Source organism: Mesorhizobium sp. M1342 (assembly GCF_040317955.1).
GTDB lineage: Bacteria > Pseudomonadota > Alphaproteobacteria > Rhizobiales > Rhizobiaceae > Mesorhizobium.
In genome coordinates this window covers 1-108,742 of sequence record NZ_JAMYLI010000025.1, presented here as the reverse complement: position 1 = coordinate 108,742, position 108,742 = coordinate 1, and the positions used below count along the sequence as shown (strand labels likewise).

Annotated in this window: 99 protein-coding genes, 1 pseudogene and 1 riboswitch; of the genes and pseudogenes, 59 read left to right on the top strand and 41 right to left on the bottom strand. The window is 63.2% G+C overall.

What is annotated here, in order from left to right; translation table 11 throughout:
* The 11 genes from NKH06_RS24195 to NKH06_RS24145 form a co-directional block, all read right to left on the bottom strand.
* A partial coding sequence (locus tag NKH06_RS24195; RefSeq protein WP_352894292.1) for a hypothetical protein occupies window positions 1–1,448 on the bottom strand: 1,448 nt, incomplete at its 3' end.
* A gap of 133 nt (window positions 1,449–1,581) precedes the next feature.
* Complete coding sequence (locus NKH06_RS24190; RefSeq protein ID WP_128302795.1) at window positions 1,582–2,979, bottom strand: NAD(P)(+) transhydrogenase (Re/Si-specific) subunit beta; 1,398 nt, start codon at window positions 2,977–2,979, stop codon at window positions 1,582–1,584.
* 6 nt (window positions 2,980–2,985) lie between these two features.
* The gene (locus NKH06_RS24185; protein WP_006339983.1) at window positions 2,986–3,411 is read right to left on the bottom strand and encodes a proton-translocating transhydrogenase family protein; all 426 of its coding nucleotides are present in this window, start codon (window positions 3,409–3,411) and stop codon (window positions 2,986–2,988) included.
* Entirely contained in the window at window positions 3,411–4,691 is a 1,281-nt protein-coding gene (locus tag NKH06_RS24180) for a Re/Si-specific NAD(P)(+) transhydrogenase subunit alpha (protein ID WP_352894289.1), read from the bottom strand. Before NKH06_RS24180 ends, NKH06_RS24185 begins: the two co-directional genes overlap by 1 nt.
* Before the next feature lie 85 nt (window positions 4,692–4,776).
* The gene (locus NKH06_RS24175) at window positions 4,777–5,001 is read right to left on the bottom strand and encodes an aa3-type cytochrome c oxidase subunit IV (RefSeq protein ID WP_013528204.1); all 225 of its coding nucleotides are present in this window, start codon (window positions 4,999–5,001) and stop codon (window positions 4,777–4,779) included.
* 204 nt (window positions 5,002–5,205) lie between these two features.
* Window positions 5,206–5,355: a DUF3096 domain-containing protein gene (locus NKH06_RS24170; RefSeq protein WP_013528205.1), complete on the bottom strand. Its 150-nt coding sequence runs from the start codon at window positions 5,353–5,355 to the stop codon at window positions 5,206–5,208.
* Between the two features lie 120 nt (window positions 5,356–5,475).
* Window positions 5,476–6,255 (bottom strand): N-acyl amino acid synthase FeeM domain-containing protein, encoded by a 780-nt coding sequence (locus NKH06_RS24165; RefSeq protein ID WP_013528206.1) that lies wholly within the window; start codon window positions 6,253–6,255, stop codon window positions 5,476–5,478.
* A gap of 301 nt (window positions 6,256–6,556) precedes the next feature.
* Window positions 6,557–8,869 carry a putative bifunctional diguanylate cyclase/phosphodiesterase gene (locus NKH06_RS24160; RefSeq protein ID WP_023813597.1) on the bottom strand — a complete coding sequence of 771 codons (2,313 nt, stop codon included), beginning with the start codon at window positions 8,867–8,869 and terminating at the stop codon, window positions 6,557–6,559.
* A 144-nt stretch (window positions 8,870–9,013) separates the two neighbouring features.
* Complete coding sequence (locus tag NKH06_RS24155) at window positions 9,014–12,508, bottom strand: indolepyruvate ferredoxin oxidoreductase family protein (RefSeq protein WP_352864298.1); 3,495 nt, start codon at window positions 12,506–12,508, stop codon at window positions 9,014–9,016.
* A gap of 218 nt (window positions 12,509–12,726) precedes the next feature.
* Window positions 12,727–13,263 carry a hypothetical protein gene (locus NKH06_RS24150; RefSeq protein ID WP_127289768.1) on the bottom strand — a complete coding sequence of 179 codons (537 nt, stop codon included), beginning with the start codon at window positions 13,261–13,263 and terminating at the stop codon, window positions 12,727–12,729.
* Window positions 13,256–13,867, bottom strand: a complete 612-nt coding sequence (locus tag NKH06_RS24145) for a CGNR zinc finger domain-containing protein (RefSeq protein WP_128302790.1) — start codon at window positions 13,865–13,867, stop codon at window positions 13,256–13,258. The genes NKH06_RS24150 and NKH06_RS24145 overlap by 8 nt, the downstream gene beginning before the upstream one ends.
* A 148-nt stretch (window positions 13,868–14,015) precedes the next feature.
* On the opposite strand from NKH06_RS24145, the gene NKH06_RS24140 reads away from it, so the two are divergent.
* The 4 genes from NKH06_RS24140 to NKH06_RS24125 all read left to right on the top strand — a co-directional run bounded on the left by NKH06_RS24140 (window position 14,016) and on the right by NKH06_RS24125 (window position 18,524).
* Window positions 14,016–14,921 (top strand): branched-chain amino acid ABC transporter permease, encoded by a 906-nt coding sequence (locus tag NKH06_RS24140; protein ID WP_128302789.1) that lies wholly within the window; start codon window positions 14,016–14,018, stop codon window positions 14,919–14,921.
* A gap of 190 nt (window positions 14,922–15,111) precedes the next feature.
* Window positions 15,112–15,696, top strand: coding sequence for a TRAP transporter small permease subunit (locus tag NKH06_RS24135; RefSeq protein WP_127412900.1), 585 nt, complete (start codon window positions 15,112–15,114; stop codon window positions 15,694–15,696).
* On the top strand, window positions 15,696–17,477 hold the full coding sequence (locus NKH06_RS24130) for a TRAP transporter large permease (protein ID WP_128302891.1): 1,782 nt from the start codon (window positions 15,696–15,698) through the stop codon (window positions 17,475–17,477). Before NKH06_RS24135 ends, NKH06_RS24130 begins: the two co-directional genes overlap by 1 nt.
* Before the next feature lie 18 nt (window positions 17,478–17,495).
* Window positions 17,496–18,524 carry a zinc-dependent alcohol dehydrogenase family protein gene (locus NKH06_RS24125; protein ID WP_352894299.1) on the top strand — a complete coding sequence of 343 codons (1,029 nt, stop codon included), beginning with the start codon at window positions 17,496–17,498 and terminating at the stop codon, window positions 18,522–18,524.
* An 85-nt stretch (window positions 18,525–18,609) separates the two neighbouring features.
* On the opposite strand, the gene NKH06_RS24120 is transcribed toward NKH06_RS24125, so the two are convergent.
* A complete protein-coding gene (locus NKH06_RS24120) occupies window positions 18,610–19,719 on the bottom strand; it encodes a TRAP transporter substrate-binding protein (protein WP_013528215.1) in 1,110 nt (369 codons plus the stop codon).
* A 263-nt stretch (window positions 19,720–19,982) separates the two neighbouring features.
* On the opposite strand from NKH06_RS24120, the gene NKH06_RS24115 reads away from it, so the two are divergent.
* Window positions 19,983–20,756: a gamma-glutamyl-gamma-aminobutyrate hydrolase family protein gene (locus NKH06_RS24115; RefSeq protein WP_023813605.1), complete on the top strand. Its 774-nt coding sequence runs from the start codon at window positions 19,983–19,985 to the stop codon at window positions 20,754–20,756.
* On the opposite strand, the gene NKH06_RS24110 is transcribed toward NKH06_RS24115, so the two are convergent.
* The 5 genes from NKH06_RS24110 to NKH06_RS24090 form a co-directional block, all read right to left on the bottom strand.
* On the bottom strand, window positions 20,757–21,161 hold the full coding sequence (locus NKH06_RS24110; RefSeq protein ID WP_032909483.1) for a hypothetical protein: 405 nt from the start codon (window positions 21,159–21,161) through the stop codon (window positions 20,757–20,759).
* A 77-nt stretch (window positions 21,162–21,238) separates the two neighbouring features.
* On the bottom strand, window positions 21,239–22,222 hold the full coding sequence (locus NKH06_RS24105) for a 2-hydroxyacid dehydrogenase (protein ID WP_352442664.1): 984 nt from the start codon (window positions 22,220–22,222) through the stop codon (window positions 21,239–21,241).
* Entirely contained in the window at window positions 22,219–23,241 is a 1,023-nt protein-coding gene (locus NKH06_RS24100; protein WP_352673202.1) for a LacI family DNA-binding transcriptional regulator, read from the bottom strand. Before NKH06_RS24100 ends, NKH06_RS24105 begins: the two co-directional genes overlap by 4 nt.
* Window positions 23,242–23,318: 77 nt before the next feature.
* Window positions 23,319–24,203 carry a DMT family transporter gene (locus NKH06_RS24095; protein WP_352894280.1) on the bottom strand — a complete coding sequence of 295 codons (885 nt, stop codon included), beginning with the start codon at window positions 24,201–24,203 and terminating at the stop codon, window positions 23,319–23,321.
* Between the two features lie 192 nt (window positions 24,204–24,395).
* Complete coding sequence (locus NKH06_RS24090; protein WP_352894277.1) at window positions 24,396–24,803, bottom strand: DUF2000 family protein; 408 nt, start codon at window positions 24,801–24,803, stop codon at window positions 24,396–24,398.
* A 48-nt stretch (window positions 24,804–24,851) separates the two neighbouring features.
* Between NKH06_RS24090 and NKH06_RS24085 the strand changes: the two genes are divergently transcribed.
* Entirely contained in the window at window positions 24,852–25,721 is an 870-nt protein-coding gene (locus NKH06_RS24085; RefSeq protein WP_352893919.1) for an AraC family transcriptional regulator, read from the top strand.
* A 24-nt stretch (window positions 25,722–25,745) separates the two neighbouring features.
* On the opposite strand, the gene NKH06_RS24080 is transcribed toward NKH06_RS24085, so the two are convergent.
* Both NKH06_RS24080 and NKH06_RS24075 read right to left on the bottom strand, forming a co-directional pair.
* Window positions 25,746–26,216 carry a MarR family winged helix-turn-helix transcriptional regulator gene (locus NKH06_RS24080; RefSeq protein ID WP_127289750.1) on the bottom strand — a complete coding sequence of 157 codons (471 nt, stop codon included), beginning with the start codon at window positions 26,214–26,216 and terminating at the stop codon, window positions 25,746–25,748.
* 215 nt (window positions 26,217–26,431) lie between these two features.
* The gene (locus tag NKH06_RS24075) at window positions 26,432–27,163 is read right to left on the bottom strand and encodes an intradiol ring-cleavage dioxygenase (RefSeq protein WP_352893917.1); all 732 of its coding nucleotides are present in this window, start codon (window positions 27,161–27,163) and stop codon (window positions 26,432–26,434) included.
* Between the two features lie 201 nt (window positions 27,164–27,364).
* Between NKH06_RS24075 and NKH06_RS24070 the strand changes: the two genes are divergently transcribed.
* The 4 genes from NKH06_RS24070 (at window position 27,365) to NKH06_RS24055 (ending at window position 30,390) form a co-directional block, all read left to right on the top strand.
* Window positions 27,365–28,417 (top strand): CobW family GTP-binding protein, encoded by a 1,053-nt coding sequence (locus NKH06_RS24070; protein WP_023813612.1) that lies wholly within the window; start codon window positions 27,365–27,367, stop codon window positions 28,415–28,417.
* 88 nt (window positions 28,418–28,505) lie between these two features.
* Window positions 28,506–28,784: a type II toxin-antitoxin system TacA family antitoxin gene (locus NKH06_RS24065; RefSeq protein ID WP_023813613.1), complete on the top strand. Its 279-nt coding sequence runs from the start codon at window positions 28,506–28,508 to the stop codon at window positions 28,782–28,784.
* Entirely contained in the window at window positions 28,781–29,308 is a 528-nt protein-coding gene (locus NKH06_RS24060) for a GNAT family N-acetyltransferase (protein WP_352442658.1), read from the top strand. The genes NKH06_RS24065 and NKH06_RS24060 overlap by 4 nt, the downstream gene beginning before the upstream one ends.
* 107 nt (window positions 29,309–29,415) lie before the next feature.
* Window positions 29,416–30,390 (top strand): WD40 repeat domain-containing protein, encoded by a 975-nt coding sequence (locus NKH06_RS24055; RefSeq protein WP_023813614.1) that lies wholly within the window; start codon window positions 29,416–29,418, stop codon window positions 30,388–30,390.
* Window positions 30,391–30,396: 6 nt separating this feature from the next.
* Here the strand turns inward: NKH06_RS24055 and NKH06_RS24050 are convergent, their stop codons facing one another.
* Window positions 30,397–30,849, bottom strand: coding sequence for a hypothetical protein (locus NKH06_RS24050; protein WP_023813615.1), 453 nt, complete (start codon window positions 30,847–30,849; stop codon window positions 30,397–30,399).
* Window positions 30,850–31,005: 156 nt separating this feature from the next.
* Between NKH06_RS24050 and NKH06_RS24045 the strand changes: the two genes are divergently transcribed.
* The 4 genes from NKH06_RS24045 (at window position 31,006) to NKH06_RS24030 (ending at window position 36,591) form a co-directional block, all read left to right on the top strand.
* The gene (locus NKH06_RS24045; RefSeq protein ID WP_352442657.1) at window positions 31,006–32,385 is read left to right on the top strand and encodes an aspartate aminotransferase family protein; all 1,380 of its coding nucleotides are present in this window, start codon (window positions 31,006–31,008) and stop codon (window positions 32,383–32,385) included.
* On the top strand, window positions 32,382–33,803 hold the full coding sequence (locus tag NKH06_RS24040; protein WP_502895369.1) for a glutamine synthetase family protein: 1,422 nt from the start codon (window positions 32,382–32,384) through the stop codon (window positions 33,801–33,803). The genes NKH06_RS24045 and NKH06_RS24040 overlap by 4 nt, the downstream gene beginning before the upstream one ends.
* Window positions 33,804–33,889: 86 nt before the next feature.
* Window positions 33,890–35,125, top strand: a complete 1,236-nt coding sequence (locus NKH06_RS24035; RefSeq protein WP_023813618.1) for a putative DNA modification/repair radical SAM protein — start codon at window positions 33,890–33,892, stop codon at window positions 35,123–35,125.
* 2 nt (window positions 35,126–35,127) lie between these two features.
* Window positions 35,128–36,591 carry a UdgX family uracil-DNA binding protein gene (locus NKH06_RS24030; protein WP_352442655.1) on the top strand — a complete coding sequence of 488 codons (1,464 nt, stop codon included), beginning with the start codon at window positions 35,128–35,130 and terminating at the stop codon, window positions 36,589–36,591.
* Window positions 36,592–36,654: 63 nt separating this feature from the next.
* On the opposite strand, the gene NKH06_RS24025 is transcribed toward NKH06_RS24030, so the two are convergent.
* The 4 genes from NKH06_RS24025 to NKH06_RS24010 all read right to left on the bottom strand — a co-directional run bounded on the left by NKH06_RS24025 (window position 36,655) and on the right by NKH06_RS24010 (window position 41,173).
* The gene (locus NKH06_RS24025; protein ID WP_352442654.1) at window positions 36,655–37,920 is read right to left on the bottom strand and encodes a glycerate kinase type-2 family protein; all 1,266 of its coding nucleotides are present in this window, start codon (window positions 37,918–37,920) and stop codon (window positions 36,655–36,657) included.
* Window positions 37,917–38,420, bottom strand: coding sequence for a heme-degrading domain-containing protein (locus NKH06_RS24020; RefSeq protein ID WP_128302778.1), 504 nt, complete (start codon window positions 38,418–38,420; stop codon window positions 37,917–37,919). Before NKH06_RS24020 ends, NKH06_RS24025 begins: the two co-directional genes overlap by 4 nt.
* A 217-nt stretch (window positions 38,421–38,637) precedes the next feature.
* On the bottom strand, window positions 38,638–39,954 hold the full coding sequence (guaD, locus tag NKH06_RS24015) for a guanine deaminase (RefSeq protein ID WP_128302777.1): 1,317 nt from the start codon (window positions 39,952–39,954) through the stop codon (window positions 38,638–38,640).
* Window position 39,955: 1 nt separating this feature from the next.
* On the bottom strand, window positions 39,956–41,173 hold the full coding sequence (locus NKH06_RS24010; RefSeq protein ID WP_352442653.1) for a urate hydroxylase PuuD: 1,218 nt from the start codon (window positions 41,171–41,173) through the stop codon (window positions 39,956–39,958).
* Window positions 41,174–41,335: 162 nt separating this feature from the next.
* Here NKH06_RS24010 and NKH06_RS24005 point away from each other — a divergent pair, with 162 nt between their 5' ends.
* The 3 genes from NKH06_RS24005 (at window position 41,336) to NKH06_RS23995 (ending at window position 44,626) form a co-directional block, all read left to right on the top strand.
* Window positions 41,336–42,256: a LysR family transcriptional regulator gene (locus NKH06_RS24005; protein WP_128302775.1), complete on the top strand. Its 921-nt coding sequence runs from the start codon at window positions 41,336–41,338 to the stop codon at window positions 42,254–42,256.
* Between the two features lie 103 nt (window positions 42,257–42,359).
* Complete coding sequence (locus NKH06_RS24000; RefSeq protein ID WP_352442652.1) at window positions 42,360–43,376, top strand: LLM class flavin-dependent oxidoreductase; 1,017 nt, start codon at window positions 42,360–42,362, stop codon at window positions 43,374–43,376.
* Window positions 43,373–44,626, top strand: a complete 1,254-nt coding sequence (locus tag NKH06_RS23995; RefSeq protein ID WP_023813626.1) for an LLM class flavin-dependent oxidoreductase — start codon at window positions 43,373–43,375, stop codon at window positions 44,624–44,626. The genes NKH06_RS24000 and NKH06_RS23995 overlap by 4 nt, the downstream gene beginning before the upstream one ends.
* A 19-nt stretch (window positions 44,627–44,645) precedes the next feature.
* Here the strand turns inward: NKH06_RS23995 and xdhC are convergent, their stop codons facing one another.
* The 4 genes from xdhC to uraH form a co-directional block, all read right to left on the bottom strand.
* Entirely contained in the window at window positions 44,646–45,584 is a 939-nt protein-coding gene (gene xdhC / locus NKH06_RS23990; RefSeq protein WP_023813627.1) for a xanthine dehydrogenase accessory protein XdhC, read from the bottom strand.
* 61 nt (window positions 45,585–45,645) lie between these two features.
* Window positions 45,646–47,997: a xanthine dehydrogenase molybdopterin binding subunit gene (xdhB, locus tag NKH06_RS23985; protein WP_023813628.1), complete on the bottom strand. Its 2,352-nt coding sequence runs from the start codon at window positions 47,995–47,997 to the stop codon at window positions 45,646–45,648.
* Entirely contained in the window at window positions 47,997–49,478 is a 1,482-nt protein-coding gene (gene xdhA, locus NKH06_RS23980; protein ID WP_023813629.1) for a xanthine dehydrogenase small subunit, read from the bottom strand. Before xdhA ends, xdhB begins: the two co-directional genes overlap by 1 nt.
* Window positions 49,479–49,481: 3 nt before the next feature.
* The gene (gene uraH / locus NKH06_RS23975) at window positions 49,482–49,856 is read right to left on the bottom strand and encodes a hydroxyisourate hydrolase (RefSeq protein ID WP_023813630.1); all 375 of its coding nucleotides are present in this window, start codon (window positions 49,854–49,856) and stop codon (window positions 49,482–49,484) included.
* A 203-nt stretch (window positions 49,857–50,059) separates the two neighbouring features.
* Between uraH and puuE the strand changes: the two genes are divergently transcribed.
* The 16 genes from puuE (at window position 50,060) to NKH06_RS23895 (ending at window position 67,196) form a co-directional block, all read left to right on the top strand.
* Window positions 50,060–51,478, top strand: coding sequence for an allantoinase PuuE (gene puuE / locus NKH06_RS23970; RefSeq protein WP_023813631.1), 1,419 nt, complete (start codon window positions 50,060–50,062; stop codon window positions 51,476–51,478).
* A 10-nt stretch (window positions 51,479–51,488) separates the two neighbouring features.
* Window positions 51,489–52,352, top strand: a complete 864-nt coding sequence (locus NKH06_RS23965; protein ID WP_128302771.1) for a bifunctional allantoicase/(S)-ureidoglycine aminohydrolase — start codon at window positions 51,489–51,491, stop codon at window positions 52,350–52,352.
* A complete protein-coding gene (locus tag NKH06_RS23960) occupies window positions 52,349–52,840 on the top strand; it encodes an ureidoglycolate lyase (protein WP_128302770.1) in 492 nt (163 codons plus the stop codon). The genes NKH06_RS23965 and NKH06_RS23960 overlap by 4 nt, the downstream gene beginning before the upstream one ends.
* A gap of 67 nt (window positions 52,841–52,907) precedes the next feature.
* Entirely contained in the window at window positions 52,908–53,501 is a 594-nt protein-coding gene (locus NKH06_RS23955; protein WP_128302769.1) for a nucleoside deaminase, read from the top strand.
* A 60-nt stretch (window positions 53,502–53,561) separates the two neighbouring features.
* Window positions 53,562–53,831 (top strand): type II toxin-antitoxin system MqsR family toxin, encoded by a 270-nt coding sequence (locus NKH06_RS23950; RefSeq protein ID WP_352442651.1) that lies wholly within the window; start codon window positions 53,562–53,564, stop codon window positions 53,829–53,831.
* A gap of 37 nt (window positions 53,832–53,868) precedes the next feature.
* A complete protein-coding gene (locus tag NKH06_RS23945; RefSeq protein ID WP_023813636.1) occupies window positions 53,869–54,282 on the top strand; it encodes a type II toxin-antitoxin system MqsA family antitoxin in 414 nt (137 codons plus the stop codon).
* Between the two features lie 79 nt (window positions 54,283–54,361).
* The gene (locus NKH06_RS23940; protein WP_352442650.1) at window positions 54,362–56,347 is read left to right on the top strand and encodes a CocE/NonD family hydrolase; all 1,986 of its coding nucleotides are present in this window, start codon (window positions 54,362–54,364) and stop codon (window positions 56,345–56,347) included.
* A gap of 154 nt (window positions 56,348–56,501) precedes the next feature.
* Window positions 56,502–58,088, top strand: coding sequence for an ABC transporter substrate-binding protein (locus tag NKH06_RS23935; RefSeq protein WP_023813638.1), 1,587 nt, complete (start codon window positions 56,502–56,504; stop codon window positions 58,086–58,088).
* 16 nt (window positions 58,089–58,104) lie between these two features.
* Entirely contained in the window at window positions 58,105–59,064 is a 960-nt protein-coding gene (locus NKH06_RS23930; protein WP_127289704.1) for an ABC transporter permease, read from the top strand.
* Between the two features lie 9 nt (window positions 59,065–59,073).
* Window positions 59,074–59,898, top strand: a complete 825-nt coding sequence (locus NKH06_RS23925; protein ID WP_023813640.1) for an ABC transporter permease — start codon at window positions 59,074–59,076, stop codon at window positions 59,896–59,898.
* Window positions 59,898–61,553, top strand: coding sequence for an ABC transporter ATP-binding protein (locus NKH06_RS23920; protein ID WP_023813641.1), 1,656 nt, complete (start codon window positions 59,898–59,900; stop codon window positions 61,551–61,553). Before NKH06_RS23925 ends, NKH06_RS23920 begins: the two co-directional genes overlap by 1 nt.
* A gap of 183 nt (window positions 61,554–61,736) precedes the next feature.
* Window positions 61,737–63,326, top strand: coding sequence for an ABC transporter substrate-binding protein (locus NKH06_RS23915; RefSeq protein ID WP_128302766.1), 1,590 nt, complete (start codon window positions 61,737–61,739; stop codon window positions 63,324–63,326).
* 98 nt (window positions 63,327–63,424) lie between these two features.
* Window positions 63,425–64,264: an alkaline phosphatase family protein gene (locus NKH06_RS23910; RefSeq protein WP_023813643.1), complete on the top strand. Its 840-nt coding sequence runs from the start codon at window positions 63,425–63,427 to the stop codon at window positions 64,262–64,264.
* Window positions 64,265–64,535: 271 nt separating this feature from the next.
* Window positions 64,536–65,102 carry a sigma-70 family RNA polymerase sigma factor gene (locus NKH06_RS23905; protein ID WP_023813644.1) on the top strand — a complete coding sequence of 189 codons (567 nt, stop codon included), beginning with the start codon at window positions 64,536–64,538 and terminating at the stop codon, window positions 65,100–65,102.
* Window positions 65,099–65,767, top strand: a complete 669-nt coding sequence (locus tag NKH06_RS23900; RefSeq protein ID WP_023813645.1) for a hypothetical protein — start codon at window positions 65,099–65,101, stop codon at window positions 65,765–65,767. The genes NKH06_RS23905 and NKH06_RS23900 overlap by 4 nt, the downstream gene beginning before the upstream one ends.
* Window positions 65,757–67,196, top strand: a complete 1,440-nt coding sequence (locus tag NKH06_RS23895; RefSeq protein ID WP_023813646.1) for a S8 family serine peptidase — start codon at window positions 65,757–65,759, stop codon at window positions 67,194–67,196. Before NKH06_RS23900 ends, NKH06_RS23895 begins: the two co-directional genes overlap by 11 nt.
* A 32-nt stretch (window positions 67,197–67,228) precedes the next feature.
* On the opposite strand, the gene NKH06_RS23890 is transcribed toward NKH06_RS23895, so the two are convergent.
* Window positions 67,229–68,251 carry a substrate-binding domain-containing protein gene (locus NKH06_RS23890; RefSeq protein WP_023813647.1) on the bottom strand — a complete coding sequence of 341 codons (1,023 nt, stop codon included), beginning with the start codon at window positions 68,249–68,251 and terminating at the stop codon, window positions 67,229–67,231.
* Between the two features lie 361 nt (window positions 68,252–68,612).
* On the opposite strand from NKH06_RS23890, the gene NKH06_RS23885 reads away from it, so the two are divergent.
* From NKH06_RS23885 to NKH06_RS23865, 5 genes are all read left to right on the top strand, one after another.
* Window positions 68,613–69,968 carry an ABC transporter substrate-binding protein gene (locus NKH06_RS23885; RefSeq protein WP_127267791.1) on the top strand — a complete coding sequence of 452 codons (1,356 nt, stop codon included), beginning with the start codon at window positions 68,613–68,615 and terminating at the stop codon, window positions 69,966–69,968.
* A gap of 227 nt (window positions 69,969–70,195) precedes the next feature.
* Complete coding sequence (locus NKH06_RS23880) at window positions 70,196–71,209, top strand: carbohydrate ABC transporter permease (protein WP_023813648.1); 1,014 nt, start codon at window positions 70,196–70,198, stop codon at window positions 71,207–71,209.
* Window position 71,210: 1 nt separating this feature from the next.
* Complete coding sequence (locus NKH06_RS23875; protein WP_352894266.1) at window positions 71,211–72,365, top strand: carbohydrate ABC transporter permease; 1,155 nt, start codon at window positions 71,211–71,213, stop codon at window positions 72,363–72,365.
* Window positions 72,366–72,369: 4 nt separating this feature from the next.
* A complete protein-coding gene (gene bglA / locus NKH06_RS23870) occupies window positions 72,370–74,034 on the top strand; it encodes a beta-galactosidase BglA (RefSeq protein WP_352894263.1) in 1,665 nt (554 codons plus the stop codon).
* A 24-nt stretch (window positions 74,035–74,058) separates the two neighbouring features.
* Window positions 74,059–75,171 carry an ABC transporter ATP-binding protein gene (locus NKH06_RS23865; protein WP_023813651.1) on the top strand — a complete coding sequence of 371 codons (1,113 nt, stop codon included), beginning with the start codon at window positions 74,059–74,061 and terminating at the stop codon, window positions 75,169–75,171.
* 76 nt (window positions 75,172–75,247) lie between these two features.
* Here NKH06_RS23865 and NKH06_RS23860 read toward each other — a convergent pair whose 3' ends face one another.
* From NKH06_RS23860 to NKH06_RS23850, 3 genes are all read right to left on the bottom strand, one after another.
* Window positions 75,248–75,484 carry a DUF680 domain-containing protein gene (locus tag NKH06_RS23860; protein WP_023813652.1) on the bottom strand — a complete coding sequence of 79 codons (237 nt, stop codon included), beginning with the start codon at window positions 75,482–75,484 and terminating at the stop codon, window positions 75,248–75,250.
* A 68-nt stretch (window positions 75,485–75,552) separates the two neighbouring features.
* Window positions 75,553–75,753, bottom strand: a complete 201-nt coding sequence (locus NKH06_RS23855) for a DUF680 domain-containing protein (RefSeq protein ID WP_352554602.1) — start codon at window positions 75,751–75,753, stop codon at window positions 75,553–75,555.
* A gap of 71 nt (window positions 75,754–75,824) precedes the next feature.
* Window positions 75,825–76,022 (bottom strand): DUF680 domain-containing protein, encoded by a 198-nt coding sequence (locus NKH06_RS23850; protein WP_013528268.1) that lies wholly within the window; start codon window positions 76,020–76,022, stop codon window positions 75,825–75,827.
* Between the two features lie 507 nt (window positions 76,023–76,529).
* Window positions 76,530–76,731: riboswitch (cobalamin riboswitch) on the top strand.
* A 115-nt stretch (window positions 76,732–76,846) separates the two neighbouring features.
* On the opposite strand from NKH06_RS23850, the gene NKH06_RS23845 reads away from it, so the two are divergent.
* The 8 genes from NKH06_RS23845 (at window position 76,847) to NKH06_RS23810 (ending at window position 84,586) form a co-directional block, all read left to right on the top strand.
* Complete coding sequence (locus NKH06_RS23845; RefSeq protein WP_023813654.1) at window positions 76,847–78,094, top strand: aromatic ring-hydroxylating oxygenase subunit alpha; 1,248 nt, start codon at window positions 76,847–76,849, stop codon at window positions 78,092–78,094.
* 25 nt (window positions 78,095–78,119) lie between these two features.
* Window positions 78,120–79,220, top strand: a complete 1,101-nt coding sequence (locus NKH06_RS23840) for an FAD-binding oxidoreductase (RefSeq protein ID WP_352761320.1) — start codon at window positions 78,120–78,122, stop codon at window positions 79,218–79,220.
* Between the two features lie 129 nt (window positions 79,221–79,349).
* On the top strand, window positions 79,350–79,781 hold the full coding sequence (locus NKH06_RS23835) for a PqqD family protein (RefSeq protein WP_352440475.1): 432 nt from the start codon (window positions 79,350–79,352) through the stop codon (window positions 79,779–79,781).
* 49 nt (window positions 79,782–79,830) lie between these two features.
* Entirely contained in the window at window positions 79,831–80,880 is a 1,050-nt protein-coding gene (locus tag NKH06_RS23830; RefSeq protein ID WP_352894256.1) for a serine kinase, read from the top strand.
* A 14-nt stretch (window positions 80,881–80,894) separates the two neighbouring features.
* Window positions 80,895–81,629: a glycosyltransferase family 2 protein gene (locus NKH06_RS23825; RefSeq protein ID WP_352761323.1), complete on the top strand. Its 735-nt coding sequence runs from the start codon at window positions 80,895–80,897 to the stop codon at window positions 81,627–81,629.
* Between the two features lie 55 nt (window positions 81,630–81,684).
* Window positions 81,685–82,437: a glycosyltransferase family 2 protein gene (locus tag NKH06_RS23820; protein WP_352894253.1), complete on the top strand. Its 753-nt coding sequence runs from the start codon at window positions 81,685–81,687 to the stop codon at window positions 82,435–82,437.
* Complete coding sequence (locus tag NKH06_RS23815; protein WP_352894251.1) at window positions 82,437–83,114, top strand: glycosyltransferase family 2 protein; 678 nt, start codon at window positions 82,437–82,439, stop codon at window positions 83,112–83,114. The genes NKH06_RS23820 and NKH06_RS23815 overlap by 1 nt, the downstream gene beginning before the upstream one ends.
* The gene (locus NKH06_RS23810; protein ID WP_352894250.1) at window positions 83,111–84,586 is read left to right on the top strand and encodes a nucleotidyltransferase family protein; all 1,476 of its coding nucleotides are present in this window, start codon (window positions 83,111–83,113) and stop codon (window positions 84,584–84,586) included. Before NKH06_RS23815 ends, NKH06_RS23810 begins: the two co-directional genes overlap by 4 nt.
* Before the next feature lie 45 nt (window positions 84,587–84,631).
* Here the strand turns inward: NKH06_RS23810 and NKH06_RS23805 are convergent, their stop codons facing one another.
* From NKH06_RS23805 to NKH06_RS23780, 6 genes and pseudogenes are all read right to left on the bottom strand, one after another.
* Window positions 84,632–85,378 (bottom strand): FAD-binding oxidoreductase, encoded by a 747-nt coding sequence (locus tag NKH06_RS23805; RefSeq protein WP_352894248.1) that lies wholly within the window; start codon window positions 85,376–85,378, stop codon window positions 84,632–84,634.
* On the bottom strand, window positions 85,375–85,986 hold the full coding sequence (locus NKH06_RS23800) for a sulfite oxidase-like oxidoreductase (RefSeq protein WP_352894245.1): 612 nt from the start codon (window positions 85,984–85,986) through the stop codon (window positions 85,375–85,377). The genes NKH06_RS23805 and NKH06_RS23800 overlap by 4 nt, the downstream gene beginning before the upstream one ends.
* Window positions 85,987–86,135: 149 nt before the next feature.
* Window positions 86,136–87,657: pseudogene (locus NKH06_RS23795) on the bottom strand (DegQ family serine endoprotease).
* 249 nt (window positions 87,658–87,906) lie between these two features.
* Window positions 87,907–88,626, bottom strand: coding sequence for an MBL fold metallo-hydrolase (locus NKH06_RS23790; RefSeq protein WP_352440660.1), 720 nt, complete (start codon window positions 88,624–88,626; stop codon window positions 87,907–87,909).
* Window positions 88,627–88,643: 17 nt separating this feature from the next.
* The gene (locus NKH06_RS23785) at window positions 88,644–89,810 is read right to left on the bottom strand and encodes a diphosphate--fructose-6-phosphate 1-phosphotransferase (RefSeq protein ID WP_352894242.1); all 1,167 of its coding nucleotides are present in this window, start codon (window positions 89,808–89,810) and stop codon (window positions 88,644–88,646) included.
* A 100-nt stretch (window positions 89,811–89,910) separates the two neighbouring features.
* On the bottom strand, window positions 89,911–90,678 hold the full coding sequence (locus NKH06_RS23780; RefSeq protein ID WP_352894240.1) for a L,D-transpeptidase: 768 nt from the start codon (window positions 90,676–90,678) through the stop codon (window positions 89,911–89,913).
* 237 nt (window positions 90,679–90,915) lie between these two features.
* On the opposite strand from NKH06_RS23780, the gene NKH06_RS23775 reads away from it, so the two are divergent.
* Window positions 90,916–91,038 (top strand): hypothetical protein, encoded by a 123-nt coding sequence (locus tag NKH06_RS23775; protein ID WP_023813668.1) that lies wholly within the window; start codon window positions 90,916–90,918, stop codon window positions 91,036–91,038.
* Window positions 91,039–91,134: 96 nt separating this feature from the next.
* On the top strand, window positions 91,135–91,758 hold the full coding sequence (locus tag NKH06_RS23770; protein WP_128302751.1) for a LysE family translocator: 624 nt from the start codon (window positions 91,135–91,137) through the stop codon (window positions 91,756–91,758).
* A 52-nt stretch (window positions 91,759–91,810) separates the two neighbouring features.
* Here the strand turns inward: NKH06_RS23770 and NKH06_RS23765 are convergent, their stop codons facing one another.
* The gene (locus tag NKH06_RS23765) at window positions 91,811–94,600 is read right to left on the bottom strand and encodes an autotransporter family protein (RefSeq protein ID WP_352894238.1); all 2,790 of its coding nucleotides are present in this window, start codon (window positions 94,598–94,600) and stop codon (window positions 91,811–91,813) included.
* A gap of 226 nt (window positions 94,601–94,826) precedes the next feature.
* Here NKH06_RS23765 and NKH06_RS23760 point away from each other — a divergent pair, with 226 nt between their 5' ends.
* Window positions 94,827–96,149 (top strand): tetratricopeptide repeat protein, encoded by a 1,323-nt coding sequence (locus NKH06_RS23760; protein ID WP_352894236.1) that lies wholly within the window; start codon window positions 94,827–94,829, stop codon window positions 96,147–96,149.
* An 82-nt stretch (window positions 96,150–96,231) separates the two neighbouring features.
* A complete protein-coding gene (gene xylB / locus NKH06_RS23755) occupies window positions 96,232–97,686 on the top strand; it encodes a xylulokinase (RefSeq protein WP_352894233.1) in 1,455 nt (484 codons plus the stop codon).
* 197 nt (window positions 97,687–97,883) lie between these two features.
* On the opposite strand, the gene NKH06_RS23750 is transcribed toward xylB, so the two are convergent.
* Window positions 97,884–98,246, bottom strand: a complete 363-nt coding sequence (locus NKH06_RS23750) for a nuclear transport factor 2 family protein (protein WP_063169801.1) — start codon at window positions 98,244–98,246, stop codon at window positions 97,884–97,886.
* A gap of 112 nt (window positions 98,247–98,358) precedes the next feature.
* Between NKH06_RS23750 and xylA the strand changes: the two genes are divergently transcribed.
* The 3 genes from xylA to NKH06_RS23735 all read left to right on the top strand — a co-directional run bounded on the left by xylA (window position 98,359) and on the right by NKH06_RS23735 (window position 100,800).
* A complete protein-coding gene (xylA, locus tag NKH06_RS23745; protein WP_352894231.1) occupies window positions 98,359–99,684 on the top strand; it encodes a xylose isomerase in 1,326 nt (441 codons plus the stop codon).
* Window positions 99,685–100,029: 345 nt separating this feature from the next.
* Window positions 100,030–100,413, top strand: a complete 384-nt coding sequence (locus NKH06_RS23740) for a GNAT family N-acetyltransferase (RefSeq protein ID WP_352894294.1) — start codon at window positions 100,030–100,032, stop codon at window positions 100,411–100,413.
* Window positions 100,414–100,590: 177 nt separating this feature from the next.
* Window positions 100,591–100,800 carry a hypothetical protein gene (locus NKH06_RS23735; RefSeq protein ID WP_352629929.1) on the top strand — a complete coding sequence of 70 codons (210 nt, stop codon included), beginning with the start codon at window positions 100,591–100,593 and terminating at the stop codon, window positions 100,798–100,800.
* Between the two features lie 46 nt (window positions 100,801–100,846).
* Here the strand turns inward: NKH06_RS23735 and NKH06_RS23730 are convergent, their stop codons facing one another.
* On the bottom strand, window positions 100,847–101,827 hold the full coding sequence (locus NKH06_RS23730) for a GlxA family transcriptional regulator (RefSeq protein WP_352629931.1): 981 nt from the start codon (window positions 101,825–101,827) through the stop codon (window positions 100,847–100,849).
* Between the two features lie 77 nt (window positions 101,828–101,904).
* On the opposite strand from NKH06_RS23730, the gene bcoG reads away from it, so the two are divergent.
* From bcoG to NKH06_RS23700, 6 genes are read left to right on the top strand one after another with little or no spacing between them, the layout of a single operon-like run.
* Window positions 101,905–102,822, top strand: coding sequence for a 3-dehydrocarnitine:acetyl-CoA trimethylamine transferase BcoG (gene bcoG / locus NKH06_RS23725; protein ID WP_127808248.1), 918 nt, complete (start codon window positions 101,905–101,907; stop codon window positions 102,820–102,822).
* A gap of 22 nt (window positions 102,823–102,844) precedes the next feature.
* Entirely contained in the window at window positions 102,845–103,474 is a 630-nt protein-coding gene (locus NKH06_RS23720; RefSeq protein WP_352894228.1) for an HD domain-containing protein, read from the top strand.
* Window positions 103,471–104,574, top strand: coding sequence for a carnitine 3-dehydrogenase (locus NKH06_RS23715; protein ID WP_127322329.1), 1,104 nt, complete (start codon window positions 103,471–103,473; stop codon window positions 104,572–104,574). The genes NKH06_RS23720 and NKH06_RS23715 overlap by 4 nt, the downstream gene beginning before the upstream one ends.
* Before the next feature lie 3 nt (window positions 104,575–104,577).
* Window positions 104,578–105,741: an acyl-CoA dehydrogenase family protein gene (locus tag NKH06_RS23710; RefSeq protein WP_352440490.1), complete on the top strand. Its 1,164-nt coding sequence runs from the start codon at window positions 104,578–104,580 to the stop codon at window positions 105,739–105,741.
* Between the two features lie 3 nt (window positions 105,742–105,744).
* A complete protein-coding gene (locus NKH06_RS23705; RefSeq protein WP_352440491.1) occupies window positions 105,745–107,823 on the top strand; it encodes an acetate--CoA ligase family protein in 2,079 nt (692 codons plus the stop codon).
* The gene (locus NKH06_RS23700) at window positions 107,816–108,598 is read left to right on the top strand and encodes a carnitinyl-CoA dehydratase (RefSeq protein ID WP_352440492.1); all 783 of its coding nucleotides are present in this window, start codon (window positions 107,816–107,818) and stop codon (window positions 108,596–108,598) included. Before NKH06_RS23705 ends, NKH06_RS23700 begins: the two co-directional genes overlap by 8 nt.
* The last annotated feature ends 144 nt before the right edge of the window (window positions 108,599–108,742 follow it).

The window sequence follows — 108,742 nt, the reverse complement described above, 5'->3', positions numbered from 1 at the left end:
CGGCCCCCCCCTTGCCCCCCCCCGCGCCCCACCGGGCCCCCCCCCCCCCCCTGTGGGCCGGGGGCCGTTGGGCGGCGCCCCCCCCCCCCCCGCCCCCCCCCAAAGGACCAGTACAGCGTGTGGGTGAAGACACGGCCGAGGCAACCGCGTAGCTCGACCTGGATGTTCTCCACGCCCGGGCCGAAATTCTCCGCCATCGGCCCGGAGATCGGATCCCCCGTCAGCCAACCGTTGCCGCGGTCGAAGATATTGGTCCAGCGCGTCGCAGCAAACACCGCGCCATGATGCACCGCGCGCTGCGGCTTGCCCGAAGAACGGTTGCGCCCTTCCTGATAAAGCAATGTGCCACCGGCCGCCGCTCCCTCGGCGACCGGCGGACATGCCGAGAACAGACGCTCGGCGATGCCGCGTCTGAATTCGGCGAGATTGTGCGTCACCAGAAATTCGCTGTGGGTCAGCGGGCTGCCAAGCGTGACGAAATCGCTGATCTTCCAAGGCCCATGGTTGTCCTCCTTGGTGCGCAGTTGGCGATAGAGTTCCCACTGATCGCGCCGGAACCCGGCAAGATCGTCAAGGCTGCCGGGCCATGCCGAGCCGTCGGCAACAAGCGTCGCCTTGTCGATGGCGTGGATCGCCTTCAGTTTCGCCTTGTCGCGGATGGCCTCCAGTCTTCGGGGCCTGAAATCGGCCCACAAGATCTGCAGCAGGTCATAGGCGATCATCGAGCCGAGGCTATGCGAGACCAGCACGATGCGATCGTAGGTATCGTCCATCATCAGACGCTCTAGCAGCTTCAGACCACGGCTGCGGATCAGAGCCCGCTTCTCGACGGTTGCAGCTTCAGCGCGCACATAGGCGGCGACATCGCCGAAATAGGGAAGGCCAAAACGGTCCACCGACCAGATGACGAACGAGGCCAGGATGGTGACGAGCGCGCCGACGGTCCACGAAATTTGCTGCTGCCAAACCGACGTCGCAAGCGCGAGAGCCGCGACCAGAACGATGATGACGGCCAGAAGCGTGACCAGATAGAGCTTTCGGGCGTCGGGTGGTATGTCGGCGGGCTTGCGCCACAGCAGATTTGTCACCCAGGCGGCAAGTCGGCCCCGCGTCGTGCCCTGCGTGATGTCGGCCCAGTAAAGCTCGTAGAAATCGGTGCGGCGCCCATCGACATCGTAGGGCGTGGTGACGCGGCGAAGTTCGTACGAATTGGTCCGGCTGTCGGGAGTGATCCAGCTCTGGTTGATCTTCGCGCCGGCGGGGTCGGCCGGATCGGCGACACGGGCATAAAACGGCGCGCGGCTGGGGTCATGGCTCCAGATACCCTGGACAAAGCCGCGCAGCGTATCCATCGGCCGCTGTTCGCCCATGCCATGCACGATCACCACCGCCTGGCCAGGCTTGCGCGGCGGTTTTCCGGTGGGCGGCGATGCGACGGGGTCGGGCACCAACGTCTCCGTTGACGACAATCCCGTCGGTGGGACAGGAATTCGTCATCGTAGCCCCGAACAGCCGACACGCCAAGAAAAAGCCCGGCACGAGGCCGGGCGCATCCTGGCTTGTCTCAGTGCCGATCGCCGATCAGTGATCCATCGCCTTGACGATCTCTTCGGTCATCTTCTTGGCGTCGCCGAGCAGCATCATGGTGCTGTCCTTGTAGAACAGCGTGTTGTCGATGCCGGCATAGCCGGAACCAAGCGAGCGCTTGACGAACAGGCAGGTGCGGGCCTTGTCGACGTCGAGGATCGGCATGCCGTAGATAGGGCTGCTCTTGTCGTCCCGCGCGGACGGATTGGTGACGTCGTTGGCACCGATGACATAGGCGACATCGGCCTGCGCGAACTCGGAGTTGATGTCCTCGAGTTCGAACACTTCGTCGTAGGGCACATTGGCTTCGGCGAGCAGCACGTTCATGTGGCCGGGCATGCGGCCGGCGACCGGGTGAATGGCGTACTTCACGTCGACGCCATTGGCCTTGAGCTTGTCGGCCATTTCGCGCAGCGCGTGCTGCGCCTGGGCAACCGCCATGCCGTAGCCCGGCACGATGATGACTTTCTGGGCGTTCATCATCAGATAGGCGGCGTCGTCGGCCGAGCCCTGCTTGACCGTGCGTTCGATGCCGTCGTCGGCCTGAGCTGCCGTCTCGCCGCCGAAGCCGCCGAGAATGACGGAGATGAAGCTTCGGTTCATGCCCTTGCACATGATGTAGGACAGGATCGCGCCGGATGAGCCGACCAGCGCACCGGTGATGATCAGCGCCAGATTGCCGAGCGTGAAGCCGAGGGCCGCAGCTGCCCAGCCCGAATAGGAGTTGAGCATCGAGACGACGACCGGCATGTCGGCGCCACCGATCGGGATGATCAGCAGGATGCCGAGCACCAGCGAGGCGGCAACGATCAGCCAGAAGACCAGCTTCGATTCCGTGGTGACCAGCAGCACGATCAGCACGACGAGCGCGATGGCAAGTGCCGCGTTGATGAAGTGGCGTCCGCCGATCATGATCGGCTTGCCCGACATGCGGCCATCGAGCTTGAGGAAGGCGATGACCGAGCCGGTGAAGGTGATGGCGCCGATGGCGACGCCAAGGCTCATCTCGATCAGCGCCTGGGCGTGGATGTCACCATCCGTGCCGATGCCAAAACTTTCCGGCGCATAGATGGCGGCGGCCGCCACCATGACGGCGGCGAGGCCGACCAGCGAGTGGAAGGCGGCGACCAGTTGCGGCATCGAGGTCATGGCGATGCGCCGCGCGGTGACGGCGCCGACGCCGCCGCCAATGGCAAGGCCGAGCACGATGAGGCCGAAGCGGCCCGCTGACGGGGTTGCCAGCGCCAGCGTGGTGGCGATGGCGATGCCCATGCCGATCATGCCATAGAGATTGCCCTGGCGACTGGTGGTCGGATGCGACAGGCCGCGCAGCGCCATGATGAACAGAACGCCGGAGACGAGATAGAGGAAGGACGCGAAGTTGGCGTTCATGGCGCTCTACTTGTCCTTCTTCTTGTACATGGCCAGCATGCGCTGGGTGACGAGGAAGCCGCCGAAGATGTTGACCGACACCAGCATCAGCGCGACGAAGCCGAAGCCCGCGGCAATGCCGGAGGCGGCGATGCCGACGGCAAGCAGCGCGCCGACGACGATGACCGAGGAGATGGCGTTGGTGACGGCCATCAGCGGCGTGTGCAGTGCGGGGGTCACCGACCAGACGACGTAGTAGCCGACGAAGATCGCCAGGACGAAGATGGCGAAGCGGAAGACGAAGGGATCGATGGCGCCCCCGGAGAGCGCATGCGCAGCATCACCCGCAGCGTCGGCACCACCAGGCGCGGTCGCCATGTTTTGCACCGCCAGCCGGACGGCGGCGGAAGCCTGGTCGAGCTGGTCCAGGGCTTTCTGCAGGGTCTGGTCCATCACGCGATCCCTTTCGGCTTCGACGAGGGCGACTTGGAGGCGGCCGCCTTCTTGGGCGCGGCTTTCTTGGGCGAAGCGTCGGCGACCATGGTCTTGGCCGGGATCGCGGCAGGCTCAACATATTGGCCCTTTGGCGGCTGCTGATCGGCTTTCACGAAAGCCGGATGAACCACCTTGCCGCCATCGGTCAGCATCGTCGCCTTGACCAGATCGTCGTCGCGGTTGATGGCAAGCGTCTTGGTCGTCTTGTCGACCAGCGTTTCCAGGAAGGCAAACAGGTTTCTGGCATAAAGCAGCGAGGCTGACGCCGCGATGCGGCCGGGCACATTGAGGTGGCCGACGATTTTTACCCCATTGGCCGTTGTCACCACCTGGCCCGGTACAGCGCCCTCGACATTGCCGCCGCGCTCGACCGCCAGATCGACGAGCACCGAGCCCGGCTTCATCGAGGCGACCATCGCCGCCGACACCAGCTTTGGCGCCGGCCGGCCGGGAATAAGCGCCGTGGTGATGACGATATCCTGCTTGGCGATGTGCTCTGATGTGAGTGCCGCCTGCTTGGCCTGATATTCCTTCGACATTTCCTTGGCGTAGCCGCCGGCCGTTTCCGCAGCCTTGAATTCCTCGTCCTCGACCGCGAGGAACTTGGCGCCGAGCGAGGCGACCTGTTCCTTGGCGGCGGGGCGAACGTCGGTGGCGGTGACGACCGCACCCAGACGCCGCGCGGTGGCGATCGCCTGCAGGCCGGCAACGCCGACGCCCATGATGAAGACCTTCGCCGCCGGCACCGTGCCGGCAGCCGTCATCATCATCGGCAGCGCGCGATCATATTCCGAAGCCCCGTCGATCACCGCCTGATAGCCGGCCAAATTGGCCTGCGAGGACAAGACGTCCATCGACTGCGCGCGGGTGATGCGCGGCATGAATTCCATCGAGAAAGCGGTGACGCCGGCCTTGGCAAAGGCTGCCACGGCGGCATCGTTGCCATAGGGATCCATGATGGCAATGACCGCTGTACCGGGTTTGTAGCTCTTCAGTTCGGCATCGCCGGGCCGACGCACCTTCAGCACGACATCGGCCTTGGCGACATCGGAAGCCTTGCCTATGGCGGCGCCGGCGCTCGCATAGTCGGCATCGACGATGCGCGAATTCAGACCGGCACCGGCCTCGACGACGACGTCGAAGCCCAACGCCGCCAGCCGTTTCACCGTATCGGGCGAGGCCGCGACGCGCGGCTCGTTGGCATCGAGTTCACGAGGGATGAAAACCGTCTGTCCCACCGCATGATCCTTTCGGCCGGAAGCTATTTCCCGCAAGACGCCGGCCGGCCTCGCGGCGGCGCCATGGACAAGGTGTCGGAAAAATCTATCGGAGGATAAAGGCGCCGACAGCCAGAATCAGCACGAACAGAATGGTCGCCGAGAAGAAGCCGCCCGCGAAGAAGCCGAAGGCCATCGCCAGAAGCAGGGCTCCGCAAAACAGCGAGCCGTACTTGGCCAGCGCGAGGAAGCCCGCATAGGTGCGGTCATGCTCGGCATAGTCCATCTTCGCGCCCAGTTCGACAGGACCGGTCGGCGAGTGATCAGCCATAGGAATACCCCTTCGAAGACATCTTTCAGGCACATAGCGAAAAGCCGGGCCGAGAGCAATGGCGCTATTGCCGCACAACAACCGACAACTGCCTCAAAGAAAGGTTGAAGCCGGCTGCCGACGCGCGACGGAGTCCAATCGCTGGATCCGGTGCTTGATGCGGAAAGGTGCTCCGAAAGCGGACGCCTGCGTGCAGCCGGCGCCTCAGCCGGCTAGATGCGGAAATAGCCCGAGCAACCCGACGACGATCAGATAAAGCGCGACGATGTAGTTCAACAGCCTTGGCATGACCAGGATCAGCACGCCGGCGATCAGCGAGATGAGCGGGGTGAGCGCAAGTGTGGAAATGGTCATGAAGGGTTCCCTCAAAAACTTCAGAATCGACCCGGAGCGCTGCTCGTGGCCGCACCCAGAACGCCGAAGTCGCCAAAAGGCTCCCTGTCGGCCCTGCAAAATCGTGTGAATCCTGCCGTATCAGGCGGCTTCGTGATAGTACTTTGCCGTGGGCAGGATGGTCAGCGGCGCGAGTTCTCCGACATGCGGCGTATCGAACAGCATGCGCTGTTCCATTGGCGTCGAGCGGAAGAACGGGAACCGTGAGAAGGACCGCTCGCGGATGGCGTTGACGTCGGCGCGGTAGAGCACGACCTTGTTGAAAACGCCCGGATAGGCGCGCGACTCGCTGATCTTCTCCGAGTAGTAGATACGCTTGTAGAAGCCGGCGTGATCCTCACGAATGGTCGACAGGCAGTAGGGCGCGTTGAAATGGAAGCACGCCATGCCGGCCAGCCGCAGGGTCAGGTAAGGAATCTGCGGGTAGACGCGCGACCATTCGGGATCGGACGCAAAACGGCTGGGGCAGATGAAGCTCAGCCCGTCACGAAGCATCGGCATGACGATGTCGCCAAAGGCCTTGGTGGAAGGCGACATCGGCGTTGCCAAGGTGACGTGATGGATACGCAGCGTGCTGACGAGTTCCTGGTCGATATAGACCCCGAAGCGGTAGACATTCGGTGCCTCGTCGAGCTCATCGTGAATGGTATGGTTTTCGTTGTCGGGAACCATATCGTTCGAGCGATATGACTTGTAGCGCAGGCGGTAGATGTCCTCGAGATCTTCGCCCTTGTCGCAGCGGCGGTACTCTGTCCGCTCAAGCATCGCCGAGACGTTGCGGGCGAAGCTGGACATGGTGTCGGCGGCGTCCTTGCCGTCCTCGCCCGTCACGGGACGAAGCGAACTCAACTGCACAATCATCAACTCAATCCCCGTACGTTGCCGCCGCGATCCGACACTACGACAGGGTCCTGGGATGTAAAAGATGAAAATGGGAAGCAGCCCGTTTACCAGTCGTTAAGGTTAACGATTGCTAAAATAAGACTAAAATAGTGCTTTTCTTGATTTTCTGCGTCGCGACGGGGAAAGAGCATATCTCGGACATGACGGGAAGCGGCGGAAATTTTGGCATGGCCCGCGACGTGCAGGGAAACCTCGAGCCTCTTGAAGGAAACAGGGATGGGCTCTCGGTGCCTGGGCACCATGCGCCATACGCCGCAAATCAGCGACGTACCGCCTTTTTGGCGGTCCTGATATCCTTGGCGAAGGGCCATACGGTGTTCGACATCGTCTCGATGCCGGAAGCGCTGAGCGCCGAACCGAACAGGAACCCCTGGACAAGATCAGGCTTGACCTGCAGCGCCAGGATCTTGAGCTGCTCGAAGGTCTCGACCCCTTCGACGGTCACCGAAAGCCCCAGCGGCCGCGACAGGTTGACGATGCCCTTGAGCAGCTCGAGCGAACGGGGATTCTGGGTAACGTCCATCAGGAACGAGCGGTCGATCTTGATCTTGTCGAGCGGCAGCTTGTGCAGGTAGCTCAGGCTCGAATAGCCGGTGCCGAAATCGTCGAGCGCGATGCGCACGCCAAGTTGCTTCAGCTCCTCGATATACTGGCGCGTCAGCGACTTGTCGTCGAGCAGCGCCGTTTCGGTGACCTCGATCTCGAGCCGGGAGGCGGCGAGGCCGGTGCCGGCCAACGCATCGCGAACCTTCTGGATGACATCGCGGCTGCGGAAATCCTTGGCGGAGAGATTGACCGAGACGCTGGTCTGGTCGGGCCATTTGGCGCATTCGGCGCAGGCTGCCTGCAGCACGAAGGTGCTGATCTCGGAAATGATGCCCATTTCCTCGGCCAGTGGAATGAAGATGCTGGGCGAGATCGGCCCGAGATCGGGATGATCCCACCGGCACAGCGCCTCGCAGCTGGCGATGCGCATGGTGCTCATCGCCACGATCGGCTGATAGACCACCCGCAGGCTCTTGCTTTCCACGGCTGTGCGCAGATCCGCCTTCATCAGCTGACGGTTACGGAAAGCGGCATCCATCGAGGCTTCGAACAGCCGCCAGCTGTTCTTGCCGAGCTCCTTGGCCTTGTAGAGCGCCAGGTCCGCCTTGACGATCATGGCGTCGACATCGGTATCCTTGACCCGCGACAGTACCGCGCCGCCGCTGGCCTGGATGCGCAGCCCGTGACCGGCAACGTCGACTTCCCCTTGCAGGCCGGCGAAAATCTCGTCGAGCTGGCTGGTCAGATGGCTCTCATCCTCGACGCGGTCGAAGAAGATCATGAACTCGTCGCCACCGAAACGGCTGACCGTGATATCTTGCCTGGCAATGGCGGCAAGCCGCTCGGCAACGGCATAGATCAAGCCGTCGCCGATAGGATGGCCAAGCGTGTCGTTGACGCTCTTGAAATCGTCGAGGTCGAGCACCGCCAGGCCGCAGAGACGATCGCGATCGCCTGATACCATGGCCTCGCCGACCAGTTCATGGAAATAGGCGCGGTTGGGCAGGCCGGTGAGGTTGTCGTAACGTGCCATGAAGCGTATCTTGTCTTCCGCCTCGACACGGGCGGTGACGTCCTCGAAGGTGATGACGCCCAGTTCCTGGCTGCCTTCGCGAGCCGAGAACTCATAATGCTGGCCGTTGGCGAGGGAAACCAGCACCTTGCGGTCGCGGCCCTCGCGCAGGGCACGCGTCAGCTGCGCCTCGATGTAGCGGCAATCCTTGGGCGCCAGCATGCCGCCGGCGACACCGCGCATCAACAGACCATGGATCGACCGGCCGAGCAGCGCATCGGGCGACTTGAGCGACATCAGATGCGCGGCCTCGGCATTGGCCACCGCGACGCGGCCGTCCGGGCCGAGCATGACAAGGCCGTGCGACATGGTGTTGAGCGCCCGGTTGAAGCGCTGGGCGATGCGGTTGGCCTTCTTTTCTTCCGAGACGGCCGCAAAAAGCACATCGCGTACGGTGTTGGCGAATTTCCGGATGGCGAACAGGAACGGCGCCGACAGGAGCCCGAGGAGGACATGGTAGATGTCGCCGCGCAGCAGGAAGCCCAGCGAGATCGGCCAGGTCAAGGCAATGGTCAGGATGGTGACCATGCGTGGCGAGCCGTAGTTGCGGCCGGCGATGGAGGTCGCCGTCGCCAGCGTCAGGCAAACGGAGGCGATTTCGGCGAAACCGTCGCGCGCGAAATAGATGCCGAGCAGGCAGAAGGCGCCAAGCGTCAAGCCATGCAGGGAGCCATAGAGAATGTAGTCATTCTCACGCTTGTGCGCTTCTTCCCAGGTCGTCGGCGAAGGCATGCTGTTGTATTTTCGAAAGTTTCTCATGCGGAACACACCGACGAGAACCATCGAGATCGCGACCAGCAAATACCGCGGATCGCCGTTCTTCCACCAGACAAGGCCGATCAGGAAAGTCTGCGCGAGAATGCCGATCGAAAGCGTCAGCCCGTCGCGAAACAAGGTTTCCACGAACGGAATGTAGACGTCGACCGGAATCTCGTTCTTTTTTCTCAGATTCAACGCCTGAATCCCAACCCTGGGGAGCCAAGCAGTGCCACATCCGCCTTAAGAAAGATTTAGAGAGACCCCCGCGCTCCTGCCGTCAAGCCGAGTGACGTAACGGAAAGCAAGGAAACTGTCGTTCAGGTAAACAAGGCGTATCGATCATTCGGCGGCCTGAAGTTCGGGCCGCGCCGGCGTACTCGACAGGCGTTCGAGCAGCCTTTGGCGTTCGCTCGAAGCCTTGTCGGCGCTGGCTCGACGGACGTGGCCGTAGCCGCGAATGAGGGCAGGCACCGAAGCCAATGCAGCCGCCGCATCGACCCTGGCCGGGGCCAGCGATCCGGCGATGAGCTCCAGATCCGCCTCGTACCGCGCCAGTAGCTGCCGCTCCATGCGCCGTTCGGCGGTGTAGCCGAACAGGTCGAAGGCGGTGCCGCGCAGGCCCTTCATCGCCGCCAGAACCCGAAAGCCCTTCATCATCCACGGACCGAAGCTTGATTTCCTCGGGCTGCCGTCATTGCCACGACGGCCCATGATCGGCGGAGCGAGGTGGAATTCGAGCTTTTCATAGCTCTGGAACTGTTTTCCAAGTTCGGCGACGAAAGAGCCGTCCGTGTAAAGACGCGCCACCTCGTATTCGTCCTTGATCGCCATCAGCTTGAACAGGTTCCTGGCGGCTGCCTGCGCCACCGCAGTCGAACCCGGCACGGCCTTCGCTTCGGCGGCGCGCAAAACGGCCAGCTTTTCGGCATAACGCTTGCCGTAGGCCGTATTCTGATAGGCGGTTAGGAAGGCGACGCGGCGGGCAATGATGTCGTCCAGCGTCTCGGCGATATCCGTGGCCTGGTCGGCCTTTCCAGCCACGGCCGGACCCGGCTGGGCAACGAGCCGGCGCACGAAATCCGGCTGATAGGCAGCACGACGTCCCCAGCGGAAAGCGGCGATGTTCATCGCCACGGCTTCGCCGTTGAGCTCGATCGCCTTTTCGACGGCCTCGGCCGACAATGGCAGGCCGCCGTGCTGGAAGGCAAAGCCGAGCATGAACATGTTGGCGCCGAGCGAATTGCCGAAAAGTGCCGTGGCGGTGCGGGTGGCGTCGAAGAAATGCGCCTTGTCGTCGCCCGCTGCCGCGCGGATCGCCTTTTTCAGCCGCTCTGTCGGCAACGAAAAATCGGCCGAGCGGGCGAATTCGCCGGGCATGATCTCGGCGGTGTTGGCGACGAAGATGGTGTGGCCCTCGCGCACAGCGGTCAGCACCTTCTTGGCGCCCGACACGACGAGATCGCAGCCAAGCACCAGATCGGCCTTGCCGGCCGAAACGCGGATGGCATGGATGTCGTCCGGGGTGCGGGCGATGCGGACATGCGTGAACACCGAGCCACCCTTCTGGGCGAGGCCGGCCATGTCGATCATGCCGCAGCCCTTGTCCTCGAGATGCGCCGCCATGCCAAGCACCGCACCGACGGTGACGACGCCGGTGCCGCCGACGCCATCGATGATCGCCGCCCAGCCCTGCTCGCCAAGCGGGAATTGCGCCGGCACGGGCACGCCTTCCAGCGGATCGGCCTTGCCGGCAAGGCCCTCGGCCTTGCGGATCTTAGCGCCGTGCACGGTGACGAAGGACGGGCAGAAGCCGTTGACGCAGGAGAAATCCTTGTTGCAGCTCGACTGGTCGATCTTGCGCTTGCGGCCAAATTCGGTCTCGACCGGCTGGATCGAGACGCAGTTCGACTGCACGCCGCAATCGCCGCAGCCTTCGCAGACCAGTTCGTTGATGAAGACCCGCTTGTCGGGATCGGGGAAGGTGCCGCGCTTGCGGCGACGGCGCTTTTCGGCGGCGCAGGTCTGGTCGTAGAGCAGCACCGAAACGCCCTTGACCTCGCGCAGCTCGCGCTGGACGAGATCGAGGTCGTCGCGGTGATGGATGGTGGCGCCGGCCGGGAATTCGGCCTTGCCGGCATATTTGCCGGGCTCATCGGTGACGATGGCGATGCGGTCGACGCCTTCGGCGCGCACCTGCCTGGCGATCATGTCGACGGTCAGGCCGCCTTCGTGCGGCTGGCCGCCGGTCATGGCGACGGCGTCGTTGTAGAGGATCTTGTAGGTGATGTTGGCGTCGCTCGACAGCGCGAAGCGGATCGCCAGCGTACCGGAATGGTTGTAGGTGCCGTCGCCAAGATTCTGAAAGATGTGCTCGCGCTTGGAGAACGGCGCCTGGCCGACCCATTGCGCGCCCTCGCCGCCCATGGCCGTGAAGCCGACGGTGTTGCGGTCCATCCACAGCGCCATGAAGTGACAACCGATGCCGGCCGCGGCGATAGAGCCGTCCGGCACCTTGGTGGACGAATTGTGCGGGCAACCGGAGCAAAAGAACGGCGTGCGCGAGCCGATGTCGGTGGCCTCGGTGAGCATTGCCTGGAACTGGCGCAGTTTTGCCACCCGCGCCGAAATCTCTTCGGACGGGCCGATGGTCCTGACGATCCTCTCGCCAAGCGCGATGGCGATCTCGTTGGGATCGAGCGCGCCCTTGGCCGGAAACAGCCAGTCGCCGCGCTCGTCCTTCTTGCCGATAATGACCGGTTGGGTGGCAGTGCCATAAAGGCTTTCGCGCAACTGCACCTCGATCAGCGAGCGCTTCTCCTCGACGACGACAATGGTGTCGAGGCCGCGGGCGAAATCGGCGATGTGATGCAGGTCGAGCGGCCAGGGGCAGCCGACCTTGAACAGCCGCACGCCGATGCGGTTGGCGGCCGCCTCGTCGATGCCGATGTCCTCCAGCGCCTGGCGGACATCGAGATAGCTCTTGCCCAGCGTGATGATGCCGATCTTCGGATTGCGGCCGCCCGAATAGACGATGCGGTTCAGCCCGTTGGCATGGATGAAGGCGGAAGCCGCGGCGCGCTTATGCTCATGCAGCCGCTCCTCCTGGCCGAGCATGTCGATCTCGTGGCGGATGTTGAGACCGCCAGGCGGCATGTCGAACTCCGGCACGACGATGTTCAGCCGCTCGAGCGCGGCATCGACCGAGGCGGTCGATTCGATGTTGTCCTTGACGCATTTGATCGCCGCCCACGTGCCGGCAAAGCGCGACATGGCGAAGCCGTAGAGCCCGTAGTCGATGATCTCCTGGACGCCGGCCGGGTTGAGGATCGGCACCATCGTGTCGACGAACAGGAATTCGGTGGCGTGCGCATTGGTCGAGGATTCGGCCATATGGTCGTCGCCCATCAGAGCGAGCACGCCGCCATGCTTCGACGAGCCGGCGAGATTGGCATGGCGGAACACGTCGCCTGAGCGGTCAACGCCCGGCCCCTTGCCGTACCAGACCGAAAAGACACCGTCATGGGTGCCCTCGCCCAGCAGTTCCGTCTGCTGCGCGCCCCAGCAAGCGGTGGCGGCAAGCTCCTCGTTGAGACCCGGCTGGAAGACGATGTCAGCCTGGGCGAGCTGTTTCTTCGCCTTCCACAGCTGCATGTCGAGGCCGCCGAGCGGCGAACCGCGATAGCCGGAGACGAAGCCGGCCGTGTTCAAGCCGGCGCGGCGATCGCGCTCGCGCTGCATCAGCAGCATGCGGATGACCGCCTGCGCGCCGGACAGGAAGATGCGCTCCTTTGCGAGATCGAACTTGTCGTCGAGCGCGACGTCGTGCAGCGTCATCAGGCATTTCCTCTGCGGAGGCCACGCGGGGCAGGCAGCCAACGTCGGGGTCGGATGACGCATCCTTTCTCCCCTTGCAAGGCAGGTCAAACAAAATCGCAGATGCCAGGCAACGCGCAACGAACAGTCCGCGGCCATCCTGAATAGGGTATGAAACGATCCGCGGACATTGCCCGGCGCACGAAAATTTCAGCTGCGGCCCGGATGGCCGCGACGCGTCAGCCGCCCTTCGAGCAATCCGGCTTCGGTTCGCCCGGCAGCTTGCCGTCGGGATGGCCGACGAGATCGGGATTGGCGGTGTAGAGCTGATCGATGACCAGCGGCCGGTCGGGCAGGATCGACTGGTCTTCCGTCGACATCAGCGTGGTATCGATCTTCTGCAGGACCGCGCCGTCGGCGCCCTTGATGCTGATGGCAATCGCATAGGGCTTGTTCTTGACGACGCAGGTCAGTGCCGGGCTCTCCAGCGTCACCTTGTCGAGCTTCGGCCAGACCTTCTGCTCGACCACCAGAGGCGCGCCGCCGGCGGGATCCTGGAAGCTGGCGACCGCGACCTGGCCCTCTCCCATCGGCTTCAGCGGCCGCAGGGTCACGACATAGGTCGCCCTGGCAAGGCGGTAATTGAAGACGAATATCTTGCCGGAAATCTCGAACAGCTTGCCTTCGTCATTGCCGGTATCGCGGCAGGCGCCGAGCGCAACGGCCGCGATGAGTGCCGCGCCGACAAGGATCGAATGGGAAAGGCCGCTACGCATTCTTGACCTCATTTTCCGCCATGCGACGGCGACGATAGTGACGGCTTGCCTTCTGCCTGTTGCCGCACACCGCCATGTCGCACCAAAGGCGGCTGGAATTGCGGCTTCTGTCGACGAACAGCCAGGTGCAGTTGGGACAGATCCTGAGCCTCGCGACGGTGTCGTCGCGCAGAAGGGACAGCGCCGAAACCGCCAGTGCCGCCTCGAAGGCGATCGGCGTCAGGGGATCACCGAAGGGCCTCCCCGGCGCACCGATCTCGGTCCGGCTGCCGGCAAGGCCATCGCCGCAGGCTCTCAGGAATCCGGGCAGATCAGTGGTGGCAACCGCGCCCTTCGACGCCGCATCACGAAACAGCCGGTCCGTCGCCTCGCGGATCGACAGCACGACGGGCGCGATCGCCACCGCCGAGGATACCGCCAGCGGCCTTTCGCCAAGTTCGGCGGCGCGAAAGCGGCTCGCCGCATCGGCGAAGCGGGCAATCTCGGCCGGGTCGTCGAAGCGATCGAACGTCCGCTCCGGATCGCCGCGCAGCACGACGGTGTTCGCCGTGTCGAGCGCAAGCAAGCCGCCGGTGAAGCGGTGCGGGGTCCAGGATACCGTCATGCCTAGAATCTAACCGATAAATCGCATTTGACAAGTTAGATTTAGCGATGCACCCTCACTCCGGGATGCGGTGATCTCCGCAGCCTTTTGAGCATGTCGTTGGCCAGAACCGCTTCGCACTTTTGGGCGGCATGCTTCGAGGTTTTGCATGCTCTATTTCTTCCAGCAGGTGCTGAACGGGCTGCATTCGGGCGCGCTTTATGCGCTGCTCGCCTTTGGTTATGTGCTGACCAACGGCATCCTGCACCGCACCAATCTCGCCTATGGCGCATTGTTCGCCTTTTGCGGCCAGACGATGATCCTGACCGCGGCCTTCGGCTATCAGATGCTGTGGCTGACGCTGCTGGCGGCGGTGGCGCTCGGCGTCGTGGCGGCTTTCCTTTATGCCGCGCTGATCAGCCACGTGCTGTCGCGCAGTGTCTTCGAACCTTTGGCCGACCGCACGCCAAATGCGATCGTGGTGACGACGCTCGGCATCCTGTTGCTGCTGTCCGAAGCGAGCCGCATCGCCGCCGACACGCATGATCTGTGGCTCCCGCCGATGCTGGCGCAGCCTATCGTTTTCGCGCAGGGCGCGACCTTCAAGGCGACGCTGACGCTCATCCAGCTCATCGACTGTGCGGTGGTGCTGACGGCAATCGTGCTGGCCAGCTGGGCGTTTGCCCGGTCGAGCTTCGGCCGGCGCTGGCGTGCCGTCTCCGACGACCCCAAGGCAGCCGCGATGTGCGGCGTCGACGTACGCGCGGTGTTCCGGCACGCGGTGCTGTTCGGCGGCTTCTGCGCCGCGCTGGCCGGTGTGATGGCCGGGCTCTATTACGGCAATGTCAGCTTCGGCTCAGGCCTCGTCTACGGGCTGAAAATCCTATTCGTGACGGCGGTCGGCGGCTATCTCTCGCCACCGCGCGCAGCACTCGGCGCGGCCGCCTTCGGCATGGCCGAATCGCTGTGGGCCGGCTATTTCCCGGTCGAATGGCGCGACGCGTGGATGTATCTGTTCCTGGTCACGACGCTGATCCTGATCGGCGCCGGCCGCGACACCGGCAAAATCGCCTGAAAAGGTCAGACTTTGGTTGCATGACGCGAGGGCAGATCGCCGGTATCGGGCACTGTCTGCCATGCGATGATATTTGCTGCCTCTATGCTTGTTGACCCGTCAGTCCACGCGCGGCATACCGTTGGACCACGCGGCGTGACGGACAAAAAAGGGGGGAGCCGGCACGCCTCCGGTACAAGGGAGGAAATGCATGGCAGGGCTTCTTGCTCTATCCAGGACTATTGATCGCGCCAACGAATTCATCGGCAAATGGATATCGTGGCTGATCCTGCTGGCGATCCTGGTGAGCGCCGCCAACGCCATTATCCGCAAGGTGTTCGACATATCCTCGAACGCCTGGCTCGAGCTGCAATGGTACCTGTTCGGCGCCGCCTTCATGTTAGCCGCCGCCTATACGCTGAAGCAGAACGAACATATCCGCATCGACATCGTCTACGGCCTGTTTTCACGCCGCGTACAGCACTGGATCGACCTGCTCGGGCATCTCTTCTTCCTGATGCCGTTCGTGACGCTGATGGTGATCTATTTCGTGCCCTATGTGTCGCTGTCGTTTCGCAGCGGCGAGATGTCCAACAATTCCGGCGGGCTGATCATCTGGCCGGCCAAGGCCATCCTGCTCATCGGTTTTTTCCTGCTCGCGCTGCAGGGCATCTCCGAAATCATCAAGAAGATCGCCATCATGCGCGGAGACATGGACGACCCCAATCCCTTCATATCGGTGCATGAGCAGGCCGAACTCGAAGCCAAGGCGCTGGCCGACGAGGTGCGCTCGTGATGGAGTTCATCGCGCAGAACATGGCGCCGATCATGTTCGCCTCGCTGATCATCTTCCTGCTGATCGGCTACCCCGTCGCTTTTTCGTTGGCCGCCAACGGCTTGATGTTCTTCTTCATCGGCGTGCTGCTGTCCCCCTATTCCGGAGGATCGATCAACCTCGCCTGGCCGCTCCTGCACGCATTGCCGGATAATTTCTACGGCAGCCGGGTGATGTCGAACGACACGCTGCTGGCCATCCCGTTCTTCACCTTCATGGGCATCGTGCTCGAGCGGTCGGGTATGGCCGAAGACCTGCTCGACACGATCGGCCAGCTGTTCGGGCCCATCCGTGGCGGCCTCGCCTATGCGGTGATCTTCGTCGGCGCGCTTCTGGCGGCGACCACCGGCGTGGTGGCGGCTTCCGTCATCGCCATGGGCTTGATCTCGCTGCCGATCATGCTGCGCTATGGCTATGACCGCCGGCTCGCATCCGGTGTCATCGCCGCCTCCGGCACGCTTGCCCAGATCATCCCGCCGTCGCTGGTGCTGATCGTGCTTGCCGACCAGCTCGGCCGCTCGGTCGGCGATATGTACGCGGGCGCGCTGATCCCAGGCCTCGTGCTCACCGGCCTCTATATGTCCTACATCCTGATCATGTCGATCATCCGGCCGAACTCGATGCCGGCGCTGCCGCTCGAGGCTCGTACACTCGGCCATGGCGTGATGTCGCTGCTGGTGGCTTTGCTGGTCACATCAGCGGTTTCCTACGCGGCGTATCGTTATCTGGCGCCGGCGCATGGCGACAATGCCGACATTCTCGGCGCGACTGCCGGAGTGCTGTTCATCTACATCGTGGCCATTGCCGACAAACGTCTTAACTTCAACATGATGTCCAGGCTCGCGCAGCAGGTGATCATCGTGCTGATCCCGCCACTGGCGCTGATCTTCCTGGTGCTGGGCACAATCTTCCTGGGCATCGCCACGCCGACCGAAGGCGGCGCCATGGGCTCCGTCGGCGCCTTGTTCATGGCGGCGGCAAAGGGGCGCTTGTCGCTTGACGTCGTCAAGCAGGCGCTGGCCTCGACGACAAGGCTGTCGTCCTTCGTGCTGTTCATCCTGATCGGCGCACGGGTGTTCTCACTGACCTTCTACGGCGTCAACGGCCACATCTGGGTCGAGCACCTTTTGACGTCGCTGCCGGGCGGCGAGGTCGGCTTCCTGATCGGCGTCAACATGCTCGTCTTCTTCCTCGCCTTCTTCCTCGACTTCTTCGAATTGGCGTTCATCATCGTACCGCTGCTGGCGCCCGCCGCCGACAAGCTCGGCATCGACCTGATCTGGTTCGGCGTGCTCCTGGGCGTCAACATGCAGACCAGCTTCATGCACCCACCCTTCGGCTTCGCGCTGTTCTACCTGCGTTCGGTGGCCGCGCGCGTGCCTTATCTCGATCGTCTCACCGGCAAACAAATCGCGCCGGTGACCACCGGACAGATCTATTGGGGCGCGGTGCCCTTTGTCTGCATCCAGGTGATCATGATCGGCTTGACCATCGCCTTCCCGCAAATGGTGATGCACTACAAGGGAACGACCGTCGATCCGGGCACCATCGACTACAAGGTACCGGAGGTGCCCGGCCTGTCGCCGCTCGGCACGCCGCCGGCGGATGGAGCGGCGCCCGCTGGTGGCGGCACGGCGCCGGCAGCTCCCGACCTTTCGCAACCGCCCAGTTTCGGCGATCCGACACCGGCAAAGCCGGCAGCGCCACAGCCTGACCTGTCGCAACCGCCAAGCTTCAACTGAACCGGCATGGTCAAAACCATGAAAGCGGTGCGGCTGGAAGCAGTGGGCGGCATCACGCTGCGCGACGTCGACATGCCTGACATCGGTGCGGATGAGCTACTGGTGCGCATCGAAGCCTGCGGCGTCTGCGGCACGGATCGGCATCTGTTTCACGGCGAGTTTCCGTGCACGCCGCCGGTGACGCCCGGCCATGAATTCTCCGGCATCGTCGAGGCGGTCGGAAGATCCGTCTCCGGCTTTGCCGTCGGCGACCGCGTCACCGGCGATCCCAACATCGCCTGCGGGCGTTGCGTGCATTGTCATGCCGGGCGGGTCAACCTCTGCAGCAATCTGCGCGCCATCGGCATTCATCGCGACGGCGGCTTTGCCGAATATCTTGCCTTGCCGCAGAAGCAGGCTTTCGTCCTGCCTGCGGGCCTCGATCCCATGCACGGTGCCTTCTGCGAGCCGCTCGGCTGTTGCCTGCATGGCGTCGACCTTGCCGGGATCAAACCGGGCAGCTCGGTGGTCGTGCTTGGCGGCGGCGTGATCGGCCTGCTCACCGTGCAGCTGGCAAGATTGGCGGGAGCCACGACCATCATTCTGTCGACCAGGCAAGCTTCGCGGCGCGCGCTCGCCAGGGATTTCGGCGCGACAGCGACGGTCGATCCGACTGCCGCCGATGTCGTCGACGCCATCGCCGGGCCAGCCGGCCTGGCGCCGGGCGGAGCCGACGTGGTGTTCGAATGCGCGGGCGTGCGAGAGACCGTCGAGCAGTCGATGCGGCTGGCCCGCGCCGGTGGCACGGTCGTCATCGTCGGCGTGACGCCGCAAGGCGTGAAAGCTGAATTCGAGCCGTTCGACCTGCTGTTCCGGGAACTGAAGGTGCTCGGTTCCTTCCTCAATCCCTACACCCATCGCCGCGCCGCCGAACTCATCGCTTCCGGTGCGATAGAGATCGACAGGCTGATCTCCAGGCAGGTGTCGCTTGAAGAAGCGCCAGCGGTGATCGCCAATCCGCCGGCCCCCGGCGAGGTCAAGGTTCTGGTGGTCCCGCGCCGAGGCTGAACCGCCGGCTTCGCCTCCCGGGATATACAGAAAAGCTCCCTGAGCAGGTTCCGCCCAGAGAGCTTTTGAGCAGAAGTCCGGCCGACTACAGCTTGCCGTTGCGCTGCTGGACCATCATGAAGGTGTCGTAATTGTATTCGGCCACCTGCGCCCAGAGATAGTGCTCCTTGCGGAAGCCCTTGATCGATTCCCAGATCTTCTTGAACGGGGCGTTGGAGGCTTCCATTTCGGTATAGACCTCGTTGGCCTTTTCGAAACAGGCAGCCATGATCTCCTGGCTGAACGGGCGCAGTTTCGCGCCGCCGGCCACCAGTCGCTTCACCGCCGCAGGGTTCAGATAATCGTATTTCTGCAGCATGTTGGCGTCGGCCGCCTGCGCGGCAGTGTGCAGCAGCGACTTGTACGTCGGCGAAAGTTCTTCGTACTTCGCCTTGTTGAACATCAGGTGGACGGTCGGGCCGCCCTCCCACCAGCCGGGATAATAATAATAGGGCGCGACCTTGTAGAAGCCGAGCTTCTCGTCATCATAGGGACCAACCCATTCGGCCGCGTCGATGGTGCCTTTCTCCAGCGCGGGATAGATATCACCGCCGGCGATCTGCTGCGGCACGACGCCGAGTTTCTGCACCACCTTGCCGGCAAAACCGCCGATTCGCATCTTGAGGCCGGAAAGGTCGGCCACCGTGTTGATTTCCTTGCGGAACCAGCCACCCATCTGGACGCCGGTGTTGCCGCCCGGCAGGCCGAAAAGGCCCTGCGTGGCGAGAAACTCGTTGAACAGGTCGATGCCGCCGCCATGGTAATGCCAGGCATTCATGCCGCGTGCGTTGAGCGAAAAGGGAACCGCCGCACCGAGCGCCCATGTCGGGTCCTTGCCCCAGTAATAATATGCCACCGTATGGCAGGCCTCGACCGTGCCGGCGGTGGTGGCGTCGGCGGCCTGCAGGCCAGGCACCAGCTCGCCGGCAGCAAAAACCTGGATCTGGAAATTGCCGTCGGTGGCTTCCGACAGCATCTTCGAGAACACCTCGGCGCCGCCATAGATGGTATCGAGCGACTTCGGGAAGGACGATGCCAGCCGCCATGTCACCTTGGGATTGGACTGGGCGATGGCAGGCGCCGCCAGCGTGGCCGCCGCCGCCGCGGCACCGACGCCGGTGACACCGGCCTTGCGAATGAATGAACGACGATCCATGAACTTCCTCCCTTTTGGATCAACAGGCCGACGTCAGGAAATCCTCGGTTTCCCTGTCGGTTCGTTCGAGACAATACACGGGCAAGAAGTCGAGTCCAGCAGGCCGACCCGATTTGACGGCGAAGCCCAGCTACCCTGCAACTATAGTCTAACAGGCCATTTCGTGGCCCATGCGACACGTTGAAACTTGGCATGGAAAAATGCCCGGCGATGGCCTATTTTGCAGGCAGGACATCCTTGCCCAGATGGAACATAGAGCCAAAATGCACCAGCCGCTCGTCGCCATATCGACCGACGTCCGTCAGTTCGACAACTACACCTGGCATGCAGCCCCACAACAATATCTGGAAGCGGCGATCACCGGCGCCGGCGTGTTTCCGGTGCTGGTGCCATCGTTCGGCGACCGGCTCGATTTCGACGAACTTCTGTCGTCGGTCGACGGCGTCATGGTCACCGGCTCGAAATCCAATGTGCACCCCTCGCTTTATGGCGGCGACGCCAGCGAAGCCAATGGCCCCTATGATCCGGCGCGCGACGCCACGACGCTGCCGCTCATCCGGCGGGCGATCGAACGCGGCGTGCCGCTGCTCGCCATCTGCCGCGGCATCCAGGAATTGAACGTGGCGCTGGGCGGCACGCTCGGCACCGAGATCCAGGAGCGCGAGGGTTCGCTCGACCACCGCGCACCGGTGAGCGACAAGCAGGACGAACGCTTCGCCATCCACCAGACCATTTCTATCAAACCCGACAGTTGCCTGGCCGGTGTGTTCGGTGCCGGCGACATCAAGGTCAATTCGTTGCACCGCCAGGCGATCGACCGGCTCGGCTCGAAGCTGCAGATAGAGGCCGTCGCCAGCGACGGCACAGTCGAGGCGGTTTCGGTGCGCGACGCCCGCGCCTTCGCCGTCGGCGTGCAATGGCATCCGGAATACTGGGTCAAGTCGGACAGCAATTCGGTGAAGATATTCCGTGCCTTCGGCGATGCGGTTCGGCTGCACGCCGCAGCGAAGGCTGGCGCACGGGCCGCAGCGGAATAATCAGTCGCCAGATTTCTTATCGCCTATGGCCGCCAGCGACAGCAGCGGCAGCGCCGGGGCATAGGATTCGTAGCCGTCGCCGTCGGCAGTCGCGAAGGTGACGATCGGATCGACGCCGTTGGCGCTGAAGGCGACCGTGCCGTCGTTTTGCTCGCGCCAGAACTTCGCCTGCTCTATGCCCGGCAAGAGCCGGCGGCATTTCGGAGCAACGGTGAGCAGCGACAAACCGTCCGAAATTTCAGCCCCGCGGCTGACTGCACAGACCGCCTCATCGCCATTGGCGACCAGCCTGTAGCTGTTGGACAGGGCGGCCTCGTTGGCCACGCTTTCCACGCTGCCGCCATGAAACAGCTGAATGCCACCAAACAGCGCTGCGGCAGCGATCAATGCGGAAAGTGCTTTCATCATTCTTCATCCACGTACACGGATAGGTTGAAGAATGATTCCAAAGGGTTAAGCTGACGTTAATAAGTGAGGCAGCCTCAAGCTCGCGCCTTGACTTCCGCCGTCTCGGGCACCGGGGTCAGCGGACGGCGCTCGGTGAACCAGGAGACCAGATTGTCGACGCAGAGATCCGCCATGGCGCGGCGGGTATGGTCCGAGGCCGAGCCGACATGCGGCAGTAGCGAGGTGTTGGGCGCATCGAGCAGCGCCTTGGGCACGTTCGGTTCGTAGGCAAAGACGTCGAGGCCGGCGGCGGCGATGGTGCCGGTGACAAGGGCTGCCGCAAGCGCCGCCTCGTCAACCGTGCTGCCGCGACCGATGTTGACGAAGACGCCGTTGGCGCCAAGCGCCGACAGGATCTCGGCATTGACCGCCTTCTCCGTCGAGTCGCCCCCCGGCACGACCGAAATCAGCGTATCGACGGCTTCGGCAAGTCCTTTCAGGGTCGCATGGTACTGGTATGGAAGACCTTCGACACGGCGCCGGTTGTGGTAGGCGACCGGCAAGCCAAAAGCTTCCAGACGCCGGGCGATGGCCTGCCCAATGCGGCCCATGCCGAAAATACCCACACTGCGCCCGCGCAAGGTCAGCCGGCTCAGCGGATAGTTGCCGTTGCGCACCCAGCTGCCGTCGCGCAGCCAGGTTTCGGCGCGCGGCAGGTCGCGGATGGTGTTGATCAACAGCCCGATCGTGGTATCGGCGACCTCCTCGGTCAACACGTCGGGCGTGTTGGTAACCATGATGTTCTTCGCTCGGGCATGGCCGACATCGACCGAATCATAGCCGACGCCAAAGGAGGCGATGAGCTCGAGGTTGGGCAATGCATCCATCATCGCCGCGTCGATGCCGGCAAACGAAGCGATGCCGCGCACATCACTGCGCATCTCGTCGGTGACGAGCGCCGGATCGGCGCGTTCGATTCTGACACGCCTGAACGTGCGGTTGATGCGGTCGACCGCATGGTCGTTGAAATCGCCCGGCACCAGGATGGCGACGGATTGCAGCTGTTCGGCCTTGGTCATACACGCTCCACCGGCTTGCCGGTCGACTGACGCACATGCAGTTCCGGCTTGATCAATTCCTGCGAGGGCCGCACCGTCTGGCCGTTGAGCTTGTCGAGCAGCGCGCTGGCGGCGCGGCGGCCAACCTCGCGCTGGCCGTTCCAGACAGTGGTCAGCGCCGGCGTCGCGATCGCCGCTTCCTCAAGGTCATCATAGCCGGTAACGGAGATGTCGACGCCGGGCACAAGGCCGGCACGGGCAATGCCGTTCATGAGGCCGATGGCGACAAGGTCGTTCCAGCAGCAGGCAGCCGTCGGCCTGTCCTTCAGCGCCAGGAACTGTCCGGCGGCCTCGAAGCCGGCCTGCTTGGTGCGCGGCCCGGCGATGCGCCATGACGACCTGACTTCCAGCCCGGCCGCCTCCATCGCATTGACATAGCCCTGGTAGCGGTCACGGCCGGTCGAGGTCTGGTCGGTGCCGCCGATCATGGCGATGCGCTTGTGGCCGAGCGAGATCAGGTGGTTGGTGGCGAGACCTGTCCCGTAAGAGTCGTCGCCGCGAAACACCGGCACGTCGGCACCCTCGACGGTGCGCGCGATCAGCACAGCGGGGAGGCCGTTCTCCTCGGCCATCAGGATGTCGGAAGCCGGAGTGCCTATCGCCGGCGACATGATGACGCCGTCGGCGCCGAGCTGCAAAAGCGTATCGATAAAGGTGCGCTGCTTTTCGAGCTGATCATAATGATTGGACAGGATGAAGGTCTGCCGGCTGCGGTCGAGCTCGCTTTCGATCGAGCGCAGGATCTCGGCGAAGAATGGGTTCATGATGTCGTGGACGACGACGCCGACAATGCCGGAACGCGAGGTGCGCAGGCTGGCGGCGCGTCGGTTGTAGATATAGCCGATGGCGCGGGCATGTTCCTTGATGCGGTCACGGGTGGTCCCGGCAACCAGAGGGCTGTCGCGCAGCGCCAGCGAGACCGTGGCCGTGGACACGCCGAGCGCATCCGCGATCGTCGAAAGCTTGATTTTTTGTGCCAGCGACGTGTGCTCCCCGGACCTGAACTTCCAGACCTAAACTGTTTAAAGGCGGCGTTATGCCACCGATCGGGGGCAAATCAAAGTTTTTTTGCCAACGCTTCGGCCTCGACATCCGAGGCCGCGCGGCTCCGCAGCCGAAGCCTATGCTCGCGATGGACGATGTAGAGACCGCTGGCGACGATGATGGCGGCGCCGACCAATGTCCAGCGGTCGGGAAACTGCTTGAAGACGATCCAGCCGGAAATGATCATCCACACCATCTGCGAATAGGGATAGGGCGCCAAAGCCGTGGTTGTCGCCAGCCGGTAGGCCTGGACCAGCAGCCAGTGACCGACGCCGCCGAACACGCCGAGCATCAGCAGCACGAACCAGTGCCAGCCATTATGCGGCAGGGAAAACGAAAACGGCAGCAGGGGCAACAGCAGCAGCGCCGGCGCCAGCGCCGAAAACAGGATGAGGCTCTCCGATGTCTCGGTCGCCGACATGCGGCGCGTCATGATGACGTAGAAGCAGTTCGACAGCATCGAGCCGAGCGCGAAGAGATGTCCGATGCCGAAAACGCCGACGCCCGGCCGGGTGATGATGAGGACGCCGGCAAAGGCCGCCAGGATGGCCAGCCAGCGCCGCCAGCCGGCCCACTCGCCAAGCAGCGGACCGGCCAGTGCCGTGATCACCATCGGCCCGAAGAAATAGATCGAGGTTGTCTCGGCCAGTTGCAGGGATTTGAGCGCCAGGACATTGAATATGGTCGATCCGAACAGGAACGCGCCACGCAAGATATGCGCCGGCAGGTTGACCGGACGAAACCGCACCGGTTGGCGCCAGCCGCGCAACAGCGCGCCGACCAGCACGACATGCACGGCAAAGCGCACCCAGGCAACGACCAGCACGGAAACGCCGGCAAGGACGAGGTATTTGCTTGATGTGTCGAGGAAGGTGAAGAAGACATAGGTGGAAAGCATGCACAGGATCGCCACCGGGGGCGTCGCGCTTTCTACATGTCTTTGGGGAGCACTCACTTGCAGGCCGGGTGGGAAGCTAGGCTGGAGCCCACCTTTGCGGGAATTGCCGGGTCCCGGCAAGCCAATTGTCGCCAGCCCCGAGGTGAAAGCCTGCTGGCACAACAAGAGCCGCCGGCAGGCGTAGTGCCTTGGCTAGGCGTGCATGCAGGCGCCCTTGGTGATTTTATCGACCAGCTTCTTGTCGGCGCGAAGCGCGATCCCGACCACCTTGGCGTCTTCAGGCGCGAATTCGGCGAAGACGGCACGGTTGGCCGCGTCAAAGCCGGTCGAAAACATCTCCTCGACATAGAGCGAGGTGGTCACGCCGCGCTCTAGTGTGCGCCGGTGGATGGCGCCCAACGTTGCCTGGTCGGCGGACAAAACGATGACCGGCTGGATCGACAGCGGGTTGTAGAGATTGCCGGCGCGGTCGCGATAGGGTTCACCGATGATATCGGGAAACTGCGCGACGATGCCGCTGGTCAGGAAAGCGGTGACGTTGAGTTTCTGCCAGACCGGCAGATCTTCCCCGAGCACGATTGCAAATTTCGTATCGAACATGAGACATTGGCCATTCGGTTGTGCCCCAATGCGAGGCTGAAGGAGACGATGTCGCACGATCTAGACAGCCAGGCTTTCAAGGGTCTTGGACGTTTGTGCGTCGATGCGGCGGAAAACCGTATCATCTCCGCCCCCGATCCCGCAGGCATGGAGCGGATCGAGGCGCGCTTCCATGGCAGCGCGTTCGACCTGCATCGCCACGACACCTATGCGATCGGGGTGACGCTGCACGGTGTGCAGACGTTTCGCTATCTCGGCGCTGCGCGCCACAGCCTTCCGGGACAGATCATCGTTCTGCATCCCGACGAGTTGCATGACGGCGGCGCCGGCACCGAGGACGGCCTGCGCTACCGAATGCTCTATCTGGAGCCGTCGCTGATGCTCGGCTGCCTTGGCGGCGCTTCGCTGCCTTTTGTCAGGGATGGCGTGGTGACGGACGCCGCCTTTTGCGCAACGCTGCTTTCGGCGCTGGGTCCGCTGGAGCAGGAACTCGACGAGTTGTTCGTCGACGACTTCCTGACGCAACTGATGCAAAGCCTGATCCGGCATGGCGGCCAGTCGGCGAAGCCGATGACCAGGACGGCGTGGCGGGCGGCTGCGCTAGCACGCGACTATCTTACGGAAAACCTGACCCGGCCGGTGCGCTCCGGTGAACTGGAAGCGGTAACCGGGCTCGACCGCTATGCCTTGTCGCGGCACTTCCGCGCCGCTTTCTCGACCAGTCCGCATCGCTTCCTGGTGATGCGCCGGCTTCAGCGCGCGCGGCGGATGATCGCCGCCGGCGAACCGTTGGCACAGATCGCAGTCGAAGCCGGCTTCAGCGACCAGAGCCATTTTATCAGGCAATTCAAGAAGGCATTCGGCATGACACCGGGACGCTGGTCGTCGCTGATCCAGGGCTCTGCCGCGGCGGCTTGATCGCCTGCCGCGACAATCTGCCGGTCAGTCGTCCGACTCGGCGTCGTCGTCGATGAGCACCAGTTCCTCGTTCGAGAGGTTGGCCTCGATGCGGGCAAGCAGTTTGAACAGCGACTTCTGGTCCTTCTTGTCGAGGCCCTTCAGCGCCTGCTTTTCGGTCTTCTTCACCGATTTCTCGATGGCGTGGATGATGTCGCGACCGGTGTCGGTGAGGAAGATATGCGCCTGACGGGCATCGGCCGACGAAGCGCGCTTCTCCAGAAAACCCTGCGCCTGCAGCCGGTTGATAGTCTTGGTGATGGTCGGCGGGCGCACGCCGAGGCGTCCGGCCAGATTGCCAGGCGTCTGGCCGTCCTCACGGTCGAGCGACAGCATGATCTGGTCCTGGCCGGCATAGAAGCCGTGCGCCAGAAGCCGCGCCGCCAGCGCCGTTCTTGCCAGCCTTGCCGCCGAATGCAGCCGGCTCATTGTCGCAGTCTTGTCCGCCTTGGCCATGGTCTTCCCTCTTCGGCCGTACCGGTGCGGGCAGCATAGAGGCAGCCGGCCGGTTGGCAATCGACGATCAAAAAGATTCCGGTGCTTCAAACAGCTTTGCCGGCAAGCATTGTGGTGTCCGCCGTGGCTAATGCCAGATGTTTATTTCAGTTAGATGACAAACGAATTCCCAGCCGGAGTTTTCGTCGCGAGCAGGGTGGTGGAGTGACCGCCGCTCAGCCGGGCTTCACCGCCACGATCATCAGCGCCTGATAGGCATCCTCCAGTTCGCGCAGCGCAGCCTGCGATTGCGGTCCGGCCCGCCTGGCGATGCCGTCCGCGGCATTCGAGGTGTCGCGCTTGCCGGGCCGGTCATTGTAGGGCGCGACTGTGGTGAATATCTGCTCGCTGAGGCTGTCGGGGAAGAACAACTGTCCGGTCATCACCGAACTGTCGTTAGGGAAGATCTTGAAATGGATATGGGTGGTGCGGCCGCGATACCAGCCGGGATAGATGGTGGCGAAGGAAACGATGCCGCTTGCATCGGTCTTCTTCCAACCACGCAGGAAGGTCTGGCCCGACGTGTCGCCGTCGCGGCCGTCACCCTGTCTGGGATAGCCGGAATGGGCGCCTTGCGCGTCGCAATGCCAGATGTCGACGCGGGCGCCGACAAGCACGCGGCAGGCCGCGTCGACGACCTGCAGCCGGACGTCAAGGGCAATACCTTTCTTGCCTTCGGTGACGTCCGCACGTTCGAGTTTCGGGTCGAAATAGAACGGCCCCTCGGTCACTTCAGGCGTAATGGTGCAGACACCGGCGCCGTTTTCGGACAAGGCCAGTCCGGCATAGGGTAAAGTCTGGTCTGCTATCGCGGCGGCGGGCAGGAAGGCACCACCGCCGGCGGTGACCGCGATCAAACCGAGCGCCTGGCGCCGGCTCATTGAGAAGGAGGATGGCTTGCCGGACATATCTTGCCTCTCGAATTGGCCTCTCGTATCCTGATCTAGGCGGTCACATCGGCTCTCGCCAACGAAAATTCAGCAATGTCGGCAAGCCGGTTTGGCCCATCGGTTTGCCCCGTGCAAAAGCCCGGCACACACCCTATATGGAGCCGACATTCCCTTTTTCTCAGGCCGAATTTTCGAGGCCCAGCACTTTCGAGGCAAGCCATGAGCGACGCACAGACGCAGATCCCCGTAACCGTTCTCACCGGCTATCTCGGCGCCGGCAAGACGACGCTGCTCAACCGCATCCTGTCGGAAAACCACGGCAAGCGCTACGCCGTTATCGTCAACGAATTCGGCGAAATCGGCATCGACAATGATCTGATCGTGGAATCCGACGAGGAAATCTACGAGATGAACAATGGCTGCATTTGCTGCACGGTGCGCGGCGACCTGATCCGTGTCGTCGAGGGCCTGATGCGCCGGCCAGGCCGCTTCGACGCCATCGTGGTCGAGACCACCGGGCTCGCCGATCCGGTGCCGGTGGCGCAGACCTTCTTCATGGACGACGACGTGCGCTCCAAGACCAGGCTTGACGCGGTGGTGGCGCTGGTCGACGCCAAGCATCTGCCGTTACGGCTCAAGGATTCCAGGGAAGCCGAGGACCAGATCGCCTTCGCCGACGTCGTCGTGCTCAACAAGACCGACCTCGTCACATCAGAAGAACTCGCCAAGGTCGAGGCGACGATCCGCGCCATCAATCCGGCGGCGAAGATCCATCGCACGACGCGAGCCGGCGTCGCGCTGACCGAGGTGCTCGACCGCGGGGCCTTCGACCTGTCGAGGGCACTGGAAAACGACCCGCATTTCCTCGAGGCGCATGACGATCACGATCATCATGACCACGATCATGACGGTCACGATCACCACCACCACGATCATGACGGGCACCACCATCACGCTCATGCGTCCGACATCCATGACGTGACAGTGCAGTCGGTGTCGCTGCGCGGTGGCGAGATGGACCCGAAGAAATTCTTCCCGTGGATCGAGAAGATCACCCAGATGGAAGGTCCCAACATCCTGCGGCTGAAAGGCATCATCGCGCTCAAGGGCGACGACGAGCGCTATGTCATCCAGGGTGTCCACATGATCATCGAGGGCGACCACCAGCGCGCCTGGAAGGACGGCGAGAAACATGAGAGCCGGCTAGTGTTCATCGGCCGTGAACTCGACGCCGAGCGGCTGAAGAAGAGCTTTGACGCCTGCCAGGCCTAGGTCCTTCGTAGCGCTGCTCGTTGCGGGTTGAATATCTCTTCATGTACACATATCATGTGTACATGATATTAGCGGCGAGGAGTGACCTATGCCTAGATCAGCCGACAACAAGACCGAGCGCTACCAAATCCGCATTCCGCCTGAGCAGAAGGCGATGATCTCCCGCGCCGCAGCGCTGTCGCACAAGGACATGGCCGACTTTATCCTCGACAAGGTCGTGCCCGAGGCGCAGGCCGTAATAGAGGCAGCGGAGGTGACGAAGGTGTCGGGTCGCGATTTCTCACGCATCCTCGATCTACTGGAACACCCGCCAAGACCCAACGCCAAGCTCAAGGCCGCGATCGCCGCCTTGCCGGACACTCTGTGACGCTTCCGTCCTGGCATGAAGAACCGATTGCGAGACGTCACGATCGGGCTTCCTTCGATTGCGGCGACGCGCAAATGAACGATTTTCTGCGGCGGTTCGCGCGACAGAGCCACGATCAGAATGCAGCCAAGACCTTCTGTGCGATTGATGACGCGGCTTCGGAGCGTATCCTTGGGTTCTATACGATCGCACCGTCTGCAGTCGCCCATGAAACCGTGCCCGAAGCCATGACGAGAGGCTTGGCGCGACACGAGGTTTCCGGTTTCAAGCTTGCACGGCTCGCGACCGACCGCACCGTCGCAGGGCAAGGGCTCGGCGGTCAGTTGCTTGCTGCCGCGGCGTTGCGCTGCCTACGGCTTGCCGGCGAGGGCGGCGGCATCCTACTCATCATCGATGCCAAGAGCGAGCGGGCGGCAAGGTGGTATGCCAGTTATGGCGCCGAGCCCCTCCAAGGATCGGATTTGACCCTGGTGATGCCCCTGGCGACGTTCGCAACCGATCTGCGGGAGAGAGGGCTGCTTTGACAACCGCCTCTCGCGACTTGCCTAACCTCATGGTTGCCGGAACCGCAAACGTCGAGTAAGCCGCCCGGGCTGTCTCTACAATCTCGTCCAGGTGAATAAGAATAGTCATGCCCACAGTCGCCCCGCTTGATCTCGAAGGCCATTGCATCGCCGCCGTCTTTCTCGGTGACGTGCCGCATTTCGCGATGGCCGACGGCGTCGTCCATCGGCTCGACCATGGCCACAAGACAGTTCAGGCCAATGACGGGCTGCTGGCCGCCTTCCATGATGCGGCCAACGACCGGCTGATCACCGGCGGCGAGGACGGCAAGGTGTTTGCCGTGAAAGCGGGCGGCGAGGCCACGGAATTGGCAAGCGCCGCCAGGAAGTGGATCACCAGCGTTGCCGCCGGGCCGCAAGGCGCCATCGCCTATGCCTCAGGCAAGACCGCCTTCGTGCGCTTCGCCGACGGCAAGACCAGGGAATTCACCCATCCGCGTTCGGTCGAGGGCCTGGCCTTCTCGCCCAAGGGCATGCGCTTCGGCGTTGCCCGCTACAATGGCGCGACGCTGCATTTCCCCGCCGCCGAGGGCAAGCCGGTGGAACTCGAATGGGCCGGTGCCCACACCGGCGTCACCTTCTCGCCGGATGGCGCCTTCCTCGTCACCACCATGCAGGAAAACGCGCTGCACGGCTGGAAGCTCGCCGACGGCAAGCACATGCGCATGACCGGCTATCCCGGCAAGGTGAAAAGCCTGTCGTGGAGCGTGAAGGGCAAGTGGCTGGCGAGTTCCGGCGCGCCGGCGGCGATCGTCTGGCCGTTTTCGGGCAAGGATGGGCCGATGGGCAAGGCGCCGCTGGAACTCGGCACGCGAGGCAACGCCATGGTGACGGCTGTCGCCTGCCATCCGAGCCAGGATGTCGTCGCCATAGGCTATGATGACGGCATGGTGATGGCGGTGCGTTTTGCCGACGCCAAGGAAGTGCTGTTGCGACGGCCGGGCAAGGGCTCCATCACCTCGATGATGTGGGACAAGGAAGAACGCCGTGTCGCCTTCGGCAGTGCCGCCGGCGATTGCGGCGTCATCGACATCACGGCCTGACCCCGCTCACTCCGCTCCACACGACACTTTGCCGCTGATTTCAACCGGTTTGCCGTCCTGGTCCGTATCCGCCGCGGCGTCGTAGATGGAGAGCGTATAGCTCCCGTCATAGACGCCTTCGTCGCTGGTCTTGGTCAGGATCGTCAGTTCGATCGAGTTGATCTTTTGCGCGGCCTCGTGCTCACGATAGATGTTCAGCCGCAATTCCTTGCCGTCGAGCCAGTACTGCGTCAGGTTGGAATCCTCGAACACGGTCTTGCGCAGGCTGTCGCCGGCAGGCCGGCTCAGAATTTCGAGGTTGCCGCGAAAGTTGAAGGTCGGCCCGCCCATGCCTCTGGTGACGCCTGCCTCGACCTCGAATGTCGCCGCCGTGTCCTCGGTGGAGCACCAGATGCCGCCCGACGCAAAGGCAGCGCCAGCCGACGACAGAAGCATTGCCACACACATGATCGTTCTCATTTTGCCCCTCCACCTCAAATCCCGCTCATATTGGCGCTGACTTCGGCAGCACGGTCAAGCGCCGCTGCCAAAGGCTGAGCCAACGCAGGACAGATGCGCGGCCAATTGCGGATGCGGACACGGATTGGCTAAGAGGGATCGACCAGAGGGGTTTTCATGCACAGCGATATGTCCAAGACGTCCATCGGCGGCATCGGCCGCGACCGCATTGCCGATTTGCGCGAAACCGAGGGGGCAGCCTTCCGCAAGGCGCGGCCAAAATCGCAAGCCAAGATCGGCAACGGCCTGCCCGGCTTCTTCGGCGGCGTCCCGATGCACTGGATGAACGATTGGCCGACGCCGTTCCCGATCCTGGTCGACAACGCCAGGGGCGCGACGATCACCGACATCGACGGAAACAAGCTCGACGATTTCTGCCTTGGAGACACCGGCTCGATGTTCGGCCATTCGCCGCCACCGGTGGCACGCGCCATCCGCCGCCAGGCCGGACGCGGCCTGACCTATATGCTGCCTTCGGAAGATGCGCTGGCCATAGGGCCGCTGCTGCAGCAGCGCTTCGGCCTGCCGTTCTGGCAGATCGCGACGACGGCGACCGACGCCAACCGCTTTGCGCTGCGTGTTGCCCGTGCCGTCACCGGCCGCGAAAAAATCCTGGTCTTCAACGGCTGCTATCATGGCTCGGTCGACGAGACGATGGTGCGGCTGATCGACGGCAAGCCCGTCAACCGGCCGGGATTGGCGGGCGAGTTCCGCGACCTGACCCGCACGGCCAAGGTCATCGAGTTCAACGATGTTTCAGCACTCGAAGCCGCGCTCAGGGATAAGGATGTGGCCTGCGTCATTGCCGAACCGGTGCTGACCAACTCCTGTATGGTGCTGGCCGATCCGGGTTACCATGACGCCCTGCGCAAACTGACACGCCAAGCCGGCACGCTGCTTCTGATCGACGAGACGCACACGATCTCGACCGGCCCCGGCGGCTATACGAGGAAGTATGGCCTCGACCCGGACCTCTTCGTGCTGGGCAAGCCGATTGCCGGAGGTGTGCCGGCCAGTGTCTGGGGCATGAGCGACGACGTTGCCTCACGCTACGCGGATTACAACAGGACCAAGGAGCCGGGCTATTCCGGCATGGGCACGACGCTGTCGGCCAACCCGCTGCAGTTCGCGGCGATGCGCGCCACGCTCGAAGAGGTGATGACCGAGGGGAATTACGACCGGATGGATCATCTGGCGCGGCGGCTCGATGCCGGGCTGATCGGCGTGATCGATCGCTATCGTCTGCCCTGGCATGTTTCCCGCGTCGGCGCCCGCGTCGAGTTCATCTGTGCGCCCGGTCCGCTGCGCAATGGCGCCGAGGCGGAAATGGCGCATGCACCGGAACTGGAGGCCGCCATCCATGTCGCGCTGGTCAATCGCGGCGTGCTGATCGCACCCTTCCACAACATGATGCTGATCTCGCCGGCGACCTCGGCTGCCCAGGTCAACCGGCTGATCACCGCCTTCGGCGCGGTTGCGGCGAAGCTTGCGGCATGAGACAAGCGGCGATGGACCACCCCAATGCCATGATAACCTCACCTTCGGGCTCGACACCTGCCGAGGCGCAAGCCTTTCTCGACGCCCATCCCGAGATCGAGGCCTTCGATATCGTCCTGACCGATGCCAATGGCGTCGGCCGTGGCAAGATCGTGCGCCGGCATGAGCTGAAAAGCATCTTCGAGGGCGGCCGCCACATGCCGATCTCGATCCTCGGCCTCGATATCACAGGCGAGGATGTACACGAGACCGGGCTGATCTGGACCACCGGCGACGGCGACCTCAGGGCCTGGCCGATCCCCGGCACGCTGGTGCCGCTCTATGGCACGAGCCCGCCGCGCGGCCAGTTGCTGATGGCGATGTACATGCTCGACGGCCGGCCGATGTCGTCGGATCCGCGGCTGGCGCTGGCTCGGCAGGTGGAGATCCTGGCGGCCAAGGGTCTCTATCCGGCCGGCGCCTTCGAACTTGAATTCTTCCTGCTGGCCAACGAACGCGACGCCGACGGCAAGGTGCAGCCCGCGCGCGCCGTGCTCGACGGCCGCGTCTCGGGCAAGACTGAAGTCTATTCGGTCGATCATCTGCACGGCATGGAGCCGCTGTTCTCCGACATCTATGCCGCGGCCAAGGCGCAAGGCATTCCGGCCGAGACGGTGATTTCCGAATATGCGCCCGGCCAGTACGAACTGACGCTGAACTACCGCAAGGATGTGATGCGGGCGGCCGACGATCTGGTCATGCTGAAGCGGCTGGTGCGGGCGCAGGCGCGCCGCCATGGCGTCACCGCCTGTTTCATGGCCAAGCCGATCGAGAAATATGCCGGCTCGGGCATGCATTTCCACGTCTCGCTGCAGGACAAGGCCGGCCGAAACGTCTTTGCCGAAGCCGGCGGCGAGAGCTGGTCGCTGCCGCTGCTGCAGGGGCTTGGTGGCCTCATCCAGACGATGGCGGAATCGATGCTGGTGTTTGCGCCGCACGCCAATTCCTGGCGGCGTTTCGTCTCGCAATCCTATGCGCCGGTGGCGCCGACCTGGGGCGTCAACAACCGCTCGGTGGCGCTACGCGTGCCGGCAGGCGACGCGAAGAACCGGCGCATCGAGCACCGCCCGTCCGGCGTCGACGCCAACCCTTATCTGATCGCCGCGACCGTGCTCGCCGGCATCATCAAGGGCATGGATGAAGGCCTCGATCCGGGCCCCGAAACGACCGGCAACGGCTATGAGGCAGCGGTCACGCGCACGACCATGCCTGTCGACTGGCGCGCCGCGATCGAAGCGGCGCGGACGTCCAGCTTCCTGAAGAACGCGCTCGGCGAGGACCTGCACCGGACGTTCGTGGCGATCAAACAGTCCGAGTATCTGCGGGTGGCACGCACGGTCAGCGAACTGGATTACCACCTCTATCTGCACGAGGTTTGATGGATTCATGATGGGCGGCGATCACTTTTTCGCCGCCTCCATCAAATGAGGTAGCGGATCTCCTGTTCAGAACATATCATGAACATATGAGCGCACTTACCGTCCGTGAAAAGCTGGCGATCCTCTCCGACGCCGCCAAATACGATGCCTCCTGCGCCTCTTCCGGTGCTGCAAAAAAGGATTCCTTGAAATCCGGCGGCATCGGCTCCACCGAAGGCATGGGCATCTGTCATTCCTACGCGCCGGATGGCCGCTGCATTTCCCTTCTCAAGATCCTGCTGACCAATTTCTGCATCTACGATTGCAGCTATTGCATCAACCGCTCGTCGTCCAATGTGCGGCGCGCCCGTTTCACCATCGAAGAGGTGGTGAAACTGACCATGGATTTCTACAGGCGCAACTATATCGAAGGCCTGTTCCTGTCCTCCGGCGTCGTCCGCTCACCGGACGAGACCATGGGCGAGATGGTCGAGGTGGCACGCCGGCTGCGCTTGGAGGAGAAGTTCTCCGGCTACATCCATCTGAAGACGATCCCGGAAAGTTCGGCGGAACTGGTCGAGAAGGCAGGGCTTTATGCCGACCGGCTGTCGATCAACGTTGAACTGCCGACCGATGAGGGCGTGAAGCGGCTGGCGCCCGAGAAGAAGCCGGAGACAATCCGGCTTTCCATGGCCAGGCTGCGCCAGAAGATGGAGGAGAAGGCTGAGCCGACTTTGAAGACCAAGAAGCGCGAACGCTTTGTGCCGGGCGGTCAGTCGACGCAGATGATCATCGGCGCCGACAAGACATCCGACGACGGCATCCTTCACACCAGCGCGCGGCTCTATGGCAGCTATCATCTGCGGCGCGTCTATTACTCGGCTTTCAGCCCCATTCCGGATTCGTCATCGTCGCTGCCCTTGCTGAAACCACCGCTGATGCGCGAGCACCGGCTCTATCAGGCCGACTGGCTGATGCGGTTCTATGGGTTTTCACAGCCGGAAATCCTTGCCGGGAGCAGCGACGGCATGCTCGATCTCGCCATAGACCCGAAGCTCGCCTGGGCGCTGCGCAACCGGGGACAGTTTCCGGTCGACATCAACCGCGCCGACCGCGAAGCGCTGCTGCGGGTGCCGGGTCTCGGCACCAAGGTGGTGGCGAAGATTTTGGAGACGCGCCGGCACCGGCGCATGCGGCTCGAGGACGTCGGACGGATCTGCCAGTCGGTCGCCAAGCTCAGGCCCTTCATCATCGCCGAAGGCTGGTCACCTGGTGCGCTGACCGACAAGGCCGGCCTGCGCGACAGGATCGCCTACTCCTGCGAACAATTATCGTTGTTTTGATCATGCGGCCGGCGCAACTCGATCTCGCCAGATACAGAGTTCGGCTCGACAGCGAGACGGATTTTGCCGGCTGGCGTGACGCGGCACGGCGGCTCGCCCTGAATGAGGTCAGGCCCGAGGACGTCGGCTGGCATGTCGCGCCGGGCTCTGATCAGGCAGAATTGCCTGAAGTGCCTGCGGGCGCGCAGCTCGTCGTGCCGCGCGACTTCATCGGGCATGCCGAAACGGCGTTCTGCCATTCCGATTCCGGCCGGTTTGCCTTTATCTACAGAGTGCTTTGGCGATTGCGCGACGAGCCTAAACTGCTGGAAATCGCGTCGGATCCCGACACCAGGCGGCTTGAGACCATGGAAAAGGCGGTGCGGCGCGACAGCCACAAGATGCACGCCTTCGTGCGCTTCCGAAAAATCGGCGACGGTGCCGATGAGCGCTATGTCGCCTGGTTCGAGCCGGATCATTTCATCGTCGAGCGCAACGCCGATTTCTTCGTCAGGCGTTTCACCGGCATGCGCTGGACGATCCTGACGCCCTATGCCTCCGCCGATTGGGATGGCGAAAGGCTGGCGATGGGGCCGGGTGCTGCCAAGGGCGATGCGCCTGATCAAGACGACACCGAGGCGCTCTGGCGGACTTATTTCGAGAACATCTTCAACCCGGCGCGGCTGAAGGTGAAGGCGATGCAAAGGGAGATGCCAAAGAAATATTGGCGGAACCTTCCCGAGGCCTCGCTCATTCCAGACATGATCGCAGGAGCGGACAAGGCCGCCAAGGACATGATTGCGAAGATGCCGACAACACCCGCGCCGCACCACGCAAAGGTGCAGGCACGGCATTGGCCGAAGCAACAGCCTGCCGAGACGGCGGAGGACGATGCCGCAAGCACGATTTCCGAGTTGCGTGAGGTAGCGAAAGGCTGCCGTCGCTGCCCGCTTTGGCGCGACGCGACGCAGACCGTCTTCGGTGAGGGCCCCGACAATGCCAAAGTGATCTTCGTCGGCGAACAGCCGGGGGATCAGGAGGATCTCGCCGGCAAACCTTTCGTTGGTCCGGCCGGCAAGGTGTTCGATGCGATCCTGGACGATGCCGGTGTCGATCGGCAAAAGGTCTATGTCACCAACGCAGTCAAGCACTTCAAGTTCGAGCCGCGCGGCAAGCGCCGCATCCACTCCAAGCCGAATTCCGGTGAGATTCAGGCCTGCCGCTGGTGGATCGACCAAGAATTCGAGCTGATCAAGCCTAACCTCGCCGTGGCACTCGGCGCGACAGCGGCGATGTCGCTGCTCGGCAAGGCGATCCCGGTGACAAAGATGCGCGGACAAGTGATCGAGCGCGAGGACGGATTGCGCGTGTTCATCACCATCCATCCCTCCTTCATCCTGCGCATCCACGATCGGGCGGACAAGGAAGCCGAACGCGAACGGTTCCTGCAGGATATGAAGCTGGTGAAGCGGCTGATGGCCGCCTGATCAGTTTTGTTTTTGCGCGATTCCAGACGGAAAACCGCTTCACACTTCCTGGAATTGCTTCAGCTACCTGATCAGAATTGCCCTGAGATCGTTGACATTCGTACCGGTCGGGCCGGGTACGAAAAGATCGCCAACCGCGTTGAAGGCCGTCCAGGCATTGTTGCCGGCAAGCATAGCCTTGGCGTCCACCCCGGCTGCGCGCATGCGCGATACGGTCGAGCCATCGGCGAAGGCGCCGGCATTGTCTTCCGAACCGTCGATGCCGTCGGTGTCGGCGGCCAGCGCGTGAATGCCGTCGACGCCATTGATGCCGATGGCGAAGGCCAGCAGGAATTCCGAATTGCGGCCGCCCTTGCCTTTTGCGCGCAGCGTCACGGTTGTCTCGCCGCCCGACAGGATCAGCACCGGCTTTTGAAATGGCCGGTTGCGCGTCGCCACTTCGCGCGCGATCGCGGCATGGACGCCGCCGACTTCGCGCGCTTCGCCCTCGATCGCATCGGAGAGGATGATGGCTTCAACGCCTTGCCGTTTCGCTTCCGCAACAGCCGCTTCGAGCGACACCCCGGCCGAAGCGATCAAATGCACCTCGTTGCGCGAAAAGCGCTCGTCATCCGGGCTTGGCGCATCGGCGGCCGGCGAATTGATATGCGCCATCACCGAGGCCGGCAGTTTCATGCCATAGGCCGATATCGAGGCCAGCGCGTCTGCGCGGCTGCCTGTATCCGGTACGGTTGGGCCGGAGGCGACCATTGCCGGATTGTCGCCGGGAATATCGGAGACGATCAGCGACACCACCCTGGCCGGCCATGCGGCCGCTGCCAGCCTGCCGCCCTTGATGGTGGAAAGGTGCTTGCGGATGGTGTTCATCGCCGCGATCGGCGCACCCGAGGCGAGCAGCGCCTCATTGACGGCGATCTCGTCGGCCAACGTCAAGCCGCCAGCGGGCGACGGCAACAGCGCCGATCCGCCGCCGGAAATCAGCGCCACCACTAGGTCATCCTCAGTCAGACCCTGGACCTTGGCGAGCAGGCGCCGCGAGGCTTCCAGACCGGCAGCGTCCGGCACCGGATGAGCCGCCTCGATGATCTCGATGCGCTCGCAGGTCGCGCCATAGCCATAGCGGGTGACGACCAGCCCTTCGATCGGGCCGGCCCACACTTTCTCGAACGCTGCCGCCATCTGCGCCGAGCCTTTGCCCGCGCCGATGACGATGGTACGGCCCTTTGGCTTGGCCGGCAGATGATCCCGGATGGTTCGTTCCGGATCGGCGGCGGCAACGGCGGCGTTGAAGATGGAGGTCAGGAAGGCCTTGGGATCGAGCACGGTCATTCGGCGTCCCGAGGCAATGCCAAGCCGCGCTTGTCGACGCCCAAATGATCGCACAGCGCATCGACGACGAGGCCATGATCCTCCCGCTCCGGCAGTCCGGAGACGGCGATCACACCAATGACGCCGGCGCCCGTGACGGTCACCGGAAAGCCACCGCCGGCCAGCACGTAGTCGGCAATATCCAGCCCTTCGCCGATCTTGAAGCTGCGGTCCGGGCGCTGCTGTTCCAGCACCATGTGGTAGGTGCTTCTCAGGAACCGCTTGACCACATTGGTCTTGCGTCGCGCCCAGTCGGGGTTCGAGGCGTTCGAACCCGGCATCGCGGCGTAGAACAGCGGCCGATCCCACAGCCTGACGTCGACAATGATGGGCAGTTTCTCGGCAATTGCACGATCGCGAATGGCGGAGCCGATTTTGAAAGCGACGGCCTCGTCGAAGGTGGCGAAGACAAGGGTCTCTTCCTGTCTCTTGATCAGAGCGATGTCGTCAGCAACGGCCATTTTCTTTCTCCGAAATCGTCACACGTCGTGTGTACGACAAGCTCCGCTCGGTCAAGCTTCCGTGGAGCGGCCCCCTCATCCGGCCGCTTCGCGGCCACCTTCTCCCCGGTGGGGAGAAGGTGAAGCGTCGGCACTGGCGATCTCCTCTCCCCTCGGGGAGAGGTCGGATTGCCCCGAATTGCCCTTGCAATTCGGTTGGCAATCCGGGTGAGGGTTCTTACCCCGCGATCATATCCGCCTTGGCTGGCCGCCCCGCCACATAAACCTCGCGGACAGTGCGGTCGTCACCCAGCGTCTGCAGCAGGAACAGTTCCTGCGCCAGCGTCTCGACCGTTTCCATCCTGAGCCGCATCGCCGGCGTTGCCCTGGCGTCCAGCACGACGATGTCGGCATCGCTGCCTTCATCCAGCGTGCCGATCTTGTCAGCCACCGACAGCGCCTCGGCATTGCCGCGCGTCATCTGCCAGAAGGACTGGAGCGGGTTGAGCTTCTCTCCGTTCAGCGCGATCACCTTGTAGCCCTCGTCCATGGTACGCAGCATGGAGTAGTTGGTGCCGCCGCCGACATCGGTGGCAGCGGCGATCCGGACCGGCTTGCCGCGGCGCCGGAAGCGCTGGTAGTCGAACAGGCCGGAACCGAGGAACAGGTTGGAGGTCGGGCAGAACACCGCTACCGAGCCCGAGTCCGAAAGCGCATCCGCTTCGCGCTCCGACAGATGGATGCAATGTCCAAACAGGCTCTTTTTGCCCAACAGCCCGTAGTGCTCGTAAACGTCGGTATAGTCGCGCGACCACGGGTAGAGTTCCTGCGTGAAAGCGATTTCGGCGTGGTTTTCCGACAGATGCGTCTGCATGTGCAGGTCGGGATATTCCAGACACAGCGCGCCCGCCATCTCCATCTGCTCCGGCGACGAGGTGATGGCGAAGCGCGGCGTGATGGCGTAGTGCTGCCGTCCCTTGCCATGCCATTCCTTGATCAGCGCCTTCGTGTCGTCGTAACCGGATTGCGGTGTGTCGAGCACGCCGTCGGGAGCATTGCGATCCATCATCACCTTGCCGGCAATGTTGAGCATGTTGCGGTCATGCGACTCGGCGAAAAAGGCTTCGGCTGAAGCCTTGTGCACCGAGCAGTAGGCGGCGACCGTTGTTGTACCGTGGCGCACCATTTCGTCGAGGAACAGCCGCGCGATGCGGCGGCCGTGCTGGGCGTTGGCGAACTTCGTTTCCTCCGGAAAAGTGTAGGTTTTCAACCAGTCGAGCAGTTCTGCGCCATAGGAGGCGATGACCTGCATCTGCGGAAAATGCACATGGGCATCTATAAAGCCGGGCAGCAGCAGATGCGGCCGATGGTCGATTCTCTTCACCGTTTCGCCGGCCTGCTTTTCAACCTCGGCATAGGCGCCGGCGGCGACGATCCTGCCGTCGCGGATCAGCAGGCCGCCATCCTCTTCGTAGCGCCAGGCGGAATGGTCGTCGATGGTTTGCGGCCAGCGCACGAAGGACAGCGTGCGGCCGCGCAGAAGTGTCGAGGTCATGCTATTTCCCTGCGCCTTCGAACCAGGCCACCAGCAGCGCCCGTTCCTTGTCGGTGATCTGTGAGACGTTGGCGGGCGGCATGGCGTGGCTGCGACCGGCCTGCAGATAGATCTCGCGGGCGTGGTTGGCGATATCCGCATCGGTGTCGAGCATCACGCCCTTCGGTGCATGATAGATGCCCTCATAGACCGGCTCCGCCGCATGGCACATCGAGCAGCGGCCGAGCACGGTGTCGCGCACGGCCGGGAAATGCGCTGAAGCGACATAGATTTGCGCCGACGCGGATTCCTTGGGTTCGCCGGTCAGCACTTTCGGCGCAGTCGACAGCCAGATGATGACGATGAACAGGACGAGTGCCGCCATCCAGGTCCAGGTCGGATTGCCTTTGCGGGCATGGATCGAGTTGAAATAGTGCCGGATCAGCACGCCGATGATGAACACCAGCGAGGCGATGACCCAGTTGAACTCAGTGCCGAACGCCAGGGGATAATGGTTCGACAGCATCAGAAACAGCACCGGCAGCGTCAAATAGTTGTTGTGCAGCGAGCGCTGCTTGGCGATCTTGCCGTATTTCGGATCGGGCTTGCGGCCAGCGATGAGGTCGGCGACAACGATCTTCTGGTTGGGGATGATAACCATGAAGACGTTGGCCGACATGATCGTGGCGGTGATGGCGCCCAGATGCAGGAAGGCGGCGCGGCCGGTGAAGAGATGCGTCAGCCCCCAGGCGATGAACACCAGCACACAGTAGAGCACCAGCATCAGGCCGGTGTCGCTTTTGCCGAGCGGCGAGCGGCACAGCAGATCATAGACCACCCAGCCGACGCCGATCGTTGCCAACGACAGCAGGATGCCGACCGGGACGGACATTGGGAGCACGTTGGGATCGATCAGGAACAGATCGGCCCCGGCATAATAGACGACGCACAGCATGGCGAAGCCGGACAGCCAGGTGGCGTAGGATTCCCATTTGAACCAGGTCAGATGCTCGGGCATTTCGGCCGGCGCCACCAGATATTTCTGGATGTGGTAAAAGCCGCCGCCATGCACCTGCCATTCCTCGCCGAAGGCGCCGACGGGCATGCCGGGACGCTGGCGCAGGCCGAGGTCGAGCGCGACGAAGTAGAAGGACGAGCCGATCCAGGCGATGCCGGTGATGACGTGCAGCCAGCGCACGGCAAAACTTAGCCAGTCCCAGAAAATCGCGAAATCCATCATTGAAATCGTCCCTGCCGATTGGGCGACTTTACGGGTTGGAGCGCAAACGGAAAGAGGCGAGGCGCACGATGACTTTCAAAAAAAAATGGAAAATACTAGGGTAGTCACACGCAGCAGGATGGGAGCCGCCCGAAGGCGGCCTCAGGAAAGCCACGAAACCGCATGGCCTATCTGGACAACATTGCCGTCTTCGTTCGCGTGGTCGAACTCGGCAATCTGTCGGCGGCCGGTCGCGACATGCGGATTTCGCCCGCGGTCGCCTCCAACCGCATCAAGGAGTTGGAGAAGCACCTGGGCGTGCGTCTGTTCAACCGCACGACGCGGCAATTGATGCCGACCGAGCATGGCACGGTTTTTTACGGGGGCGCCAAGCAGGTCTTGGAGGCGATCACCGAGGCGGAAGCCGCGGTCTCGGCGCTTTCCGGCCAGCCGCGCGGCACCATCCGCGTTACGGCACCCTTGGGCCTCGGCCGCCGGCTGGTCGCCTCGGGCATTCCCGATTTTCACGACAAATACCCAGACATCGAGGTGAGGCTGAGGCTTTCGGACCACAATGTCGACATCATGAAGGAAGGCATCGATGTCGCCTTCCGGCTCGGCATCATCGAAGATTCCAGCCTCAGGATGCGCGGCATCATGGAATGCGAGCGCGTGCTGGTGGCGGCGCCGAAATATCTCGAGGCCCGCGGCGAACCGTTGGAGCCGCAGGAGCTGATCGGCAAGAAGCACGACTGCCTGATGCTGCGTTATTCCGGCGCGCGCGAATATGTGTGGACGCTGCAGACCCCCACAGGCCCGCAGAAATTCGAAGTGCACGGGCCCTACGACACCGACGATGGCGACGTGCTGACCGGCTGGGCGCTTTCGGGGCGCGGCATCATCAACAAGCCGCGCTTCGAGGTCGAGCCATTCATCCGCGACCGGCGGCTGAAGGTGATCCTGAGCAGCACGCCACCGACACCGGTGCAGTTCGCCGCCGTCTATCCGCACAAGAAGCTGCAGGATCCAAAAGTACGGCTGCTGCTCGACTTCATGGCCGAGCGCTGCCAGCGACTGATCAACGATCTGCTAGCTGGGAAATAATGCTGGCCGGCACGTGACCGGCGCTTGGCCCAGCGCCAGCGGTTGCCATCCCTGGATGTGGCGAACATAGTTCGGGTGGTATTTCGTCTCGCAGGGACCATCGATGGACAACGGCGCCACAATGCATCTTGCCGTTTCGCTGTTTCCGGGAACCATCGATCCATCACCGGGGCGGGAATTCAGCCGCCTGGCCGGTTTAGTGCAAAAGGCCGAAGCGGCGGGCCTGGACATGGTGCTGCTTGCCGATTCAGCGCCGGCTTCCGGCGGCGGTGCCGCGAACAGTCCGATGCCCTTCGAAGCGACCACTTTGCTGGCCGCATTGGCAACTGTCACAAGCAGGATTGGCCTGGTTGCCGCTGCCTCGACAATTGCCCACCAACCCTACAATCTGGCGCGCCGTTTCGCTTCGCTCGACATCATCAGCCATGGCCGCAGTGGCTGGAACGCGACCATGGCGCAGGCGCCACGGGAAACAGCCAATTTCAGCCGGCCCGAAGGATTTTCGCCTGACGATTTCCGCCGTCGCAGTGAGGAATATATCGGCATCGTGCAAGGTCTGTGGCAGGGCTGGGATGCGGACGCGCTGCTGTTCGACCAGAGCGGCGGCCGCTTCCACGACCCCGGAAAGATGCACCTGCTCGACCACAAGGGCGAGTTCTTCTCCGTGCGCGGACCGCTGAACATCGCGCGGTCGCCGCAGGACACACCGGTGCTCGTCTTGTCGGGCCTGTCGGTATCAGACCTGGATATTGCCGCCCGCACCGCCGATGTCATCCTGCTGGACGACGGACCGATCGATGGCGCGAAAGCGCGTTATGAGGAGCTGAAGCGCCGCGTTGCCACCTGCGGACGCGAGCCTAATGCTGTGAGGCTTCTGACGAATATCTCGCTCGTCGCCGATGGTACCGCCAAGCCGACCATTGCCGACAGCATGGAAAAAGGTTTCCGAGCGAAAAGCTGCGACGGGTTCAACATCCAGATGCCGGCACAACTCTCCGCGCTCGAGGATCTCGTCGATCTGGTTTTGCCGGAGATGAGGCGGCGCGGCCTGTTTCGAGAGAGCTATCGCGGCGCAACGTTGCGCTCGCATCTCGGACTCACCGGCGGAGGTGATCAATGACCCGCCAGATGAAGCTCGGCGCCTTCCTTTGGGCGACAGGCCACCACATTGCCGCTTGGCGCCACCCACAAGCGCATGTGAGGGCCGGCATCGACATCGACCATTACATCCAGCTGGCCCGCGCGGCGGAAGCGGCTAAGTTCGACATGGTGTTCTGCGAGGACGCCGCCGGCCTGCGTGAGGCCAATGTCGGCATCGCCAGCCAGACCTCGCGTTCGATCGGTTTCGAACCGATCAGCCTGCTGTCGGCGCTTGCCGTCCAGACCAGCCGCATCGGTCTCGTCTCCACCGCTTCGACAAGCTACAACGAGCCCTATGGGCTGGCACGAACCTTCCTGTCGCTCGACCATCTGAGCGGCGGTCGCGCCGGCTGGAACCTGGTCACCTCGGCCAGCCCCATCGAGGCCGCCAATTTCGGCTCGACCGGCCTCAAGCCCCATGCCGATCGCTATGAGCGCGCGCGTGAATTCGCCGAAGTCGTCACCGGGCTCTGGAACGGCAAGCTCGGCGCCTCCGGCCACGACGGCCAGAGCTTTTCGGTTCGCGACCCGCTCGATCTGCCGCGTTCGCCGCAGGGCGCGCCGGTGATGGTCCAGGCCGGCGCCTCGGATGTCGGCCGCGACCTTGCCGCCCGCACCGCCGATGTGGTGTTCACGGCGGCGCAGACCTTCGAGGAAGGGAAGGCCTTCTACGACGATCTCAAGGGGCGTATGGCCGCTTATGGGCGTGAGCCGGACGACATCAAGATCATGCCGGGCGTCGCGCCAGTGGTGGCGGAAACCGAGGCTGAGGCCCGCGAGAAATACGAGGAATTGCAGGACCTGATACCCGACGACGTCGGCGTTGCGCTTCTGTCCAGCTATCTCAGCATCTCCGATCTGTGGCGCTACCCGATCGACGGGCCGCTGCCGGATCTGCCGGAGAGCGAGGGGATGAAAAGCCGGCAGGCGCTGGTCATCGAGCAATCGCGCCGCGACGGCCTCTCCATCCGCCAGCTTGCCCGGCATTTCGCCGGCGCGCGTGGCCATTGGCGCATCGTCGGCACTGCGGCCCAAGTCGCCGACGAACTGCAGGCTCGGTTCGAGGGTGGCGCGGCCGACGGTTTTAACGTCATGCCGTCATATTTCCCCGGCGAACTTGATGCCTTTGCGACGCTGGTCGTGCCGGAACTGCAGCGGCGCGGCCTGTTCCGCAGGGACTATGAAGGCCGCACCTTGCGCGAGCATCTGGGCTTGAAGCGGCCGGCATGAGATGCGTTGAGGCGCAAGCTTAGCCGACCATCACCTTGTCGTGCGGGACCTGATGGTCGGCATTTGATGCTGTGGCGTGCATGACCAGCGCCGTCATGATTTCGGCGGCCGCGAGCGCTGCAATGACTTGCGGGCGCTTGTCCTTGACGGCAGCGCCGCCGATCGGCGAGACGAGGCGGGCAAATTCCGCCTCGCTGCCGTCCGCCGATTTCAGGAACCAGTTCTTGAACGTCGCTTTCTTGGTCTTGGACCCGATCATGCCGACATAGGCGGCATCGCCGCGTTTCAGCGCCTCGGCGACGATCAGGAAATCCAGCGCATGATCGTGGGTCAGGATGGCGAAGGCGGCGCCAGCGGGAGCGTTTCGCACCATCGCTTCCGGCATAGCTGTCAGCCTGGTCTCGACGGATTCCGGCATGCCTTCCAGTGCTTCGGCCCGCGTCTCGATGACGATGCCGTGCACGGGAAGAAGTGCGATCGTCGACGCCAGCGCCTGGCCGACATGGCCGCCGCCGAAGATGTAGACACGCGGCAGGTGCGCCTCCTCGGCTTCCGCAGCCGCAACCAGATCGGCGGCAAGGGCTGCATCGACGAGCCGGATCAGCACTTCGACGCGCCCGCCGCAGCATTGGCCGATTTCCGGGCCTAGCGGCACATCGAGGGTCGCGCGGCTTTCCCTGCCCCTTGAGGGGAGGGTGGCGGCGAAGCCGCCGGGTAAGATCGGATCGGCGCGGGTTCTCTCCCCCCTTGAGGGGGAGAAAAGCATCTGCCGGGCTTTGTCGATCGCCATGTATTCGAGTTGACCGCCGCCGATGGTGCCAAAGATCGCCGCCTGCGAGACGAGCATGAAGGCGCCCTTCTCGCGTGGCGTCGAGCCTTTTGTTCCGGTCACTTCGACCAGGGCAACCTGGCCGGCGCTGGTGAGAAAGGCTTTCAGGCTTTGCACTTTCGAGTTCATGGTTCACATTCCCGAATGGGAAATATAGGTTTTTCGGCCCAGATTGCACATTCTGCCAGATTCAGGCGCCGGCCTTCGTCTCTTTCTTCAGCCTCTCGATCGCCATCAGCACCCGCTCCGGCGTTGCAGGAGCATCGAGGCGCGGACAGATCTTGTGGTCGGCGACGCTGGCCACTGCATCCGACAGGGCGTGCAGCACCGACATGCCGAGCGGGAACGGCGGCTCGCCGACTGCCTTGGAGCGGTGGATGGTCGGCTCGCTCGCTTCCGGCCAGTCGGCCAAGGTGATGTTGAATATCTTCGGCCGGTCGGAGGCGAGCGGGATCTTGTAGGTCGATGGCGCGTGCGTGCGCAGCCGGCCCTTGGCGTCCCACCACAGTTCTTCCGTCGTCAGCCAGCCCATGCCTTGGATGAAGCCGCCCTCGATCTGGCCGATGTCGATGGCGCTATTCAGAGATCGGCCGCAGTCATGCAGAATATCGGTGCGCTCGACCATGTATTCGCCGGTCAGCGTGTCGACCGAGACCTCCGAGCACGACGCGCCATAGGCGAAATAATAGAAGGGGCGGCCCTCGCCCTTGTCGCGGTTCCAGTGGATTTTCGGCGTCTTGTAGAAACCCGCCGCCGACAGCTGGATGCGAGCCATATAGGCCTGCTTGATGAGGTCGGCGAAGGCGATTTCCTGGTTGCCGATGCGCACCCGGTTGGGCAGGAACAGCACCTGATCGCGCGGCACCTGATATTTTTCAGCGGCGAAATCGATCAGCCGGTCCTTGATCTGGCGAGCGCCATTTTGCGCCGCCATGCCGTTGAGATCGGAGCCGGACGACGCTGCCGTGGCCGAAGTGTTCGGCACCTTGCCGGTCGTGGTCGCGGTGATCTTGACCTGGTCGAGGTCGATCTGGAACTCTTCCGCCACCACTTGCGCAACCTTGACGTAGAGGCCCTGCCCCATCTCGGTGCCGCCATGGTTCAGATGCACCGAACCGTCGGTATAGACATGCACCAGCGCGCCGGCCTGGTTATAATGCGTGGCGGTGAACGAGATGCCGAACTTGACCGGCGTCAGCGCCAGGCCGCGCTTGATGAAACGGCTGTTGGCGTTGAAGGCCGATATCTCACGCCGGCGCCGCGCATAGCTGGCGCTTTGCTCGAGCTCGGCGACGATGCGCTGGATGATGTTATCCTCGACCGTCTGGTGGTAGGGCGTGATGTTGCGGTCTGACGTACCATAAAAATTCTTCTTGCGGATTTCGAGTGGATCCTTGCCGACGGCGAAGGCCACCTCGTCGATGACGCGCTCGGCGCCGACCATGCCTTGCGGGCCGCCGAAACCACGAAAGGCGGTGTTCGACACGGTGTTGGTGTAGAGCGGCGCCGATTGCGCATGCACCGCCGGCCAGAAATAGGTGTTGTCGCAGTGGAACAGTGCGCGATCGGTCACCGGGCCGGAAAGGTCCGACGAAAAACCGCAGCGCGCCGCGAACATGAAATCGACGCCGAGGATGTTGCCCTCGTCATCGAAGCCGACTTCGTAGTCGACGAGGAAATCGTGACGCTTGCCGGTGGCGATCATGTCGTCGTCGCGGTCGGGCCGGATCTTCACGGCGCGATGGTGTTTCTTCGCGGCGATCGCCGCCAATGCGGCAAACTGGTTGCCTTGCGTCTCCTTGCCGCCGAAGCCGCCGCCCATCCGGCGGATCTCCACCGTGATGGCATTGCTCGGCACGCCGAGTGCATGGCTCACCATGTGCTGGACTTCGCTCGGATGCTGGGTCGAGGAATAGATGGTGACGTCCTGATCCTCGCCCGGAATGGCCATGGCGATATGGCCTTCGAGATAGAAGTGTTCCTGGCCGCCGATGCGCATTTTTCCCTTTAGCCGGCGCGGCGCCTGACGGATCGCTGTAGCGGCATCGCCGCGCTTCAGCGTCAGTGGCGGCGTGACGACCTTGTCCTTCTTCGGATCGAGCGCGCCAATGTCGGTGACGAAGGGCAATTCCTTGTATTCGACCTTGGCCAATCTGGTGGCGCGACGCGCCTGCTCGCGCGTCTGCGCAATGACGCAAAAGATTGGCTGGCCATAGAATTGCACCTTGCCGTCGGCCAGCACCGGCTCGTCGTGGCGGCCTGTCGGCGAAATGTCGTTCTCGCCCGGCACATCCTTGGCCGTCAGCACGTCGACAACACCGGGCGCTGTACGCACCGCCGAGAGATCCATGCTGGTAATCGTGGCATGCGTGGCGGCAGAAAGCCCGAGGCAGCCATGCAGCGTGCCGGCCGGTTCCGGCATGTCGTCGATATAGACGGCCGTGCCGCTGACATGCTTGTGGGCGGAGTCATGGCGTTGATCGGTGGCAACGCCGCCGGCGATCTTTTCAGCCTTCAGATTGGGGGGAGCGTGCTTGTTCATCATGCCGCCTCGTGCCTCGAAACCTGGATCGGCTCCCTGGTACCGCTGGTCTCGGCGAAGAAGCGCAGCAAGAGATTGCGCGCCGCGAGCGCACGATACTCGGCCGAGGCCCGCATGTCGGTGAGCGGGGTGAAATCCCTGGCATATTCGACCATCGCCGCGTCAACCGTGGTCTCCGTCCATGGCTTGCCGAGCAGCGCTTTTTCGACAGAAGACGCCCGCTTCGGCGTCGCCGCCATGCCGCCATAGGCAATGCGCACCTCCGCGACCGTGCCATCGCTGGCCAGCGTCAGGAAGAAGGCGCCGAGGGCCGCGGTGATGTCCTCATCGCGGCGCTTGGTGATTTTGTGGACGGCGAATTTCGTGCCCTTGACCGGAACCGGAACGTGCACGGCCTCGACGAATTCGCCCGGCTGCCGGTCCTGTTTGCCATAGGCAATGAAGAAGGTTTCCAGTGGAATCGAGCGCCGCTTCTTGCCCTTGCGCAGGGTGAGACTTGCGCCAAGAGCGATCAAGGGCGGCGGCGTGTCGCCGATCGGCGAGCCGTTGGCGATATTGCCGCCGATGGTCCCCATGTTGCGCACCTGTTCGCCGCCGATGCGATCGAACAACGGCCCCAGCGCCGGGATACGCTTCGCCAATATCGCGAAGGCATCAGTGTAGGTGACGCCCGCGCCGATCGAAATGATGCCGTTGTCTTCCGAGATGGTGCAAAGTCCGTCGAGATTGCCGATGAAAATGGCCGGCGAAATATCGCGCATGTGCTTGGTCACCCAGAGGCCGACATCGGTCGAGCCGGCAACGATGGTGGCGCCGGGTTCCTTGTCCAGCACGGCGGCGAAATCATCGACATCGGCCGGCACGACCAGCCGCGTCTTGGCCGAACCGATCTCAATCCGGGCGCCGTCATGCATGGCCTCGAGCCTCGCGGTGATCGCCTTGCGCTCCGTGGCCAGCGGATCCTTTACCGCCTTGCCGTAGCTGGAGATGGCATGCGCAGCGCGCATGATCGCCTCGTAGCCGGTGCAGCGGCAGAGATTGCCTTGCAAGGCCTTTTCGATATCCGCGTTCGACGGATTCGACGACTTCATCCACAGGCCATAGAGCGACATGACGAAGCCCGGTGTGCAGAAGCCGCATTGCGAGCCGTGGAAATCGACCATCGCCTGCTGCACCGGATGCAGTTGGCCTGATACGCCGCGCAGATGCTCGACGGTCACGACATGGGTGGCGTCCAACGAGCCGAGGAAACGGATGCAGGCATTGACGCTTTCATAGACCAGCCCGCCGGCCGAGAGCTTGCCGACCAACACGGTGCAGGCGCCGCAATCGCCCTCGGCGCAGCCTTCCTTGGTGCCGCGCAGCGACCGGTCGAGCCGCAGCCAGTCGAGCAGGGTCGCGTCGGGTGCCACCGACGAAAGCGCGACGTCCCTGCCGTTGAGGATGAAGCGGATTTCATTGCGGATGCTAATTTTGGCCATGCCTCAGCTCCCCCTGTAGGTCGAATAGCCATAGGGCGAGACGAGCAGCGGCACATGGTAGTGCAGCGGTTCGGCCATGCCGAAGCGGATCGGTATCACATCGAGAAAGGCGGGGTTCGGCAGGCTCGACCCCTGCTGGCGCAAATAGTCGCCTGCGGCGAAGACCAGTTCGTATTCTCCGGGGCGGAACTCCGCGCCGGCGAGCAGCGGCTTGTCACAACGGCCGTCGGCATTGGTGACAACGGTCTTCAAATGTGTCCGCGCCTTGCCCTCGAGGTGATAAAGCGCGATCGACAATCCCGCCGCCGGCTTGCCTGTCGCCGTGTCGAGGACATGGGTCGTCAGACGCCCGCCATCGGCATTCGACGTTTCTGCCATTGGCCGCCTCCCATTTCCGGTACGAGCGAATTGGCCCGGTACGATCAAGTATCAACAGTGAATTGTGCGCCAATTAAAGGCGATGCATAAGTCCCGGTCGAGCGGAGTGCGACAAAAACACTTTCAAAAATTTTCGGGGGAATGCGAGAAGCACCCTTTCGATATTCTGATCATACTTCGGGCCATGCCCGGCGGGAGGGACGATGCGTTACAGCAGAGACATGCGCGGCTACGGAGTCAATCCGCCGGACCCGAAATGGCCTGGCGGCGCGCATGTCGCCGTGCAGTTCGTCGTCAACTACGAGGAAGGCGGCGAGAACTGCGTGCTGCATGGCGACAAGGCGTCCGAAGCCTTCCTGTCGGAAATCGTCGGCGCGGCACCCTGGGTGGGCCAGCGCCACTGGAACATGGAATCCATCTACGAATACGGTGCCCGCGCCGGTTTCTGGCGGTTGCTGCGGCTGTTCAGCGAGGCCGAGGTGCCGATCACCTGCTATGGCGTCGCCACCGCGCTCGCCCGTTCGCCGGATCAAGTCACGGCCATGCAGGAAGCCGGCTGGGAGATCGCCTCGCACGGGTTGAGATGGATCGACTACCGCGACCACAGCGCCGAGGATGAGCGCCGCGACCTCGAGGCGGCGATCAAGCTGCACTACGAAGTGACCGGCGCGCGCCCGACCGGCTGGTATACGGGTCGCACATCGATCAACACAGTGCGGATTGTGGCGGAAGAAGGCGGTTTCGACTATGTGTCGGACACCTATGACGACGAGCTGCCCTACTGGTTCGAGCATGATGGCGGCGCGCAGCTCATCATTCCCTATACGCTCGACGCCAACGACATGCGGTTCGCAACGCCGCAGGGCTTCAACTCCGGCGACCAGTTCTTTGCCTATTTGAAGGACAGCTTCGACACGCTCTATGCCGAGGGCAAGGCAGGCCGGCCACGCATGATGAACATCGGCCTGCACTGCCGCCTCGTCGGGCGGCCGGGCCGGGTGGCGGCGCTGAAGCGCTTCGTCGACTATGTGAAGTCGCACGACAGGGTCTGGCTGGCGCGGCGCATCGACATCGCCCGCCACTGGCAAGAGGTCAATCCTTATCAACCGGCGGCACTCCGCCCCTCGAAGATGGAATTCGAGACCTTCGTCCACACTTTCGGCGGCGTGTTCGAGCATTCGCCGTGGATCGCCGAACGCGCCTACGAACTGGAACTGGGCCCGGCGCATGACACTTCAGGCGGCCTGCACAATGCGCTTTGCCGTGTCTTCCGGTCCGCCAGCGAAACCGAGCGGCTTTCCGTGCTCAACGCTCATCCCGACCTTGCCGGCAAACTTGCCAAGGCCAAACGGCTGACGGCGGAATCGACCAGGGAACAGGCTTCGGCCGGCCTCGACGCGCTGACCGACAAGGAGCGCGAACTGTTTTCCAAGCTCAACGCCGCCTACGTCACCACTTTCGGTTTCCCCTTCATCATCGCGGTGAAGGGCAAGACGAGGCAAGAGATTCTGGCGGAATTCGAGGCGCGCATCGGCAACAGCCGCGGCGTCGAATTCGAAACCGCCTGCAAACAGGTCGAGCGCATCGCGCTGCTCCGCCTCAAGGACATGCTTCCGCAATAGGTTTGAACCCATGGATACGATCAGGATGCCCGAGCGAACCTATTACGCACCACATGGCGGCCACCCCGGCCAGAGCGAGCTTCTGACCGGCCGCGCCGTCTTCACCGAGGCCTATGCCGTCATTCCCCGGGGTGTGATGCAGGACATCGTGACCAGTGCGTTGCCGTTCTGGGACAAGACCCGCGCCTGGATCTTGTCGCGACCGCTATCCGGTTTTGCCGAGACGTTCTCGCAATACATTGTCGAGGTCGCGCCGAGCGGCGGCAGCGAGCGGCCGGAACCCGATGCCGGCGCCGAGGGCGCCCTGTTCGTGGTCGAGGGCGAGTTGACGGTTCTGCTTGCCGGCAAGAAGCATGTCTTGCGGCCCGGCGGCTTTGCCTTCCTGCCGCCGGCCAGCGGCTGGACGGTTCGCAACGAAAGCAAGGCCGACGTGCGCTTCCACTGGATTCGCAAGGCTTACGAGGTGGTTGACGGTCTCGATGTGCCGGAAGCCTTCTTCACCAACGAGCAGGAGATCGCGCCAACCCCTATGCCCGGCACCGAAGGCCGCTGGGCGACGACGCGGTTCGTCGATCCGGCCGATTTGCGCCACGACATGCACATGACCATTGTCACGCTGGAACCCGGCGCGGTCATTCCCTTCGCCGAGACCCATGTCATGGAGCATGGGCTCTATGTGCTGGAGGGCAAAGCGGTCTATCGCCTCAACCAGGACTGGGTCGAGGTCGAGGCCGGCGACTATATGTGGCTGCGCGCCTTCTGTCCGCAGGCCTGCTACGCGGGCGGCCCGGGAAAATTCCGCTATCTGCTCTACAAGGACGTGAACCGGCACGCCAAGCTCGGCGGCGCCGGTGTCCCCGGGCGGACGCCGTGACGCGGATCATTGCGCGGCCACTGACCCGCGAGAGCTTTGCTCCGTTCGGCGACGTCATCGATATGGGCGGCGACAACCACTACCCGATCAATGGCGGCCGCGCGGAACGCTATCACGATCTGGCGACCGCCGAGGCGATCGGACCGAATGCCCGCGTGCTGATCTCGATGGTGCGCGGCACGCCTTACGAACTGCCGCTGAAGCTGAGCATGGTCGAGCGCCACCCCTTCGGCAGCCAGGCCTTCATCCCGCTGTCGCCGCGCCCATTCCTGGTCGTCGTCTGCCATGATGGCGATGAGGGGCCGGGCGAGCCGCATGCCTTCACCACCGCACCCGGACAAGGTATCAACTATTCCCGCAATCTCTGGCATGGCGTGCTGACGCCGCTCGGCGAGCCTCAGGACTTCCTGATCGTCGACCGGGGCGGCGACGGCTCCAATCTCGAAGAATTCCATTTCTCGCATGCTTACGAGATCCATCTCCCTTAATTTTTTGTGCATGTCGTTACCCCAAAACCGGGGCACTTTTGGGCGACATGCAGCAGGAGAGCCTGAAATGACCGACATTTCTTTGATCGACCGCCTGCTCGACGTGATCGAACACGACATCGTGCCGAAGACGGCCGACGGTGTTGTCCATGGCAACAAGCTGTTCGGCGCGGCGATCCTGCGCAAGGACGACCGTTCGCTGGTGCTGGCCGAGACCAACAACGAGAGGGAAAACCCGCTCTGGCATGGCGAGGTGCACTGCCTGAAACGTTTCTACGAAATGCCGAAGGCGGAGCGCGTCGATACAAGAGACGCCATTTTCCTCGCCACGCATGAGCCCTGCTCGCTCTGCCTGTCGGCGATCACCTGGACTGGCTTCGACAATTTCTACTATCTGTTCAGCCACGAGGATTCGCGCGACAGTTTTGCCATCCCGCACGATCTGAAGATCCTGAAAGAGGTCTTCACCCTCGACCCCGGCGGCTACAATGCCGAGAATGCCTACTGGAAGAGCTTTTCTATCCGCAGGCTGGTGCGAGCGTTGCCCGAGGTAGAGCGGCAACGGCTGGAAATACGCATCGGCGCGATTTCGGCGCGCTACGATGATCTGTCCGGCGTCTATCAGGCGAACAAGGACGATAACGACATCCCGCTGAATTAGGGCTCTCGGCCTACCGGGGGGCACCCTTGAATTGCCACCTTTATGGTGGCATATTGCGTCATGGAGAAACGAAGGCTCACCTACGATCTTGATGCCATCAAGACGACGTTCGGGTCTGTCGATACGCTGGCGATCACGACGTCCGCTCTGCGGGATGCCACAGGCCTTGGCTTCGACCGTGCCGGCGTCGTCGAGGTAATCGGCGGCATGACGAGGAAAATGTTCGTGAAATCCATGACGACCTTTGCGGATCACCGGGTCTGGCAGGATGCCTATCACGTGCCCGTGCGCGACCTGATCCTCTACGTGAAATTCCAAGCGGATTCGTGACCGAGTTCACGGTCATGTCGTTCAAGGAGAAATGACCATGGCGACAAGAGAAGAAAATCGGACCATGATTTCCCCCGAAACCGGGGAAACGCTCACGCGTGACGTGCGTCCATTCACAGTGGCGTACAAGGGCGAGAGCATAATTGTCGACCTTCCGGGTTACTATCCAGCATCCGGTGACGAGGGTGTGCATATCGGAGGCGACATGGCTGCCGTCGATGCCGCACTACGCGCCCTCAAGGAGAGGATCGATGGCGTGCCGGCCCCGGCAACCATCCGCCGCATGCGCACAAAGCTCAATCTGTCGCAGCGCGAGGCAGGATCCCTGTTCAAGGTCGGCGAGAATGCTTTCGACAAGTATGAAAGGGGCCTGATCGAGCCGAGTGGCCCGACCATTCAATTGATGACGCTGCTGGAAAAACATCCTGAACTGCTGGATGAATTGCGGTAGCGGCACAGGTCGCATTTTTCGCTGCTCCAGTCGCGAATGGTGATTGAAAGTCGTCGCGCCGCGGGGCGTTATGCGGGCCATGAAAACAGTCACCGAATTTCCCCGCAAGGTCGTCGAGTTCCCGGATATGGGCATCGTCATGCCGGATGGCTGCCGGCTGTCGGCGCGGGTCTGGATGCCGGAAGATGCCGGCGATGATCCGGTGCCGGCGATCCTCGAGCATCTGCCCTACCGCAAGCGCGACGGCACCATCTTTCGCGATCAGCTGACGCATCCCTATTTCGCCGGCCACGGCTATGCCTCTATCCGCGTCGATATGCGCGGCAATGGCGATTCCGAAGGGCTGATGGACGACGAATATTCCGAGCAGGAATTGCAGGACGCCTGCGACGTCATCGCCTGGGCGGCAAGCCAGCCCTGGTGCAACGGCAATGTCGGCATGATAGGCATTTCCTGGGGCGGCTTCAACTGCCTGCAGGTGGCGGCCAAGCAGCCGCCGGCGCTCAAAGCGGTGATCAGCCTGTGCTCGACCGTCGACCGCTACGCCGACGACATTCACTACAAGGGCGGCTGCCTGCTGATCGAGAACTTCGGCTGGGCCTCGACCATGCTGTCCTACTCGTCGCGGCCGCCGGACCCGCTGCTGGCCGGCGACAACAGATGGCGCGATCTGTGGCTGACCCGGCTGGAGAACCAATCCTTCCTGGCGCCGCTGTGGCTGAAGCACCAGCACCGTGATGCCTACTGGAAGCGCGGCTCGATCTGTGAGGATTTTTCCGCCGTCAAAGCCGCGGTGCTGTCGATCGGCGGCTGGCATGACGGCTACCGCAACACGGTCTCGCATCTGGCCAGCAACATCGAAGCCCCGGTCAAGGGCATTATCGGGCCATGGATCCACAAATACCCGCATTACGCAGGACCAAAACCCGCCATCGGCTTCCTGCAGGAGGCCTTGCGCTGGTGGGACCGCTGGCTCAAGAGTGTCGAAACCGGTGTCGAGTCCGACCCGGCCTACCGCGCCTATGTCATGGACAGCGTGCGTCCGGCGCGCTGGCACCCCGAGCGTCCCGGCCGCTGGATTGCCGAGCAGCAATGGCCCTCGCCAACCATCAAGACGCAGACGGTCGATCTGATCCCCGCAACAGAAAAACCGGCCATCGTTGCCTCGCCGCAAAGCTGCGGCTTGGCCGGCGGCGAGTATTTTCCCTTCACCTTCGGCCCCGAACTGCCAGGCGATCAGCGCCCCGACGATGCGCTGTCGGTGTGTTTCGACCAGCCGGAACTCAGTCAGGCCATCGACATCGTCGGCGCCCCGGAAGTCGAATTGCGGCTGTCCTCCGACCGTCCGCAGGCCAACATTGCGATCCGACTCTGTGACGTGCATCCCGATGGCGCCTCGGAACTGATTTCCTATGGCGTGCTCAATCTGACGCATCGCAATTCGCATGAATTTCCCGAGGCGCTGGTGCCGGGCGAACCCGTGTTCGTGCGCGTCGTGCTCGATCAATGCGGCTATCGCGTTCCGCCCGGCCACCACCTGCGTGTTGCCGTTTCGAACGCCTATTGGCCTGCCATCTGGCCGTCGCCGGAGCCGGTCCGGCTGACCTTGTCGGCGGCGACGCTCCGCTTGCCGCTGCGGCCGCTGGCGACAGACGACGAAGCGGCGTTCGCCGAACCGGAAGGTGCCACTCCCTGGGCAACGGAGACGATCCGCGCCAGCAATTCCGAGCGCCATATCGATCGTGACGAAAAGACGGGAATCGTGACGCTTTTCATCATTGATGATTTCGGTGAGGTCCGCGATCTCGATCACGGTCTTGCCAATGGCAGCATTGCCCGCGAGACCTGGACGATCCATCCCGACGATCCGCTGTCGGCCTCGGGCAAGACGCACTGGACACAGACCCTGTCGCGAAACGGATGGTCGGTACGCACCGAAACGACAGCCGAAATGCGATCGGACGCGCAAAACTTCATCGTCAGCGCCAGAATCGAGGCCTATGAGGACGAAACGCTCGTCTTCGAGCGCAATTTCGAGGAGAAGGTGCCGCGCGCGCTTCTTTGAGCGCCGATTTCATTGGTCCAATTGCGACGTACGATTTACGCCACGGCATGTCGCATTCGGTCTTGCTTACCGCTTTCCCTTGCGGTCATTATTCTCCTCACAAGAAACAAGAAAAACGACCGCAGAGTCGAACCAACAGAGTGAGGAACTCAAAATGTCGAACGAACTGGAATTTCTTAGCCGGCGTGTCGCGTCGGGCAAACTGAGCCGTCGTGATTTTCTCGGCCGGGCGGCGGCGCTCGGTATCTCCGCACCCTTCGCTAATTCGCTGCTTTCAAGCGCTGCACGCGCGGCAGGTCCGGTCAAGGGCGGCACACTGAAGGCCGGACTTGTCGGCGGCGAGTCCACCAACAGCCTTGATCCGGCACTGTTCATGACTCAGGTGCCGTTCGCCTTCGGCAAGATGTGGGGCGAATTGATTGTCGAGCTTTCGCCGGAAGGCAAGCTCGAGAACCGCATCGCCGAGGAGATCGGCTCGTCGGACGACGCCAAGGTGTGGACGCTGAAGATCCGCGACGGCGTCGAATTCCACAACGGCAAGACGGTGACCGCCGAGGACGTGGCCGCCACACTTGAGCGCCATTCCGACGAGAAGTCGAAATCCGGCGCGCTCGGCTACATGAAGGGCATCGAGACCATCAAGGCCAGCGGCAAGGAAGTCGTGCTGACCCTGAAGGAAGCCAATGCCGATCTGCCCTATTTGCTCAGCGACTATCACCTGATCGTCCAACCGAATGGCGGCAAGGACAAGGCCGACGCAGGCATCTCGGCCGGTCCTTACAAGGTCACGACCAATGAGCCCGGCGTGCGCCATGGCGGCGAGCGTTTCGCCAATTATTGGCAGGGCGACAAGATGGGCCATGCCGACCAGATCGAGATCATCGTCATCAACGATGCGACGGCGCGCACCGCCGCCCTGCAAGGCGGCCAGGTCAACATGATCAACCGCGTCGAGCCGAAGATCGTCGACCTGATCAAGCGCCTGCCTGGCGTGACCATCCGCAACCATGCGGGTCCTGGCCACTATGTCTTCATCGCGCATTGCAACACCGCCCCCTTCGACAACAACGATCTGCGCATGGCCCTGAAGCTGGCCATCGACCGCGAAGAAATGCTCGACAAGATCCTGCGTGGCTACGGTTCGATCGGCAACGATTTCCCGATCAACGCTTCCTACCCGCTGTTCACTGATATCGAGCAGCGCAAGTACGATCCCGACAAGGCCAAGTTCCACTTCAAGAAGTCGGGCCATGACGGCGCCGTGCTGCTGCGGACTTCGGACGTCGCTTTCCCGGGCGCCGTCGACGCTTCCCAGCTCTTCCAGCAGAGCGCTGCCAAGGCCGGCATCAAGATCGAGCTCAAGCGTGAGCCCGGTGACGGCTATTGGAACGAGGTCTGGAACAAGCAGCCCTTCTGCGCTTCCTACTGGGGTGGCCGCTCGACCCAGGACCAGATGTACTCCACCGCTTATCTGTCGACCGCCGACTGGAACGACACGCGTTTCAAGCGCCCGGACTTCGACAAAATGGTGCTGGCCGCGCGCGCCGAGCTAGACGAGACCAAGCGCAAGCAGATGTACCATGACATGGCTGTCCTGGTCCGCGACGAAGGTGGCCTGATCTTGCCGATGTTCAACCAGTTCATCGACGCTACCGGCGCCAAGGTCGACGGCTGGGTCGACGATCCACATCAGGAGCTGATGAACGGTTACGCGCTGGCGAAGTGCTGGCTCGAAGCCTGAGCTTGGCCTTGCGGATATGTCCTCACCCATCTTGAAACTGGTGGCCCAGCGCGTTGCGCTGGGCATTCTCCTCTTGTTGGCCGTTTCGGTCCTGATCTTCGCCGGCACCCAGATCTTGCCCGGCGACGTCGCGCAAGCCATTCTCGGACAATCGGCGACACCGGAGTCGCTCGCCAATCTGCGCGAGCAGCTCGGCCTCAACGATCCGGCCTATATCAGGTATTTCCGCTGGCTCGGCGGTGTGCTGACCGGCGATCTCGGCACGGCCATGTCGAGCGGGCAGGATATCGCCACGTCGATCAAGGGGCGGCTGTGGAACACGCTGTTCCTCGCCTTCTGGGCGGCGATCGTCGCCGTGCCGCTGGCGATCATTCTCGGCCTGATCGCGGTGCGCTACCGCAATGGCTGGGTCGACAAGCTGATCTCCGGGCTGGCGCTGGCCTCGACCTCCTTTCCCGAGTTCTTCATCGGCTATGTGCTGGTCTATTTCTTCGCCGTGAAATGGCAAATCTTCCCGGGCATCTCGACCGTCTATGACGGCATGCCTTTTGGCGAGCGCATGCAGGCGATCGCCCTGCCGGCGGCAGCGCTGACGCTGGTCGTGCTCGCCCACATGATGCGCATGACACGCGCGGCGATCCTCAATGTCATGCAGTCGGCCTATGTCGAGACAGCGGAACTGAAGGGCCTGTCGGCCTTCAACGTCATCCGCAAGCACGCCTTCCCCAACGCCATCGCGCCGATCATCAACGTCGTCATGCTCAACCTCGCTTACCTCATCGTCGGCGTCGTCGTGGTCGAGGTGATCTTCGTCTACCCGGGCATGGGACAGTATCTGGTCGACCACGTCACCAAGCGAGACGTGCCGGTGGTGCAGGCGGTCGGCCTGATCTTCGCCGCCGTCTATATCAGCCTGAACATCATTGCGGACATAGCGGCCATCGTCGCCAATCCGCGTCTCAGACACCCGAAATAGGGGGCGGATATGCTCGATATCAAACGCATCCCCATCCCCGCTCTGATCGGCATCGTGCTGACGGCATTGTTCGTCCTGGCGGCGGTCTTCGCCCCCTGGATCGCGCCGCACGGCAATGGCGAAATCGTCGGCGATGTCTGGGAACCGATGTCGGCTGCTCATTTGCTAGGCACCGACAATCTCGGCCGCGACCTGCTTTCGCGCATGATCTACGGCGCCCGCATCACTTTGTTCATCGCGGTGCTGGCCACCGCGCTGTCATTCTCGCTCGGCGCCATCCTCGGCTTCTCGGCGGCCGTCTTCGGCGGCTGGTTCGATACGCTGCTGTCGCGCCTCGTCGATCTCTTGATGTCTATCCCGACGCTGATCATGGGTCTCGTCGTGCTGTCCGTGCTACCGACCAACCTGGTGACGCTGATCCTGGTGATGGGCATTCTGGATTCGACCCGCGTCTATCGCCTGTCGCGCGCGGTCGCCGTCGACATCAACGTCATGGACTATGTCGAGGCGGCGAAACTGCGTGGTGAGGGCAGCGGTTGGATCATCTTCCGCGAAATCCTGCCCAACGCATTGTCGCCACTGGTTTCCGAACTCGGCCTGCGCTTCATCTATGCCGTGCTGTTCCTGTCGACGCTGTCGTTCCTCGGCCTTGGCGTGCAGCCACCGGACGCCGACTGGGGCGGCATGGTCAAGGAAAACAAGGACGGCATCGTCTTCGGCATCGCGGCCGCACTCATCCCGGCGGCGGCGATCGCCCTGCTGGCGATTTCCGTCAACCTGGTTGCCGACTGGGTGCTCAACCGGACGACCAGCCTCAAGGGAGGACGCGGGTGATGGCCGACACCAAAGCGAAATCAGGCCTGCTGCTCGACATCCGCAATCTGCGTATCGAAGCCACCGTCTTCCCGCCCGGCGAGCCGCCAAAGAACATCGTGCTGGTGCACGATGTCTCGCTGACGCTTGAAAAAGGCAAGGTGCTCGGCCTGATCGGCGAGTCCGGGGCCGGCAAGTCGACCATCGGCTTGTCGTCGATGGGCTATGGCCGCGGCGGCGTGCGCATCACCGGCGGCGAGGTGATCCTGAACGGCCGCGACATCCTCAAGGGCGGCAAGGACGGCTTCCGCAAATTACGCGGCCGCGAGGTCTGCTATGTCGCGCAATCGGCGGCAGCCGCCTTCAACCCGGCGCACCGGCTCATGGACCAGGTGGTGGAAGCCACGCTGCTGCACGGTACGGCGACACGCGCCGAGGCCGAGAAGCGCGCGGTTGCGCTGTTCAAGAAGCTCAGCCTGCCCAACCCCGAAACCATCGGCGAGCGCTTTCCGCACCAGGTTTCGGGTGGCCAGTTGCAGCGTGTGATGACGGCGATGGCACTCTGCTCCGAGCCGGACCTGATCGTCTTCGACGAGCCGACAACGGCGCTCGACGTGACGACGCAGATCGACGTGCTGGCGGCGATCAAGGACGCCATCCGCGACACCCATGTGGCGGCGCTCTACATCACCCACGACCTTGCCGTCGTCGCCCAGGTCTCAGACGAAATCATGGTGCTGCGCCATGGAAGGCTGGTCGAATGGGGCGGCACAAGGCAGATCATCAAGGAGCCGCGCCAGGAATACACCAATGCGTTGGTCTCGGTGCATGAGATCGAACACCAGGAGCAGAAACCCGGCACGACGCCGTTCCTGTCGGTGAAGAACGTCACCGCCGCCTATGGCCGCAGCGACATCAAGGTGCTGAAGAACGTCTCGGTCGACATCTATCCGGGCCAGACACTGGCCGTGGTCGGCGAGTCCGGCTCCGGCAAATCGACGCTGGCACGCGCCATCACCGGGCTTTTGCCACCCGAAGCGGGTACAGTGACCTTCGACGGACGTCCGCTGGCCAACCGGCTGGCCGACCGGCCGAAGGAGGATCTGCGCCAGTTGCAGATGATCTACCAGATGGCCGATGTGGCGATGAACCCGCGCCAGACCGTCGCCACCATCATCGGCCGGCCGCTCGAATTCTATTTCGGCATGCGCGGCCGCGAGCGCGACAGGCGCGTTACCGAACTGCTCGACAAGATCGAGATGGGCAAGGGCTTTTCCGATCGCTACCCGGCCGAGCTTTCCGGCGGCCAGAAGCAACGCGTCTGCATCGCCCGGTCACTTGCCGCCAAGCCCAAGTTGATTATCTGCGACGAGGTCACCTCGGCACTCGATCCGCTGGTGGCACACGGCATTCTCGAGCTGCTGCTCGAGCTGCAGAAGGAAGAGAACGTCGCCTATCTGTTCATCACGCATGACCTCGCGACGGTGAAGTCTATCGCCGATTCGATCGCGGTGATGTATCGCGGCGAAGTGGTGCGCTATGGCCCCAAGAGCAAGGTGCTGAGCCCGCCCTTCGACGCCTATACCGACCTCCTGCTCTCCTCGGTTCCAGAGATGGAAATCGGCTGGCTGGAAAAGGCAATCAAGGGACGGCGCATGGCCAGCGCGGGGAACTAAAGCAATTCCGGGAAAACTGGAGACCAGTACTCCCGGAAGAAATGCAGGGCGCTTCCCTGGAAATCGCGTCAGATCAAGCCGCCACATCGGGGCGCCGGCGACCGTCATCCGGATGCAACACTAGAACGCCACACGTCCTTCGGGACAAGCGCCGCTCGCACGACTTTTAAACAGGGGTAGGACATGAAGACTGAACTCGATTATCTCGCTGAACTCGCCGGTCAAGGCCGGATATCGCGTCGCGCCTTTCTCGGGCGCGCCGCCGCGCTCGGCGTATCGGCGGCCCTGATGCCGGCGCTGGCCGGCAAGGCATTTGCCCAGACGGCGGTGAAGGGCGGTATCATCAAGGCCGGCCTGCAGGGCGGTGAATCCACCAACAGTCTCGATCCGGCGTTGAACCTCAGCCAGGTTACCTTCAGCTTCGGCAAGCTTTGGGGCGAGTATCTCGTGCGCCTCACACCGGACAACAAGCTGGTCAACCTGATTGCCGAGGAGATTGGCGCCTCGGCCGACGCCAAGACATGGACAATCAAGATCCGCGACGGCATCGAGTTCCACAATGGCAAGACGGTCGGCGCGGAGGATGTTGCCGCCACCATCGAGCGACATGCGGATGAGAAGTCCAAGTCCGGAGCACTCGGCATCCTCAAGAACATCAAGGGGATCAAGGCGAGCGGCAAGGAGGTCATCGTCACGCTCGGCGACGCCGATGCCGACTTCCCCTATCTGATGGCCGACTATCATCTCACCATCCAGCCGAATGGCGGCAAGGACGATCCGAACGCCGGCATCAGCGCCGGTCCCTATAAAGTTAGCGTCAACCAGCCCGGCGTGCGCCATGGCGGCGAGCGTTTCGCCAATTACTGGCTGCGCGACAAGGCCGGCCATGCCGACCAGGTCGAGATCATCGTCATCAATGATGCGACGGCACGGCTTGCAGCCTTGCAGGGCGGCCAGGTGCACATGATCAACCGCGTCGAACCCAAGGTCGTCGATCTCGTCAAGCGCATCGCCGGCGTTTCCATCGAGAACGTCTCGGGCAAGGGTTACTACCCGTTCAATATGTTCTGCGACACCGCCCCCTTCGACAGCAACGATCTGCGCATGGCGCTGAAGCTAGCCATGGACCGCGACGAGATGCTGGAAAAGATCCTGCGCGGCTATGGCTCGGTGGGTAACGACTTCCCGATCAACGAGGCCTATCCGCTGTTTTCCGCCGACATCGAGCAGCGCAAGTTCGATCCGGACAAGGCGGCGGCAGCCTACAAGAAATCAGGCCACAGCGGCTCGATCGTGCTGCGCACCTCGGACGTCGCCTTCCCGGGCGCCGTCGATGCCGCACAGCTCTATCAGCAGTCCTGCGCCAAAGCCGGCATCAAGATCGAGATCAAGCGCGAACCCGGCGACGGCTATTGGTCGGAGGTCTGGAACAAGCAGCCTTTCTCGCTCTCCTACTGGGGCGGACGCGCCACGCAGGACCAGATGTATTCCACCGGCTATGTCTCGACCGCCGACTGGAACGACACGCGCTTCAAGCGGCCGGAATTCGACAAGATGCTGTTTACCGCGCGCGGCGAGCTCGACCAGGCCAAGCGCCAGGCGATCTACCACGATATGGCAGTGATGATGCGTGACGAAGGCGGGCTGATCGTGCCCTTCTTCAACCAGTTCATCGACGCGGCCGCCACCAACAAGATCGGCGGCTATGCCAAGAGCCCTATCGGCGAAATGATGGACGGCTACGCGCTTGCCGAGTGCTGGCTCAACGCTTGAGCGGACTCTGATCGTCCGATTTCATCTATCAAGAACGCCGTGTGCCCAAGACGGCACACGGCGTTCCGTTTCAACTGCCAAGCCGCAAGGAGCCGCCCATGGCGCTCAAATCCAAGCTTTTGCTGATCATCCTCGACGGCGTGCCTTACCGGAACTGGCGCCGGCTGATGGGCAATCTCGAAGGCTGGGTGCAATCGGGCGAGGCGCGCGTCTGGAAAATGCGCTCGGTGCTGCCGTCGACCTCGGCCTGCTGCTATGCGTCGATCCACACCGGGGTTTCACCGCAGGTGCACGGGATTCTCTCCAACGAGAACCGGTTCCGCGTCGAGCAGCCCGATATCTTCTCCGAGGTCAGCAAGGCAGGCGGCAAGACGGGGGCGGTGACCCATTCCTACTGGTCGGAATTCTTCCGCGCCTATCCGTTCGACCTGGTCGAGGACATGGAATTCGACGAGCCAAGCGGGCCGATCACGCATGGCCGCTTCCACACCATGACTGGTTACAATCTCCGCAACCAGATGACGCCGAGCGATGTCGACCTGTTCGCCACGCTGACGATGCTGACGAAACGCCATGGCATCGACTATGGCATCCTGCACACCTGCACGCTGGACTCGATGGGACACCGCTTCGGCCACGACTGCCACGAGATGGACCATGCCGTCTATGCGATGGACGGCATGCTGGCGGCCTTCCTGCCGCGCTGGATCGAAGCCGGCTATGAGGTGATCGTCACCGCCGATCACGGCCAGACCGATCGTGGCCATCATGGCGGCCATGACGACGAGATGCAGGATTTCGCGCTGTACTATTTTGGACAAGATAAGGGTCCGCAGGCCGACACGCTGCTCGACCAGCTGCAGCTGGCGCCGACAGTGCTGAGCCGGCTGGGTGTGGCAATACCGGAGACGATGAAGGCGAAGCCGTTTTTGGGGTGACAAGCGCTCCGTTGGCGTCCCCCTCTCCCCGTCCTTTACGGGAAGAGGGTAAGGATGAGGGCAGCGCCAACATGGCATATGAACAGCGAACGCCGGCGCCGCCCCTCATCCGCCTGCCGGCACCTTCTCCCCGTATAGTGACGGGGGAGAAGGGATGCTCTGGCAACCGCCCCGCTCTTCGGTTAGCCTCCTAAAAATTCCTTGGCGGAGGATGAACCTTTTTGGACCGATCAGCGACAGAGCAGACAGGAGCCAGGCGGCTCGACCGGCCATGACGGCAGCGACGGAGACCGATCGCGCTCTCGTCGACCGGGTCGCGAAGGGCGACCGTGCCGCCGTGCGGCTCCTGTTCATGCGTCACCATGCGCGGGTCTACCGCTTCGTGACGCGCCAGACGGGATCGGAAATGATGGCCGACGATATCGCCAACGAAGTCTTCCTCGAGCTGTGGCGCCAGGCGCCGGGCTTCGAAGGGCGCTCCGAAGTCTCGACATGGCTGCTCGGCATCGCCCGTTTCAAGGCGCTGTCCTTTCTGCGCAAGAAGAAGGAAGACTGGATCGACGACGAGGCCGCCGCCGCGGTGCCCGACGGCGCCGACACGCCGGAAGTCGTCACCATGAAGGAAGACAAGGCCGCCGCCCTGCGGCGCTTCGTCGAAACCTTGCCCGAAGAGCATCGCGTCGTCATCGATCTTGCCTATTATCACGGACAGTCGGTGAGCGAGATCGGCGAGGTGCTCGACATTCCGGTCGCCACCGTCAAGACCCGGATGTTCTACGCCCGCAAGAAACTCGGAGAGGCCCTCAAGGCCGCCGGTTACGACAGGGGGTGGCCATGAGCGCCGCTGAAAAGATGTCGCGCCGCGACGAAATGGAAACGCTGCTGCCGTTCTACCTGAACGGCTCGCTGGAAGGTTCCGATCTGGAAGCGGTCGAGGAATGGCTGGCCAGCGATCCGGCCGCACTTGCCGCCCTTGGTGAGGCTGAAGCCGAATTCTCCGGCGCCACGGCCGCCAACGAAGCAATCCGGCCGCCGGCCGATGCGCTCAGCCGCTTTGCCAAGGCACTCGACGCCGAGGCCGGGCCTGCGCGCAAGCCGGCAGGATCGTCCTGGCTGGCGCAGGCCTGGGGCCGCTTCATGGCGGTGCCGGTCGGTGTCGCCTGGGCGGCAGCCGCGGTTCTGCTGGCCCTGGTCATGGTGCAGTCGTTTGTCGAACCAGGCGGCAAAGGCAATGATTTCGAGATTGCCGGCGCGGAAAACGATCCGGCGAAAATGCCGTTCGCCCTGGTCAAGTTCAAGCCGGATGCCAACATGTCGGACATATCCGCCTTCCTCGGCAGCAACGGGCTGAAGATCATCGGCGGACCGACCGCCGACGGCGTGTTCCGGCTTGGCATTCCGGCCCCGACCGCTGCCGACTACAACAAGCAAATCGGCCTTGTTGCCGCCCAGGCTTTCACGGAAACTGTGATCGAGGGAAGGAAACCCGTTGATGGCGGCTGAGGCAGTCATTCGATTTGCGGCAATCCTTGCGGCGGCGATGACAATCGTCGCCGTGCCCGCGTCGGCGCAGACCAACGACCCCAATCCAGACCAGACCAAAATCGACTGCCGCGACGGGACCAATGCGGCGGGAGCCGACTGCGCCAAGAACGGCAATGACACAAAGGGCGGATCGGACGCAGGCCAATCCGGCGCCGTCTTCCTGCCGGCGCTGATCGTCGACCTGTTTCCCAACCCGGAGGCGCCTCCGACCCCTGTGCCGACGCCACGGCCGGCACCCGCGACGCTGCCTGCCGATACTCAAGCCGGCCCCCCGCCTGGCGGCCCGATCGTCTCGCCGACCGATCTCATCGCCGTTCAGCCGCGGCGCGCCGTGGTCGGCGATTTCGTGCCCGACGAGGTGCTGGTGACCGTCGACGGCGATGCCGGTGCCGTGCAGCAGATCGCCGCCTCCTTCGGCCTGCAGGTGCGCTCGCAGCGCCAGTCGCGGCTGCTTGGCACCACGCTGGTGCGCTTCGGCATTCCCGACGGCCGGCCCGTCGGCGTCGTGCTGGCGCAACTGGCCGCCGACGGCCGCACACAGCGGCGCGAGCCCAATCATGTGTATTCGCTGCAGCAGGCCGCCGGCATCGTCAACTATGCGTTCGATCATATCGCGCTCGATTCCAAACAGGCCAGCGGCGAAAACGTTCGCATCGCGGTGATCGACACCGGCATCGACGACACCAACCCGGCGCTGTCGGGCGTCATTGCCGGGCAGTTCGACGCCATGCCCGACGTGCCGATCGAAAAGCGCGATCACGGCACGTCGATCGACGGGCTGATCGCCGGCGTCGGCGTGCTGGAAGGCATGGCGCCGGGCGCAAAAATCTATCACGCCCGCGCCTTCGAGGGCGGCAAGTCGACCATGGACGTCATCCTGTCGGCGCTCGACTGGGCGGCGGAACAGGACGTGCGCATCATCAATATGAGCTTCGTCGGGCCGAAGAACGATTTGCTCGGCGTCGCCTGCCGCAATGCCCGCGCACTCGGCATGGTGCTGGTCGCCGCAGCCGGCAACAACGGGCCGAAGGCGCCCTATGGCTATCCGGCGGCCTTCGATGGTGTCATCGCAGTCACCGCCACCGACGCCAAGGATGGGCTGATGCCGCAGGCCAATCGCGGCGCCTATGTCTTCATCTCGGCGCCCGGCGTCGAGATGGTGGCGCCGAGCGGCGGCGGTTCGGACGTGGTCACAGGCACCTCGTTTGCGGCGGCGATCGTGAGTGGCGCCATCGCCAATCTCATCCATGCCGCGCCTGATCGTTCGGCCGACGACATCGAGAAAGCGCTCGCGGCGACGGCCAGGGATCTCGGCCCAAAGGGACGCGACAATGATTTCGGCTACGGGCTGCTGGACATCAAGGCGGCAGGGGCTGCGAAGGAGTAAGGTCGGCGCTTGCAGCGCTTCGGGAGACAGTTCTAAACAGGCGCCCCCGCCACCGATCCCCTAACCACCAGGTCGACCGGCCAGACCTCTCCGCGGGCACCCTCCTCCAGGCCGGAAATCCGTGCCGCCAGCCGCTCGGCGACACGGGCGCCGGCCAGACGGATCGATGAACGCGTCGTTGACAGCGGCACCGAAAAATTCTCCGGCCTCAGCCAGGGGAAGACATCGTCATGGGCGATCAGCGACACGTCGCCCGGAATGCTCAGGCCGAGGTCGCGCACCGCACGCACGACGCCCAGCGCCATGATCAGGCTGGAGCAGGCGATCGCGGTCGGCGCGTCGTCCTCTTCCAGCAAGCGCCTGGTGGCGCGATAGCCGTTCTCCTCGGTCATATCGACCGAGCAGACATGGCGTTCGCTCAATGTCAGTCCGCTCGCGGCAAGCGCCCGGCGCACGCCGCGTTCTCGATGGATGGCGAAGGTCTCGCGGTCGTCACCATTGATCAGCGCCAGCCGCCGATGACCGAGCTGGATCAGCAGCCTGGCCGCTTCGTGGAAGGCGCCCTCATTGTCGATGTCGGTAAAAGCATAGTCGAAGTCGAAGCCCTCACTGCGGCCATGGACGATGAAGGGAATGCCGAGCGTGTTGACCAGCGCCACGCGCCGGTCAACGGGCCGCGGCGAGGAGATGTAGACGGCGTCGACCTGCCGGTTGGCGACGATGCGCCGGTAGGTGGTTTCCTGGTCGTCGGCGTCGGCCGGCGACAGCACAAGATCGAGCTCGTGCGAGCGGGCATAGTCGCCAAGACCGGACAGGAACTCGACGAAATGCGGATCGATGTCGACGGACGCACCGGTCGGCAGGACATAGCCGATCATGCCGGTCTTGCCGGTCGCCAGCCGGCGCGCGCTCGGGTTGGGACGGTAGCCATGGCGCTTGGCGGCATCCATGACACGCCTGCGCGTTTCCTCGTTGACCTCGGGATAGCCGTTCAGAGCGCGGCTTACCGTGGTTTGCGAAAGTGCCAGCATGTGGGCGAGCTGCTTGAGGTTCACGAAAGTCTCCATTCCCTCAAAGCGCTTTTAAATTGAATCGACCCAAGTGCCACCGAGGCCGAGCCATACAAGCCGAACCATAGACGCGGTTTGGGCGTGTTTGAAACAAAAATTGCTGCTGCATCGCCATAATAGTATGCTGCAGCGCACTTTCAGGAGTTAAGATGCGCGAACCTAAATCGATTAATTCGCCAGCCTCTTGACTTCCTGGCAATTCAATGGCGTGATCGAAAAAGCCAAAGCGCTTTGGAAGACTCTTCGAAAGGTTGCGGTTCCTTTCCGACTGAGTCACAGTCCTGCGGCGTCGGCGGGCGGAATGGAGGTTCCGTCCGGTGTGTGAGACCCACTGGGAGGAATACCGATGAAGAAAATGCTTTTGCTGGGTGCTGCGTTTGCCACGTTCGCCCTGAACGCGCCCGCGCAGGCCGAACTGAAGTTCAAGCCCGGCGAAGACAAGCGCTTCAACTGGGCGAACTACGAAGAACTCAAGAAAGTCGACCTCAAGGGTGAGACACTGTCGATCTTCGGGCCGTGGCGCGGCGAGGACGAAGGCCTGGTGCGCGGCGTTCTCGACTATTTCTCGGAAGCCACCGGCGTCGAGATCAAATACTCCTCCTCGGAGAATTACGAGCAGCAGATCGTCATCGACACACAGGCCGGCAGCCCGCCCAACATCGCCGTGCTGCCCCAGCCGGGCCTGATCCAGGATCTGGCATCGAAGGGCCTTTTGACGCCACTCGGTGACGACACCGCCAAATGGGTCAAGGACAATTATGGCGCCGGCCAGTCATGGGTCGATCTCGGCACCTTCAAGGACAAAGACGGCAAGCCGGGCTTCTTCGCCTTCCCTTACAAGGCCGACGTGAAGTCGCTGGTCTGGTACTCGCCGGATAATTTCGAGGAAGCCGGCTACAAGGTGCCGAAGACCCAGGAAGAACTCGCCGATCTCGAAAAGAAGATCATCGCCGATGGCGGCAAGCCATGGTGCATCGGCCTCGGCTCCGGCGGCGCCACCGGCTGGCCGGCGACCGACTGGGTCGAAGACCTGATGCTGCGCACCCAGCCTCCGGAGGTCTACGACAAATGGGTGAAGAACGAGATTCCGTTCAACGATCCGGCGGTGGTCAACGCCATCGACATATTCGGCAAGATCGCGACCGACGACAAGATGGTCGACGGCGGCGCCAAGGCGGTTGCGGCGACCGATTTCCGCGACAGTCCGAAGGGTCTCTTTTCGGTGCCGCCGAAATGCTACCTGCACCACCAGGCATCGTTCATCCCGACCTTCTTCCCGGAAGGCACCAAGGTCGGCCAGGACGCGGACTTCTTCTACTTCCCGCCCTATGCCTCCAAGCCTGAACTGGGCACGCCCGTGCTCGGCGCCGGTACGCTGGCGATGATCACCAAGGACAGCAAGAGTGCGCGCGCGTTCATCGAATTCCTGAAGATGCCGCTCGCCCACGAGATCTGGATGGCCGAAGGCGGCTTCGTGACGCCGCTCAAGTCGGTCAACAAGGATGCCTATGCCAGCGACGCGCTGAAGAAGCAGGGCGAAATCCTCGCCAATGCCTCGACTTTCCGCTTCGACGGTTCCGACCTGATGCCGGGCAAGATCGGCGCCGGCGCCTTCTGGACCGGCATGATCGACCTGGTCGGCGGCAAGTCGGCGCAGGACGTCGCCACCGACATCCAGAAGAGCTGGGACGCGATCAAGTAGCGGCCGGCACGTAAGCGACCAACCATTCTCGCACTGGGTCCGGGCCCTACTGGCCCGGATCCGACGGCGGCCCGTGCCGCAGCCTTTCGTCATGAGCGCATTGACATGAAGCGCGATCGGCAATGTGCGCAAACCGCCGATGACGTGCTCCAAACAACTGAATCGGCGCCTGGTCCCCGTCACCAAGGTCATTCCTTGTCGGATCATGCGCAGGGGGAGAGGGACCCATGGCGGCTCAGATTTTCTCGGCCATAACTGTCATCATCATCGGGGTCGGCGGTTGCGTCGCCTATTTCTGGGGCGCCAACAGGCTGGTCGACCTGATATTCCCGTCACGCGGCGTCGCCGGTGCCGCGGCCATCGACAATCTGCGCCGGCAAGGGCTGGTCCGGCCATGGCTGTTCGTCGGTCCGGCGATGATCATCCTCACCATTTACCTGATCTATCCGGTGGTCGAGACGCTGCGGCTGTCGTTCCTCGATCGCAGCGGCATCAATTTCGTCGGCCTGGCGAACTATGAATGGGCGTTCGGCGATCGCGAGTTCCGCAACTCGATCCTCAACAACATCATCTGGCTCGCGGTGGTGCCGGCAGCTTGCACCTTCCTCGGGCTGATCATCGCCGTGCTCACCGACAAGATCTGGTGGGGCACGATCGCCAAGAGCCTGATCTTCCTGCCGCTGGCGATCTCCTTCGTCGGCGCCAGCGTCATCTGGAAATTCATCTACGAGTATCGGGGCGAAGGCCAGACGCAGATCGGCATCCTCAACGCCATCATCCAGCATTTCGGCGGCCAACCGCAGGTCTGGATATCGCTGCCGTTCTGGAACAATTTCTTCCTGATGATCATCCTGATCTGGATCCAGACCGGCTTTGCCATGGTCATCCTGTCTTCCGCCCTGCGCGGCATCCCCGAGGAAACGCTGGAAGCCGCTGTCATCGACGGCGCCAATCCGTTCCAGATCTTCTGGAAGATCATGGTGCCGCAGATCTGGGGCACCATCGCCGTGGTCTGGACCACGATCACCATTCTGGTGCTCAAAGTGTTCGACATCGTGCTGACCATGACCAACGGCCAGTGGAACAGCCAGGTGCTGGCCAATCTGATGTTCGACTGGATGTTCCGCGGCGGCGGCGATTTCGGCCGCGGCGCCACCATCGCCATCATCATCATGATCGCGGTCATTCCGATCATGGTCTGGAACATCCGCCAGGCGAACAAAGAGACGGGAGGACATTGAGATGGCCGTCGCGACCGGAAATTCCTTCGCCAGCCGCTTTGGCGTCCACATCGCCGTGCTCATCTTCGTCGCGATCTGGACCATACCGACACTCGGCATCCTGGTCTCGTCGCTGCGCGACAAGAACCAGATCATCGCCTCGGGCTGGTGGAACTCGTTCGCCAGTTCCACCCAGACGGAAGCCAGCCGGCTGCCGCCCGCCTCGGCGCAGGTCGAGAAGGACGGCAAGTTCCTCCTCCAGGGCAATATTTTCGGGGACGGCGCCAAGCGCGACATCAGCGCCTTCGGCGTCAAATCGGCGGCACCGACGCAATATCCCGCCGGCACCACAGCCGATCTCGGCGACGGCGTGACCTTGCAGCTCAATGCCGACGGCAGCTTCGTCATGCAGTCCCCGAAAGCGTTCGAAGGCGATCGCGGCCAGCGTGTCTATTATGCTTCGTCGGCGCCGCCGAAATTCACCACCGACAACTACAGAACCGTGCTGTTCTCCGAAGGCATCGGACGGTCATTCATGAATTCTCTGACCGTCACTATCCCAGCGACAATCATCCCGATCCTGATCGCCGCCTTTGCCGCTTATGCGCTGGCCTGGATGCGGTTTCCCGGCCGGGCGCTGCTGATCGCTGTCATCATCGGCCTGCTGGTGGTGCCATTGCAGATGTCGCTGATCCCGCTTTTGAAACTTTACAACGGCGTCGGCTCGTTCTTCGGCATGCCGTCGAAGACCTATCTCGGCATCTGGCTGGCGCATACCGGCTTCGGCCTGCCCTTCGCCATCTACCTGCTGCGCAGCTACATTGCCGGCCTGCCGCGCGAAATCATGGAATCGGCGCGCATCGACGGCGCCAGCGATTTCGAGATCTTCGTCAAGATCGTTTTGCCGCTGTCGTTCCCGGTGCTGGCTTCGTTTGCCATCTTCCAGTTCCTGTGGGTATGGAACGATCTGCTGGTGGCGATGGTTTTCCTCGGTACAGAGGCAGACCAGATCGTGCTGACCGCCAAGCTCAACGCGCTGTTGGGCTCGCGCGGCGGCGACTGGGAGATTCTGACGACATCGGCTTTCGTGACCATAATCGTGCCGCTGATCGTGTTCTTCTCGCTGCAGCGCTATTTTGTCCGCGGGCTGCTTGCCGGCTCGGTGAAAGGAGGCTGAGACGATGCAATCCGCTTTGAAGGCCAGCTCGAAGCCTGACCTCGCCATCGATCGCGACTGGTGGCGGGGCGCGGTGATCTACCAGATCTATCCGCGCAGCTATCAGGACTCGAATGGCGACGGCATCGGTGATCTCAAGGGCATCATAGGCCGCCTCCCCTACATCGCCGCACTCGGCGCGGATGCCATCTGGATTTCGCCGTTCTTCAAGTCGCCGATGAAAGATTTCGGCTATGACGTATCGGATTACTGCGATGTCGATCCGATGTTCGGCACGCTGGCCGATTTCGACGCGCTGACCGGCGAGGCGCACAGGCTGGGCTTGAAGGTGATGATCGACGAGGTGCTGTCGCACACTGCCGACAATCATCCCTGGTTCAAGGAAAGCCGGTCGAGCCGCAGCAACCCGAAAGCCGATTGGTACGTCTGGGCAGACGCCAGGCCGGACGGCACGCCGCCCAACAACTGGCTGTCGATCTTCGGCGGCTCGGCGTGGCAATGGGACACCAGCCGCCAGCAATATTACATGCACAATTTCCTGGCCGAACAGCCCGACCTCAACTTTCACAACCGCGAAGTCCAGGACGCATTGCTCGACGTCACCCGCTTCTGGCTGGAGCGCGGCGTCGATGGTTTCCGGCTCGACACCATCAATTTCTACTTCCACAGCCAGGGCCTGGAAAACAATCCGCCGCTGCCGCCGGAAGAGCGCAACGACCAGACCGCGCCGGCGGTCAACCCCTACAACTACCAGGACCATCTCTACGACAAGAGCCGCCCCGAGAACCTCGGCTTCCTCGAACGGTTCCGTGCCCTGCTCGATGAATATCCGGCAACCGCAGCGGTCGGCGAGGTCGGCGATTCGCAGCGCGGGCTTGAAGTGGTTGCCGCCTACACCGCCGGCGGCAAGCGCGTGCACATGTGCTACTCCTTCGATTTCCTGGCGCCGGAAAAGATCAGCGCGGGCAAGGTCCGCTCGGTGCTGGAATCCTTCGGCAAGGTCGCCAGCGACGGCTGGTCGTGCTGGGCCTTTTCCAACCATGACGTGATGCGCCCGGCCTCGCGCTGGGCGGCCAATGAGGCCGACCCGATCGCCTACCTCAAGGTCATCTCGGCGCTGCTGATGTCCCTGCGCGGCTCGGTCTGCATCTATCAGGGCGAGGAGCTTGGGCTCGGCGAAGCCGACCTTCGGTTCGAGGATCTGCAGGACCCCTATGGCATTCGCTTCTGGCCGGAATTCAAGGGCCGCGACGGCTGCCGCACACCGATGGTGTGGGAAGGCAGCGCCAAAAATGGCGGCTTCTCCTCGGCAAAGCCCTGGCTACCGGTGCCGGCCAAGCATCTGTCGCAAGCGGTCGATGTCCAGCAGGACGACGAGACTTCGCTACTCGAGCACTACCGGCGCTTTCTCAGCTTCCGGCGCGCCCATCCGGCGCTGGCCAAGGGCGATATCAATTTCATCGAAAGTGAGGGCGACACCGTCGCCTTCACACGCCGCGCGGGCAACGAGCAGATCGTCTGCATCTTCAATCTGGGAGCCGGGCCGGCCAAGGTTGACCTTGGCGGCCGATCGCTGCAACCTCTGCCCGGGCACGGATTTTCGGGGCAGGCGAACAGCGGTTCCATCGAGCTTGGCGGCTACGGCGCCTGGTTCGGGCGTCTCGACTGAATTTCCAATCACTGGAGGAAACCAATGGCCGATGTCACGCTAAGACAAGTGAAGAAGTCCTACGGCAATCTGAACATTCTCCACGGCATCGATCTCGATATTAAGTCGGGCGAGTTCATCGTCTTCGTCGGCCCGTCGGGCTGCGGCAAGTCGACATTGCTGAGATCGATCGCCGGGCTCGAGGAAATCACCTCCGGCGAACTCAGAATAGCCGGCGAAGTGGTGAACGACGTGCCGCCGTCGAAGCGCGGCATCGCCATGGTGTTCCAGTCCTACGCGCTCTACCCGCACATGACCGTCTACGACAACATGGCGTTCTCGATGAAGATCGGCAAAGAGAACAAGGCCGAGATCGACCGCCGCGTGCGTCAGGCCGCCGAGATCCTGCAATTGACCAAATATCTCGACCGCCTGCCCAAGGCGATGTCAGGCGGCCAGCGCCAGCGCGTCGCCATCGGCCGCGCCATCGTGCGCAATCCGAAGGTGTTCCTGTTCGACGAGCCGCTTTCGAACCTCGACGCCGCGCTGCGCGTCGCCACCCGCATCGAAATCGCCAAGCTCAAGGAATCGATGCCCAACACGACCATGATCTACGTCACCCACGATCAGGTCGAGGCGATGACGCTGGCCGACCGCATCGTGGTGCTCAAGGACGGCCATATCGAGCAGGTCGGCACGCCGATGGATCTCTACAAGAAGCCCGGCAATCTGTTCGTTGCCCAGTTCATTGGCTCGCCGGCCATGAACATCCTGCCCGCGACCATCGAAAAGACCGGCAATCCGACCGTCGTCAGCCATGTCGGCGGACGCAAGGCAACCGTGCCGATCGCAACGCCTGCTTCGGCGAAGGGTGCTGCGGTGAGCTTTGGCGTGCGGCCGGAGGACCTGATCATCGCCAGCGGCGCGGACTATCTGTTCGAGGGGACGGTCGACTATCTCGAGCAGCTCGGCGAGGTTCAGCTGGTCTATGTCGACATCGGTCGCGCCGACCTGCCGCTGGTGACCAAGCTGCCCGGCAATGTCGAGGTCAAGCGTGGTTCGACATTGCGGCTGAGCGCCAATGGCGAGGACCTGCATATCTTCGACGCTGACGGACGGTCGTTTGCCCTTCATGAGGCTGAAGCGAAGGCGGCCTGAGGCAGGAACGCGTCTCGGACGCAAAAGAGCGGCGGGCTAGGCCCGCCGCTCTTTTGTTGAAGATCAGCTTCGGCTGTTAACGGCCGAAGAGGTTCCGGTCGCTGCCCTGAGGGGCGGACTTCTCCACGTCGCCCGACGAATTGAGCAGCTTCTCGACGAGGCCACCGCTGTTGCGGACCGAGCTCGTATGCGCGCTGTCAACCGAAGTAACCGCAGGCTGATTGGCGCCGTTGGAGCCAAAGTTGTCGCTGCCGGCGAACGCGCTGCCGGTGATGGCCAGAACGGCGGCGGCAGCAATAAGGATCTTGTTCATTTTAATCTCCTGAATTCTGGATTTCGCCAGGACGGCAGACACAGCTGCCGTCGCTTGCGAATTGGTTATTAGCGACCGAAGAGGTTACGGTCGCTGCCCTGAGCGGGCGTCTGGGCAGTCGATTCCGCGGTCTTGGTGGAAGCCGTGTACGACTGGTCCACCGTGGCGGCAGGCTGGTTGGAGCCGTTCGAACCGTAGTTGTCGCTGCCGGCGAAAGCGCTGCCGGAGATGGCCAGAACGGCGGCGGCAGCAATGAGGATCTTGTTCATCTTAAATACTCCTGAATGTCTGAATTTCGCCAGGGCGGCGGGCGAGCCCGCCGTCGACTGGGAATCGGCTGTTAGTTGTTGCCGAAGAGGTTGCGGTCAGCACCCTGGGCAGGCGCCTGAGCAGCCGGTTCCGACTTCTTGGTCGAAGCGGTGTACGAGCTGTCGACAGCAGTGGCTGCCGCGGCGTTCGAACCGTAGTGGTCGCTACCAGCGAAGGCGCTGCCGGAAATGGCCAGAAGGGCTGCGGCAGTGAGAATGATCTTTTTCATTTTTGTACTCCAGTATCGTCTTTTTCCGTCCGTCTAGCGGCGTGTCTTGGAAATGAAATCGCGTCGTTCGGACAGCCCCGATGTGGGAGGGCAACCCCGCCTTTTCCAATCACGAAGTTGTTCCGTGTGGACCATGAATCCACACCTTGAAATTGTGCCAAGGGAATCTACGGGTATATTTTTCTTCTTTAAATCAGCATGTTAAGTGTAACCGCTGGATGGATCACTGACTGTTTCAGAGGCCCAGCGTTCACACCGTCCTGCACGCACCGTCAACAGAAACGAACCGTTCGGTTCGATTTTAGATCGAGCTAATAGTCACTTTTCGAAACCGTTAACCTTTTTTGACCCCGCCAAGGGGTCCGATTCGGGGATATCGCAGCCGGCAAAATGGTCATCCGGGAGGTGGATTTCAGCCCGCGACGGTCTGCGGGAACGTTCGCAGGCCGTGTCGCGCCGCATGGATACGATGTCGTTTTCATGCCGACGGCGCGCCCCCGATCGTGGTTAGATCATACCATCTCAGGTGCCGCTTCGTGACGACGAGGCGGAGAATTGGGAAGCCGGTCAGAATCCGGCGCTGCCCCCGCAACGGTGGTGGAGTTCAAGTCGCAACGGGAGACCACTGGGCAACTGCCTGGGAAGGTGTCGCGATGGTCCGCAAGGACAACTCCAGAGCCCGGAAACCAGCCCGAGATTGTTAGACTCGACTGATCGCGGTGGGCGGTCAAGAGGTGGATAGCGCATGTCTGGCACCTAGCCGGCCTGCGTTTCAATCCTTCCTCCATCACCACCAGTTCAGTCCTTAGAAACGAGGACAGGACATGGATACCCGCAACGACATGCTGAGGCTCCTGAAGGGGCGCCGGCAAGGCTTTTCGCTGGAGCAGCCCTTCTACACCGATCCGGACTACTTCAAGCTCGACATGGAGCTGATCTGGTATCGCGACTGGCTGTTCATCGGCCATGATTGCGAACTGCCGAAGCCGGGCAGCTACATCACCGTGCAGATCGGCGACTATCCGGTGGTCCTTGTCCGCGACCAGCACGGCAAGATCAACGCCTTCCACAATTCCTGCCGCCATCGCGGCAGCCGTGTATGCAACACGGAGAAGGGCACGGCGGCAAAGCTCGTCTGCCCCTATCACCAGTGGACCTATGAGCTGGACGGCCGCCTGCTGTTTGCCCGCCAGATGGCCGACGGTTTCGACAAGAGTGATTTCAGCCTGAAGCCGGTCGCCTGCGAGAGCGTCGGCGGCTACATCTTCATCTGTCTGGCCAAGGAGCCGGCGGATTTCGCGCCGATGCGGGCGATGATCGAACCCTATCTTTTGCCGCACCGGTTGCGTGAAGCAAAGATCGCCTTCGAGAGCACGATCGTCGAGAAGGGCAACTGGAAGCTGGTCTGGGAAAACAACCGCGAGTGCTATCACTGCGCCGCCAATCATCCTGAGCTGTGCAAGACCTTCCCCGAGGCTCCGACCGTGACCGGCGTCAACGGCGCCGACAGCGACCCTGAAATGGTCGCGCACTGGGCCAAATGCGAGGCATCAGGCCTGCCGAGCAAATTCCGCATCGATCCGGCAGGGCAGTACCGCGCCACCCGCGCGCCGCTGCTGCGCGATGCCGTCAGCTACACCATGACGGGAAAACGGGCGGTCCAGAAGAACCTGTCCGACAGCGTTTCAACCGACCGCATCGGCTCCTTGCTGCTTTATCATTATCCGACAACCTGGAACCATATCCTCGGCGACCATGCCGTCACCTTCCGCGTGCTGCCGATCAGTGCCACGGAAACCGCGGTGACGACAAAATGGCTCGTCCACAAGGATGCGGTCGAAGGCGTCGACTACGATCTCGCTGAGCTCACCCATGTCTGGACCGAGACCAACGACCAGGACCGTCGCATCGTCGAGGAAAACGCCTTCGGCATCTTGTCGCCGGCCTACGAACCAGGCCCCTATTCGGAGCTGCATGAGGGCGGCGTGATCCAGTTCGTCGAGTGGTACGCGTCGTTCATCGGACCGCGCCTTGCAGAAGGCGACCGGCCGGCCCTGCGCAGCGTCGCCTAGCCCAGGGGACAAGAGGATGAATGCGATGACGGACCTTGGCCTCTATCGCCATCTCGACCAGATGACGCCCTGGAACGACAGGCTGCAGGTGCTGGAAGTGATCGGCGTCAGTGACGAAGCGCCTGACGTGAAGACCTTCACCTTCCGCTCCGACAACCAGACCTGGTTCCGCTACAAACCGGGCCAGTTCGTGACGCTGGAATTGCCGACATCGGACGGGCCGCTGATGCGCACCTACACGCTGTCGTCCTCGCCGTCGCGGCCGTTCTCGATCGCGGTGACGGTCAAGGCGCAGGCGGGCAGCACCGGTACGCGCTGGATGTTCGACCATCTGACGCCCGGTTCGCACGTCAAGGCCTATGGGCCGACCGGCGACTTCTCGCTGCACAGCCACCCGGCGGCCAAATATCTGTTCATTTCGGCCGGCTCCGGCGTGACGCCGATGATGTCGATGCTGCGCTGGCTGAACGACTGCGCGCCATGGACCGATGTCGGCTTCGTCAACTGCGCGCGCCGCCCGGAAGAGATCATTTTCCGCAAGGAGCTCGAGCTGCTCGGCAGCCGCATGCCTGGCCTGTCGCTCGGCTTCATGATCGAGGAGCGGTCGAGCCGCGAGGGCTGGTTCGGCCATATGGGCCGCATCGACGCGATCCGGCTGCCATTGCTGGCGCCCGATTTCCGTGAGCGCGAGATCTTCTGCTGCGGCCCCGATCCCTTCATGCGCGCCGTGCGCGGCATGCTGGACGCCGCCGGCTTCGACATGGCGAAATACCATCAGGAAAGCTTTGCGGCGCCTGCCGTGGAGGAGATCCCGGCGCCGTTCTCGCCGCCGGCGGACGACGGCGCCGCTGCTGCTGTCGAGGCCGTGACACCAATCCGGTTCTCGCTTTCCGATGTCGATGCCGAATGCGTCGCCGGCCAGACCGTGCTGCAGACGGCACGCGCCTCTGGGGTGCGGATTCCCGCCGCCTGCGAGTTCGGCCTGTGCGGCACCTGCAAGGTGAGGAAGGTCGCGGGCGATGTCGAGATGAGCCACAATGGCGGCATCCTCGATCACGAAATCGAGGACGGCTTTATCCTCGCCTGTTGCTCGAAGCCGCTTTCGGCGCTTGAAATCGAAGCGTGACCGGCTGCGCTCGCCCGGAGCCTGCGCCATCTTGCCAAAAACCCTGCAAATGGTTAGACGCCTGCAACGGTGGGGTTGACCGTAAGGCCCGAAGATCATCTCCGCGGCCTGCTCGGCGGGGGAGCAAATATGCGACAATCCGGCATCTATGCCATTGCCAGCAAGGATATCGTCTTTGAATCCTTCGACGGCGAAGCCGTCGTTCTTGACCTGACCACGGGCAAATATTTCGGCTTCTCTGATTCAGGCAGCAGACTTTGGGATGCACTGTCGTCCGGCGTGCCTGCCTCCGAACTGGTCGGCGCCACGACCGGAATTGGCGCCCTCGATGCCGCCGCGATTGACGGCTTTGTTTCACAATTGCTCGAATTCGGTTTGCTGGCGGCCGTAACCGATGGCGTGGCAAGACCGGTTCCAAGCGAATTGCTGGCTCAGCTCGCCGCTGCCAGAGAGCCCCTCAAGGTCGACATCCATGACGATCTCGCCGATCTCATTGTCGTCGATCCCATCCACGAGGTCGAGGAGCCCCTCGGCTGGCCCGCGGTGAAGCAAGCCAACTGAAGCGCCCATCAGGTTCTCGTTGCCGGACAGCTCCGGAACAGGCAAACCCATGCCGAACATCACTCTCGCAAACTTGGTTGACTACGCACGTCATGTCCTGGCGCAAGCAGAGAGCAGCGCCGCGCATTATCCACTGACCCGCAAGGCGAGCTTGCCGCATCTGGATCTGACCGCGCATGTCAGCGCCGGCGCGTTGGCGGATGCCGTCGCTCATGGCTTTGTCACTGCTCCGGGCAACCGAACGCCTGCCGACATCTGCCGCGTCTTCGTCGCGCATCCCGGCATAGACGGCATCGCGGCACCGGCCAGGTGGGGCCAGGGAGCCTTCACGCAGCATGGCTTCGCCACCCAACTGGCGGAAGCCGGTTTGCGTGGCAACCATTTCCACGACCTGGATTTCTGGCAGTTCTATGATCCGCAACGTCGCGTTGGCGTGCAATTGATGGCTTCGGCCGACGCCTTTCCGCCGTGGGAGCCGGGAGCGCCGCTGCGGGCTTTCCTGCATTGGGAATATGGGGCGCGCGGCATGCGCCTTGCCCATGCCGGCACGCTCGGCGCCAATGGCAAGGGCGTCCTGCTGGCCGGCGCGGGCGGCGCCGGGAAATCCGGAACCGTCGCCGCCGGCCTCCTCAACGGACTGGACAGCGTCGGCGACGACTATGTGCTGGTCGACCTTGCCAACGGCGTGACTGCCCGCCCACTGTTTTCAACGCTCAAGCAGGATCCCCAAGGGTTCGCGCGGCTTGGGCTGAAGCATCGGCTGCCGGCGCATGGTCCGCTCAACTGGCAAGGCAAGCATGCTTTTCACATTGATGACATCGCGCCCCGACCGGTGCCCGAAACTCTGGACATCGTCGCGCTGTTGGCGCCACATATCGACGGTGGCGGGGCAAGTTCGATCGTGCCGGTGTCGCGCAGGGATGCCATGATCGCCTTGGCGCCGTCGGGCATAGCGCAGATGCCGGGCGAGCGGGAGAGCGGCTTTCGCTTCTTCAGCGACCTGACCCGCCTGCTGCCGTGCTATCGTCTGTCGCTGGGGACGCAGCCCCAGGAGATAGCCGGCACGATTGCGGACTTTCTCGCGCGGGGCGATTCGTGAAACTGAGCGTGATAATGCCCGTCTACAACCGTGAACGCTATGTCGTTTCGGCATTGCGCTCGCTGGTGCGGCAACGGGACGCCGCCGATCTCGACATCATCGTCATCGACGACGGCTCGACCGACGGCTCTGCTGAGGCCGTGCGCTCGATGATGCGCGAAAACCCCTGTATCCGACTGTTCCAGCAATCCAACATGGGCGTGGCCAGGGCGCGCAACGCCGGGCTGCGGCAACTGCCGCCGGATGCGGAGTTCGTTTCGTTTCTGGATTCTGACGACATCTCGCCGGCCGGACGGTTCAAGGCCGATCTCGCCCGCTTCGAGGCTACCCCCGGGCTTGAGCTGACCTATTCGCTGATGACGCTGGTCGACCGGATCGACGATGAGCGGCTGAAACCGGCAGTCGACAGCCGCACGATGACGCTTCGGGGAATTTCGCTGAGCGCCGCCGTGTTCAGCAGAGGGCTTGTCGACCGGACGGGCGAGTTCGATGAGGATTTCGAGCAGGCTGAGGATACCGACTATCTGCTGCGCGTTTTCGAGGCGGGACCGAACTACGAATTGTTGGACGCCGTCGCGATCTACTACCGACGCCATGCCGGAAATGTCACCAAGGAACATAGCGGCAGGGTCCGCAACCATTTGCGTGCAATCCACAAGTCGATGCGGCGGCGCAAGGCCGATCCGTCACGGCGAGAGGTCCAGGGCATCTTCGAATTGAAGAGTCCCACCGATTGGCGGATGCTATGATGCTCGACACAATCGGGTCGGATCAGCCAAGCCCGCAACGCTGCTGGAGACGCCGATGAGGCTGAGCGTCATCATGCCGGTCTACAATCGCGAACAGTTCGTTGGCCTGGCGCTGCGCTCGTTGCTCAGGCAGCGCGAAGACATCGATCTCGACATCATCGTCATCGACGATGGGTCGACCGATGGCTCTGCGGCCGTCGTGCGGTCATTGATCGACGAGGCCCCGTGCATTCGTCTTTTCCAGCAGATCAATGGCGGGGTCACCAAAGCGCGCAATGCCGGGCTGAAGCAGTTGCTGCCGCAGACTCGTCTGGTGTCGTTTCTCGATTCGGACGACATCTCCCCGATAGGGCGGTTCAAGGCGGATCTCGCCTGCTTCGAAGAGGATCCGGGCCTCGACCTGACCTATTCGCGCATGACGCTGGTCGACAAGATAGATGGCGAGACGCTGGAACCGGCCGCCGACAGCCACTCCATCACCGTGCGAGGGATCCACCTGTCCGCCGGGATCTTTGCGCGAGACCTCATCGAGCGCACCGGTGGTTTCGACGAGGATTTCAAACAGGCCGAGGACACCGACTATCTGTTGCGTATCTTTGAGAGCCAGGCAAAATACGTTATGCCCGATACGGTGGCTCTCTATTACAGGCGTCATCCCGGCAACATGACCAAGGAAGCCGATGTGCCCTTTCGCGAGTTCATGCGCGCCATTCACAAGTCGATGAAGCGTCGCAAGGCCGATCCCAGCTTGCGCCGGGTGGAGGGGATCTTCGACTTCAAGGATCTCGCGCAGTGGCGGTTCCTTTGATGGCAGGCTACGGCGTCGTCATTCCGGCTTTCAACGCGGCCGCCACCATAGGCGCGGCCCTGAACTCCGTTCTGGCCCAGACGGCAAAGGCGGAGGCCATCGTCGTGGTCGATGACGGTTCAACCGACGATACGGCTGCGGTGATCGATGCGATGAACCTGCCGGTGACGGTGCTGCGACAGGACAATGCCGGACCTGGCAGCGCAACGACCCGTGGCATTGCGGCACTCTCGACGCCGCTCATCGCGACGCTCGATGCCGACGATTTGTGGCTGCCGGACAAGGTCGAAAAGCAGCTGGCCTATCTCGGCCGTCATCCCGGGACAGCGGGCGTCTTTACGCATTGGCGGACGTTTCGCGGCGACAGCCCCGATTTGCCCGATGCGACCAGTGGAGCTGGCTGGTCGCGCACGACGATGATGATCCGCCAGGAGGTGGTGCCGCGCATCGGTCCCATCATCGACCCACTAGGCGGTCGCGGCGAGATGATCGACTGGATCGCCCGGGTTCGTGAGGCAGGCCTTGCCCTTGCCATGCTCGACGACGTGCTTGCATTGCGCCGCATCCGTCCGGGCAGCCTTTCCTACGGCCGCGATCCGGCACGCGACCGGGGCTATCTCCAGGTCGCAAGGCTCGCCATGCAGCGGCGAGCCCGGAACAAGGCAGGCTCCAATTGAACGCCAGGCCCGTTCGACGCATCGGCCGCCGCTTCCCGGACTATGGCTGGTCGTGGCCCACCGGCCAGCTGGACCTGCTGCTGAAGGCGGCGCTGCTCTCCGACGAGGACGCAGCCGCCGGCTGCGCCGCGCGCTGGCTGGACGAGAACGACATCGATCTCGTCTCGTTTCGAGAACATCGCCTGCTCGCCGCCATCTCCGACAGGTTTGGCAGGAAGCTGGCCGGGCATACCGCCCATCCGCGCCTCGTCGGCCTGCAGAAGATGCTGTGGACGAAGTCGCGCATGGCGATGCGCGAGGCCGAGCCGGCGCTGAAGGCGATGGCCGACGGCGGCGCCGACATCATGCTGATAAAGGGCGCCAGCCGCATTGCCTTGAACGCGTCAGCGCAGCGTGGCCGGGTGGCGCATGATATCGACATATTGGTGCGCCCGCGCGACATGGCTGCCGTCTTCGACATCTTGCGCGATCGCGACTGGCAGATCGCCTCGGGCGTCAGCGCGCAATATCTGCGAACCCGGTTGGCGTCGCTGCGGTCGATGAACTTCTTCAAGGGCCGTTTCGGCGACATCGACCTGCACCAGCTCGGCTATGACGGTTCGCAGACGAGCGTGGAAGACGACCTGGCGATCTGGCAACGGGCGGTCCCGGCACAATTCAGCGGCGTCGCGGTCTTCGTGCCGTCGCCGGCCGATCGCATGGCCCTGGCCATCGCCCATGGCGGCCTCGACGCCCACACCCACAGCGACTGGCTTGTCGACTGCGCGGTCGCCATCCATGGCGAAGAGGTCGATTGGGACATGTTCCTCGACATCGTCGGCAGACGCGGCCTGGCGGTTCCAGCGGCGGTGGCGCTATCCTATCTGGCGTTCGAGATCGGCATTCCGGTGCCGGAATCGACAATGGTCAGAATCTTAGAGATGGCCGACGGAGCTGGCCTGTCGCGTTGGTCGTCGGTTCTGCAAGCCAAGCCGCGCACGGATTTCGGCGGCCTGGTCTGGCTGTCGCGCGGGCTTGCCAAGCAGTTGCGCCTGAAGCGGAAGAAGGGCCGGTTGCAACAGGAGCCACCCGCCAAACCTTGGCGCGGCAGACCGGTCGCGCGCAAGCCGCAAGCAGCATCGGCGCCTCTGATGTTTTCGCAGGCCATCGCCTGTCCGCAAACGACCGGCGACATGATGCTCGATATCACCGTCAGGATCGGCGTTCCGCCGGTCCGGCGCCGCATCGAAATGGAGATCAATGCCGGCGACGACCATGTCGCCCGCCTGCGCGCCATGGCCATCAGCCGATCCGGCAGGGAACACGTGCTGCATTTTCGCGGCAAGGTGACGCTCGACGGCGCGCGAGCTGCCTGGACGCTCGAAGCGCGACCGTCGCGGCAGTTTCGTGAATGGAACGACGAAGCCACAGTGGCTGCTTATGGCGCCTTGCCCTTCGAGCTGCTGTCGGCGGATTTCTCGCCGGTTGGCTAGTCTAAAGGCGAATCCGACGAACCTTTCTCGAAAGGCGGCGTCGGTTCAAACTCCGTAGCGTTCGGTGCGAATGATTCCGGCTGCAACGCCGGCATCGATCAGCGCCTGGGCGGCGGCTGACACGAAGGCGTTGGAGCCGCAGACGAAGGCGATGCCAGGCGGCTCCGGCAGCCGCGCCATGGCTTGCACCATCATCGCGACGTCCACCCGCCGCGCATAATCGGCTGGACGGCGTGCAGCTTCGCGGGTCAGTGTCAGCACCAGGTCGAAGCCGTCCTGGCGCTCATCGAGAACGATCAGCTCGTCACGAAAGATCACTTCGTCCCAGACCCGGACCGAAAAGACCAGGACGACGGGCACCGCTGAATTACGTGCGGCGCGGTGGCGGAGCATCGACATCAAGGGCACGACGCCCGAACCGCCGCCGACCAGAACAAGCGGCCCACTCTCATCCTCGGGCCAGACGAAATGCCCGCCAAGCGGCCCGCGCAGTTCTATTTCATCGCCCACTGCCGCGACCTCGTGGAAGAAGGGCGAGACCTCGCCATCGTCGAGTTTTTCGATCGCCAGTTCAATTACGCCATGCGTTTCGGGCGCGGAGGCGATGGAATAGGAGCGGCGCGCCTGATAGCCGTCCGGCGCCGTCAGCCTGACGTCGACATGCTGCCCGGCGCGATAGGCAAAGGACCGGGACGGTTGGAAAAGGAAGCTGGTGACACGCGGCGTGCGTTTTTCTATGCGGACGATCCTGGCTGTCTGCCAAGGCGATTGCACTGCTGCCGCATCGCTCATGGATCGTCCGTGTAGCGCTGTTCACGCCATGGGTCGCCATAGATGTGGTAGCCGCGCAATTCCCAGAAACCGGGCTCGTCGCGCGTGGTGAATTGCAGGCCGTTCAGCCATTTGGCCGACTTCCAGAAATAGAGATGCGGCACCAGCAGCCTCGCCGGGCCGCCATGGTCTGACGTGATCGGCTTGCCTTCGTAAAGCAGCGCCACCATGGCCTTGCCGGCGGTGAGATCCGTGACCGGTACGTTGGTGGTGTAACCGTCGAACGCGTGCGCCAGCGTGAAACCGGTCGGCGGCTCGACACCCGCATCGGCAAGGATATCGTCGACCAGCACGCCCTGCCACGGCGTGTCGAACTTGGTCCATGCTGTCACGCAATGGATATCGCGTGTCATCTTGGTCAACGGCAGCGCGTTGAACTCGGCCCAGTTCCATTTCTTGATCGGGCGTGGCCCATGTTTCAGCGTGAAAGACCAATCCTCGGTACGCACGCGCGGCGTCGGACCGGCCGACAGCACCGGAAAACCCTGTTCCAGATATTGGCCCGGCGGGATGCGGGCATCGCCATCGGTTGGCGGGCGCCGTCCTGAAGAGAAACCTCGGGTGACCATAGCGGCAATCCCCATGCAATCAGGCCACTATCGGCCTGACGCAATGTTCTCGAAGATGTCGTGACGGGCAACCGAAATCTTGACGGGCGGAGACCAGCGGGATCGTCACCGATGGACCTGCCGCTCCGCGTGCACGTCAACGCCATTTCTCAGCCATTGGCGAAAGGCACCGCGATGTACATTTGAGCGTCGCCACGCTCGACCAGCAACAGCACCGATTTCCTGCCGGACTTGCCGGCCAAGGCGATCGCCTGGGTTACCTGCCTGGCATTCTTGACCGGCACCTGATTGACGGCAACGATGATGTCGCCGGCCTGTATTCCGGAAGCGGCGGCCGCTTTGTCGGGGTTGACGCTGGCAACCACCGCGCCGTGCTGCTTGCCGGCAAGGTTCATCTGCTGGCGAATGTCGGGTGTTATATCCATCAAGCCGAGCCCTATCGCCGGAGCGCGCCCGGCGCTCGGCGCGTCGGACCCGTCGTCCAGCGACGCGGTCTTCGCATCGGCGCTGTTTTGGCCGACATCGACGGAAATCCGAATCGGCTTGCCTTTGCGCCAGACATCGACCGTTTCCCGGGCGCCCGGCGCGACATCGGCGACCGCCCGCGACAGGTCCTTGGGATCCTTCACGTCCTGCCCGGCAAAGCTGGTGATGACGTCACCCGTCTCGATGCCGGCCTTGGCCGCCGGCGAACCGTCGTTGACCTCTGAGACCAGTGCGCCGCCGGAATGGTCGAGCCCGATGGCGCTCGCGACATCCGGCGTCACCTCCTGGATCTGAACGCCGATATAGCCGTACTGGATAGAGCCGCCCTTCATCAGCTTGGCGACCACCTTCTGGGCCTGGCCCGACGGAATGGCAAAACCGACGCCGACGCTGCCGCCATTGGGTGAATAGATCGCCGTGTTGATGCCGACGACATTGCCGGCGACATCCACCAGCGGGCCGCCGGAATTGCCGTGGTTGATCGGCGCGTCGATCTGGATGAAATCGTCGAAAGGCCCACTATGCAGGTCGCGGCCGCGCGCCGAGACGATGCCTGCCGTGACGGTCGTGCCGATGCCGAACGGGTTGCCGAAGGCCAGCACCTGGTCGCCTGGCATGAGCTTGTCGGAATCGCCCCATTTGACTGTCGGCAGGGGTTTGTCCGACTTGATCTTGAGTACGGCGAGATCGTTCTTGGCATCGCGGCCGACAAGCTTGGCCGGAAGTTCGGTGCCGTCATCGAGCGTAACCTTGATCGAAGAGGCGCCATCGATGACGTGATTGTTGGTGACGATGGTACCATCCGCGCCGACGATGAAGCCGGAACCCAGCGCCTCGGCGCGCTGCGGTTGCTGTTGTGGCGGCGTCTTGGGCGTCGGCATGCCCTGGTCACCGAAGAACTGGCGGAAATAGTCATCGAAAGGCGAGCCGCCGTCGAAAGGAGAGGCATCGCTCATCGTTTCAGGCTGTGCCCTCATGACGGTGGTGACCGTCACCACCGCCGGCTTGTCGGCGGCAACGATGGGTGCGAACGAGCCATTGGGCGCGGTGATGCCGGCGACAGGCGTCTGGGTCGTCGGAATAGTGTTGCCCTCGCCTTTGGGCAAAAGACATGACGAAGGGGGATATGATCAGCGCAGCGCCCAGCAAGGCCGCGACGCGATGCCTACGAAGGATATCTGACATGGTCGTTTGTCCGGGCGAGAGTTGATCCAGCGCCGTGGCCTCTCCCGTGCGGGGAAAATCGGTCATCGGCGTGTCGAGGTCGCAATTGCCCGTCTCGCCTACATGGCAGCCAACCGGATCGACGGCCTTGCATCTAGGGCGCGGATTCGCCCGATTTAGGGTTTTAGGGCGACCTTACGAAGATTTAATATCCGCACGGCGGCAGCGTCGCAAAGTCGTCGGGCCCCGCCTTGCTGCCTCGCTGGAGCCTCAGCCACCGGCGGTTCGCTCGAGATAGGCCGTGGCAATCTCGCGCATGCGCTTGCCGTCGAAGCTCGGTCCGTGTCCTCCGTGACCGATGCGGATCGGCAAGTCGAGCAGGCGCTGCATCGTGCTGACATAGGCGGCTCGGTCGGAATCCGGCAGGTCGTCGATCAGCATGGCGTCGTAGATGGCATCGCCGCTGAAGAACAGGCCGTCGACCTCGTCGAACAGCGCGATCGAATCCGGTGAATGGCCCGGCAAATGCAGCACGCGAAATTGCCAGTCGCCAAGATCGACGACATCGCCCTCGTCCAGGGTTCGCGTCAAGGGCGCGGGCGGGATCCTGTAGTCGGCCGACTTCCATCCGGGCGCCGGCAGTTTCGAGACGGCATCCTCGAGGTCATGAAACATGTAGGCGTAGGTCGCCGCCTCATCCATGCTCTCGAATTGTTCCGCGCTTATCCTTGGCCCGGCCCGCAACGGGAATTCATGCAGCGAGCCGACATGGTCGAGATGGATGTGGGTGGCGACGACCAGCAGCGGCTTGCCGTCCGCCGTCTCGATCTGCGGCGCCAGCGGACAGATGCCCATGCCGGTGTCGACCAGCAGGTCGGCATCGCGACCGCGCAGATGCCAGATATTGGCCCGAACATAGGCATGCACGAAGGGCTCGGTCAGCATCGTCGTCTTGTCGTCGACGACGCTCCTGCTGAACCAGCCTGGCATCAAGTGTGAGCCCGGCATCAGACGAAGGGCTTCCCGACCTTGTACTTTTCCGGCACCAGTCGCTTGAGATAGGCCATGCCGGCATCCGACAGCTGATTGACATCGGGCTTCATGAAATCGTCCGGCATGTGGCGTGTCTTGCCGGCGACGTTCTTGAGCGGCACCTTCTTCAGCACCGTTCTGGTGCCGTCATATTGCAGCGCCACCGAGCCGCCGCCCTGTTCGGCGACAGAGACGGCGAAGGCGCCGGCATCGAAGGCCTCCTGCGCATCGACCGCGCTGATGGCGCCGATATAGCCGCGCGGCATGTAGCCGAGGGCGTCGACGCGAGCACGCTTGCCAGGCAGGCCCTCGGCCAACGCGCGCTCGAGTGCGGCCGGCAGGTCGCTGCCCGACAGCTTGACGTTGCCGTGCGCGTCGCGCTCAAGCTTGTCCGGCGGCACCAGGCTTTCGACCAGGGCCTTGCCGTCGGCGGTGCCGACACCTTCCGATACGGCGACGATGCAGCGCTTGTGGCGATCGAGCGTGGCGCGCACGTCGTCGATGAAGCCGGCGGCTGAGAATGGGCGCTCGGGCACGTAGACGAGGTGCGGGCCGCTGTCGGCGTCGAGTTGCCAGGCAGCGGCGGCCGCGGTCAGGAAGCCGGCATGCCGGCCCATGACGATGCCGACATAGATGCCGGGCAGCGCACGGAAATCGAGATCGACGGAGAGGAAGGCGCCAGCGACGAACTCGGCCGCCGAAATGAAGCCCGGCGTGTGGTCGTTTTCCTCGAGATCGTTGTCGATGGTTTTTGGCGCGTGGACGAAGGCGATCTTGCCGCCGGCGGCATCGGTCAGGATCTGCTGCGTGCCCGACGTGTCGTTGCCGCCGATATAGATGAAGGCGTCGGCGCCGGCCTTCTTCAGGCCGTTGAGGATGACCTCGCAATAGGCGGCGTCGGGCTTGTCGCGGGTCGAGCCGAGGGCGGCGCTCGGCGTGCCGGCAATCAGCCGCAGCCGGTCCTCGGGGATGGCGGAAAGGTCGACATAATTGCCGTCACGGATGCCGCGCACGCCATGGATGGAGCCCAGCACCTTGGCACCGGGATGCCGCTTGCGGATCTCCAGCGTCGCCCCGACCACCGTCTGGTTGATGACGGCGGTTGGGCCGCCGCCCTGCGCGATGACAAACGTTCCAGCCATGCTTGATTTCTCCCGGCGCGATGGTTTTCAAGGCACCTTGGCCTGTCTTGCCGCATCGCGCAACGGGAGTTTCGAGCGGCGCCAACACGCCGCATAAGCGTCAGACGACGACGACCGGATTTTTCTTGGAGACGCGGCTGTAGAGGTCGATGATGTCCTGGTTGATCAGGCGCACGCAGCCTGACGACATCGCTTGCCCGATGCTCCACCATTCGGGCGAGCCGTGGATGCGATAGCCGGTGTCCTTGCCGTCCTGGTAGATGTAGAGGGCACGCGCGCCGAGCGGGTTGGTGAGGCCGCCGGGCTGGCCGGCCTGCCATTTCACCAGTTCCGGCTTGCGCGCGATCATCTCGGGCGGCGGCGTCCAAGTCGGCCATTCCCTACCGTATTGGATGTTGGCGCGGCCGGACCAGCGGAAACCATCCTTGCCGATGCCGACGCCGTAGCGAATGGCGTCGCCACCCGGCTGGACGAGATAGAGCATGCGCTCCTTGAGATGGACGACGATGGTGCCGGGCGCCTCTCCTGTCGTGTCGACGACGATCTGGCGGCGGAATTCCGGCTTGACCTTCAGATATGGCACTTCCGGTACGTTGAAGCCGCCGTCGGTCAGCCCGGCATACATGACGCCGGGGCTGGTGATGTTCTTGTCGACGCTGATGCTTGGCCGGATCGGCCGCACGGAACCCGTGGTGACGTCGTCGAGCTCGAGCGCCGGCAACACCCCGCCCGAGGTCGAACAACCGGCGGCGCTCAGCAGCGCGAGCGCCCCTGCCCCGGACAGGATGGCACGGCGGGAAAGATGATGATCGGTTTCGATTGCGTCGCCATTTCGCGGCGGCGTCAGACCTTGCGGCAACTCACGCATATACCCAGACCCTACGCTGTCGGCGGGAAGCACGGTCCGGCCGGATAGCGGGCATTTTCATCATTCATGGTTGATAAAGCGTGAAGACCTTGCACAGCTGCATTTGCGCATGGCCTTGACGATGTCCGACCTTCTTGCCTGGGCTTGAACGAAGGCTGCTGCACAAAAAGACCTCGGTCGGGTCATATTCCCGGCGCCGGCGTTTTTTACTCCTCGAACCATCAGCGAGGGGCCCCCATGTGCAAGACCTTAAAAACCGACATCAAGCTTTTTGCCGCTGCCATTGTCGCGGCGGCAACCGCTCTCGGTGCCAATGTCAGCCTGGCCGATATTGTGAGCACGCTGAACGGCGCGAACTGACATCGATCTGCCGCTGGCGCAGTTAGGGAAATCGCCTCTTTACATTCTCCCGGGCCTCAGGATTTATCCTCTTCTTTAAGCTCAAAGGAGATGAGCATGTCCTTCGAAAACTGGGCCGCCTTCGCTGCCGCATCGACGATCCTTCTCATCATTCCGGGTCCGACCATCCTTCTCGTCGTGTCCTACGCGCTGGGCCAGGGCTGGCGCACCGCCTTGCCGATGGCGATCGGCGTGGCGCTGGGCGACTTCACGGCGATGACCTTGTCGATGCTGGGTATCGGCGCGCTGCTGGCGGCTTCGGCGACCGTCTTCACCATCCTGAAGCTGATCGGCGCCGGCTATCTGATCTATCTCGGCGTGAAACTGTTTCGCGCAGGCGGCGCGCTGAAAGCCGAACCGCGCACCGACGCGGTCTCCTCGGCCAAGATGATGGCGCACGCCTGGCTGGTCACCGCGCTCAATCCGAAAAGCATCACCTTCTTCGTCGCCTTCCTGCCGCAGTTCCTCGACCGGTACGCCGATTTCTGGACGCAGATGCTGATCTTCGAGACGACCTTCCTGGCGCTCGCCTTTGCCAATGCTTTCGGCTATGCGCTGATCGCCTCACGCGCACGCAACGTGGTGCGCAATCCCAAGGCGATCCGCATCTTCAACCGCACCGGCGGCACGCTGCTGGTTGGCGCCGGCATCGCCACGGTGGCGATGCGTTCCAGCAATTAGGCTCTCTGTCTGACCGTGACCCCGAAACTGTTTTTCGGGGTCATGACCGGCCTTACCATTTGACGCTGAACCCCAGATTGCCTTCGAGGATCCGACGCTCGTCGCCGCCGAGATTGGTGGTGTAGTCGCCGGTGGCGAAGATGCTGACCTTGTCCGTCACCTTGGCGATCACACCGCCACCGAATTCGAACGAGGTCGATCTGCCCTCGGTGGAGATATCGGTGGTGTCGAAATTGACATGGCTCGTGCCGCCGAAATCGTGCCAGATGTTGGCCTTGAGGTACGGCTGCAGCGCCATGCCATTGATCGTTGTTTCGCCTTGCAGCCGTGCGCCGAGCCGGCCGGTCACGCTGCCGTCCGTATCAAAGGAAACCGAAGCAAAGCGGTCCGACGCATCGTCGAGCGACAGTTGCTGCCAGACCAGTTGCGCCTGCGGTTCAAGCGTCCAGCCTTGCCCCAGCGCGATGGGATAGCCGCCTTCCAGCGAAGCGGTGATGCCGGTCCCGCCGACATCGATGCCGATGTCGCGCGACGATGTTGCGTTTCCGCCGAAGAAGGTGGCCATGAGGACGCCGTCCAGGTACCAGCCACCCTGACCGATCCGGGTCCAGTAGCCGCCGACGCTGGTGCCGTTGATATCCATGCTGCCGACGGACAGATTGTCCCAGCCCAGCGCCTGGCCGCGCACGTCGCCATTCATGCTGGCATAGGCGACGAACAGGCCGGCGCGATCGGTCTGGCCCGACGCGGTTTCGCGGCCGAACAGATCGAAGCCCGCCTGAAGGCCGAACAGGGTGCCGTCGAAGGACGGCGATACCGTTCCTGAATACGCCATCTTGCTGTCCTGACCGAAGATGCGGCCCCAGACCGGCGACAGCTCGGTGTTCGACAACAGGCTCTGCTCGCCGCGCCGTTCGTGGAAGGTGCCGAGCGTCGTCATCGCCAGATGTTCGGCGACCGGCGGCAAGGCCGAATAGACCGGAACCTCGATGCGATAGAGCAGGATCTCCTCGCCCGCCGCTGGTGTCGGTAGGTCGGGCACCTCCGTTGGCACCACCGGCGGCGGCGGGGGGGGATCTGCCACTGGTGCCGGCGGTGGTGCCGGTGGTGTCGCGGGCGGCGGATCGGTCGGCACGACCGGCGGCGCCGGATCAACCGGATCGGGGTCGCCGGGGGTGGATTCCGGCGGCGGCGGCGGCGCAGGGTCGATGGGCGGCGGCGGTGGCGGTTCGGCCGCCGGCGGCTCAGGTTCCGGCGGCGCAGCAGGTTCCAGCACCGGCGGGGCTGCGGCCGGCGGGGCCGGCGTGTTCAGCGTCGAGCGCAGGTACCAGTTCTCCTCGCTGCCGGCGCTGACGCCGCCCTTGAACAGGTAATATTCGAAGGCACCGGCGGCGACCGGGGCGTCGAGCGCAAATGTCGTGGCGCCCGAGGTGGCGCCGTTGATTGCCTGGACGACCATGATGCCGTCCTGCGTGGTCGCAGCCCCCGCGCCGCCGAGATTGACCACGGAGATGCCGGTCGAACCGGAAGCCGTTCCGCTCGACAGGACCAACTTGTCGGATGCGGAGGAATCGTCACCGAGCTCGGTCTGGATAAGCAGCAGGCCACCCAGGCCGACATAATTGCCCGAAATCGTCAGGCTGTCGGTGGCACCGGTGCTGCCATTGGTCAGGTCGATGCGTCCGGCATTGGTGACCTGCGCCAACTGACCCGCTGTAAACGCCTGGATCGCCGCGTTGAAACCGCCGCCATAGAGCGTGCTTGCGGCATCGACACTGAGCGAACCTGTGCCGGTGCCGCTGTCGCCGAGCACCAGATTGCCGTCGAGCGTCAGCTCGGTGTCATTGGTGGCGTCGATGCTTTCCCAGTTCTGGAGCCGGCTGATCCCATCCAGTTTGACGTTGTCCAGGGTGAGCGCGTCGGTGCCGAGACCACCCGATATGGTATTCGTGGCACCGAGATTGGCGTTGGTGAGGTTGCTGAGTTCGGCGGTGTCGTTGTCGCCGCCGAGGTCGACGGCGCCATAGATGATGCCGCCACCGTTCCAGACGAAACTGTCGGCGCCAAAGCTCATCAGTATATCGCCACCGACCGTACCGCCGGTGACCGTGACGCTGTCGTCGCCGCCGCTGACGCTGATGTTGCCGCCGATGGTGCCGCCCGACAGGATGATCGTGTCCTTGTCGAAGCCGGTGACGAGGTTGCGGTCGATGGTGCCGCCGGACATGTTGAAGTAATTCTGATCGAGCTTCATGTTGACGCGGCCGATGCGGCCACCGGTCATCACGGCACGGTCGCCATCGTCGAAGAAATCGACGATGCGCCCGCCGGTCATGGTGAACGTGTCCAGGCCATCGCCCTGGTTGAGCGAACCGATCTGGCCGCCGCTCATGTTGAAGTCGTCGATGCCGGCGCCCTGCTGGACATTGCCGGCGACGGTACCCGCGCCGATGGTGAAAAAATCGGTGCCGCCACCCTGATCGACGGTGCCGGTGATGGCGCCTGACTGCATATCGATGCGGTCCGTGCCGACACCAAAGGTGACATTGCCTGATATCTGCCCGGTGCCCCCGGCGGGAAAATTGAGCGTGTTGTCGCCATCGGGATCGGCGAGGCTGCCGCCTGAATCGCCGCTGTCGCAGGTGTAAACGGTGTTTCCGGCGGATGGACCCAGCACGCATGCGGCAAACGCGGCGGAGTTGGGCAGCAACGCAAAAGCCGTAGTTGAGAGGATGCTAATAAGCCACGGGTGTAGCGGATGCGGCTTTCGCCGTAGCGAAGCAACTGCCACCTGCACATCCTCCGAATGACTGTTCGGAAGTGAGTTCTTCATATGCCGCATCGCGTCCCCTCTCGATTCGCGATTTCCAGCCCCCGCCAGTCGCCGTAATGAAGACACAATTCATTCGATTTTACAAAGCCTGATCTGCCCCGCATGGTTGCTAAACTGCAAAGACTACTCAAATGACCTGGCGTAGCGCGCGGTTGGCGTTGCCGTGGCCCATGCTTTAGGATCGGTTTGGGCCGAAGGATCGAGGGCCTGTCACGGGTCGACAGAAGGACATCGCATGGCAACCAGGGACGCATTCGGCCTGGCACTTTCGGGCGCCACGGAGGCGGGATTCACCCCCTACAGCCAGGCAGTGCGTGAACTGCAGTGCTTCGTCGGCGATCCCGTAGCCTCCGTCGACCGCGCCATCGCGGAAAATCCCGGCTTCGTCATGGCGCATGTGTTCAAGGGTTATCTGTTCGGCCTCGCCACCGAGCGGGAGGCGATGGCCGTGGCCAAGGCCTGCCATGAGGCCGCACTGCCGCTTGCCGCGACCACGCGCGAGCGGGCGCATGTCTCGGCCCTCGGGCATCTCGCCAGCGGACGATGGCATCAAGCCAGCCGCATTCTCGAGGACATCACCATCGAGACCCCCCGCGACGGGCTGGCGCTGCAGGTCGGCCACCAGATCGATTTCTTCACCGGCAATGCACGCATGCTGCGCGACCGCATCGCGCGGGCCCTGCCGTCATGGCAAAGCGGCATGCCCGGCTACCACGCCATGCTCGGCATGCAGGCCTTCGGGCTGGAGGAAATGGGTGACTATGTCAGGGCCGAGCAGCTTGGCCGCGCGGCGGTCGACATGGAGCAGCGCGATGGCTGGGCCCAGCACGCCGTCGCCCATGTCATGGAAATGCAGAGCCGGCAAAGGGATGGCATCGCCTGGATGCAGGCCAACCCGGAAGCGTGGACAAGGGAGAGCTTCCTGCAGGTGCACAATTGGTGGCACCTGGCGCTGTTCCATTACGATCTCGGCGAAACCGACGCGGTGCTGGCCCTCTATGACGGCCCTATCTACAGCGTGCAATCGACGATGGCGCTCAACATGGTCGATGCCTCGGCAGTCCTGTGGCGGCTCGCCCTGGGCAGCGTCGATGTCGGCGACCGCTGGGCAGCGCTTGCCGCCAATTGGCGCAAGGCCGGAGCGGGCCTTTATGCCTTCAACGATGCCCACGCGATGATGGCCTTTGTCGGTGCAGGGTTCGATGCGCCGGCCCTCGCTTTGCTCGAGGCGCAGCGCGAGGCCATGCGTGGCAGCGACGACAATGCGGCTTTCACGCGGGATGTCGGCCATCCGCTGACGCTCGCCATCAAGGCATTCGGTGAGGGCAGCTACACCGAGGCCGTGCGCCTGATCCGGCCGATCCGCTCGATCGCTCATCGTTTCGGCGGCAGCCACGCCCAACGCGATGTTATCGACCTGACGCTGATCGAGGCAGCGTTGCGCGCCGGTGAGGGTGCGCTGGCCAGGGCGCTCACGGCCGAGCGTTCGATGGCGCGGCCCGACAGTCCGCTGTCAGCGCTGTTTGTGCGACGCGCCGCCGATTTGTCGGAGAATTGACCCGAAGCGGATCTTGTTTTAAAAACTGGCCAAGTCAGATTTTTTCGAGACCCGAAAAAATTAACTGGCGTGGGAGGAAGACATGTATCTGGGCCTCGATCTCGGGACGTCGGGCGTCAAGGCGCTGCTGATCGATGCCGGGCAAACCGTCATCGGTTCCGGCCACGGTTCGCTTGATGTTTCACGGCCGCATCCCGGCTGGTCGGAACAGAATCCCGAGCACTGGATCCGGGCCTGCGAAGACGCAATCGCCGAACTCAGATCCTCCCATCCGGATGAACTCGCGGCAGTCAAGGGCATTGGCCTGTCCGGGCAGATGCATGGCGCCACGCTGCTCGACGCCGCCGACAAGGTGCTGCGTCCCTGCATCCTGTGGAACGACACGCGCAGCCATGCCGAGGCGGCCGTGCTCGACGCCGATCCGCGCTTCCGCGCCCTGACCGGCAACATCGTCTTTCCCGGTTTCACCGCGCCGAAACTTGCCTGGGTGAAAAACAACGAACCCGCTCTCTTCGCCAAGGTCGCAAAAGTGCTGCTGCCCAAGGACTTCCTGCGGCTCTGGCTTTCGGGCGAACACATTTCGGAAATGTCGGATTCTGCCGGTACCTCCTGGCTCGATGTCGGCAAGCGGCGCTGGAGTACGGACCTGCTCGCAGCGACGTCGCTCGACGAGAGGCAGATGCCGTCGCTGGTTGAGGGTACGCACAGGGCAGGCGCACTGCGCAGCGAATTGGCATCGAAATGGGGCGTCCAGGCCGGCATTCCGATCGCCGGCGGCGCCGGCGACAATGCGGCCTCGGCCTGCGGCATGGGCACGGTCGGCGCCGGCCACGCTTTCGTCTCGCTCGGCACATCGGGCGTGCTGTTTGCCGCCAACGCTTCCTACCTGCCCAACCCGGCTAGCGCGGTTCACACCTTCTGCCACGCCCTGCCGAACACCTGGCATCAGATGGGGGTCATCCTGTCGGCGACGGATTCGCTCAACTGGCTGTCCGAAATCACCGGGAAGAGCGCCGGCGAATTGACCGCTCAGCTCGGCGACACATTGAAGGCGCCCAGCGGCGTGTCCTTCCTGCCTTATCTTTCGGGTGAGCGCACACCCTACAATGATGCCGCCATTCGCGGCGCGTTCACCGGGCTGGCGCATGAATCGAGCCGTGCCGTGCTGACCCAGGCCGTGCTGGAGGGTGTGGCCTTTGCCTTCCGCGACAGCCTCGAAGCCCTGGCCACGGCCGGCACGACCTTGACGCGGGTGACGGCGATCGGCGGCGGCTCGCGCTCGCACTACTGGTTGAAGGCGATTGCCACCGCGCTTCAACTGCCTGTCGACATTCCCGCCGACGGCGATTTCGGCGCCGCCTTTGGTGCCGCACGGCTCGGTCTGATTGCTGCGACGGGTGCCGATCCGCTTGAAGTCTGTACGGCACCGAGAACGGATGCGACGATCGAACCGGACGCTGCGCTCGCTGGGGCGTATGCGGATGCGTATCAGCGCTACCGGTCGCTGTACCCGGCAATCAAGAGCCTGACCGCGTGAGTGAGCGCGAGGCACCCCCCTCTGCCCTGCCGGGCATCTCCCCCGCAAGGGGGGAGATTAGCAGCGTTGACGGATATGCCAGTCCTGCACGGTGGGTGATTGGCGAAGGCGCGGATGCCAACCCATCTCCCCCCTTGCGGGGGAGATGGCCGGCAGGCCAGAGGGGGGCGCTTCACGCCCGCCTCCCTGAGAAATCCTCACTGCGCCGGCACCTTGTCGAGAAAGCCGGTGACGCTCTTCAGGCGGCCGTTCTCGATGATTCCGATATCGGTGCCTTCGATCACCGAAGGCGTCCCCTCAGGGCCAAGGTTCCAGGAGAAGCGGATCTTGTCGGCAAAACCGTCCGGCGTGCCCTTCAGCGAGAACCGGAAGCCGGCAAAGCGCTGCTGCACGCCGTCGATCAGAGCCGCGACGCCTTCATGGCCGTCGCCCTGCATGAGCGGATCACGATAGCTGACGTCTTCCGTGAAGGTCGCCTTGAGCAATTCGGCCCGGCGGCCGGCATCGCTTTCGTTCCAGGCGGTGATGTAGTTTTCAGCGATCTTGGTGAGGTCGGTCATGGTCTGTCTCCTTCGTTTGATGGCTTTGACATGACCCTTTTCGACCAGCGCTGGCCTGAAACCAATTACGCCTGAGGTAATGGCGGCAGAACTTTGTGAGAGGACAGAAATCATGAGCAGCGGATTCTTCGGCGACACCAAGAAAATCAAATATGAAGGGCCGGATTCGACCAATCCGCTGGCCTATAGGTTCTACAATCCCGACGAGGTCGTCGCCGGCAAACGGCTGGAAGACCATCTGCGCTTCGCCGTCGCCTACTGGCACTCCTTTGCCTGGCCGGGCGGCGATCCGTTCGGCGGCCAGACCTTCGACCGGCCGTGGTTTCCCAAGGCAGGCGGCACCGACACGATGGAGCTGGCAAAACTGAAAGCGGACGTCGCCTTCGAGATGTTCTCGCTGCTCGGCGCGCCCTATTTCTGCTTCCATGACGCCGATGTGCGGCCGGAAGGCAAAGACTTTTCCGAAAGTGCCGCGCGCCTCGACGAGATCGCCGATTACTTTGCGGGGAAGATGAAGCAGACCGGCGTCAAGCTGCTTTGGGGCACCGCCAATCTGTTCTCCAATCGCCGCTTCATGTCGGGTGCGGCCACCAATCCCGATCCGGACGTCTTTGCCTACGCGGCGGCGACGGTAAAAAGCTGCATCGACGTCACCAAACGGCTGAAGGGCGAAAACTACGTGCTGTGGGGCGGGCGCGAAGGCTATGAGACGCTGCTCAACACCGACCTCGCGCGCGAGCAGGAACAGGCCGGCCGGTTCCTCAGCATGGTCGTCGACTACAAGCACAAGATCGGTTTCAAAGGCACGATCCTGATCGAGCCGAAGCCGCAGGAGCCGACCAAGCATCAGTATGATTACGATGTCGCCACCGTCTACGGCTTCCTCAAGCGCTTCGGGCTGGAGAAGGAGGTCAAGGTCAATATCGAGCAGGGCCACGCCATCCTGGCCGGCCATTCCTTCGAGCACGAACTGGCTCTGGCCAATGCGCTCGGCATTTTCGGTTCGATCGATATGAACCGCAACGACTACCAGTCGGGCTGGGACACCGACCAGTTCCCCAACAACGTGCCGGAAATGGCGCTGGCCTACTATCAGGTCCTGCAGGCCGGCGGCTTCAAGACCGGCGGCACCAATTTCGACGCCAAGCTGCGCCGCCAGTCGCTCGATCCGCAGGACCTGCTGATCGGCCATATCGGCGGCATGGATTCTTGCGCACGCGGCCTGAAAGCCGCGGCCCGCATGGTCGAGGACAAGGCGCTATCGGCGCCGCTGGCCGAACGTTATGCCGGCTGGAACACGGCCGAGGGCAAGGCGATGCTCGCCGGCAAGCGCACGCTGGAGGATATCGCCGAGCGCGTCGTCAAGAAGAAGATCGAGCCGCAGCCGAGGTCCGGTCGCCAGGAACTGCTGGAAAATATCGTCAACCGCTACGTGTAAGGCGCGCGCCGCTCCATCTCTGGACCGACATCCGACACCACTGGCTGAAAGCCGCCGCTATCGCCATCTGCTAGTCAGCCCACTTCGCACGAGGCTGCCGGGGATCGCACAGATCTTCGGCAGCCAGCGTGTGATCAAGATGCCACGCGTGTCGCCGAAAGAGGGCCCGTGCGGCAGCCTTTATTTTATGCATGTCGCCATCCCAAAATCGCTGTGCGCTTTTGGGCGACATGCATTGGCGGGAGACGGAAAATGGCAGAGGATCGAATCATCGTGCGCCCGGCGCAGGCGAGCGATATTCCGGCGTTGAAGCAGGTGCTGCATGAAACCTTCGAAGGCACATGACTGCCGAACATCACCGAAGCAGCGGCGCGGCGCTATGTCGAGACGGATATTGGCGGGCGCTATGTCGACCAGAGCTGGCCTGAATTCGCCGTTGCCGAGATCGATGGCGAGGTCGCCGGCCTGATCCATTGGCGCGCGGATTTCATCGAGGCCCTGCACGTCATGGCGTCCCGTCAAGGCCAAGGTGTCGGCCGCAAGCTGCTTTCCCATGCCGAACAGGCGATCGGCGCCGCCGGATTGGCGCAGGCGCGGCTGGAAACCGACACGTTCAACCTGCCCGCACAAGCACTCTACAAGGCGGTCGGCTATATCGAAAAAAACCGCTATCCAGACGACGAATGGGACAGTGGCTTCACCACGGTGCTGTTCGAAAAGCGGCTGTAGATTTCTCCTTGACCTGACCTGCCAAGGCGCAGGAACAGCTTTGCGCATGGCCCGGTCCCGCGACATGGTTTTGCCCTTCGACGCCCTTCAATGACCTCGCTCTTGCCTTCAAACTGCCGTCACGAATCTCGTATAAGACTGGCTCGTGGCGGGAGAGGAAGAAGGAGGCGAACCGATATGCAGAACGAACGTGAAATCGACGCCCTGCTCTCACCTGGCGAGGCCGGATCGATCATCGATAGACTGATGGCAATGCCGCATCCGAAGGATGGCACGCGCCGCTCGAACGAGTGGGACCGCGCCGTCGCCAGCCGTTTTGAGACCCACCTTGCTAAACAGATGCGCTCGCAGATCGATGGCGGCAGCGGCCGTCAGGACGCGGCCTGATCTTTCCGATTTTGTGCATATCGTCGTCCTTTCGGTCGACCTGCACTCAGCCCCGGCGCAGCCTGACCGGCGCTTCACCGAAAGCCCTTGAAAACGCCCTAGAAAATGCCGCGGCGGACGAAAATCCGGTCCGCCCGGCAATGTCGGCCATCGCCACTCTGGTGTCGACCACCAGCCGGCGGGCAGCACCCAGGCGCAGCCTGAGATAATAGGCGCCTGGCGTCTCGCCGATCGACTTGCGAAAGATGCTTTCCAGCGTCCGTGCCGTCACCCCGGCACGTTTTGCCACCGCTTCTATGGTGAGCGGCTGGTCGACATGCGATTCCATAAGCCGGATGGCTTGCGCCAGCCGCGGATCGTAGCCGTCGAGCCGGCCAAGCGAGACCAGTGGCTGGGCGTCGGTCGCGGCACGCGCCTGGTCATAGATGAAGACGCTGGCGACATCGAGCGCGACGGCCATGCCCAGCCGCGTGCGAATGAGATGCAGCATCAGGTCGAAGGTCGGCGACGCGCCGCCCGACGTGAACACCGGCCCGTCTATGACGTAGCGGTCCGGACGCACGTCGACGCCGGGGAAAGCCGACGAGAAATCCTCCATGTCCTCCCAGTGGGTGGTGGCGCTGCGCCCTTCCAGCAGGCCGGCGCGCGCCACCAGCCAGGTGCCGGCCTCGACACCGCCGCACGCGCGGGCCGTACGCGCAGCCCGGCGCAGTCCGGACAACAGAGCCGAGGTTGCATAATTCTGGGTGCCGAAGCCGGCGACGACGACAAGGACGTCGGTCGGCTCGCCCGCGTCGAAACGGCCACTGACCGCCACCGGCAGGCCGCATGTGGTGACCGGAGCCTCGCCAGTGACGGAGACCAGCTTGAAATCGAACAAGGTCTCGCCGGCGATACGGTTGGCGGCGCGCAGCGGATCGACGGCTGAGGCCACGCACATGATGGACGAGCCGGAAAACACCAGCAGCGTCACCTTGAGCGGCAGGCGCTCGGCACGAAAGATCGTTGGCTTTTCGCTTTTCGTCATGGAAGCTTCGTAAAACGCAAAACAGTTTCCGGCAAGTCGGGCATTGTTGTGGTCTGTTTCTATCGGAGGAGAGTTCCATGCCGCTTGCGATGAACCGTGAGGTTTTCATTACCTGTGCCGTGACGGGATCCGGTGGGTCGCAGGACCGCAGCCCGCATGTGCCGCGCTCGCCCAAGCAGATTGCGGATTCGGCCATTGATGCGGCCAAGGCGGGCGCTGCCATCGTCCACTGCCATGTGCGTGACCCTGAAACCGGCAAGCCGAGGCGCGACGTGCATCTCTACCGCGAAGTGACCGAGCGCATCCGCGAGGCAGAAGTCGACGTCATCCTGAACCTGACCGCCGGCATGGGCGGCGACATGGTGTTCGGATCGCCGGAAGCGCCGCTGCCGCTCAACGAAAAAGGCACCGACATGGGCGGCGCCACCAACCGCATGGAACATGTGCGCCAGTGCCTGCCGGAAATCTGCACGCTCGACTGCGGCACCATGAACTTCGCCGAAGCCGATTATGTCATGACCAACACGCCCGGCATGCTGCGCGCCATGGGCGGCATGATGACGGCGCTGGGCGTCAAGCCGGAGATCGAGGCTTTCGACACCGGTCATCTGTGGTTCGCCAAGCAGCTGGTCGAGGAAAAGGTGCTCAATCCGGATGCGCTGGTGCAGCTCTGCATGGGCGTGCCGTGGGGTGCGCCCGACGACCTCAACACCTTCATGGCGATGGTCAACAATGTGCCGTCGACCTGGAATTGGTCGGCCTTTGCCATCGGCCGCAACCAGATGGCCTATGCTGCTGCGGCAGTGCTGGCCGGCGGCAATGTCCGCGTCGGTCTCGAAGACAATCTCTGGCTCGACAAGGGCGTGCTGGCGACCAATGCGCAGTTGGTCGAGCGCGCCGCCAGCATCGTCACCAATCTCGGCGCCAGGATTCTTGGGCCGGAAGAGGTGCGGCAGAAGCTCAACCTTACCAAGCGGGCGCCGATCGCGGCATAAATTATTCGTCGGGAGGGTCGGCATGACTACCGTAAAATTCACCGCGATGAAGGATGGCGACCGGGACGACTACGAGTTCCTGACCGCGCATGAGATCGACTACGCGGCCAGGACCGGCGAGCGGCTGCTCGATGCGCTGGTGCAGCTCGACGCGGGCCTGTCGGGCTACAAGATCACCCGGCTCGGCCATTCGCTGCAGGCGGCGACGCGTGCCTGGCGCGACGGCGCCGACACCGACTGGATCGCCTGCGCGCTACTGCACGACATCGGCGACATCTATGCGCCTTACAATCACGACGAATATGCCGCTTCGATCCTGAAACCCTTCGTGCGCGAACAATGCACCTGGGTGGTGGAAAAGCATGGCGACTTCCAGCGGCTCTACTATGCCCATCACCTCGGCGGTAACCGCCATGCGCGCGACCGCTTTGCCGGCCACGTCTATTTTGACGATTGCGACCAGTTTTGCGAGCGCTGGGACCAGTCGAGCTTCAACCCCGACTATGACACGCTGCCGATCGAATTCTTTCGGCCCTTCGTCCTCGAAGTCTTTGCCCGCAAGGCATACGACCCGTCCGTGATCCGCGCCGGCGAACGCGTGCCGCTCATAGATCCCACAACCGCCATGACCAGAACCGGAGCTTCCGCATGAGCATCATCAACAAGGCAGCCGCCATCGGTGGCGGCGTCATCGGCGCCGGCTGGGTGGCGCGGCTGCTGCTCAACGGCATCGACGTGTCGATCTTCGATCCCGATCCCGAGGCGTCGCGCAAGGTCGGCGAAGTGATGAAGGGCGCGCGCCGCGCCTACAAGCAGATGGTGCCCGGCGGTTTGCCGAAAGAGGGCAAGCTGACCTTTGCCAAGACCATCGCCGAGGCAGTGGCCGATGCCGATTTCATTCAGGAAAGCGTGCCGGAACGGCTCGACCTCAAGCACCGGGTGCTCGCCGAGATCGATACCCACGCGCCGGCCAATGCGATTGTCGGTTCCTCGACCTCCGGCATCAAGCCAACCGACATGCAGGTGGCTATGAAGAAGCATCCGGAGCGGCTGGTGGTCGGCCATCCGTTCAACCCGGTCTATCTCCTGCCGCTGGTCGAGATCGTGGGCGGCGAGCAGACCTTTCCCGAGGCGATCGAGGTCGCCAAGGAGATGTATGCCTCGATCGGCATGAAGCCGGTCGTCATCCGCAAGGAGATCGAGGCCTTCGTCGGCGACCGCCTGCTCGAAGCGGCATGGCGCGAGGCGCTGTGGCTGATCAAGGACGGCATCTGCACGGTCGAGGAACTCGACGACATCATGCGCTACGGCTTCGGCCTGCGCTGGGCGCAGATGGGCATGTTCCAGGTCTATCGCGTCGCCGGCGGCGAGGCCGGCATGCGCCACTTCATGGCGCAGTTCGGGCCCTGCCTGAAATGGCCATGGACCAAGCTGATGGATGTGCCGGAGTTCAACGACGAGTTGGTCGACCTGATCGCCACGCAGTCGGACGACCAGGCGCATGGCCTGTCGATCCGCGAACTGGAAAAGATCCGCGACGACAATCTGGTCGCCATCATGGATGCGCTGTCGAAGCAGAACAAAGGCAAGGGCTGGGGCGCCGGCGCCCTGCACAAGGACTATACTAGGCAGTTGGCCAAGCTGGCGGCGAAGAAGCCCACGGCCTCCAAGGCGGCCGAGAAGGCCAAGGCGTTGAAGCCGGTGAAAAAAGCCGAGAAGCCGAAGAAAAAGACCGGCAAGAAGAAGGGCTGAAGCATGGATTTCGGGCTGTCGGAAGAACAGAGGCTCATCGTCGAGACGACGAAGGCGTTCGTCGAGAACGAGCTATACCCGCATGAGCGCGAGGTCGAGCGCACCGGCGTGCTGCGCCGCGACCTGATCGAGGAGATCAAGGTCAAGGCGATCGAAGCCGGGCTCTATGCCGCCAACATGCCGGCCGATGTCGGCGGCGCTGGCCTGGATACGGTGACCTGGCTGCTCTACGAAAAGGAACTCGGCCGCGCCAACTATGCGCTGCACTGGACCTGCGTGGCGCGGCCCTCCAACATCCTCTTGGCCGGCACGCCCGAGCAGCGCGAGAAGTATCTGTTCCCCTGCATCCGCGGCGAGAAATGGGACTGCCTGGCGATGACCGAGCCGGGCGCCGGCTCCGACCTGCGCGGCATGAAGGCGACGGCCGTGCAGGATGGCGACGACTGGGTGCTCAACGGCACCAAGCATTTTATCTCCCACGCCGACCTCGCCGACTTTGCTATCGTGTTCATGGCTTCCGGCGAAGAGGATTCGCCGCGCGGCAAGCGCAAGAAGATCACCGCCTTTTTTGTCGATAAGGGCACCAAAGGCTTCACCGTTCGCGATGGCTACCGCAACGTCTCGCATCGCGGCTACACCAACGCCATCCTCGAATTCGACGATTGCCGGCTTCCCGCCGCCCAAGTGTTGGGCGAAGTCCATAAAGGGTTCGACGTCGCCAATTCATGGCTCGGCGCCACCCGCCTGCAGGTCGGCGCGACCTGTCTCGGCCGTGCCGAGCGGGCGCTTGGCCATGCGGTGGAATATGCCGCGCAGCGCCAGCAGTTCGGCCAGCAGATCGGCAAGTTCCAGGGCGTATCGTTCAAGCTTGCCGACATGGCGACCGAACTGAAGGCCGCCGACCTGATGGTGTTCGAAGCCGGCTGGAAGTACGATCAGGGCACAGTCACCGACCAGGACATGGCCATGGCCAAACTGAAGGCCACCGAAATGCTTGCATACGTTGCCGATGAAGCGATCCAGATCCATGGCGGCATGGGGCTGATGGACGATTTGCCGCTGGAGCGCATCTGGCGCGACGCCCGCGTCGAGCGCATCTGGGAGGGCACGTCGGAAATCCAGCGCCACATCATTTCACGGGCGCTGCTGCGTCCGTTTGGGGCATAACATATGCATAAACTTGAGCGTCTCCTGCGGCCGAAGTCGATTGCCGTATTCGGCGGTGCGCAGGCTGCAGCCGTCGTCGCGCAATCGATCAAGATGGGCTTTGCCGGCGAGATCTGGCCGGTGCATCCGACCAAGGACGAGGTCGCCGGCCGCAAGGCCTATCGCTCGGTCGCCGACCTGCCGGCCGCGCCGGACGCCGCCTTTGTCGGCGTCAACCGGCATTTGACCATAGAGGTGGTCAAGGCGCTGGCCGAACGCGGCGCCGGCGGCGCCGTCTGCTTTGCCGCCGGCTTCCTCGAAACCGAGGCCTATGACGACGACGGCGAGCGGCTGCAGGCCGAGCTGGTCGGGGCGGCCGGCTCGATGCCGATCATCGGGCCGAATTGCTACGGCCTGATCAATTATGCCGACGGCGCGCTTCTGTGGCCCGACCAGCATGGCGGGATAAGACTGGCCGAGGGCGGCAAGGGCGTCGCCATCATCACCCAGTCCTCCAACATCGCCATCAACATGACGATGCAAAGGCGCGGCCTGCCGATCGCCTTCCTGATGACCGCCGGCAACCAGGCGCAGACCGGCCTGTCCGAAATGGCGCTCGGCCTGATCGAGGACGAGCGGGTCACGTCGCTCGGCCTGCATATCGAGGCTTTCGATTCGGTAGCCGGCTTCGAGCGGCTGGCGGCACGGGCGCGCGAGCTGAAGAAGCCGATCATCGCCATGAAGGTCGGCCGTTCCGAACAGGCCAGGCAGGCGACTGTCTCGCATACCGCCTCGCTGGCCGGCTCGGACGCGGCCTCGGGTGCGTTCCTGCGGCGGCTCGGCATTGCGAGAGTCGATTCGATCCCCGCCTTCATCGAGGCGCTGAAGCTGCTGCACATCACCGGCCCGCTGCCAGGCTATAGGCTGTCGTCGATGAGCTGCTCCGGCGGCGAGGCCTCCGTCATGGCCGACAGCGCCGAAGGGCGCTGGGTCAATTTCCCTGTGCTGATCGACAGCCACCGCGCCCATGTCAAATCGACGCTCGGGCCGCTGGTCGCGGTCGCCAATCCCTTGGACTATCACACCTTCATCTGGAACAACGAGCCGGCGATGACCGCCACCTTCACCGCCATGGTGTCGGGCGGCTTCGACCTCAACATGCTGGTGCTCGATTTTCCGCGCCCCGACCGCTGCTCGGTCACCGACTGGTGGGCGACGCTGCGCGCCTTCGAATCGGCGCTGAAGACCAACAAGGCGCATGGCGCGATCGTCTCCTCGTTGCCGGAGAACCTGCCGGAGGAATACACGGCCGAGTTGATGGCGCGCGGCATGGTGCCGTTGTTCGGCATTTCGGAAGCCATGGATGCCGCCGGGGCGGCGGCCTTCATCGGCTGGGCTTGGGCTGAACCGCAGGCGCAGCCGATCGACACGTCCGCATCCGGTGCGCCTGGCGGCGACCACGTCACGCCCGATGAGGCCGAGGCGAAGTCACGGCTGATCAAGGCTGGCCTGCCGGTGCCGAAGGGCGAACGCGCCGCCAATGCGGTCGAGGCGGTGATCTCTTCCATGGCGCTCGGCTTCCCGGTGGCGTTGAAGGCGCTCGGCGTCACTCACAAATCCGAAGTTGGCGCTGTCAGGCTCAATCTCAGGGATGCCGAATCCGTCAGCACCGCAGCGCATGACCTGCTGCCGCTCGGCACCGGGCTCTATGTCGAGCGCATGGTGCGCGACGGTGTCGCTGAACTGATCGTCGGCTTCACCCGCGATCCGATGTTCGGCGCGGTGATGACCTTGGGCACAGGCGGCGTGCTGGTCGAGCTGTTGCGCGACAGCGTCACGCTGATGCTGCCGGCAACCCGCGACGACATCGAGGCGGCGTTGCGCGGCCTGAAGCTGTTCCCGCTGCTCGAAGGCTATCGCGGCCGGCCGAAGGCCGATGTCCAGGCCGCCATCGACGCCATTTCGGGCATTGCCGCCTTCGTGCAGCAGAATGCCGGCGAGATCGAGGAACTCGATATCAACCCGCTGATCGTCTGCGCGGAGGGCAAAGGCGCCTGGATCGCCGACGCACTGCTGGTGCTGGGAGACAAGAAGAATGTCTGACGTCATTTCGACCCGCCGCGAGGGCACCATCCTCGAAGTCACGCTCGACCGGCCCAAGGCCAACGCCATCGACCTGAAGACCTCGCGGCTGATGGGCGAGACGTTCAAGGCATTCCGAGACGATCCGGAGCTTCGCGTCGCCATCGTCAAGACCGCCGGCGACAAGTTCTTCTGTGCCGGCTGGGATTTGAAGGCGGCCGCCGGCGGCGATGCGGTCGATGGCGACTATGGCGTCGGCGGCTTTGCCGGGCTGCAGGAGTTGCGCGACCTCAACAAGCCGGTGATCGCTTGCGTCAACGGTATGGCGGTCGGAGGCGGCTTCGAGCTGGCGCTGTCCTGCGACCTCATCTACGCCTCCGATCATTCCTCCTTCGCGCTGCCCGAGATTCGCGCCGGCACGCTGGCCGACGCCGCGACGATCAAGCTGCCGAAGCGCATCCCCTACCATGTCGCCATGGACCTTCTGCTGACCGGCCGCTGGATGGATGTGGCCGAGGCGCATCGCTGGGGCCTGGTCAACGAAGTGCTGCCAAAGGAAAGGCTGGAAGATCGCGTCTGGGAGATCGCCCGGCTGCTGGCCGGCGGCCCGCCGCTGGTGTTTGCCGCGATCAAGGAAACGGCGCGGGTGGCCGAGGCGCTGACCTTCCAGGACGCGATGAACAGGGTGACGCGGCGGCAGCTGCCGACGGTCGATGCGCTCTACGGCTCCGAGGACGGCATGGAGGGTTTTCGCGCTTTTGCGGAGAAGCGTGAGCCGGTTTGGAAGGGGAAGTAGCAGGAACGATGGCGTTCCGTCACACCCCCCTCTGCCCTGCCGGGCATCTCCCCCGCAAGGGGCCTGTTGCAAAATTGTGTGGATGTGATTCCCTGTTTTTGAACCAGGGATCTTGCGATGACGACGAAGCCGAGCGGTCAGTTC

Coding starts and splice junctions, on each gene's coding strand:
- NKH06_RS24055 (WP_023813614.1), top strand. CDS start 29,416: ATGCCCACAGTCGCCCCGCTTGATCTCGAAGGCCATTGCATCGCCGCC.
- NKH06_RS23880 (WP_023813648.1), top strand. CDS start 70,196: ATGGCGGCTCAGATTTTCTCGGCCATAACTGTCATCATCATCGGGGTC.
- NKH06_RS23875 (WP_352894266.1), top strand. CDS start 71,211: ATGGCCGTCGCGACCGGAAATTCCTTCGCCAGCCGCTTTGGCGTCCAC.
- NKH06_RS23750 (WP_063169801.1), bottom strand. CDS start 98,246: ATGACCGACCTCACCAAGATCGCTGAAAACTACATCACCGCCTGGAAC.
- NKH06_RS23935 (WP_023813638.1), top strand. CDS start 56,502: ATGTCGAACGAACTGGAATTTCTTAGCCGGCGTGTCGCGTCGGGCAAA.
- NKH06_RS23770 (WP_128302751.1), top strand. CDS start 91,135: ATGTCCTTCGAAAACTGGGCCGCCTTCGCTGCCGCATCGACGATCCTT.
- xdhB (WP_023813628.1), bottom strand. CDS start 47,997: ATGAACAAGCACGCTCCCCCCAATCTGAAGGCTGAAAAGATCGCCGGC.
- NKH06_RS24010 (WP_352442653.1), bottom strand. CDS start 41,173: ATGATGGATTTCGCGATTTTCTGGGACTGGCTAAGTTTTGCCGTGCGC.
- NKH06_RS23920 (WP_023813641.1), top strand. CDS start 59,898: ATGGCCGACACCAAAGCGAAATCAGGCCTGCTGCTCGACATCCGCAAT.
- NKH06_RS24165 (WP_013528206.1), bottom strand. CDS start 6,255: ATGATTGTGCAGTTGAGTTCGCTTCGTCCCGTGACGGGCGAGGACGGC.
- NKH06_RS23815 (WP_352894251.1), top strand. CDS start 82,437: ATGGCAGGCTACGGCGTCGTCATTCCGGCTTTCAACGCGGCCGCCACC.
- NKH06_RS24135 (WP_127412900.1), top strand. CDS start 15,112: ATGGCAGGGCTTCTTGCTCTATCCAGGACTATTGATCGCGCCAACGAA.
- NKH06_RS24025 (WP_352442654.1), bottom strand. CDS start 37,920: ATGACCGTGCTCGATCCCAAGGCCTTCCTGACCTCCATCTTCAACGCC.
- NKH06_RS23845 (WP_023813654.1), top strand. CDS start 76,847: ATGGATACCCGCAACGACATGCTGAGGCTCCTGAAGGGGCGCCGGCAA.
- NKH06_RS23805 (WP_352894248.1), bottom strand. CDS start 85,378: ATGAGCGATGCGGCAGCAGTGCAATCGCCTTGGCAGACAGCCAGGATC.
- NKH06_RS24125 (WP_352894299.1), top strand. CDS start 17,496: ATGAAAGCGGTGCGGCTGGAAGCAGTGGGCGGCATCACGCTGCGCGAC.
- NKH06_RS24030 (WP_352442655.1), top strand. CDS start 35,128: ATGCGGCCGGCGCAACTCGATCTCGCCAGATACAGAGTTCGGCTCGAC.
- NKH06_RS24105 (WP_352442664.1), bottom strand. CDS start 22,222: ATGACCAAGGCCGAACAGCTGCAATCCGTCGCCATCCTGGTGCCGGGC.
- NKH06_RS24040 (WP_502895369.1), top strand. CDS start 32,382: ATGAGACAAGCGGCGATGGACCACCCCAATGCCATGATAACCTCACCT.
- NKH06_RS23860 (WP_023813652.1), bottom strand. CDS start 75,484: ATGAACAAGATCCTTATTGCTGCCGCCGCCGTTCTGGCCATCACCGGC.
- NKH06_RS23835 (WP_352440475.1), top strand. CDS start 79,350: ATGCGACAATCCGGCATCTATGCCATTGCCAGCAAGGATATCGTCTTT.
- xylA (WP_352894231.1), top strand. CDS start 98,359: ATGAGCAGCGGATTCTTCGGCGACACCAAGAAAATCAAATATGAAGGG.
- NKH06_RS23775 (WP_023813668.1), top strand. CDS start 90,916: ATGTGCAAGACCTTAAAAACCGACATCAAGCTTTTTGCCGCTGCCATT.
- xylB (WP_352894233.1), top strand. CDS start 96,232: ATGTATCTGGGCCTCGATCTCGGGACGTCGGGCGTCAAGGCGCTGCTG.
- NKH06_RS24050 (WP_023813615.1), bottom strand. CDS start 30,849: ATGAGAACGATCATGTGTGTGGCAATGCTTCTGTCGTCGGCTGGCGCT.
- NKH06_RS23820 (WP_352894253.1), top strand. CDS start 81,685: ATGAGGCTGAGCGTCATCATGCCGGTCTACAATCGCGAACAGTTCGTT.
- NKH06_RS24190 (WP_128302795.1), bottom strand. CDS start 2,979: ATGAACGCCAACTTCGCGTCCTTCCTCTATCTCGTCTCCGGCGTTCTG.
- xdhC (WP_023813627.1), bottom strand. CDS start 45,584: ATGAACTCGAAAGTGCAAAGCCTGAAAGCCTTTCTCACCAGCGCCGGC.
- NKH06_RS23950 (WP_352442651.1), top strand. CDS start 53,562: ATGGAGAAACGAAGGCTCACCTACGATCTTGATGCCATCAAGACGACG.
- NKH06_RS24115 (WP_023813605.1), top strand. CDS start 19,983: ATGCACCAGCCGCTCGTCGCCATATCGACCGACGTCCGTCAGTTCGAC.
- NKH06_RS23710 (WP_352440490.1), top strand. CDS start 104,578: ATGGATTTCGGGCTGTCGGAAGAACAGAGGCTCATCGTCGAGACGACG.
- NKH06_RS23955 (WP_128302769.1), top strand. CDS start 52,908: ATGACCGACATTTCTTTGATCGACCGCCTGCTCGACGTGATCGAACAC.
- NKH06_RS23790 (WP_352440660.1), bottom strand. CDS start 88,626: ATGCCAGGCTGGTTCAGCAGGAGCGTCGTCGACGACAAGACGACGATG.
- NKH06_RS23965 (WP_128302771.1), top strand. CDS start 51,489: ATGGATACGATCAGGATGCCCGAGCGAACCTATTACGCACCACATGGC.
- NKH06_RS24120 (WP_013528215.1), bottom strand. CDS start 19,719: ATGGATCGTCGTTCATTCATTCGCAAGGCCGGTGTCACCGGCGTCGGT.
- NKH06_RS23925 (WP_023813640.1), top strand. CDS start 59,074: ATGCTCGATATCAAACGCATCCCCATCCCCGCTCTGATCGGCATCGTG.
- NKH06_RS23720 (WP_352894228.1), top strand. CDS start 102,845: ATGACTACCGTAAAATTCACCGCGATGAAGGATGGCGACCGGGACGAC.
- NKH06_RS23910 (WP_023813643.1), top strand. CDS start 63,425: ATGGCGCTCAAATCCAAGCTTTTGCTGATCATCCTCGACGGCGTGCCT.
- NKH06_RS23700 (WP_352440492.1), top strand. CDS start 107,816: ATGTCTGACGTCATTTCGACCCGCCGCGAGGGCACCATCCTCGAAGTC.
- NKH06_RS24090 (WP_352894277.1), bottom strand. CDS start 24,803: ATGTTCGATACGAAATTTGCAATCGTGCTCGGGGAAGATCTGCCGGTC.
- NKH06_RS23895 (WP_023813646.1), top strand. CDS start 65,757: ATGGCGGCTGAGGCAGTCATTCGATTTGCGGCAATCCTTGCGGCGGCG.
- NKH06_RS23730 (WP_352629931.1), bottom strand. CDS start 101,827: ATGACGAAAAGCGAAAAGCCAACGATCTTTCGTGCCGAGCGCCTGCCG.
- NKH06_RS23850 (WP_013528268.1), bottom strand. CDS start 76,022: ATGAAAAAGATCATTCTCACTGCCGCAGCCCTTCTGGCCATTTCCGGC.
- NKH06_RS23760 (WP_352894236.1), top strand. CDS start 94,827: ATGGCAACCAGGGACGCATTCGGCCTGGCACTTTCGGGCGCCACGGAG.
- NKH06_RS24140 (WP_128302789.1), top strand. CDS start 14,016: ATGCTCTATTTCTTCCAGCAGGTGCTGAACGGGCTGCATTCGGGCGCG.
- uraH (WP_023813630.1), bottom strand. CDS start 49,856: ATGGCAGAAACGTCGAATGCCGATGGCGGGCGTCTGACGACCCATGTC.
- NKH06_RS24045 (WP_352442657.1), top strand. CDS start 31,006: ATGCACAGCGATATGTCCAAGACGTCCATCGGCGGCATCGGCCGCGAC.
- NKH06_RS24005 (WP_128302775.1), top strand. CDS start 41,336: ATGGCCTATCTGGACAACATTGCCGTCTTCGTTCGCGTGGTCGAACTC.
- NKH06_RS24035 (WP_023813618.1), top strand. CDS start 33,890: ATGAGCGCACTTACCGTCCGTGAAAAGCTGGCGATCCTCTCCGACGCC.
- NKH06_RS23940 (WP_352442650.1), top strand. CDS start 54,362: ATGAAAACAGTCACCGAATTTCCCCGCAAGGTCGTCGAGTTCCCGGAT.
- NKH06_RS24065 (WP_023813613.1), top strand. CDS start 28,506: ATGCCTAGATCAGCCGACAACAAGACCGAGCGCTACCAAATCCGCATT.
- NKH06_RS24185 (WP_006339983.1), bottom strand. CDS start 3,411: ATGGACCAGACCCTGCAGAAAGCCCTGGACCAGCTCGACCAGGCTTCC.
- guaD (WP_128302777.1), bottom strand. CDS start 39,954: ATGACCTCGACACTTCTGCGCGGCCGCACGCTGTCCTTCGTGCGCTGG.
- NKH06_RS23840 (WP_352761320.1), top strand. CDS start 78,120: ATGACGGACCTTGGCCTCTATCGCCATCTCGACCAGATGACGCCCTGG.
- NKH06_RS23800 (WP_352894245.1), bottom strand. CDS start 85,986: ATGGTCACCCGAGGTTTCTCTTCAGGACGGCGCCCGCCAACCGATGGC.
- NKH06_RS24070 (WP_023813612.1), top strand. CDS start 27,365: ATGAGCGACGCACAGACGCAGATCCCCGTAACCGTTCTCACCGGCTAT.
- bglA (WP_352894263.1), top strand. CDS start 72,370: ATGCAATCCGCTTTGAAGGCCAGCTCGAAGCCTGACCTCGCCATCGAT.
- NKH06_RS24110 (WP_032909483.1), bottom strand. CDS start 21,161: ATGAAAGCACTTTCCGCATTGATCGCTGCCGCAGCGCTGTTTGGTGGC.
- NKH06_RS23830 (WP_352894256.1), top strand. CDS start 79,831: ATGCCGAACATCACTCTCGCAAACTTGGTTGACTACGCACGTCATGTC.
- NKH06_RS23705 (WP_352440491.1), top strand. CDS start 105,745: ATGCATAAACTTGAGCGTCTCCTGCGGCCGAAGTCGATTGCCGTATTC.
- NKH06_RS23785 (WP_352894242.1), bottom strand. CDS start 89,810: ATGGCTGGAACGTTTGTCATCGCGCAGGGCGGCGGCCCAACCGCCGTC.
- puuE (WP_023813631.1), top strand. CDS start 50,060: ATGCGTTACAGCAGAGACATGCGCGGCTACGGAGTCAATCCGCCGGAC.
- NKH06_RS23780 (WP_352894240.1), bottom strand. CDS start 90,678: ATGCGTGAGTTGCCGCAAGGTCTGACGCCGCCGCGAAATGGCGACGCA.
- NKH06_RS23885 (WP_127267791.1), top strand. CDS start 68,613: ATGAAGAAAATGCTTTTGCTGGGTGCTGCGTTTGCCACGTTCGCCCTG.
- NKH06_RS24155 (WP_352864298.1), bottom strand. CDS start 12,508: ATGACGCTGCACGACGTCGCGCTCGACGACAAGTTCGATCTCGCAAAG.
- NKH06_RS23855 (WP_352554602.1), bottom strand. CDS start 75,753: ATGAACAAGATCCTCATTGCTGCCGCCGCCGTTCTGGCCATCTCCGGC.
- NKH06_RS23905 (WP_023813644.1), top strand. CDS start 64,536: ATGACGGCAGCGACGGAGACCGATCGCGCTCTCGTCGACCGGGTCGCG.
- NKH06_RS24170 (WP_013528205.1), bottom strand. CDS start 5,355: ATGACCATTTCCACACTTGCGCTCACCCCGCTCATCTCGCTGATCGCC.
- NKH06_RS24075 (WP_352893917.1), bottom strand. CDS start 27,163: ATGTCCGGCAAGCCATCCTCCTTCTCAATGAGCCGGCGCCAGGCGCTC.
- NKH06_RS24095 (WP_352894280.1), bottom strand. CDS start 24,203: ATGCTTTCCACCTATGTCTTCTTCACCTTCCTCGACACATCAAGCAAA.
- NKH06_RS24000 (WP_352442652.1), top strand. CDS start 42,360: ATGGACAACGGCGCCACAATGCATCTTGCCGTTTCGCTGTTTCCGGGA.
- NKH06_RS24145 (WP_128302790.1), bottom strand. CDS start 13,867: ATGACGGTATCCTGGACCCCGCACCGCTTCACCGGCGGCTTGCTTGCG.
- NKH06_RS23715 (WP_127322329.1), top strand. CDS start 103,471: ATGAGCATCATCAACAAGGCAGCCGCCATCGGTGGCGGCGTCATCGGC.
- NKH06_RS23945 (WP_023813636.1), top strand. CDS start 53,869: ATGGCGACAAGAGAAGAAAATCGGACCATGATTTCCCCCGAAACCGGG.
- NKH06_RS23995 (WP_023813626.1), top strand. CDS start 43,373: ATGACCCGCCAGATGAAGCTCGGCGCCTTCCTTTGGGCGACAGGCCAC.
- NKH06_RS23930 (WP_127289704.1), top strand. CDS start 58,105: ATGTCCTCACCCATCTTGAAACTGGTGGCCCAGCGCGTTGCGCTGGGC.
- NKH06_RS23765 (WP_352894238.1), bottom strand. CDS start 94,600: ATGCGGCATATGAAGAACTCACTTCCGAACAGTCATTCGGAGGATGTG.
- NKH06_RS23825 (WP_352761323.1), top strand. CDS start 80,895: ATGCCCGTCTACAACCGTGAACGCTATGTCGTTTCGGCATTGCGCTCG.
- NKH06_RS23915 (WP_128302766.1), top strand. CDS start 61,737: ATGAAGACTGAACTCGATTATCTCGCTGAACTCGCCGGTCAAGGCCGG.
- NKH06_RS23865 (WP_023813651.1), top strand. CDS start 74,059: ATGGCCGATGTCACGCTAAGACAAGTGAAGAAGTCCTACGGCAATCTG.
- NKH06_RS23900 (WP_023813645.1), top strand. CDS start 65,099: ATGAGCGCCGCTGAAAAGATGTCGCGCCGCGACGAAATGGAAACGCTG.
- NKH06_RS24130 (WP_128302891.1), top strand. CDS start 15,696: ATGGAGTTCATCGCGCAGAACATGGCGCCGATCATGTTCGCCTCGCTG.
- bcoG (WP_127808248.1), top strand. CDS start 101,905: ATGCCGCTTGCGATGAACCGTGAGGTTTTCATTACCTGTGCCGTGACG.
- NKH06_RS24020 (WP_128302778.1), bottom strand. CDS start 38,420: ATGGCCGTTGCTGACGACATCGCTCTGATCAAGAGACAGGAAGAGACC.
- xdhA (WP_023813629.1), bottom strand. CDS start 49,478: ATGGCCAAAATTAGCATCCGCAATGAAATCCGCTTCATCCTCAACGGC.
- NKH06_RS24150 (WP_127289768.1), bottom strand. CDS start 13,263: ATGCGTAGCGGCCTTTCCCATTCGATCCTTGTCGGCGCGGCACTCATC.
- NKH06_RS24085 (WP_352893919.1), top strand. CDS start 24,852: ATGTCGCACGATCTAGACAGCCAGGCTTTCAAGGGTCTTGGACGTTTG.
- NKH06_RS24080 (WP_127289750.1), bottom strand. CDS start 26,216: ATGGCCAAGGCGGACAAGACTGCGACAATGAGCCGGCTGCATTCGGCG.
- NKH06_RS23735 (WP_352629929.1), top strand. CDS start 100,591: ATGCAGAACGAACGTGAAATCGACGCCCTGCTCTCACCTGGCGAGGCC.
- NKH06_RS24175 (WP_013528204.1), bottom strand. CDS start 5,001: ATGGCTGATCACTCGCCGACCGGTCCTGTCGAACTGGGCGCGAAGATG.